The sequence below is a fragment of the Chelatococcus sp. GCM10030263 genome (assembly GCF_042666455.1).
GTDB lineage: Bacteria > Pseudomonadota > Alphaproteobacteria > Rhizobiales > Beijerinckiaceae > Chelatococcus.
Genome location: NZ_JBHTDB010000002.1, coordinates 625,858 through 739,295 on the forward strand (window position 1 = coordinate 625,858; position 113,438 = coordinate 739,295).

General features: G+C 66.2%; 100 protein-coding genes, 1 tRNA gene and 1 pseudogene (1 of these 102 running past the window's edge). 60 read left to right on the plus strand and 42 right to left on the minus strand.

The annotated features are described in order from the left end of the window. Nucleotides 1-178: 178 nt before the first annotated feature. The 7 genes from ACFQU1_RS02805 (at nt 179) to ACFQU1_RS02835 (ending at nt 6,393) form a co-directional block, all read left to right on the plus strand. Nucleotides 179-793 (plus strand): ribonuclease D, encoded by a 615-nt coding sequence (locus ACFQU1_RS02805; RefSeq protein ID WP_378128994.1) that lies wholly within the window; start codon nt 179-181, stop codon nt 791-793. Nucleotides 794-874: 81 nt separating this feature from the next. Further along, nucleotides 875-1,570: an LPS export ABC transporter periplasmic protein LptC gene (gene lptC, locus ACFQU1_RS02810; protein WP_378128996.1), complete on the plus strand. Its 696-nt coding sequence runs from the start codon at nt 875-877 to the stop codon at nt 1,568-1,570. Nucleotides 1,571-1,577: 7 nt separating this feature from the next. After that, nucleotides 1,578-2,189, plus strand: coding sequence for an LptA/OstA family protein (locus tag ACFQU1_RS02815; protein WP_378128998.1), 612 nt, complete (start codon nt 1,578-1,580; stop codon nt 2,187-2,189). 95 nt (nt 2,190-2,284) lie between these two features. Next, nucleotides 2,285-3,127 carry an LPS export ABC transporter ATP-binding protein gene (lptB, locus tag ACFQU1_RS02820; protein WP_378129000.1) on the plus strand — a complete coding sequence of 281 codons (843 nt, stop codon included), beginning with the start codon at nt 2,285-2,287 and terminating at the stop codon, nt 3,125-3,127. 159 nt (nt 3,128-3,286) lie between these two features. Beyond that, on the plus strand, nt 3,287-4,846 hold the full coding sequence (gene rpoN / locus ACFQU1_RS02825; protein WP_378129002.1) for an RNA polymerase factor sigma-54: 1,560 nt from the start codon (nt 3,287-3,289) through the stop codon (nt 4,844-4,846). Between the two features lie 428 nt (nt 4,847-5,274). Further along, nucleotides 5,275-5,739, plus strand: a complete 465-nt coding sequence (gene ptsN, locus ACFQU1_RS02830; protein ID WP_378129004.1) for a PTS IIA-like nitrogen regulatory protein PtsN — start codon at nt 5,275-5,277, stop codon at nt 5,737-5,739. Between the two features lie 33 nt (nt 5,740-5,772). Beyond that, nucleotides 5,773-6,393 carry a flavin reductase family protein gene (locus ACFQU1_RS02835; RefSeq protein WP_378129006.1) on the plus strand — a complete coding sequence of 207 codons (621 nt, stop codon included), beginning with the start codon at nt 5,773-5,775 and terminating at the stop codon, nt 6,391-6,393. Here ACFQU1_RS02835 and ACFQU1_RS02840 read toward each other — a convergent pair. Continuing rightward, the gene (locus ACFQU1_RS02840; protein ID WP_378129009.1) at nt 6,353-7,111 is read right to left on the minus strand and encodes an endonuclease/exonuclease/phosphatase family protein; all 759 of its coding nucleotides are present in this window, start codon (nt 7,109-7,111) and stop codon (nt 6,353-6,355) included. The two genes, ACFQU1_RS02835 and ACFQU1_RS02840, sit on opposite strands and share 41 nt — an antisense overlap. Then, on the minus strand, nt 7,108-9,276 hold the full coding sequence (locus ACFQU1_RS02845) for a VTT domain-containing protein (protein WP_378129011.1): 2,169 nt from the start codon (nt 9,274-9,276) through the stop codon (nt 7,108-7,110). The genes ACFQU1_RS02840 and ACFQU1_RS02845 overlap by 4 nt, the downstream gene beginning before the upstream one ends. A gap of 493 nt (nt 9,277-9,769) precedes the next feature. On the opposite strand from ACFQU1_RS02845, the gene ACFQU1_RS02850 reads away from it, so the two are divergent. From ACFQU1_RS02850 to ACFQU1_RS02885, 8 genes are all read left to right on the plus strand, one after another. Continuing rightward, the gene (locus ACFQU1_RS02850; RefSeq protein ID WP_378129013.1) at nt 9,770-10,864 is read left to right on the plus strand and encodes a glycosyltransferase; all 1,095 of its coding nucleotides are present in this window, start codon (nt 9,770-9,772) and stop codon (nt 10,862-10,864) included. Nucleotide 10,865: 1 nt separating this feature from the next. Next, nucleotides 10,866-11,699 (plus strand): nucleotidyltransferase family protein, encoded by an 834-nt coding sequence (locus ACFQU1_RS02855; RefSeq protein WP_378129015.1) that lies wholly within the window; start codon nt 10,866-10,868, stop codon nt 11,697-11,699. A gap of 3 nt (nt 11,700-11,702) precedes the next feature. Beyond that, entirely contained in the window at nt 11,703-12,545 is an 843-nt protein-coding gene (locus tag ACFQU1_RS02860; protein WP_378129017.1) for a PIG-L deacetylase family protein, read from the plus strand. Beyond that, the gene (locus tag ACFQU1_RS02865) at nt 12,536-13,594 is read left to right on the plus strand and encodes a glycosyltransferase (protein WP_378129019.1); all 1,059 of its coding nucleotides are present in this window, start codon (nt 12,536-12,538) and stop codon (nt 13,592-13,594) included. The genes ACFQU1_RS02860 and ACFQU1_RS02865 overlap by 10 nt, the downstream gene beginning before the upstream one ends. After that, on the plus strand, nt 13,591-14,589 hold the full coding sequence (locus ACFQU1_RS02870) for a GNAT family N-acetyltransferase (RefSeq protein ID WP_378129021.1): 999 nt from the start codon (nt 13,591-13,593) through the stop codon (nt 14,587-14,589). Before ACFQU1_RS02865 ends, ACFQU1_RS02870 begins: the two co-directional genes overlap by 4 nt. After that, the gene (locus tag ACFQU1_RS02875; protein WP_378129023.1) at nt 14,582-15,457 is read left to right on the plus strand and encodes a class I SAM-dependent methyltransferase; all 876 of its coding nucleotides are present in this window, start codon (nt 14,582-14,584) and stop codon (nt 15,455-15,457) included. The genes ACFQU1_RS02870 and ACFQU1_RS02875 overlap by 8 nt, the downstream gene beginning before the upstream one ends. A gap of 10 nt (nt 15,458-15,467) precedes the next feature. Next, entirely contained in the window at nt 15,468-16,673 is a 1,206-nt protein-coding gene (locus tag ACFQU1_RS02880; RefSeq protein ID WP_378129025.1) for a phosphopentomutase, read from the plus strand. 186 nt (nt 16,674-16,859) lie between these two features. Beyond that, the gene (locus ACFQU1_RS02885; RefSeq protein WP_378129027.1) at nt 16,860-17,957 is read left to right on the plus strand and encodes an inositol-3-phosphate synthase; all 1,098 of its coding nucleotides are present in this window, start codon (nt 16,860-16,862) and stop codon (nt 17,955-17,957) included. Between the two features lie 125 nt (nt 17,958-18,082). Here the strand turns inward: ACFQU1_RS02885 and ACFQU1_RS02890 are convergent, their stop codons facing one another. The 9 genes and pseudogenes from ACFQU1_RS02890 to ACFQU1_RS02930 form a co-directional block, all read right to left on the minus strand. After that, nucleotides 18,083-18,514 (minus strand): GFA family protein, encoded by a 432-nt coding sequence (locus tag ACFQU1_RS02890; protein WP_378129029.1) that lies wholly within the window; start codon nt 18,512-18,514, stop codon nt 18,083-18,085. Nucleotides 18,515-18,611: 97 nt separating this feature from the next. Beyond that, complete coding sequence (locus ACFQU1_RS02895; protein WP_378129031.1) at nt 18,612-19,664, minus strand: UDP-glucuronic acid decarboxylase family protein; 1,053 nt, start codon at nt 19,662-19,664, stop codon at nt 18,612-18,614. Between the two features lie 51 nt (nt 19,665-19,715). Beyond that, entirely contained in the window at nt 19,716-20,852 is a 1,137-nt protein-coding gene (locus ACFQU1_RS02900; RefSeq protein WP_378129033.1) for a glycosyltransferase, read from the minus strand. Further along, nucleotides 20,839-21,939 (minus strand): glycosyltransferase, encoded by a 1,101-nt coding sequence (locus tag ACFQU1_RS02905; RefSeq protein WP_378129035.1) that lies wholly within the window; start codon nt 21,937-21,939, stop codon nt 20,839-20,841. The genes ACFQU1_RS02900 and ACFQU1_RS02905 overlap by 14 nt, the downstream gene beginning before the upstream one ends. Nucleotides 21,940-22,160: 221 nt before the next feature. Then, nucleotides 22,161-23,243: pseudogene (locus ACFQU1_RS02910) on the minus strand (glycosyltransferase); the annotation flags it as partial. Beyond that, nucleotides 23,240-24,361, minus strand: coding sequence for a glycosyltransferase family 4 protein (locus tag ACFQU1_RS02915; protein ID WP_378129037.1), 1,122 nt, complete (start codon nt 24,359-24,361; stop codon nt 23,240-23,242). The pseudogene ACFQU1_RS02910 and the gene ACFQU1_RS02915, both read right to left, overlap by 4 nt. Before the next feature lie 2 nt (nt 24,362-24,363). Next, nucleotides 24,364-25,518: an NAD-dependent epimerase/dehydratase family protein gene (locus tag ACFQU1_RS02920; RefSeq protein WP_378129039.1), complete on the minus strand. Its 1,155-nt coding sequence runs from the start codon at nt 25,516-25,518 to the stop codon at nt 24,364-24,366. Then, entirely contained in the window at nt 25,515-26,618 is a 1,104-nt protein-coding gene (locus ACFQU1_RS02925) for an NAD-dependent epimerase/dehydratase family protein (protein ID WP_378129041.1), read from the minus strand. The genes ACFQU1_RS02920 and ACFQU1_RS02925 overlap by 4 nt, the downstream gene beginning before the upstream one ends. A 12-nt stretch (nt 26,619-26,630) precedes the next feature. Next, the gene (locus tag ACFQU1_RS02930; protein ID WP_378129043.1) at nt 26,631-26,897 is read right to left on the minus strand and encodes a hypothetical protein; all 267 of its coding nucleotides are present in this window, start codon (nt 26,895-26,897) and stop codon (nt 26,631-26,633) included. Nucleotides 26,898-27,354: 457 nt separating this feature from the next. Between ACFQU1_RS02930 and ACFQU1_RS02935 the strand changes: the two genes are divergently transcribed. Continuing rightward, nucleotides 27,355-28,308: a zinc-binding dehydrogenase gene (locus ACFQU1_RS02935; protein ID WP_378129749.1), complete on the plus strand. Its 954-nt coding sequence runs from the start codon at nt 27,355-27,357 to the stop codon at nt 28,306-28,308. Next, nucleotides 28,308-29,327 (plus strand): Gfo/Idh/MocA family protein, encoded by a 1,020-nt coding sequence (locus tag ACFQU1_RS02940; RefSeq protein ID WP_378129044.1) that lies wholly within the window; start codon nt 28,308-28,310, stop codon nt 29,325-29,327. The genes ACFQU1_RS02935 and ACFQU1_RS02940 overlap by 1 nt, the downstream gene beginning before the upstream one ends. Nucleotides 29,328-29,568: 241 nt before the next feature. Here ACFQU1_RS02940 and ACFQU1_RS02945 read toward each other — a convergent pair whose 3' ends face one another. From ACFQU1_RS02945 to ACFQU1_RS02975, 7 genes are all read right to left on the minus strand, one after another. Then, nucleotides 29,569-30,498: a beta-xylosidase gene (locus ACFQU1_RS02945; RefSeq protein WP_378129046.1), complete on the minus strand. Its 930-nt coding sequence runs from the start codon at nt 30,496-30,498 to the stop codon at nt 29,569-29,571. Next, entirely contained in the window at nt 30,495-31,250 is a 756-nt protein-coding gene (locus tag ACFQU1_RS02950; protein WP_378129048.1) for a TIGR04290 family methyltransferase, read from the minus strand. The genes ACFQU1_RS02945 and ACFQU1_RS02950 overlap by 4 nt, the downstream gene beginning before the upstream one ends. A gap of 39 nt (nt 31,251-31,289) precedes the next feature. Next, nucleotides 31,290-31,886, minus strand: a complete 597-nt coding sequence (locus tag ACFQU1_RS02955; protein WP_378129050.1) for a histidine phosphatase family protein — start codon at nt 31,884-31,886, stop codon at nt 31,290-31,292. Nucleotides 31,887-32,098: 212 nt separating this feature from the next. After that, entirely contained in the window at nt 32,099-32,500 is a 402-nt protein-coding gene (locus ACFQU1_RS02960; RefSeq protein ID WP_378129052.1) for a hypothetical protein, read from the minus strand. A 240-nt stretch (nt 32,501-32,740) separates the two neighbouring features. Further along, nucleotides 32,741-32,827 (minus strand) — tRNA-Leu (locus tag ACFQU1_RS02965). A gap of 145 nt (nt 32,828-32,972) precedes the next feature. Further along, entirely contained in the window at nt 32,973-33,527 is a 555-nt protein-coding gene (locus ACFQU1_RS02970) for a disulfide bond formation protein B (protein ID WP_378129054.1), read from the minus strand. Between the two features lie 31 nt (nt 33,528-33,558). Continuing rightward, complete coding sequence (locus tag ACFQU1_RS02975; RefSeq protein ID WP_378129056.1) at nt 33,559-34,140, minus strand: YqaA family protein; 582 nt, start codon at nt 34,138-34,140, stop codon at nt 33,559-33,561. A 140-nt stretch (nt 34,141-34,280) separates the two neighbouring features. Between ACFQU1_RS02975 and zapE the strand changes: the two genes are divergently transcribed. From zapE to lpdA, 10 genes are all read left to right on the plus strand, one after another. Further along, nucleotides 34,281-35,492 (plus strand): cell division protein ZapE, encoded by a 1,212-nt coding sequence (gene zapE / locus ACFQU1_RS02980; RefSeq protein WP_378129058.1) that lies wholly within the window; start codon nt 34,281-34,283, stop codon nt 35,490-35,492. Further along, nucleotides 35,489-36,112 carry a TetR/AcrR family transcriptional regulator gene (locus ACFQU1_RS02985; RefSeq protein WP_378129060.1) on the plus strand — a complete coding sequence of 208 codons (624 nt, stop codon included), beginning with the start codon at nt 35,489-35,491 and terminating at the stop codon, nt 36,110-36,112. Before zapE ends, ACFQU1_RS02985 begins: the two co-directional genes overlap by 4 nt. 289 nt (nt 36,113-36,401) lie before the next feature. After that, nucleotides 36,402-37,367: a malate dehydrogenase gene (gene mdh, locus ACFQU1_RS02990; protein WP_378129062.1), complete on the plus strand. Its 966-nt coding sequence runs from the start codon at nt 36,402-36,404 to the stop codon at nt 37,365-37,367. Between the two features lie 206 nt (nt 37,368-37,573). After that, the gene (gene sucC, locus ACFQU1_RS02995) at nt 37,574-38,773 is read left to right on the plus strand and encodes an ADP-forming succinate--CoA ligase subunit beta (RefSeq protein ID WP_378129064.1); all 1,200 of its coding nucleotides are present in this window, start codon (nt 37,574-37,576) and stop codon (nt 38,771-38,773) included. Then, nucleotides 38,773-39,657, plus strand: a complete 885-nt coding sequence (gene sucD, locus ACFQU1_RS03000) for a succinate--CoA ligase subunit alpha (protein WP_378129066.1) — start codon at nt 38,773-38,775, stop codon at nt 39,655-39,657. Before sucC ends, sucD begins: the two co-directional genes overlap by 1 nt. 273 nt (nt 39,658-39,930) lie before the next feature. Beyond that, a complete protein-coding gene (locus ACFQU1_RS03005; protein WP_378129068.1) occupies nt 39,931-42,891 on the plus strand; it encodes a 2-oxoglutarate dehydrogenase E1 component in 2,961 nt (986 codons plus the stop codon). 9 nt (nt 42,892-42,900) lie between these two features. After that, complete coding sequence (locus ACFQU1_RS03010) at nt 42,901-43,203, plus strand: YciI family protein (protein WP_378129071.1); 303 nt, start codon at nt 42,901-42,903, stop codon at nt 43,201-43,203. Nucleotides 43,204-43,256: 53 nt separating this feature from the next. Continuing rightward, nucleotides 43,257-44,531 (plus strand): 2-oxoglutarate dehydrogenase complex dihydrolipoyllysine-residue succinyltransferase, encoded by a 1,275-nt coding sequence (gene odhB, locus ACFQU1_RS03015; RefSeq protein ID WP_378129073.1) that lies wholly within the window; start codon nt 43,257-43,259, stop codon nt 44,529-44,531. A gap of 75 nt (nt 44,532-44,606) precedes the next feature. Further along, a complete protein-coding gene (locus ACFQU1_RS03020; RefSeq protein WP_378129075.1) occupies nt 44,607-45,350 on the plus strand; it encodes an SDR family oxidoreductase in 744 nt (247 codons plus the stop codon). A gap of 47 nt (nt 45,351-45,397) precedes the next feature. Continuing rightward, nucleotides 45,398-46,804: a dihydrolipoyl dehydrogenase gene (gene lpdA / locus ACFQU1_RS03025; protein WP_378129077.1), complete on the plus strand. Its 1,407-nt coding sequence runs from the start codon at nt 45,398-45,400 to the stop codon at nt 46,802-46,804. A 94-nt stretch (nt 46,805-46,898) separates the two neighbouring features. On the opposite strand, the gene ACFQU1_RS03030 is transcribed toward lpdA, so the two are convergent. Further along, nucleotides 46,899-47,030: a hypothetical protein gene (locus tag ACFQU1_RS03030; RefSeq protein WP_378129079.1), complete on the minus strand. Its 132-nt coding sequence runs from the start codon at nt 47,028-47,030 to the stop codon at nt 46,899-46,901. Nucleotides 47,031-47,180: 150 nt separating this feature from the next. On the opposite strand from ACFQU1_RS03030, the gene ACFQU1_RS03035 reads away from it, so the two are divergent. Beyond that, the gene (locus ACFQU1_RS03035; protein WP_378129081.1) at nt 47,181-47,642 is read left to right on the plus strand and encodes a VOC family protein; all 462 of its coding nucleotides are present in this window, start codon (nt 47,181-47,183) and stop codon (nt 47,640-47,642) included. 577 nt (nt 47,643-48,219) lie between these two features. Further along, nucleotides 48,220-48,777 carry a hypothetical protein gene (locus ACFQU1_RS03040; protein WP_378129083.1) on the plus strand — a complete coding sequence of 186 codons (558 nt, stop codon included), beginning with the start codon at nt 48,220-48,222 and terminating at the stop codon, nt 48,775-48,777. A 134-nt stretch (nt 48,778-48,911) separates the two neighbouring features. On the opposite strand, the gene ACFQU1_RS03045 is transcribed toward ACFQU1_RS03040, so the two are convergent. Continuing rightward, nucleotides 48,912-49,871 (minus strand): tyrosine recombinase XerC, encoded by a 960-nt coding sequence (locus tag ACFQU1_RS03045; RefSeq protein ID WP_378129085.1) that lies wholly within the window; start codon nt 49,869-49,871, stop codon nt 48,912-48,914. Nucleotides 49,872-49,975: 104 nt separating this feature from the next. On the opposite strand from ACFQU1_RS03045, the gene ACFQU1_RS03050 reads away from it, so the two are divergent. Further along, nucleotides 49,976-52,162: a primosomal protein N' gene (locus tag ACFQU1_RS03050; RefSeq protein WP_378129087.1), complete on the plus strand. Its 2,187-nt coding sequence runs from the start codon at nt 49,976-49,978 to the stop codon at nt 52,160-52,162. A gap of 15 nt (nt 52,163-52,177) precedes the next feature. On the opposite strand, the gene ACFQU1_RS03055 is transcribed toward ACFQU1_RS03050, so the two are convergent. Continuing rightward, nucleotides 52,178-53,638 carry a hypothetical protein gene (locus ACFQU1_RS03055; RefSeq protein ID WP_378129089.1) on the minus strand — a complete coding sequence of 487 codons (1,461 nt, stop codon included), beginning with the start codon at nt 53,636-53,638 and terminating at the stop codon, nt 52,178-52,180. Nucleotides 53,639-53,776: 138 nt separating this feature from the next. Continuing rightward, the gene (locus ACFQU1_RS03060) at nt 53,777-54,952 is read right to left on the minus strand and encodes a M20 aminoacylase family protein (protein WP_378129091.1); all 1,176 of its coding nucleotides are present in this window, start codon (nt 54,950-54,952) and stop codon (nt 53,777-53,779) included. A gap of 305 nt (nt 54,953-55,257) precedes the next feature. On the opposite strand from ACFQU1_RS03060, the gene ACFQU1_RS03065 reads away from it, so the two are divergent. From ACFQU1_RS03065 to ACFQU1_RS03085, 5 genes are all read left to right on the plus strand, one after another. Further along, the gene (locus ACFQU1_RS03065) at nt 55,258-55,800 is read left to right on the plus strand and encodes a F0F1 ATP synthase subunit delta (protein ID WP_378129751.1); all 543 of its coding nucleotides are present in this window, start codon (nt 55,258-55,260) and stop codon (nt 55,798-55,800) included. Then, nucleotides 55,800-57,329 carry a F0F1 ATP synthase subunit alpha gene (gene atpA / locus ACFQU1_RS03070; RefSeq protein ID WP_378129093.1) on the plus strand — a complete coding sequence of 510 codons (1,530 nt, stop codon included), beginning with the start codon at nt 55,800-55,802 and terminating at the stop codon, nt 57,327-57,329. Before ACFQU1_RS03065 ends, atpA begins: the two co-directional genes overlap by 1 nt. An 83-nt stretch (nt 57,330-57,412) precedes the next feature. Then, entirely contained in the window at nt 57,413-58,297 is an 885-nt protein-coding gene (locus ACFQU1_RS03075) for a F0F1 ATP synthase subunit gamma (protein ID WP_378129095.1), read from the plus strand. A 150-nt stretch (nt 58,298-58,447) separates the two neighbouring features. Further along, complete coding sequence (atpD, locus tag ACFQU1_RS03080) at nt 58,448-59,881, plus strand: F0F1 ATP synthase subunit beta (protein WP_378129097.1); 1,434 nt, start codon at nt 58,448-58,450, stop codon at nt 59,879-59,881. Between the two features lie 86 nt (nt 59,882-59,967). Beyond that, nucleotides 59,968-60,369 carry a F0F1 ATP synthase subunit epsilon gene (locus ACFQU1_RS03085; RefSeq protein ID WP_378129100.1) on the plus strand — a complete coding sequence of 134 codons (402 nt, stop codon included), beginning with the start codon at nt 59,968-59,970 and terminating at the stop codon, nt 60,367-60,369. A 74-nt stretch (nt 60,370-60,443) separates the two neighbouring features. On the opposite strand, the gene ACFQU1_RS03090 is transcribed toward ACFQU1_RS03085, so the two are convergent. The 4 genes from ACFQU1_RS03090 to ACFQU1_RS03105 form a co-directional block, all read right to left on the minus strand. Next, on the minus strand, nt 60,444-61,712 hold the full coding sequence (locus ACFQU1_RS03090; RefSeq protein ID WP_378129102.1) for a GNAT family N-acetyltransferase: 1,269 nt from the start codon (nt 61,710-61,712) through the stop codon (nt 60,444-60,446). 226 nt (nt 61,713-61,938) lie between these two features. Continuing rightward, a complete protein-coding gene (locus ACFQU1_RS03095; protein ID WP_378129104.1) occupies nt 61,939-63,156 on the minus strand; it encodes a CobW family GTP-binding protein in 1,218 nt (405 codons plus the stop codon). Nucleotides 63,157-63,316: 160 nt separating this feature from the next. Further along, nucleotides 63,317-64,804, minus strand: coding sequence for a serine hydrolase (locus ACFQU1_RS03100; protein ID WP_378129107.1), 1,488 nt, complete (start codon nt 64,802-64,804; stop codon nt 63,317-63,319). Nucleotides 64,805-65,095: 291 nt separating this feature from the next. Further along, complete coding sequence (locus ACFQU1_RS03105) at nt 65,096-65,371, minus strand: BolA family protein (RefSeq protein WP_378129109.1); 276 nt, start codon at nt 65,369-65,371, stop codon at nt 65,096-65,098. A gap of 184 nt (nt 65,372-65,555) precedes the next feature. Between ACFQU1_RS03105 and ACFQU1_RS03110 the strand changes: the two genes are divergently transcribed. The 4 genes from ACFQU1_RS03110 to ACFQU1_RS03125 all read left to right on the plus strand — a co-directional run bounded on the left by ACFQU1_RS03110 (nt 65,556) and on the right by ACFQU1_RS03125 (nt 70,427). Then, nucleotides 65,556-66,170 carry a J domain-containing protein gene (locus ACFQU1_RS03110; protein ID WP_378129111.1) on the plus strand — a complete coding sequence of 205 codons (615 nt, stop codon included), beginning with the start codon at nt 65,556-65,558 and terminating at the stop codon, nt 66,168-66,170. 256 nt (nt 66,171-66,426) lie between these two features. After that, nucleotides 66,427-67,413 carry a cobaltochelatase subunit CobS gene (gene cobS / locus ACFQU1_RS03115; protein WP_378129113.1) on the plus strand — a complete coding sequence of 329 codons (987 nt, stop codon included), beginning with the start codon at nt 66,427-66,429 and terminating at the stop codon, nt 67,411-67,413. Between the two features lie 18 nt (nt 67,414-67,431). Continuing rightward, nucleotides 67,432-69,330 (plus strand): cobaltochelatase subunit CobT, encoded by a 1,899-nt coding sequence (gene cobT / locus ACFQU1_RS03120; protein ID WP_378129115.1) that lies wholly within the window; start codon nt 67,432-67,434, stop codon nt 69,328-69,330. After that, entirely contained in the window at nt 69,327-70,427 is a 1,101-nt protein-coding gene (locus tag ACFQU1_RS03125) for an esterase-like activity of phytase family protein (protein WP_378129117.1), read from the plus strand. Before cobT ends, ACFQU1_RS03125 begins: the two co-directional genes overlap by 4 nt. On the opposite strand, the gene ACFQU1_RS03130 is transcribed toward ACFQU1_RS03125, so the two are convergent. After that, nucleotides 70,428-71,039 carry a queuosine precursor transporter gene (locus ACFQU1_RS03130; RefSeq protein WP_378129119.1) on the minus strand — a complete coding sequence of 204 codons (612 nt, stop codon included), beginning with the start codon at nt 71,037-71,039 and terminating at the stop codon, nt 70,428-70,430. A gap of 119 nt (nt 71,040-71,158) precedes the next feature. Next, nucleotides 71,159-71,455 carry a 50S ribosomal protein L28 gene (gene rpmB / locus ACFQU1_RS03135; protein ID WP_378129121.1) on the minus strand — a complete coding sequence of 99 codons (297 nt, stop codon included), beginning with the start codon at nt 71,453-71,455 and terminating at the stop codon, nt 71,159-71,161. A gap of 227 nt (nt 71,456-71,682) precedes the next feature. Here rpmB and ACFQU1_RS03140 point away from each other — a divergent pair, with 227 nt between their 5' ends. The 5 genes from ACFQU1_RS03140 to ACFQU1_RS03160 all read left to right on the plus strand — a co-directional run bounded on the left by ACFQU1_RS03140 (nt 71,683) and on the right by ACFQU1_RS03160 (nt 78,353). Next, complete coding sequence (locus tag ACFQU1_RS03140; protein ID WP_378129123.1) at nt 71,683-72,534, plus strand: DUF3108 domain-containing protein; 852 nt, start codon at nt 71,683-71,685, stop codon at nt 72,532-72,534. A gap of 388 nt (nt 72,535-72,922) precedes the next feature. Then, entirely contained in the window at nt 72,923-76,432 is a 3,510-nt protein-coding gene (locus tag ACFQU1_RS03145) for a helicase-related protein (RefSeq protein WP_378129753.1), read from the plus strand. Beyond that, the gene (locus tag ACFQU1_RS03150) at nt 76,432-76,728 is read left to right on the plus strand and encodes an RNA-binding S4 domain-containing protein (RefSeq protein WP_378129125.1); all 297 of its coding nucleotides are present in this window, start codon (nt 76,432-76,434) and stop codon (nt 76,726-76,728) included. Before ACFQU1_RS03145 ends, ACFQU1_RS03150 begins: the two co-directional genes overlap by 1 nt. A 331-nt stretch (nt 76,729-77,059) precedes the next feature. Next, entirely contained in the window at nt 77,060-77,398 is a 339-nt protein-coding gene (gene fdxA, locus ACFQU1_RS03155; protein WP_378129127.1) for a ferredoxin FdxA, read from the plus strand. A gap of 343 nt (nt 77,399-77,741) precedes the next feature. Then, the gene (locus ACFQU1_RS03160; RefSeq protein WP_378129129.1) at nt 77,742-78,353 is read left to right on the plus strand and encodes a CarD family transcriptional regulator; all 612 of its coding nucleotides are present in this window, start codon (nt 77,742-77,744) and stop codon (nt 78,351-78,353) included. An 82-nt stretch (nt 78,354-78,435) separates the two neighbouring features. On the opposite strand, the gene ACFQU1_RS03165 is transcribed toward ACFQU1_RS03160, so the two are convergent. Then, nucleotides 78,436-79,299 carry a dienelactone hydrolase family protein gene (locus ACFQU1_RS03165; protein WP_378129131.1) on the minus strand — a complete coding sequence of 288 codons (864 nt, stop codon included), beginning with the start codon at nt 79,297-79,299 and terminating at the stop codon, nt 78,436-78,438. A 109-nt stretch (nt 79,300-79,408) separates the two neighbouring features. Between ACFQU1_RS03165 and ACFQU1_RS03170 the strand changes: the two genes are divergently transcribed. Continuing rightward, nucleotides 79,409-80,287: an RNA polymerase factor sigma-32 gene (locus tag ACFQU1_RS03170; RefSeq protein ID WP_378129133.1), complete on the plus strand. Its 879-nt coding sequence runs from the start codon at nt 79,409-79,411 to the stop codon at nt 80,285-80,287. Between the two features lie 63 nt (nt 80,288-80,350). On the opposite strand, the gene ACFQU1_RS03175 is transcribed toward ACFQU1_RS03170, so the two are convergent. Continuing rightward, on the minus strand, nt 80,351-81,826 hold the full coding sequence (locus tag ACFQU1_RS03175; protein ID WP_378129135.1) for a M48 family metalloprotease: 1,476 nt from the start codon (nt 81,824-81,826) through the stop codon (nt 80,351-80,353). 29 nt (nt 81,827-81,855) lie between these two features. Beyond that, nucleotides 81,856-82,752 carry a hypothetical protein gene (locus tag ACFQU1_RS03180; protein WP_378129137.1) on the minus strand — a complete coding sequence of 299 codons (897 nt, stop codon included), beginning with the start codon at nt 82,750-82,752 and terminating at the stop codon, nt 81,856-81,858. Between the two features lie 198 nt (nt 82,753-82,950). On the opposite strand from ACFQU1_RS03180, the gene ACFQU1_RS03185 reads away from it, so the two are divergent. Further along, nucleotides 82,951-83,544 (plus strand): DUF2239 family protein, encoded by a 594-nt coding sequence (locus ACFQU1_RS03185; RefSeq protein ID WP_378129139.1) that lies wholly within the window; start codon nt 82,951-82,953, stop codon nt 83,542-83,544. 456 nt (nt 83,545-84,000) lie between these two features. Here the strand turns inward: ACFQU1_RS03185 and ACFQU1_RS03190 are convergent, their stop codons facing one another. The 3 genes from ACFQU1_RS03190 to ACFQU1_RS03200 all read right to left on the minus strand — a co-directional run bounded on the left by ACFQU1_RS03190 (nt 84,001) and on the right by ACFQU1_RS03200 (nt 87,741). Next, nucleotides 84,001-84,579 carry an HPF/RaiA family ribosome-associated protein gene (locus ACFQU1_RS03190; protein WP_378129141.1) on the minus strand — a complete coding sequence of 193 codons (579 nt, stop codon included), beginning with the start codon at nt 84,577-84,579 and terminating at the stop codon, nt 84,001-84,003. Between the two features lie 160 nt (nt 84,580-84,739). After that, the gene (locus ACFQU1_RS03195; protein WP_378129143.1) at nt 84,740-85,249 is read right to left on the minus strand and encodes a CAP domain-containing protein; all 510 of its coding nucleotides are present in this window, start codon (nt 85,247-85,249) and stop codon (nt 84,740-84,742) included. Between the two features lie 41 nt (nt 85,250-85,290). Then, nucleotides 85,291-87,741 (minus strand): DUF3772 domain-containing protein, encoded by a 2,451-nt coding sequence (locus tag ACFQU1_RS03200; RefSeq protein WP_378129145.1) that lies wholly within the window; start codon nt 87,739-87,741, stop codon nt 85,291-85,293. A gap of 203 nt (nt 87,742-87,944) precedes the next feature. Between ACFQU1_RS03200 and ACFQU1_RS03205 the strand changes: the two genes are divergently transcribed. Together ACFQU1_RS03205 and ACFQU1_RS03210 are read left to right on the plus strand one after the other, a co-directional pair. Beyond that, nucleotides 87,945-89,753, plus strand: coding sequence for a glucan ABC transporter ATP-binding protein/ permease (locus ACFQU1_RS03205; RefSeq protein ID WP_378129147.1), 1,809 nt, complete (start codon nt 87,945-87,947; stop codon nt 89,751-89,753). Nucleotides 89,754-89,843: 90 nt separating this feature from the next. Continuing rightward, nucleotides 89,844-91,085 carry an MFS transporter gene (locus tag ACFQU1_RS03210; RefSeq protein WP_378129149.1) on the plus strand — a complete coding sequence of 414 codons (1,242 nt, stop codon included), beginning with the start codon at nt 89,844-89,846 and terminating at the stop codon, nt 91,083-91,085. Here the strand turns inward: ACFQU1_RS03210 and ACFQU1_RS03215 are convergent. Next, complete coding sequence (locus tag ACFQU1_RS03215; RefSeq protein ID WP_378129151.1) at nt 91,079-92,158, minus strand: DUF2125 domain-containing protein; 1,080 nt, start codon at nt 92,156-92,158, stop codon at nt 91,079-91,081. The genes ACFQU1_RS03210 and ACFQU1_RS03215 overlap by 7 nt on opposite strands. A 204-nt stretch (nt 92,159-92,362) precedes the next feature. Here ACFQU1_RS03215 and ACFQU1_RS03220 point away from each other — a divergent pair, with 204 nt between their 5' ends. Then, the gene (locus tag ACFQU1_RS03220) at nt 92,363-92,971 is read left to right on the plus strand and encodes a gamma-glutamylcyclotransferase (RefSeq protein WP_378129153.1); all 609 of its coding nucleotides are present in this window, start codon (nt 92,363-92,365) and stop codon (nt 92,969-92,971) included. A gap of 17 nt (nt 92,972-92,988) precedes the next feature. Here ACFQU1_RS03220 and ACFQU1_RS03225 read toward each other — a convergent pair whose 3' ends face one another. From ACFQU1_RS03225 to ACFQU1_RS03240, 4 genes are all read right to left on the minus strand, one after another. Continuing rightward, nucleotides 92,989-93,765 carry a lysophospholipid acyltransferase family protein gene (locus ACFQU1_RS03225; RefSeq protein WP_378129155.1) on the minus strand — a complete coding sequence of 259 codons (777 nt, stop codon included), beginning with the start codon at nt 93,763-93,765 and terminating at the stop codon, nt 92,989-92,991. A gap of 110 nt (nt 93,766-93,875) precedes the next feature. Further along, on the minus strand, nt 93,876-94,544 hold the full coding sequence (locus tag ACFQU1_RS03230) for a YdcF family protein (RefSeq protein ID WP_378129157.1): 669 nt from the start codon (nt 94,542-94,544) through the stop codon (nt 93,876-93,878). 160 nt (nt 94,545-94,704) lie between these two features. Next, a complete protein-coding gene (locus ACFQU1_RS03235; protein ID WP_378129755.1) occupies nt 94,705-95,691 on the minus strand; it encodes a cell division protein FtsX in 987 nt (328 codons plus the stop codon). Between the two features lie 5 nt (nt 95,692-95,696). Next, on the minus strand, nt 95,697-96,320 hold the full coding sequence (locus ACFQU1_RS03240) for a cell division ATP-binding protein FtsE (protein ID WP_378129757.1): 624 nt from the start codon (nt 96,318-96,320) through the stop codon (nt 95,697-95,699). A gap of 318 nt (nt 96,321-96,638) precedes the next feature. On the opposite strand from ACFQU1_RS03240, the gene hpt reads away from it, so the two are divergent. Beyond that, nucleotides 96,639-97,223 carry a hypoxanthine phosphoribosyltransferase gene (gene hpt, locus ACFQU1_RS03245; protein WP_378129159.1) on the plus strand — a complete coding sequence of 195 codons (585 nt, stop codon included), beginning with the start codon at nt 96,639-96,641 and terminating at the stop codon, nt 97,221-97,223. A 2-nt stretch (nt 97,224-97,225) separates the two neighbouring features. Then, the gene (locus ACFQU1_RS03250; protein ID WP_378129161.1) at nt 97,226-97,594 is read left to right on the plus strand and encodes a response regulator; all 369 of its coding nucleotides are present in this window, start codon (nt 97,226-97,228) and stop codon (nt 97,592-97,594) included. Nucleotides 97,595-97,766: 172 nt separating this feature from the next. On the opposite strand, the gene ACFQU1_RS03255 is transcribed toward ACFQU1_RS03250, so the two are convergent. From ACFQU1_RS03255 to ubiG, 3 genes are all read right to left on the minus strand, one after another. Continuing rightward, nucleotides 97,767-98,102, minus strand: a complete 336-nt coding sequence (locus tag ACFQU1_RS03255; protein ID WP_378129163.1) for a hypothetical protein — start codon at nt 98,100-98,102, stop codon at nt 97,767-97,769. A 651-nt stretch (nt 98,103-98,753) separates the two neighbouring features. After that, nucleotides 98,754-99,623 carry a DMT family transporter gene (locus ACFQU1_RS03260; protein WP_378129165.1) on the minus strand — a complete coding sequence of 290 codons (870 nt, stop codon included), beginning with the start codon at nt 99,621-99,623 and terminating at the stop codon, nt 98,754-98,756. Nucleotides 99,624-99,792: 169 nt separating this feature from the next. Then, the gene (ubiG, locus tag ACFQU1_RS03265) at nt 99,793-100,584 is read right to left on the minus strand and encodes a bifunctional 2-polyprenyl-6-hydroxyphenol methylase/3-demethylubiquinol 3-O-methyltransferase UbiG (RefSeq protein ID WP_378129167.1); all 792 of its coding nucleotides are present in this window, start codon (nt 100,582-100,584) and stop codon (nt 99,793-99,795) included. A 191-nt stretch (nt 100,585-100,775) separates the two neighbouring features. On the opposite strand from ubiG, the gene ACFQU1_RS03270 reads away from it, so the two are divergent. The 9 genes from ACFQU1_RS03270 to ACFQU1_RS03310 all read left to right on the plus strand — a co-directional run. Beyond that, on the plus strand, nt 100,776-102,017 hold the full coding sequence (locus ACFQU1_RS03270) for an aspartate kinase (RefSeq protein WP_378129169.1): 1,242 nt from the start codon (nt 100,776-100,778) through the stop codon (nt 102,015-102,017). Nucleotides 102,018-102,349: 332 nt separating this feature from the next. Beyond that, on the plus strand, nt 102,350-104,614 hold the full coding sequence (gene ptsP / locus ACFQU1_RS03275; protein WP_378129171.1) for a phosphoenolpyruvate--protein phosphotransferase: 2,265 nt from the start codon (nt 102,350-102,352) through the stop codon (nt 104,612-104,614). An 84-nt stretch (nt 104,615-104,698) separates the two neighbouring features. After that, nucleotides 104,699-105,775 carry a peptide chain release factor 1 gene (prfA, locus tag ACFQU1_RS03280; protein WP_378129173.1) on the plus strand — a complete coding sequence of 359 codons (1,077 nt, stop codon included), beginning with the start codon at nt 104,699-104,701 and terminating at the stop codon, nt 105,773-105,775. After that, entirely contained in the window at nt 105,772-106,653 is an 882-nt protein-coding gene (gene prmC / locus ACFQU1_RS03285) for a peptide chain release factor N(5)-glutamine methyltransferase (RefSeq protein WP_378129175.1), read from the plus strand. Before prfA ends, prmC begins: the two co-directional genes overlap by 4 nt. Nucleotides 106,654-107,111: 458 nt before the next feature. Further along, nucleotides 107,112-108,242, plus strand: coding sequence for a DUF4167 domain-containing protein (locus tag ACFQU1_RS03290; protein WP_378129177.1), 1,131 nt, complete (start codon nt 107,112-107,114; stop codon nt 108,240-108,242). A gap of 369 nt (nt 108,243-108,611) precedes the next feature. Then, nucleotides 108,612-111,233 (plus strand): ATP-dependent chaperone ClpB, encoded by a 2,622-nt coding sequence (clpB, locus tag ACFQU1_RS03295; RefSeq protein ID WP_378129179.1) that lies wholly within the window; start codon nt 108,612-108,614, stop codon nt 111,231-111,233. A 325-nt stretch (nt 111,234-111,558) separates the two neighbouring features. Next, on the plus strand, nt 111,559-112,938 hold the full coding sequence (locus ACFQU1_RS03300) for an ABC1 kinase family protein (protein ID WP_378129181.1): 1,380 nt from the start codon (nt 111,559-111,561) through the stop codon (nt 112,936-112,938). 112 nt (nt 112,939-113,050) lie between these two features. Then, complete coding sequence (locus ACFQU1_RS03305) at nt 113,051-113,206, plus strand: aa3-type cytochrome c oxidase subunit IV (protein ID WP_378129183.1); 156 nt, start codon at nt 113,051-113,053, stop codon at nt 113,204-113,206. A 159-nt stretch (nt 113,207-113,365) separates the two neighbouring features. Next, nucleotides 113,366-113,438, plus strand: partial view of a Re/Si-specific NAD(P)(+) transhydrogenase subunit alpha gene (locus tag ACFQU1_RS03310; RefSeq protein ID WP_378129185.1) — the beginning only. Its footprint extends 1,079 nt past the window's final position; only the first 73 of its 1,152 coding nucleotides appear in the window; it begins with the start codon at nt 113,366-113,368; its stop codon lies beyond the right edge, outside the window.

A 113,438-nucleotide genomic window follows, 5' to 3' on the forward strand; every position in this document is an offset into this window, starting at 1 on the left:
ACGCTTGCTTGTCGCGTCGGCGCCCCGGATGCTAAAGGTCGCTCGACGGGGGTGACGTGAGGTCGCGGTCGCGTTTCGGGGGTGGGATTGCGGATCCGCGCGACACGTGGCGCACTGACCCGCTGCTGGCGCTGGTCCGTTTCACTTTCAGCATTGTTTTTGTTGTTTAGAGGCTTGAATGAGCATTCGTCTGCATCGTGGGGATCTTCCGGCCGGTCTCGATTTCGGGGCCGCGGTCGCCGTCGATACCGAGACCCTTGGGCTCAACCCTCTCCGCGACCGGCTCTGCGTCGTGCAGCTGTCGCGGGGAGACGGCACCGCCGAGGTCGTGCAGATCCCGCGTGACGGTCCGCCGCCGGCCAATCTCATCCGGCTTCTCGGCGATCCCGGCGTTCTCAAAATCTTTCACTTCGCCCGCTTTGATATCGCCGTACTTTATCACTATCTGGGTGTCATGCCGGGACCGGTCTATTGCACCAAGATCGCGTCCAAACTGACGCGTACCTATACCGATCGGCACGGCCTGAAGGATCTCTTGCGAGAAATGCTCGGCGTCGATATCTCCAAGCAGCAGCAATCCTCGGATTGGGGCGCCGAAAAGCTCACCGATGCGCAGGTGGCTTATGCGGCGTCGGACGTTCTTCACCTGCACGGCTTGAAGGAAAAGCTCGATCTTCTTCTGGCGCGGGAAGGGCGTACCGACATCGCCGCCGCCTGCTTCGGCTTCCTGCCGACGCGTGCACGTCTCGATCTGCTGGGCTGGAACGAGGTTGACATCTTCGCTCATAGCTGAGGCGGCACAGGACGCCCACGGCCGGGGTCACAACTTTGCCATGCGCTTCCGGTACTTAGGTGTGGCTGTACGAGTTCACGAATGATGGACCAGACGACCTTGAGAATGAACCCGGTCATGGACGGGATGCCGGCCAAGACGCCTGCCGATCGCGCCTACCGCGCGGCGGTGCGCCATTCCATGCGCGTCAGGTTCCTGAAGAAGGCCATTCCCATCGGATCGGCGATCGCCACAGCCCTGGTGGTGTTCGTCGGATTCTTCGACCCATTCGGCCGGTTGGGCGGCTTGACGGTCGGGCCGATGAGCCTCTCCGGCACCAAGATCACCATGGACGCGCCGAAGCTTCGGGGCTATCGCGCCGGCTCGCGACCCTACGAGATGACGGCGGCCTCCGCCTCCCAAGACGCGCTCAAGCCCAATCTGGTGGAGCTCAACGAGATCCGCGGGCAAGTCACGCTCGAAAACAACGCCCTCGCCCATATCGAGGCGACGACGGGCGTCTACAATTCGCAGACCGAGAAGTTGGAGCTCGCCGGCCGGGTGAATGTTCGCACCGACACGGGCTATAATGCGCATCTCACCACCGCCTCGGTGGACTTCAAAGGCGGCAAGGTGAGCTCGACCGAGCCGGTAACGGTGGACATTGGCAACGGATCCATTAAGGCGGATAGGCTTGACATCGATGACAACGGCAAGCGCATCGTCTTCGAAGGGCGAGTGCGGGCCATCATGGATGCCGAACAGGCCAAAGCCGGTCCCGTCAAACCGAGATCCTGAGACAAAAATGAAGCCCCGCCTTGTCCCGCATGTCTGCTTCGCCCTGGCTGTGACCATGGCGATGGTCGCGGCCGGCGCCGCCCTCGCCCAGACCCCGCCCCAGCGCAATTCGCCGCTCGGCGGTCTCGGCAACAACAAGGAGCCGATCAAGATCGACGCCGATCGGCTTGACATCTTCGACAAGGAGCAGCGCGCCACCTTCACCGGCAATGTGATTGCCGTGCAGGGCGACACCACCATGCGCTGCTCGCTCCTGAACGTCTATTACGAGCAGAGCGCCATGGGCGGAGCGCAGCAGCAGCCTTCAGCGCCGCCCGGCACCGACAACAGCAATGTTCGCCGGCTCGATTGCAAGGGGCCGGTGACCGTGGTCTCCAAGGAACAGACGGCAACCGGCGACGAAGCCGTGTTCGACCGCGGCGACAACAAGGTCGTGCTCACCGGACGCGTAACCTTGAGCCAGGGGCCGAACGTGCAGCAATGCCACCGCATCGTGTATAATCTCGACACGAGCATCGCTAACTGCGAGTCACGGCCCGGCGGCCGTGTCCAGGGCGTCTTCGTGCCCGGCAGCAACACTCCGGCACAAGCGCGGCCGGGCGCTGCCCCACGCCGCTGAGCTCGTTTGAGGATGATCGACCACAACTCGCCCGCGATGCAGCGCTGTACGCCTCTCGGACGTGCCGAGGCCGACGTGTTCCGATGGATCTCTTGATGGACCAGCCAGTCGCCAAATTCCGGAACCAGCCGGCGCAGGACCGCTATGGCGAAGGTTACGACGCATCGGGGGCGGAAGCTGCCGATCAGGGCGGCGGCTGGCGGTCGATCGCCGGTCCAGGCGTTCTATCCGTCCACGGCCTGCAGAAGAGCTACCGCGGTCGCGCCGTGGTGCAGGACGCGACGCTTCATTTGCGCAACGGCGAGGCTGTCGGCCTTCTCGGCCCGAACGGCGCCGGCAAGACCACAATCTTCTACATGATCACCGGCCTCGTCGGGGCCGACCGCGGCGTCATCACGCTCGACGGCCACGACATCACGCAGCTGCCGATGTACCGGCGCGCGCGGCTCGGCATCGGCTATCTGCCGCAGGAGGCTTCGATCTTCCGGGGCCTCACCGTCGAGGAGAACATCCGCGCCGTGCTCGAGGTGGTCGAGCCGAACCGCAAGGAGCGTGAGCGCAAACTCAACGAGCTCCTGGAAGAGTTCGACATCGCCCGCCTGCGCCGGTCACCCTCGATCGCCCTGTCCGGTGGTGAGCGTCGGCGCTGCGAAATCGCCCGGGCGCTGGCCGGCGATCCCTCCTTCATGCTCCTCGACGAGCCTTTCGCCGGCATCGACCCGATCGCTGTCGGCGACATTCAGAACCTCGTGCGCCACCTCACTCGCCGCGGCATCGGCGTGCTGATTACCGACCACAACGTGCGCGAGACGCTCGGCCTGATCGACAGGGCCTATATCATCCACTCGGGCCGCGTGCTGACCGAAGGCACGCCTCAAGCCATTATCGCCGACCGGGACGTCCGGCGCCTTTATCTCGGCGAGGATTTTCAGCTTTAGCGGAAACGACTCCGAGAAATCTTCTCTGCGCTCAAGAATGCAGCCGGCGCAGCGGCGAGGGCCTGCCGTGCATGTCACGCGCCTTTGACGTGACGAGCGCAACCGGATAGAGATTGACGCAAGAATTGTGCCGGCCGGTGGGGGGCGCAGGCGTCAGCGATGGCTCTTTCTCACAGATTGGAATTGCGCCAGGGACAATCCCTGGTGATGACGCCGCAGCTTCTGCAGGCGATCAAACTGCTGCAGCTGTCGCATTTCGAGTTGATGGCCCATGTGGAGGCCGAGCTCGAGACCAACCCGCTGCTCGAACGGGCCGATGATGGCCCGGACGAGACTTTCGATGCCGAAGACCGCCGGCCCGACGCCCGGGCGGACGAGGGGCCGCAAAACGCACCGGACGAGCCGGCCGACTGGGCGGCGTCCGAGACGACGATGGAACGTGAGGCGATCGAGGCGGATTTCGGCACCACTTTCGACAATGTCTTTCAGGACGACGCGCCCATACGGTCTGTGGAGGGACCTGGGACCGGGGACCAGTTGCCCATTACCTCGTCCTTATGGAGCGGCGTCAGCGGCGGCGGCGGCTTCGACGATATCGATGCCGGTTTCGAAGCGACGCTCACCGAGGAGGTGACGCTTCACAGCCATCTCAACGCCCAGCTCGACCTCGCCACCACCGATCCGGTGTCGCTGCTCATCGGGCGCTTCATAATCGATGCCATCGATGAGAACGGCTATCTCACCGAGTCGCTCGAAGCGATCACCGAGCGGCTCGGCCTCGACATCGCCCGCATCGAACTGGTGCTCAAACGCATCCACGGCTTCGATCCGTCCGGTGTCGGCGCGCGAAACCTCGCCGAATGTCTCAGCATCCAGCTAATGGAGCGCGATCGCTTCGATCCGGCAATGCAGTCGCTCGTCGCCAATCTGGCGCTCGTGGCACGGCGTGACATCGCCGCCTTGAGGCGCGTCTGCGGCGTCAACGACGAAGACATCGCCGATATGCTCGCTGAAATCCGGCGGCTCGACCCCAAGCCCGGCCGCGCCTTCGGCCATGCTCCCCTGCAGCCCCTCGTGCCGGACGTCTTCGTCCGCGCGGCGCCCGACGGCAGCTGGCTCATCGATCTCAACAGCGAGACGCTGCCGCGCGTGCTGGTCAACCAGAGCTATCACGCCAAGGTCTCGCGCCATACCCGCAGCGAGGCCGACAAGGCCTATCTCGCCGATTGCCTGCAGAACGCCACCTGGCTGCAGCGCAGCCTCGAGCAGCGCGCCAAGACCATCCTCAAGGTCGCCTCGGAGATCGTGCGCCAGCAGGATAGCTTCTTCGCCTATGGGGCCGAGCATCTGCGGCCACTGAACCTCAAAACCATCGCCGACGCGATCGGCCTGCACGAATCGACCGTGTCGCGTGTCACCTCCAACAAGGCGATCGGCACGAGTCGCGGTGTCTTCCCCATGAAATATTTCTTCTCGGCGGCGATCGCCGGCGTTCCCGGTGGGGAAAGCCACTCCGCCGAAGCGGTGCGGCACCGCATCAAGCAGATGATCGATCAGGAAACGTCGAATGATGTGCTGTCCGATGATGCGATAGTCCAGAAGCTGCGCGACAGCGGCATCGACATCGCCCGGCGGACGGTGGCCAAATATCGCGAGTCCTTGCGCATTCCGTCATCTGTGGAGCGCCGGCGCCGCAACCAGGACGCTTATAGTCAATAGGTAGCATCCTGCGATTGTCTGGCGCGCGTTGACACCGCGGGGCCGGCTTTCTACCACTGCCGCCCGGAATCGCGACTAGGCGATGGCCGCGATGCGCCAGGGGAGGGAATCAATGAAATCGCCGATTGTGCACAGGCTTGATGCACAGGATGCGAGCGCACGCCGCCGGTTCCGGAAGCCGATGCAGCGCCTTCGTCTCCATGGCCACCAAGCGGTTGGAAGCTTCACCGGGGCCGGACGTGCCGCTCATTTGTCCCGGACATGCTCTAGCGGTGGTCTTCGCAACGTCGTATATCCTCATGGACACGAGCCGCGGTGGCATCCGCGCGGACGGTGTTTCGAGGAACAGGCCTGAAGTCGTATCGGCCCAATTGGGCCGTTCCACAACGCTCTCGCGGGGGCGGCTTTTGCCGCACGTACTCAAGACGATGGCTCTGACCGAAATCATATCTCCCAATGCCGTGTTGCCGTCCCTCAAGGTCAACGGCAAGAAACAGGCTCTCCAGGAAGTGGCGACGCATGCCGGCCGGCTTTTGGGCCTGGACGAGCGCGAAGTCTTCGAGACGCTGTTGCAACGCGAGCGCCTCGGCTCGACCGGCATCGGCGACGGTATTGCGATTCCCCACGGCAAGCTCGCCCGCATGGACCGGCTCTTCGGACTGATGGCGCGGCTCGAGCGGCCGATCGATTTCGAGGCGCTCGACGGGCAGCCCGTCGACATCATCTTCCTGCTGCTCGCGCCGGAGACCGCCGGCGCCGACCATCTGAAGGCGCTGGCGCGCATCGCCCGGCTATTGCGCGAGCCGGGGCTCGTCGACAGCATCCGCGCCACGCGTGATGCCTCCGCGCTCTACGCGCTCCTGACCCAGAGCCCGGTGTCCAGCTCCGCCTGAGCCAGGTGGTGGCCAAACAGGTCTTCTCGAGACATGTATTTCTACGAGCCGTCGCGCGGCCATGGGCTGCCTCACGATCCCTTCAATGCGATCATCGGCCCGCGGCCGATCGGCTGGATCGCGTCGCGTGCCAAGGACGGCGTGCTCAATCTCGCGCCCTACAGCTTCTTCAACGCCTTCAACTATAAGCCGCCGATCATCGGCTTTTCCTCCACGGGCCGGAAGGACACCGTCCGCAACATCGGCGAGACCGGTCAATTCGTCTGGAACCTAGCGACCCGCCGCTTGGCGACGGCCATGAATGTGACCTCCACCACGCTGCCGGCCTCCGTCGACGAATTCGCGCTGGCCGGCCTCACGCCGGCGGCCTGCCGTCTCGTCGACGTGCCGCGTGTGGCGGAGAGCCCGGTCGCCATGGAATGCGTCAAGGTCGACATCATCCAGCTCAAGTCGGCGGCCGGCGAGCCTGTCGAGTCTTGGCTCACACTCGGCGAGGTCGTGGGCGTTCACATCGATGACGGGCTATTGAAGGATGGCGTCTATGACACGGCCGCCGCTCTGCCGATTCTGCGAGCGGGTGGGGTCGGCGGCTATGCGCAGATCTCTCCCGAGGTCATGTTCGAGATGATCCGCCCGGACGCGCTGCGGAAATAGCCTCGTCCGCCTTCAGGATGCGGATCTCGGCGATGACGGGCAGATGGTCCGAGCACTGCCGCGCGTCCGTGTCGGTCCAGCAGCGCACCAGCCGGCAGGGCAGGCGGCAATAGACCCGGTCCAGCCGGAGCCGCGGCCATCGGGCGGGAAAGGTCGCGAGCATCGTCCGTTCCGGCAGCACCGCGGCGAGCGTGCTGCGCACTTTGCCGAATGAGAACCAGTCGTTGAAGTCGCCCAGCATCACCGTCGCGAGGCCTTCCTGTTCCAAGGCCATGGACGTCAGCATCTTCGCCTGGCGGCGGCGCTCGGTGATCGCGAGCCCGAGGTGAACGGCGACCAGATGCAGGTCTCCCTGCTCGGTCTCGATCACCGTCTCGATGGCCGAGCGCGGCTCCCGTCGTCCCATGGAAAGGTCGTGCAGCGTGACATTGCGGATCTGCCAGCGGCTGAAGACCGAATGACCATAATGACCGTCGGGTGCGGTGATCGTGCGTGCCTCGGCGACATGCCCGTTCTCCGCATGAAGAGCTGTGAGCGGGGCGAGACAGGCCGGATCGCGCCCGCGCGTGTCGACTTCCTGCAGCGCAACGATATCGGGGGCATGCCGGCCGATGAGCGCAGCGATTCGCTCGAGCTCGAAGCGCCCGTCCGGGCCCACACCCCTGTGGATGTTCCAGGTCATCAGCCGGATGGTGCGCTCGTCGCGCGGCAGGGTCACCGGGCGGGCTCCCGATAGCGGCTGACGAAGAACTGCAGGCAGAGCGACAGAAGAAGCCACAACAGGAAGAAGCCGGCCAGCATGGCCGCGTCCGCCGCCGACGGATTGCTGATCAGCGCGACGAGCTGGCGCCCGAGCGCCGACATAACGACGAGGCCGGGCAGAAGCCCGAGCAAGGTACCGGCGATATAGTCGACGATGCGGACTTCGACGGCGCCGGCCACGAGATTGACGAAGGTGAAGGGCGCGATCGGCACCATGCGAATGGTAGCGATCGTCAGGATGCCGTGATTGACGAGGTGCCGGCGTATCCGGTTGATGCGCGGGCCCATGTAGCGGCGCAGCTTCGAGGCTCCGACCAGACGGCCAACGAGATAGGTGGCGACCGCGCTCGTCATCGCGCCGACGCCGGCGAGCAAGGCGCCTTGCCATCCGGTGAAGACGGCCATGGTGGCGAGCATCAGCACCGTGACGGGAAAGGCCACAAAGCCTGTCAGCACGAAGGTGACGATCACCGCGGCCGGTCCCCAAGGCCGCTCGGCGATGGACTGGAGCGCCTGCGCGAGCCGCGTTGGCTCCGCGAAGGGGGAATATTGCCAGGCGAGAAGAATGAGGAGCACCGCCGCGAGCACGGCACCGATCTTCAGCCCCATGGGCAGCATGCGTCGCCAGGACTTACCGCTCGGTGCCGTTTCGTTGTCGTAGAGCGGTTCGATGGGGTCGGCGATCGCGTCGAAGGCGACGTCGATATCGCTCGGCTTGTCGGTGACCGGGACGAGGCGGCGATGATCGACCGATTGCGCATCGAGCCCCGCAAAGACCGAGCCGGTCTCCGCGATAGACACGCCGAGTTCGGCGGCCTCGGCGCCCGCATGTTCCGCGAGCAGCCGGTCGCGGATCGTGCGGATCGCCGCACGCGTGGCATCTTCCTCCGGGCCTTGTGCAATCACCACGAGGTCGCATTCGGTGTCGAGGCCCATGGACCGGTTGCACAGGTTTGACGAGCCGACCCGCAACATGCGGTCGTCGACGATCATCAGCTTGGAATGGACCATGACGGGCGTTGTCTCCCCGTCGGCCTCGACCTCCGGATAGAGAAGCCGCACCTGGTCGGTGACCCCCGCCCGCCGCAGGATCTCCATGAAGCGCATACGGCCTCCCAGCATGCTCTGCTGTTCGATCCAGCTCGCATAGGCCTTGGGCACGATGATGACGACCTCGAGCTCCGGCCGCTCAGCGAGCTGTGCCGCCAGTCGCTCGGCCGTGCGCTCGCAGGTGAGGAACTGATTCTCGATATAGAGGCTGCGCTCGGCCGCGCTGACCATATCGGCGTAAAGGGCCTCCACTTCGCGGATTTCGGGCTCCTCGCCAAAGCGAGGTTGCGTGCGCGCGATGCCGATCTCGACGTCGCGCAGGATGGGCTCGACGGAGCCCGGCCAGGGACGATGGTTCGGATCTTCATTGCGCGGTGGAATGTTCTCACAGGCCGCGCGCGCCCAGCGCTCGCGCATGAGCTCTCCGAGCGCCGCCGCCGCATCGCCGTCCACGACCATCTGCACGTCGTGAAAAGGCGGGTAGCGGACACCGCGCGGGTCGGTGCGCAACGGATTGTCCGGACGATGCTCGGGCGTGTCCCACCGCCGCCGGGTCAGATCGAGGCCGCCGGCAAAGGCGAGCTTATCGTCGATGATCACGAGCTTCTGGTGATGGGACGCGCCGATCGGCAGCACGTCGTCGAGGCAGAGGTCGATTTGCGGCGGTGTCTTCCAGAAGAGCGAGTAAACGGGCGCAAGCTCGCGTTCGAAGGAGAAGACCACGGAATAATCCCACAGCAGCAGGCGCACCCTGAGCTTGGGATTGCGCTTCACGAGGGCTGTGAGAAAGGCCACCAGCGCCTCAGGCAGGCCGTCGTCCGCCGATCCCGTCGGACCGACGAGCCGCATCTGGCTGTCGAGGTCCCAGCCGACGATATGGATCGTTTCGCGCGCCTGGAGCATGGCCTCGCGCAGCGCGCCGAAATAGGCCGCGCCGTCCACCAGCACGGCGGCGCGCCGGGCCGCCTCCACCCGCCACACGTTGCGGCCTGGTTCCAACCGGGTGCGGTCGAGCGCGCGAGCGTGGGGCGCGCCGTCCCCTATGTCTTGGCGCGACGGGTCATTCAGCAAGATTGTCCGGCTCTGCTTCGTCTCAGCGATACAACGTTTCGAGCGCGAAGGGTCGATTGGCTCCGGTGCTGGCAAGCCCCGTCTCGTCCTCGGTCTTCACGCCTTCCCCTGCCGGGAAAGAACGGCCCAACCCAAGCTTTGTTTCCGCCTGTCTGCGGGAACCATTTCGGCTGCTGTCGAGTTGCTGCTTGGTCTGGGAGTAACCGCGTGCGCGCGCTCACAAAAGCCGGCGTGAAGCGTCTGCCTCACCGCCATAAAATGCCAAAATGTCGAAAGGCCGGAAGGGCGCTTCCAGCCTCTCCTTCACATGGGGATTTGCGCCGGTGATGCGCGGCGGGTGCGATCTCGGACCACGAGAGTGGCCGCCTGCAAGGCCCGGCTTTTCGCAAGTCCCGCCCCAAGGCTCGCCCCAAGCCCTGCCCCAAGTCCCGAGCAGCCGCGGCGCGCCGCCGGCCCGCTGGGCGATCCGCGCACCCCGTGCCAGGGAGGTCGTATGAAGATCGTCATCTTCGGCCTGACCATCAGCTCGTCCTGGGGCAATGGTCATGCAACGCTCTGGCGGGGGCTCGTTGGAGCCTTGGTGCGGCGGGGCTGGGATGTCGTATTCTTCGAACGGGACGTGCCCTATTATGCCGGCGCGCGCGATCTTCATGCGATCGACGGCGGCGAACTCATCCTTTTCGACGATTGGGCTGGTGTCCGGCAGCAGGCATCACGCAGCCTGCGCGATGCGGACATTGCCATCGTCACCTCCTACTGCCCGGAGGCGGTGTCGGCAGCAGAGCTCATCGCCGAGACGCCGCGGGCGCTCAAGATCTTCTATGATCTCGACACGCCGGTCACGCTCGCCGCCTTCGCGGAAGGCGAGCCGCCCAGCTATATCGGACCGCGCGGCCTCGCCGATTTCGACCTGGTGCTGAGCTATACCGGGGGCGAGGCCCTGACGGGACTGGTCGAGCGCCTCGGCGCCCGCCGCGCCGTGCCGCTCTACGGCCATGTCGATCCGCGGGTGCATCGTCCGGCGCCGCCGCGCGCCGAGTTCGCCGGCGATCTCTCCTATCTCGGCACCTACGCCGCCGACCGGCAGGACGGCGTGCAACGCTTCCTCATCGAGCCGGCGCGACTGCGCCCGGACGCCCGCTTCATCATCGGCGGCGCGCAATATCCGGCGGAGTTTCCGTGGACGGACAATGTCTTCTTTGTCCGTCACCTGCCGCCGCAGGATCACCCCGCCTTCTTTTCCTCGTCCCGGCTGACGCTGAATGTCACCCGCCGCGCCATGGCGGACATGGGCTGGTGCCCCTCGGGGCGGCTGTTCGAGGCCGCCGCCTGTGGCGCACCGCTGATCAGCGACGTCTGGCCGGGCATCTCCGATTTCTTCACACCCGGCGACGAGATCCTGCTCGCCCGCACCTCCGAGGACGTGCTCGCGGCACTCGACCGTTCGCCGGAGGATCTTGCGCGCATCGCCGGCCGCGCCCGCGAGCGCGTGCTGACCGAACATACATCCGATCATAGGGCGGCTGAGTTCGAGCGCCTCATCGCGAGCGCGCCGCGAATTGAGCAACCCCTCACCGAGGAGGCCTGACATGTGGGGAATCATTCCAGCCGCGGGACGCGGCAGCCGCATCCAGCCGCTCGCCTTCTCGAAGGAACTGCTGCCGGTCGGCAGCCGGGTAGACCAGGGCGTCGAGCGGCCCTGCGCGGTGAGCGAATATCTCGTGGAGCGCATGATGCTCGGTGGTGCCGAGAAGATCGCCTTCGTGATCTCACCCGGTAAGTCGGACATCATGGAATATTACGGCTCCGGCCAGCGCGGCGTCGCCACCGTTTATGTCGTGCAGCCCGCGGCCGAGGGTCTGTGCGATGCGATCTTTCGGGCTGCCCCGCTCATCGCAGCCGACGAGGAGGTGCTGGTCGGCCTGCCGGACACGGTCTGGTTCCCGAAGGAGGGCTTCGCGGCGCTGCCGGACGGCGGCCTTTCCTTCCTGCTCTTTCCGGTGGACCAGCCGCAGTTCTTCGACGCCGTGGTGCTCGATGACGACGGCCGGGTGCGTGAAATCCAGGTGAAGCGTCAGGATGCCTCGTCCAACTGGATCTGGGGCGCCTTCAAGCTCTCCGGCTGGGTGCTGCACGCGCTCCACGACCTCTGGCTGGCCCGCGACAAGGCGGATGAGTTCATCGGAACGCTGGTCAACGCCTATATCGCCGCCGGCGGCGAGGCTGTCGGCATCAAGGCCGGCGAAGCCTATGTCGATGTGGGTACGTTCAACGGCTATCGCTCCGCGATCGGGCTTCTATCGGAGGCCGCCGACATGCGGCTTGGGCCTGCGCCCGGTATCGCCGCGGCTGGCCGGCGCGGCGAACCGCGATCGGCCGGGCCTCTGCCGCGGCGGCCGCTGTCCGCCACGCCGCGGGAGTAGGCCATGCATGGTCGATCCGGCATGAGCGGCGAGCCCGGCTTCCTCGCAGCCATCGCGCATATGACCCGCCAGCCCCTTGATGGGCGTCATGTGGCGATCGTCGTTGCGCATCCCGACGACGAGACGCTCGGCTGCGGCGCGCTTCTTGCCCGCCTCAAGGGCGTCCGGGTCGTCGTCGTCACCGACGGCGCGCCGCGCAATCTCGCCGACGCCGGGCGCTATGGCTTCCCGGACGCTCGTGCCTATGCGCAAGCCCGCAAGGCGGAGCTTCTCGCCGCGCTCGCCATGGCCGGCGTGCCGCCCCAGGCCGTCACGTGGCTCGGCATTCCCGACCAGGAGGCATGCCGCAACATGCCGGCGGTCACTCGGGCGCTCACCGAATTCTTTGCTGCGCACGGGATCTCGACCGTTCTGACCCATGCCTTCGAGGGCGGCCATCCCGACCACGACGCAACCGCCTTCTCAGTGCATGCGGCAGCACGCCTCCGCGACCGGGACGCGCTCGAGATCATTGAAATGCCCTTCTACCATCTCGGCAAGGGCGGCATGTCCCGGCAGGAATTCTGCGACGGCGACGAGAATTGCGTGCTCTTTCTCGATGCGGCCGAGCGTGACTGCAAGGCCCGCATGGTGGCCTGCCATGCCACCCAGCACGAGACGCTGCGCCCGTTCTCGCTGGAGTTCGAGCGCTTCCGGCAGGCCGGCGCCTATCACTTCGCATCGCTGCCGAACGGCGGGCGGGTGCTCTACGCGCAATATGACTGGGGGCTGTCGCCGCCCGACTGGCCAGGCCTGGTGCGCGAGGCCCGCGATGCGCTCGCGATGGAAGCCGCAGCATGGGCCTGACCGTTCTCAGTGTCGCCTTTCCTTTCGCGCCGGTGGGTCCGGATACGGCCGGTGGCGCCGAACAGGTGCTCGCCATGCTCGACCGGGGGCTGGTGGCGGCCGGCCATCGCTCGCTCGTTATGGCCGCCGAGGGCTCCACCGTCGCCGGCACGCTGATCGGGATGCCGACTGCCGAGGGAGAGATCGACGAGGCCGCCCGCGCGCGCATCCACGCGGCCTATGCGGCGGCGCTCGCGCGTGAAACCGCGCGCCGGCGCGTCGACATCGTGCATATGCACGGCATCGATTTTCACGCCTATCTGCCGCCGGCGGGCCCGCCGGTTCTGGCAACCTTGCATCTGCCGATCGCCTGGTATCCGCCCGAGGCGCTTCGTCCGTGGCGGCCGCGCACCTATGTCCACGGCGTGTCGGCTGCCCAGCACAGGGATGGCGGCCGGGTCTGGCCGCTGCCGCCCATCGAGAACGGCATCGATATCGACGCCTATTCCGGGCGGCATGCGAAGCGCGGCTTCGCCCTCATGCTCGCCCGCATCTGCCCGGAGAAGGGCGTACATCTCGCCCTCGACGCAGCGCGGGAAGCGGGCGTGCCGCTCATCATTGCCGGCGAGGTCTTTCCCTATGCCGAGCACCGCCGCTACTTCGAGGAGGAGGTCGCGCCGCGGCTCGATGGCCTCCGGCGCTACATCGGCCCGGTGGGCGGCGCGCGCAAGCGTCGGCTTCTCGCCGCCGCACGCTGCGTGATCGTCGCCTCAACAGTGCCGGAGACGAGCTCGCTCGTCGCGCGTGAGGCCATGGCGGCGGGCACGCCGGTGGTGGCTCTCGCGCGCGGTGCTCTCCCAGAGACCATCGCCCATGGGCGGACGGGGTTCCTCGTGGAGGATACGGCGGCGATGGCGGCCGCCATCCTGCGCACCAGTGAGATCGACCCGGCGGTCTGTCGCGCCGAGGCCCAGCGGCGCTTCTCCCATCATCAGATGATCGCGCGCTATTTCGATCTTTATCGCACCCTGGCGCGCGCAGGCGCGCCGCGGCTCGGGGATGCCGCATGATCGAGACGGCTGTCGTCGACAGTGAAGCCGATCTGCGCGCCCTCGAACCGGAGTGGTGGGATCTCTGGGGCCGGTCGGCTTCGGCGACGCCCTTCCAGTCGCCTGCCTGGGCGATGCCCTGGTGGGAAGCCTTCGCCCCCGGCCGCCTGCATGTGGTGACGCTCAGACGCCGGGGCGAGCTTGTCGGCCTCGCGCCCTTCTATGTCGATCCCGAGCGGCGCGCACTCCCCATCGGCATTGCGGCGAGCGACTATCTCGACGTGCTGATCGATCCGAAATACGCCGCGCCGGTTACGGTCGCGCTCGATGCGGAGATCGCGCGCGGGCTCGGCGCGGGCATGGCCGAATGGGAGATGCCGGATCTGCCCCCCGAGGCGCAGGCCTTTGGACTTTCCCCGGATGCCGATACGACGATCGAACCGGGCCAAGTCTGCCCCGTGCTGCCGCTGCCGGCTGGCGCGGTCGACCTCTCTTCGGTCATTCCCGCGCGCAAATGGCGGAAGCTGCGCATGGCGCGCAACCGTGCCCGGCGTCTCGGTGGCGGCAGCATCAGCTGCTGTCACGGCGCCGGTCTCGCGGAGGCCTTTGCCGCGCTCGTCGAGCTTCACGGCCTGCGCTGGGAGGAGCGCGGCGGCGGCGTGCTCGCCGACCCGCGCGTGCGTCTCTTCCACCAGCGGGCGCTGCCGGAGCTCGACCGCGCCGGCCTCCTCGAGCTTCTCGTCTGCCGGATCGGCGGCGACATCGTCGGCGTCTATTACGGGCTCAAGGACCGCAGCCGCTCCTATGCCTATATCGGCGGTTTCGATCCCGCCCAGGCTTTCGTCAGCCCGGGCACGCTGCTCATCGGCCATGCGCTCGACCGTGCCCTGAGCGAGGGCCGGCGCGAGTTCCACTTCCTGCGCGGACGGGAAGGCTACAAATACGAATGGGGTGCGGTCGACCGTCTAAGCCGGCGCCGTGTCTTCCGTCCCGCACCGGCCTATGCCGATGCCTGAGGACCTTGCCGCGACCCTCGCAGGCTGTGCCGGCGGCGCGATCCCGGCCGGCATCGCCCTCATGCGGCTCTGCCTTGCGGGCGACGAGGACACGGCCCGTGCGGCGCTTGCGCAGGCGATCGCCGCTTCCGAGGGGCCCGCGCGCGAGCGGCTCCGAAGGGTGGAGCGCCTGTGGCGCACGACGCCAGAGGCCTTCACGCTGGTGAAGAGGGTGGCGCGCACAAGCGAGGAGGAGCCGGCCGAGACCGATGACGTGGCGCGCTGGGCGAAGGCCTTCGACACGGCGGCGGCGATCTCGCCGGAGGCGAGCGTCGCGCTCTACAGTCTCGGCCGCCCCGATCTCCTCGCCGCCGCGACCGACGAGGTGGTGGGGGCACTGCGTGCCCTGGGGCTGGTGCGGCCGGAGGGCCATGTGCTCGATATCGGCTGCGGCATCGGCCGCTTCGTCGCAGCGCTTGCGCCCCATGTGGCGCAGGTCACCGGCCTCGACGTCTCGCCGCGGATGCTCGCCGAGGCGCGCCGCCGGGCGGCCCGGTTGGGCAATGCGCGGCTCGTCCAAGGGAACGGTCGTGACTTTGCCGGCCTTGCGGCGGCTGCTTTCGATCTGGCGCTCGCAGTCGACAGCTTTCCCTATGTCGTGGCGGCGGGACCTGACGTCGTCGCGGCGAATATGCGCGAGATCAAGCGCGTGCTGCGGCCGGGCGGCCGGCTCGTCATCCTCAACTACTCCTATCGCGGCGACCAAGCGGCCGATCGCGCGGAGCTGGCGGATCTCGCCGGCCGGCTCGGCTTCCGCCTCCTGCGCGCGGGTGAGCGGCGCTTCCGCCATTGGGACGGCGCGCTGTTCGATCTCGAACGGCTGCCGTAAGGAGAGGGGAATGGCGCGGATCATCCTGATCGTCATGGATTCCGTCGGCATCGGTGCCGCGCCCGACGCGGACCGCTACGGCGATGCCGGCGCCGACACCATCGGCCACATCGCCGATTACTGCGCGACCGGGCGGGGCGAGCCGCTGCGCCTGCCCAATCTGACGGCGCTCGGCCTGGGCCATGCCTGCCGGCTGGCGATGGGGCGCGTGCCGCCGGGCCTCGACATCGCCGGCGCGCCGATCGGCCGTTTCGGCGCGGCGATCGAGATCTCCAAGGGCAAGGACACGCCGTCCGGCCATTGGGAAATCGCCGGCCTGCCCGTCCCCTTCGACTGGGGCTATTTTCCGAAAAGCGAGCCGGCCTTTCCCGAGACGCTCATTGCCGATCTCTGCCGGCGCGCCGGGCTTCCCGGCGTCCTCGGCAATTGCCATGCCTCGGGCACCGAGATCATCGCCGCGCTCGGCGCCGCGCACATGCGCACGGGCAAGCCGATCTGCTATACCTCGGCCGACAGCGTCTTCCAGATCGCCGCCCATGAGGAGAGCTTCGGCCTGGAGCGCCTCTACGCGGTCTGCGCCATCGCACGAGAACTGGTTGACCCGCTCATGATCGGCCGGGTCATCGCCCGGCCGTTCATCGGCGCGCCCGGTGACTTCACGCGCACCGCGCGCCGCCGCGACTATGCCGTTCCGCCGCCGGGGCCGACACTCCTTTCGGTGGCGAGCGAGGCCGGCCGCGATGTCGTCTCCGTCGGCAAGATCGGCGACATCTTCGCCCATGCGGGCACCGGCCGGGAGGTGAAGGGAAGCGGCAATGCCGCCCTGATGCAGGCGACCATCGAGCTGCTCGACGAGGTTGCGGACGGCGGCTTCGTTTTCGTCAATCTCATCGACTTCGACACGCTCTACGGCCACCGGCGCGACACCGCCGGCTATGCGGCAGCGCTCGAGGCGTTCGACGCCGATCTTGGCCGGCTGATGATGCGGCTGCGACCCGACGATCTCCTCGTGGTCACCGCCGATCATGGCTGCGATCCGACCTGGAGCGGAACGGACCATACGCGGGAACAGGTGCCGGTTCTTGCTTTCGGGCAGGAGCTGCGGCCCGGCGTGATGGGGACGAGACGGAGCTTCGCCGATATCGGCGCTGCCTGCGCCGCTCGCCTCGGCCTCTCGCCCCAGCTCGCCGGCGAGGCGACGGGCGTTTTCGCGTGAGGCGCAAGCGAATACCCGCCCGGAAACTTCATCTGGGCAGGAACAAAGATGATGGGTCTGCGTTGTCCCGCATGGACTGTCGCGAAAGCCTGCAGCCGCAGTCGTGGCAACAGCTTTCGCACCTATAATCCATCCGAATGACTTTGGTTCACGCCAAAAGTCACGGCAAATCTGAGGAGGTCGACCTTGCCCGGAAGAAAACTGCGTGTCGGGATCGTCGGGGTCGGCAACTGTGCGTCCTCCTTGGTTCAGGGTTTGACCCACTACCGCGAGGCCTTCGGCAACGAGCCGGTGCCGGGTCTGATGCACGCCACCATCGGCGGCTACCACATCTCCGATATCGAGGTTTCAGCCGCTTTCGACGTTTCCGCCGCCAAGGTCGGCAAAGATGTCGCCGAAGCTATTCGTCAACGGCCGAATAATACCTATGAATTCGCCAAGGTCGAACCGCTCGGCGTCACCGTGCAACGCGGGGCGACGCTCGACGGCATCGGCAAATATATGACCGACGAGATCATCGAGGCCGAGGGCGAGCCGGCCGATGTCGCCCGCATCCTGCGCGAGACCCGCACCGACGTTCTCGTGTCCTATCTGCCCGTGGGTTCGCAGCTGGCTAATGAATGGTACATGGAGCGCGCGCTGGAGGCCGGCTGCGGCGTCGTGAACTGCCTGCCGGTGTTCATCGCCTCCAAGCCCGAGTGGCAGGAGCGGTTCCGGGCGCGCGGGCTTCCCATCATCGGCGACGACATCAAGAGCCAGGTGGGGGCCACCATCGTTCACCGCGTTCTCGCCAATCTCTTCCGTGAGCGGGGGGTGCGCCTCGACCGCACTTACCAGCTCAACTTCGGCGGCAATGCCGATTTCCAGAATATGTTGGAGCGTGAGCGGCTGACGTCCAAGAAAATCTCGAAGACGCAGGCCGTGACCAGCCAGCTCGACGTGCCCCTGCCGGCCGGCGACGTCCATGTCGGGCCGAGCGACTATGTGCCCTGGCTGACCGACCGCAAGATGGCTTACATCCGCCTCGAGGGCACCGCCTTCGGCGGCGTGCCGCTGAGCGCCGAAGTGAAGCTCGAAGTGTGGGATTCGCCGAATTCCGCGGGCGTCGTCATCGACGCCATCCGCTGCGTGAAGCTCGCCATGGATCGGGGGGAGGGGGGACCGCTGATCGCCCCCTCGAGCTATTTCATGAAATCGCCGCCGCAGCAGTTTACCGACGCCGAGGCCTACGAGCGTACGCGTCAGTTCATCGAGGGTCTGGACAGCGTCCGCGCTGCCGAGTGAGCACCGGCGCGACAAGGGTGCGAAAAGCCGAGTTAGGCATCGACACGATGCCGGTCTCTTCTCAACGATTCACCTGGACCCGCTCAGCGATACTCGTCCGCTATACGGCGCAGAAAATCTATACTTTAGCTTGCGTCGGGAACGCGCACGACGCTCGGCGTTGATGAGTGTTCGACGCCGTCGCCGAGTACTGCCACCCAAGAGTGCTTGCGCTGTTCATAAACCGAGAACTTAGGGGCGGGAAAGCTGGGGTCGGCGAAAGCGCCGATGGGGACGGCGACCAGGCCGGGCCAGCCTTCGTTGAAATAGGCGACGGTTGAGCCGCAATCGCTGCAGAACCGATAGCTCGCCCGGCGGCCGCTGTCCGCAACGCGTTCCCAAACCTTCGCCCGACCCAGGATGGCAACTTGCGCCTCCGGCCATCGCGCCTGGGCGGCGAACGGCCCGCCGCTCCGCTTCTGACACTCCAAGCAGTGGCAGACGGAAATGCGGACGGGCTCTCCTTCACAGATGGCCCGAAGCTGACCGCAGCGACAGGTCGCGATACGCTTCTGCATGTGACACTCCGATACGATCGCTGGCCAGAGCCGAGCTGAGCCGGATCGTCATGGGGCTGCAGAAGCGTCCGCTCGAGCGCAGTTGCGCTGCGCGCGTTCAATGCGCTGCCGCACCCGCAGTGCCGCCGACCCGGCGCTTGCGTCCGGGTGCCGTCTTCTTTTCGAGCGGCAGGCGGGCTGCCACGCGCGCCTCCTCCTCGAAATGCGCGATCGTCTTTTCCAGTCCGACCGTCAGCGGCACGCGCGGCGCCCAGTCGAGCACCTTCTGCGCCAGCGTGATGTCGGGCCGGCGCCGGCGCGGATCGTCGACCGGCAGCGGCCGGAAGGTGATGGAGGAACGCGTCCCCGTCATCTCCACGATCTGTTCGGCGAGTTCGTGCACCTTCATCTCTGCAGGATTGCCGAGATTGATGGCGCCGCGGAACTCGCCGTCATAGGTCAGGAGCCGGACGAGCCCCTCGACGAGATCGTCGACATAGCAGAAGGAGCGGGTCTGCTCGCCGCTGCCGTACATCGTGATGTCGTCGCCCGACAAGGCCTGCGTGATCACGTTGGAGACGACCCGGCCGTCGTCGGCGCGCATGCGCGGCCCATAAGTGTTGAAGATGCGCGCCACCCGCACATCGGCGCGCTTGGCGCGCAGAAAGTCGAAGGTGAGCGTCTCAGCCGCCCGCTTGCCTTCGTCATAGCAGGCGCGTGGCCCGGTCGGATTAACGTGGCCCCAATAGCTTTCCCGCTGCGGATGGACTTCTGGATCGCCATAGACCTCGCTTGTCGAAGCGAGCAGGAAGCGTGCGCCCCTGGCCTCGGCAAGCCGCAAGAGATGTCGGGTGCCGACCACGCTCGTGATCAGCGTGTGTTCTGGGTCCGCCTGGTAGTGGGGCGGCGAGGCCGCGCAGGCCAGATTGAGCACGAAAGAGATCGACCGGTTACGCAGCAAATTTGCCGGCAAAGGATCTATGACGTCGCCGTCGATCAGATCGAAGCGTGGCTCATGTTCGAGATGCCGGAGGTTCTGAAGGCGGCCGGTCTGAAAGTTGTCGATGCAGATGACGCGGAGCCCACGCGCGAGCAACGCATCGGTAAGGTGCGAGCCTATGAAGCCCGCTCCGCCTGCAATGAGGGCGATGTCCTCTTTTCTGTTGTCCATACTTATACCCTCTTTCAGGTTGTGGGCCGCCGCTTCGGCGCGTCGTGTTGGTCAGGATGCCAAGGCCCTCGCGGGCGGGCGGCTGTCCGAGAAATCCGATGATCGCGAGGCTGTGGCGCGGGCCTTGATCGCCTCGCCCAGGAAGCCTTCGAACTCGGCGGCGCGCTGTCCGGCCGTATGCGCCTTCAACACGCGCTCGCGCGCTGCTTTCGCCTGGCTCGCGCGGGCCGTCTCGCTCGTGCCGGTCAGCAGTTCGAGCACATCCTCAGGCTCATCGGCGAGGGTGATCTCGCGCCCGGGTATGAACAGCGTGTCGAGCCCGGCCCAGCGGTCGGAGACGATGGGCGTGCCGCAGGCGGCAGCCTCGAACAGGCGCACGCTCGGGCTGTAGCCCGCTCGAATCATGTCGGCGCGTGTCACGTTCAGCGTGAACCGACAGGCGTTGTAGAAATCGGGATGGGCGTCCGGCGGCACATGGTCGACGCGCGTCACATTGGCTGGCCAATCGATGTCAGCCGGATATTGCGGGCCACCGACGATGAAGGAGAGATGCGGCGCGCGCCGCGCCGGCTCGATGAGCAGCCGCTCCAGGGTCGGTTGGCGGTCGGGCGAATAGGTGCCGAGATAGCCGAGGTCGTAGCGCGGCGCGATGCCGGTCGGTGCATAGGCGCTCTCGTCGACCGAGCAATATAGAGCGCGCGCGGCCGGCGAGCCGTAGCGCGTCATCAGCTGGTCGAGCACAGGTCCGCCGGTGAAGGAGAGATTGAGGTCGTAGCCGCGGATGAGATCGGCGGTGAGATAATCGCACTTGCCTTTCGCGAGATTGGCGAGCGTCACCGGCGTGTCGATGTCGTAGAAGGCGGTGACGCCCTCCGCATGCTCCTGCACATAGGCGCCGGCGGCGATGCCCTCCGGCACGTAGGAGCCGACCATCACCGCATCCGCCCCCGCGATCCGATCGCGGTGGGCGTCGAGCCCGGCGAGGTCGTCATAGAGAACGAGCTCGCAGAAGTCCGGGTCCGGCAGATCGCGATGCGCCGCATACCAGGGCTGGTCGCGCTCCAGGAAGAGCACGCGGTGGCCGCGCGCGGCGAAGGCCTTGAGCAGGGCGCGAAACGTCGTTGCATGGCCATTGCCCCAGGAGGACGACAAGCTGAGGCCGAGGACGACGAGATCAAGCCGCGTCATGCGCTCTCTCCCGCTTGGCACCCGCCGTTTCCTTGAGGATCGCGTCGACCTCGGCGCCGCGACGTTCATAGGTGTGCTCGGCGCGGATGCGCCGGCAGGCGGCTTCGCCGATGGCGCCCGCCCGCTCCGGCGTCAGCGCTTCCAGGTGATGGGCTACGTCGAGCCCGTCGCGCGCAACGAGCACCTCCGTCTCCGGCTGGAGGAACAGCTCGATCCCCTCCCAGGCATCGGTAATCAGGCAGGCTCCGGCGCCGGCCGCCTCGAACACGCGCGTCGCCGGCGAGAAGCCGTTGCTCGCCATGCTGTCACGGGCAATGTTGAGCACCGCGAGCGGTGTGCAGTTGAAGGCGTTGTGCTCGCGCGTATAGACATGGCCGAGCGCCCGCACATTGGGCGGCATGGCGCGGGTTTCCCAGCCGTTGCCGCCGATGAGGAAGGCGCGGTTCCGAAGCCGGGCCGCCGGCATCAGGAAGAATTGCGTCACCCGCTCCTCACGGTCCGGCAGGCGATTGCCGAGGAAGGCGAGGTCCGCCTTGAAGCGCGGCTCGGGCGTGACCGGATGATGCGTCGAAGGATCGAGCGCGTTGTAGATCGGCACGCAACGCGCCGCGCCGAACTTTTCATAGGCCTCGACGACCGGCGGACCGCCGCCATAGGTCAGGACGAGATCGAGCGAGGACATCGCCCGGTGCAGCGGATGATCGGGTGACCCGGCGAGTTCGGCGAGCGTCGCCGGCGCGTCGACATCCCAGAAGATGCGGATGGCCTCCGGCCGCGAGGCGGCGACCACGCCCTCGATCAGCACGTCGTCGAAGACGCCGACGCCGCTCGCCTTCACGACAACATCGGCCTTGGCCGCCTCGGCGATGACGCGGCGCACGCCGTCCTCGGTCGCCGGGTAGACGACGACCTTCGCCCAGTCCGGCGGCTCGATATCGCGATGCTGCTGGCGATCGAAGGCATCGGGCTCGTAGAAGGTGATGCCATAGCCGCGCCGGGCGAGATCGCTGAGGAGCCCGCGATAGTAGGTGGCCGCGCCGTTCCAGTAGGAGGACAGTAAGCTCGAACCGTAAAAGGCGATATTCATTGGGCGATCTCCGCGGGACTTCCAATGCCGTGTGCGGGTTCCAACCCTCCCCTTGAGGGGGAGGGTCGACGAGCCGGAGGCTCGTCGGGGTGGGGTGATGACCTGTCACCCCCTCCCGACGCGGCTTCACCGCGTCGACCTCCCCCCTCGAGGGGGAGGTGGGGGGAGGCGTTCCGCTCGCCTTCAAGCTCCCGCTGATCCAGAGAGACGATCTTCGGGTGTGTAAGCCGTTCGAAGATCGCCATGAGCTCCTCGGCGCGATGGGCGCAGGTGTGGCGGGAACGGATGGTGGCGAGCCCCTGCGCGGCAAGGCCGGCGCGCAGATCCGGGTCGTCGCGTAGCGCCGTGAGATGACCCGCCATGTCCTCGCCGTTGCGGGCGACGAGGAAGTCGCGGCCGGGTGAGAAGAGGTTTTCGTTGTCCTCCCAGGGCGCGGAGACGAGCGGAATGCCCGAAGCGAGGGCCTCGAAGACGCGGATCGTCGGAATGCCCGGCAGGATCGAGGCATAGTAGCGCCGCGGCACATGCACGGTCGCGAGATGCTGTGCGAAGATCTCCGGCGCACGCGCATTGGCGAGCCAGCCCTTGTAGGTCGCGCCGTAGCGGGCGAGCAGCGCGAGCGCCTCCTCCGGATAGCGAACGCCGTAGATCGTGAGCGGCAGCTCCGCCGCCGCGGCGGGTGCGAAGAGAAAGTCCTCGAGCTCCGCCGTGCGCTCGCCATCGCCCCAATTGCCGATCCAGACGAGCCCCGCGCGCGCACCTTCCTCCGCCGGCGGGTGAAACAGCCTGACATCTGCCGCCTCGTGCCAGACGAAGACGCGCTCGCCCCAGCCCCAGCGGCGATAAACCTCGGCGAGGGATTCGCCGAAGGCGAGCACGCCGTCGTAGCCGTCGAGGTCGAAGGCGCGGATCGCGTCGGGATCACTGACGGCGCGGTGGTGCGTATCGTGGAAGAGGAGCGTAAAGGCTGCGCCCTGTCGCCTGAGCCGGCCGAGGGCCGCGACGAGCGCCGGGTCGTTCCACTCGTGCACGACGACGAGATCGGCGCCGTCGACCAGGGCGGCGGGATCCGCCTCGGCGCCGTAAATCTCCGACGAGAGCTCGGGATAGGCGCGCTTGAACGGGCGAAGCCCGGCTTCGCCATGGTCGCGCAGGAGATTCGTCAGGCTCCATGCCTCGTCCGGCTCGAAGACGGCAACGTCGTGGCCGAGCGCCATGAGCTCGCGCAGCACGCCGCGCAGGAAATGCGCGTTGCCGTGGTTCCAGCAGGACGTCAGGGAATGGGTGAAATAGACGATCCTCATGCAGCGGCTTCCTTCGCCCCCGTGGTGGTGATCCCGTTGATCAACGCGCCGTAGATCTCCGCCATGGCGCTCGCCATCCGGGTGATGCCGTAGCGGGTGGCGCGCGCCACGGCGGTCGCCCCGAGGGCGGCGCGTTCCTGTTCGTCGGCAGCGAGCCGGGTCAACGCCGCGGCGAAGCCCTGCGCATCGCGCGGCGGCACGAAGACGGCGGCGCCGTTCCACAGCTCGCGGAAGGTCGGGATGTCGGACAGGACGAGCGGACAGCCGGCTTGCGCCGCTTCGAGCACGGTCAGGCCAAATGGTTCGTAGAGCGCCGCCGAGACGAAGATCGGACGATTGGCGAGTTCCGCGCGCATGCCGCGGTCGTCGAGCACGCCCGCCCAGCTGAGATGGCGGAACGTCACCTGAGCGCCGTTGGGACCAGCGAGCGGCCCGGCGGTACGGATCGGCACCGCCGTCAGCGCCGCGGCGGCATCGAGGGTCGCGACATTCTTGCCCTCGTCCCAGAGCCGCCCGGCGGTAAAGGCCTGCGCTGCCGTATCCGGCGGTACGACGGCGGAAGCCTCCGCCCGGCCGTTGGAAACGGGGAGCGCTTCGATGCCATAGGCGTCCGCGAGCATCTGGGCATAGGCTCGGCTCGGCGCGACGACCGTATGCGCCGCCTTCAGGCCGCGCGCCATGAGATCGGTCCGCCAGCGGAAGTCGTAGGGCAGCGGCCCTTCCTTCACCGCAGCCCACCAGGTTGCGAGACAGGAATGGGCGGCGGCAACCACCGGCACTGCGAAGGGACCGTCGGCGAGCGCCGGCGTATTGACCTGGACGAGATCGGCTCCGCGCTGGCGAGCGATGCGCGCCAGCGCATGAGCCGCTTCGCCGACGCTGTGCGCATCCTCCGCCAGCCAGTCCAGCGGCAGGCGGGTATCGAGAATGGTGAGGCCGGGCACTTCGAGCGCAGCCACCGCCTGCGCAGGCTGCATCGCCGGTCCCATCACGGCGAGCGTCGTCGTGATGCCATGCGCATGAAGCCCGGAGGCGAGATCAAGCGCATATTGGAAGACGCCGCCGACCGCGTCGGCCGTCATCAGGAGCTTCAGCGGCGCGTCATGGCGAGGCGGCATCGTCAGGCCCCCACCATGCGCCGTGGGGCGGCGGCGATCGGCTCCGGAGCGGGCTGACTGAAGCCCGTATCAACCGCTGCGGGCCGCGACACGCGTGCAGCGAGACTGCCCGGCAGCGCCTCGGCCTTCAGCCATTGCGCGAGCCGAGCAAGGCCCGCGCGCCAGGGAACCGGTGTGGCGAGGCCGAGCGCCTCGCGCACGCGACGGGTGTCCGAGACGTAATAGCGCTGGTCGCCCGCCCGCCAGGGATGAAAGCCCGCGTCGATTTTGGCGCCGGTCAGCGCCTCGATCTCGCCGATCACCTGCAGCAGGCTCACGGCATTCGCCGGACCGCCGCCGAGATTGAAGGCGCAGCCTGTGACGCGCTCGATCTGCCGCCAAGCCTGGATATAGGCCTCGATGGCGTCGTCGATGAAGAGGATGTCGCGCACCTGCCGGCCGTCGCCATAAATCGAGATCGGCTCGCCCGCGAGGGCGCGGATAAGGAAATGCGCGACCCAGCCCTGGTCTTCCGTGCCCATCTGCCGCGGGCCGTAGATGCAGCTCATGCGCATCACGGCGGTCGGCACGCCGAAGGAGCGGGAATAGTCGAGCACATATTGGTCGGCGGCGCCCTTGGAGCAGCCGTAGGGCGTGTGGAAATCGAGCGGCCGCTCCTCCGAGATGCCGCGCGCGCGCAGGGCGTCGTCGGCCGGCAGATAGGCCTCGTCCCTGACTGCCAGGTCGATATCGGCGAGATCGCCATAGACCTTGTTGGTGCTGGCGAAGATGAGCGGGGTCCCGTCGCCGCGCCGGCGCAGTGCTTCGAGGATATTGATCGTGCCCTGCAGGTTGACGTCGAAGTCCTCGCGCGGATCGACGAGGCTCGTCGTCACCGCCACCTGCGCGGCGAAATGGAAGACGGCGGCGGCATTGCGCGCCGCCTCGGCGACGGCGCCTGCGTCGCGGATGTCGGCGACGGTCACCGTGATCCGGTCGGGGTGGCGTGCCTTCAGCCAGTCGACGTTGCGCTCCACGCCCGGTCGGGCGAGGGCGTCGAAGATATGGACGCGATGCCCGTCGGTGGCGAGGCGATCGGCGAGATTTGCCCCGATGAAGCCCGCGCCGCCCGTGACCAGCACGGGCCTTGCGGTCGGTGCCGAGCCCTGCGCGCTCATGCCACCAACCCCCGCGCTTCGAGTTCGCGCCGCGCTTCCTCGGCGCGGTCGGTCGCTTCCTGCTGGGCGACCCAGGAAGCGAGTTCGGCAAGTCCCTCGCCGAAGTCCTGCCGCGCGCGGAAGCCGAGCTCGCGCTCCGCCTTGGAGATATCGGCGAAGCAATGGCGGATATCGCCGGTGCGCGCCTTGCCTGTTACCTCCGGCGTGATCTCCTCGCGGCCCATGCTGCGGGCGAGGAGCTCGGCGACCTCGACCACCGTGCGGTGCTCGCCGCTGCCGATGTTGTAGACCTGGCCCGCCGCAGCCGGGTGTTCGAGCGCCACCGCAAAGGCTTCCGCCACGTCCGAGACATGCACGAAGTCGCGGCGTTGCCTGCCGTCCTCGAAGACGAGCGGCGGTTTGCCGTTGAGGAGGCGCGAGGCGAAAATGGCGAGAACGCCCGTATAGGGGTTCGAGAGCGCCTGTCCCGGCCCATAGACATTGAAGAGGCGGAGCGCCACGCCCTCCATGCCGTAGGCGGCGCAGACATTGAGCGTCAGCCGCTCCTGCACATATTTCGTGAGCGCATAGACCGAGGCGAGCGCCGGGCGCTTCCACTCGGGCGTCGCCATGGGCTTGAGCGGCCGTCCCTCGGCATCGACCGGATCCCAGGAACCAGGGGTGATCGCCGTGCGTTCTGCGGTTTCGAAAGGGGCGCCGTCCGCGGTCTCGTAGAGCCCCTCGCCGTAGATGCTCATGGACGAGGCGACGACGACGCGTTCGACCGGATTGTCGATGAGCTGCTGGAAGACGACGGCCGTGCCGTAGTCGTTGACCGCGACATAGCGGTCGATGGCATACATGCTCTGGCCGACGCCCACCTCGGCGGCGAGGTGCACGACACGATCGACGCCCTTGAGCGCGCGGCCGACGGCTTGCGCATCGCGGACGTCGCCTTCGATGAACTCCACGTCAGCCGGCAAACGCAGCGGCATGGTGCCCTGGTGCACCTGCTCGATCAGGCTGTCGAGAACACGCACGCGATAGCCGCGCTTCAGCAAAGAGGAAGCAACGTGGCAGCCGATGAAGCCGGCGCCACCGGTCACGAGAACGGTCGTCATGGATGCCTCGGGTTAGGATTGCTTGCGGTGAACGAGCTTGTTGAAACGGCTTTCGCCTTCGTCCTGGAAAAGTAATGCGAGTTCGTTGTCCTCGAACTTTTCAAAGAATTCCTCCCAGGAGATCTCTTCCAAGCTTTCGTCCGGCTCACCGAAGTCGATTCGCAGAATCCCCGGGTCATCTCCCTTGCCCGTCCCCTTGACGCGCGCCGGACGCCCACCCCGCGCTTCGGCCCAACTGCGAATGGCCTTGTGATCCGTTGTCGTCTTTCCTTGGGACATGAGGAGACTCCTGCTGGCCCAACCGACACATCAAGCGTGGCTACAAAGCACCTAACTTGCAGCTACGAAGAAGGTTCCGAGTTGGTAGCCAGCTACGAGGATATTCTTCAGCTTGGCCGCTGAGAGCCTAGACTTGGCTATTCTGAAGAGCTGTCGATCCTTGCAGTGCTACGGTTCCGGCGAATAGTATAAGTCGTTGCCGCAGGCCAGATTTCGGCCCTGTGGGCGCTCTGCGGCGCGAGCGCTCCCGCCCATGCGCAACGGCCAGGCTCGAGCCCGGAACAAGGACCTAAGCTCTGCGTTATGCTTCATGGCGGCGCCGCCCGGCGCTGCCGCGTCACGGCAACACTCGGGGGGAGGCTGCGTGGACAGCACGGACATCCGTTGCGATCGATCGTCATTGCAAGAAGCCGCCGAAGAAGGGGCGAGGCGCCAAGCGGGTGATAGCCCGACCGGCATGCGCGCCGCGGTCGTCACCGGCCCGGGCGTGCTCGAAATTGCGGACGTTGCACGGCCGCAGCCCGGCCCCGGCCAAGTGCGTATCAGGCTCGAGGGCTGCGGTGTCTGCGCCTCCAATCTCGTGCCCTGGGCGGGGCCGGAATGGATGAATTTCCCCACTGGCCCCGGCGACCTCGGCCACGAAGGCTGGGGCATCATCGATGCGCTGGGCGAGGGCGTCACCGGCCTCGCGCCCGGCGACCGCGTCGCGGCCATCTCCTATAAGAGCTATGCGCAATACGACATCGCCGATGCGGATGCGGTGGTGCCGCTGCCCGCGGCGCTCGATGGCAAGCCTTTTCCGGGCGAGCCCTTCGGCTGCGCCATGAACATCTTCCGCCGGGCGGAGATCGAGGCGGGCCAAACGGTCGCCATCGTCGGCGCCGGTTTTCTGGGCGCCGTCCTGACGAAGCTCGCGAGCGATGCCGGGGCGCGCGTCATTGCCGTCTCCCGGCGGCCCTTCGCGCTGGAGACCGCGCGCCGGATGGGCGCGGCGGAACTGATCCCCATGGACGACCACCAGCGGATCATTGCGCAAGTCAGTGACCTGACCGGCGGGCGCTTCTGCGATCGCGTCATCGAGGCGACCGGCAAGCAATGGCCGCTCGACCTCTCCGCAGAGCTCACGCGCGAGCGCGGCCGGCTGGTCGTCGCCGGCTACCATCAGGACGGGCCGCGGCAGGTCAATATGTGGCTGTGGAACTGGCGCGGGCTCGACGTGATCAATGCCCATGAGCGCGACCGCGCCGTTTACGTCGCGGGCATTCGCGAGGCGGTCGATGCGGTTGCCGCCGGCCGGCTCGACCCGGATGATTTCATCACCCACCGCTTTCCGCTCGCGCGGCTCGCCGAAGCGCTCGATGCGACGCGCGACCGCCCCGATAGATTCCTCAAGGCCGTGGTGATCCCGTAATGGAAGCTCTTGCGCAAAAGCCCCAGTCCTCGCTCGCTCGCCCGCGCCTCGGTTTCCTCGGCGTCGGCTGGATCGGCCGGCACCGCATGCAGGCCATGCTGGAGACCGGCGCGGTCGAGGCGGCGGCCATCGCCGAACCGCATGCGGATATGGCGGCCGAGGCCACCCGGCTCGCCCCGGAGGCCGAAGTCGTCGGATCACTGGAGGATTTGCTGCGGGCCGATCTCGACGGCGTGGTGATCGCGACGCCGAGCGCGCTCCATGCCGCGCAGAGCATCGCCGCGCTGGAGAAGGGCATCGCGGTGTTCTGCCAGAAGCCCCTTGGCCGCACGGCCGCGGAGGTAGAGGCGGTGGTCGCGGCCGCGCGCCGCGCCGACCGGCTGCTCGGGGTCGATTTCTCCTATCGCCACACCGAAGCCTTTCGGCGCATCCGCGAAAGCGTGCGCGCCGGCGAACTCGGGCAGATCTTCGGCATCGATCTCGTCTTCCACAATGCCTATGGCCCGGACAAGCCGTGGTTTTACGACCCCGCGCTGTCGGGCGGTGGCTGCCTGATGGATCTCGGCGTCCATCTCGTCGATCTCGCGCTCTGGCTGCTCGACTTCCCCGAGGTGACGGAGGCCTCCGGCCATCTCTTCGCCGGTGGCGAGCCGCTCGCCGCGAATGCCGGTCAGGTCGAGGACTATGCGGTCGCGACCCTGACGCTCGGCACGGGCACGGTCGTGCGGCTCGCCACGTCCTGGCGGCTCCATGCCGGGCGCGATGCGGTGATCACCGCAGACGTCATGGGCACGAAGGCCGGCGCCTCATTCCGCAATGTCGACGGCTCCTTCTACGATTTCACGGCGGAGCTCAACCGCGGCACGGCGCGCGAACGCCTGGTGAGCCCGCCCGATGCCTGGGGCGGCCGCGCCGCGGCGGACTGGGCGCTGCGTCTCGTGCGCGACGGGCGTTTCGACCCGGAGGCCGAGCGGATCGTCACCGTCGCCCGCGTCCTCGACCGGCTCTATGGGCGGTGAGACGATGCTTCGCCTCGGGCAAGTCGGGGAGGTCGCCTGGCGCAATCCTCGGCCGTTTCCGCAAGCAGCAGAGCTACCGCATGTAAGATCGGCACGTGATCCCTCCCTCAAGAGGAGGGTGGATCCGAGCAAAGCTCGGAGCCGGGTGGGGTCAGTCGACGCTGGCCAGGAGACCCCCTCCGCCAGCCTACGGCTGGCACCTCCCCCTCAAGGGGGGGATCGCGCCAGCGCGCCGCTTACCTTACACCCTCGCTGCTGCCGCCGTCGGCATCGCCTGGCGCGCGCCGCTGCCATAACGGCGGATCATCGTCGCGCAGAACTCGGCGAATTCCTCGGGCACCGCCGGCGGGCTCGTGTGGTGCGGGGCGAGCCCCCGATGCTCCGGCGTGAAGCAGAAGGTCACCGTCACGTCGAAATCGGCGAGCGCGTCCATCATCCGGTCAAACCAGGCATCGGCATTGGGACGGAAGGAATCCGCCCAGGAAAGGCCGGTGCGCAGATAGGTGACGCCGAGGTGCTTCATCCAGGCAACGGCGTCGTCGAGCCTCGGGTCCTCGAAATGGAACCACTGCACCAGCCCCATGTTGGGCGTGTACTGCGCGAAGTCTTCGAGTGACGGCTTCGGCCTGCCGTCGGCGCGGATCAGGCCCATGTGAAAATGGCGGTAGTAGGAGGAGCCTTCCGCCTCCTTGTGGCGCGTCGTGGCCCCCCATTCCATCGGCAGGTCGTAAAGGCTGTACCAGTGGATGCGTGGTGCCCGGCCGATGAGGAGTTCGGCCGTGCGCTTCAGCCCCCAAATCTGCACCTCCTCGGCACCGAAGGTGGAGATGCCGACCTCGCTCACCCAGATCGGCAGGTCCGTCACCGTACGGATCTCGTCGAGCTTGGCGGGCCACTCGTGGATCTGCCAGAGGTTCCAGTCGAGCGGGAAGCCGTGCACGGCCACCGCCTCCATTTCGTCGAGGACGCCGCGGCCTCTCATATTGGCGATGAAGGCCGGGTCGATCGGCGAGATTCCGCCGAGCACGCGGGGAATGGCGGGGTTCTCCGCCCGGATCGCCTGTGCCGCCTTGATGGTCATGTCGGCGAACAGCGCCCAGTCGGGATCGAGCTCCGGATCCCAGTGGGACTTGTTGTTCGGCTCGTTCCAGATCATCGCCGCTTCGATCATGCTGCACCCCGTGCTGGATAGACTGCCCCCTCGCCGGCAGGCCTTCCGGCCGCGCGACAAACATAAACTTCATCCTCCGGATGGCTGAGGATGTCGAAGCCGGATGAGCGCAGCATCGCCTCCACGCAGGCGCGGTTCGGCACCCACCAGTTCGTCGGATCCTCCGCATAACGATGCTCGATGAAATGCATCTTGGGGAAACCCGGGCTGTCGAACAGCTCCGTGTCCCAGAACCTGTGATCTTCCGCCACCTCGTCGATTTGCTCGCTGCCGCGCTGCATGGATTGGAACACCATGAGATCGCCGACCACATGTTCGCGGATGAGATCCAGCGCGAGCAGCGGATGGCGCAGGTGATAGAGCACGCCCATGAAGAGAACGAGGTCGAAGCGTTCCTTGAGCGAAGCAACATCGTAGACCGAAAGCTTCGCGAATTCGATGTCGAGGCCCGCGACCTCCGCCGCAAAGCGCGCCTGGTCGAGATAGCCGTCGTCGAAATCGACGCCGAGCACGCGTTGAGCCCCCCGCCGTTTCATCTCGAGCGAGTAGAAGCCGCCGTTGCAGCCGATGTCGAGCACGCTTTTGCCGGTGAGGTCTGCCGGGATCGCATCCGCAAAGCGTTGCCATTTGACGCGCGGATAATCACCGAGGAAGTGATCCGGCGCGGTCATTACACCGCTCAGTTCGAGATTGTGAAACCAGGGGCCGAGCGCTTGCACGCGCTCGGCAATCTCCTTGGTCGACATCTTCATCGGCTTCTCCCGAATACTGCAGTCATGATCGACGGGCTCTCACGGGACCGTCTCGTTCAGCTGGACGAGCTTTGCGCCCCAGTCGGCCATCACGAGCCGGGTGACGGAGGCGGGGCTGATCTCGAAGCGCCACCACGCATCGACGGAGAGGCCGAGCACGTGGGCAACGATGGCCTTGATGACGTCGGCATGGCTGACGAGCACGATCGTGCGCTCGCCGGCTTCGGCTGAAGCGCGTTCCATATGGGCGAGGACGCGCCGCTGCACGTCGAGCATGCTCTCGCCACCCGGCGTGCGGGCAAGGCTGCGCGTCGCGTTCCAGCGCCGGAAATCCGGGTCGTCGTTGAGAGCATCGAAGCTCTGGCCGGACCAGGCGCCGAAGTCGATCTCGTCGAGTGCCTCGACGATGATGGGCTCGGGAAGACCTGCCGCAGAGGCGATCGCGTCCGCCGTTTCACGCGTGCGCTCGCGTGGGCTCGTGTGAATGGCGTGGATCGGCTCGCGCTTCAGCCGGTCGCCGAGCGCGGCCGCCTGGGCGCGGCCGGCAGGGCCGAGATGCACGCCGGGCATGCGTCCCGCGAGGACACGGCCCACGTCATCCTGGGCGGCATGCCGCACGAGCAGAAAGACGGTCACGGCGCCCTCATTCGCGATGCCGGCAAGTCATTTCTCCCCCGCGAATGACCCGCCACATTGCGCCTGCGGGTCGGGCAGGTAAGCCCAAGCTTGCAAACGTGGCGAAGGGCACTTTGTTCCGGGGAGTGCGGCGGATGATCCGCCGTTGATGCGCAAAATGGGCTACGGGGCAGCCGAACGGCCGCCCCGATCCCTCCAGATTTGAAGGCCGGTTATTCCGCGGGGAGCGGCCTGGCGATCACCCCGATCTGCTCCCGTCGAAGGATGATCCAGCCGAACAGGGCCATGGCAGCGACGACGACGAGCGACGAGACGGCCGCGATCGGATCGCCGAGGGCATTGCCGGTGTGCACGAGCGCGACGCCGATCGTCAGGACAACGGTCCCCACGATCCAGGCCCAGACCTGCAGCACGGCGAGCCGGCTCAGGTCGATGGCCGGATGCAGATGGTAGAAGAGCCCGAACAGGAAAAGCGATACCCATCCGAGGAGATTGAGATGGGCATGCGCCGGCATCGTGGAATGATCCTGTGAGGCGGCCATGACGATGCCCCATACCATTCCAACCAGCGCCAGCACGACGGCTCCAATGAAACTCACCGATGACGCCTTCATAGCAACCTCCCTTGCAAGGCAACCTTGTGCGAAGGCCGTCCGAGCATCTGTCCTCAGGAGCCGCGGAGGCTATCCCATAAGTTTCTAGTCTAGCTTCCGAAGGAAGGACAATCCGTCTTTGTGGATGACGGGATCGCAAGAGCCTACACCAGCTGTCGTACGGCGACGCGCAGAGCCCGGCGCGCACGGTCCGTCGCCCGGGATAAGAACAGCGCTGGGAGGACAAAAGGATAGGAAGGATGGTGCGGGCGGTCGGAATCGAACCGACACTCTGTCACCAGAACCGGATTTTGAGTCCGGCGCGTCTACCAGTTCCGCCACGCCCGCATGAGCCGCCGGGCCCATCTTGAGGACGGCCCAGGTCAGCTCGCGGCGTATCTGCCATGAGGGTGAGGTCGAAGTCCAGCCCGTTGCTGAATCCGGCCTGTTGAGAAGCCTGCCGGGGCGGCGACCGGGGCCTCGGTCGCCTCCGTCAGGCGGCCGCGGCGGTTTTGGCGCGGCCCGCGCCGGACCGGGCGAGCCCGAGGCCGGCGAGAAGGCTGAGTCCGAGCGAGGCGATGACGTTCCAGCCGGCGAGCGAGAGCCCGAGGAAGCGCCACGCCGCCTCGTCGCAGCGCACGACGCGCGTCGTTTGCAGGCTCTTCAGGAAATCATTGATCCCGGCATTCGCGCCGAGCGGCCCGGTGCAGTCCGCAGGCCCCGCCCAGAAATGCCACTCGACGCCGCTGTGATAGATGCCGAGCCCCGCGCCGATGAGGAAGATGACGACGAGCGCGCCGAAGCCGACACCCCGGAGGGCGGCAAAGCTCCCCGGGCGGTCTGGCAGCAAGGCCATCGCGAGGGCGAGCGGCATGGCGACGTAATAGGGGATGCGCTGCTTCAGGCAGAGTTCGCAGGGCATGAGCCCGAGGCCATATTCGAAAAAGAAGGCGCCGCCGATCAGCGCAAGCGAAATGACCAGAACGAGCGCGGCGAGCAGACGTGGGCTCAGATTTGGGCTCAGACTTGGGCTCTTGGCAGGGGGCATCAGCAGGCTCTATCGAGGCCGTTATGGCCTCTCAGAAGATGAAGCGGACGGCGGCGAAACCGCCGACGACGGTCGCCACGAGCAGAACGGCGGCAAGGCCGAGGTTCCGTTCCAAAATCTCCTTGGCCGGCGCACCGAAGCGCCTGAGAAGGACCGCGAGAATATAGAACCGCGCGCCGCGCGTGATGATTGAAAGGATCGTGAACCAAAGAAGATTATAGCCGGCGAAGCCGGAGGTGATGGTCACGAGCTTGTAGGGAATGGGCGTAAGGCCCTTGATCAGGATGATCCACTCGCCATAGCTGGCATAGGCCTCGCGAAAGGCCTCCACGTTCTGGCCATAGCCATAGGCCTGGATGATCCAGTGGCCGAGCGTGTCATAGAGCAGCGCGCCGATGGCATAGCCGAAGAGGCCGCCTATGACCGAGCTGATCGTGCATATGCCGGCATAGAGGAAGGAGCGCTCCGGCCGCGCAAGCGCCATCGGCACCAGGAGCACGTCCGGCGGCACCGGAAAGAACGAGCTCTCGGCAAAGGAGATCGCCGCCAGCGCCCATACGGCGCGCGGGCTCCCGGCGAGCGATAAGGTCCAATCGTAGAGGCGGCGCAGCATGCACGCTCCGCATAAGCTGGTCGGCTGTCAAAGTCCATGGTCAAGACGACGCAAGTGGCTGGCCATATGTCCGGCGAAGCATCTGCAAATGCGCGTTATCGCGATTGTGCGCGACAGCGCGAGCGGATATTGCCTTCGCCGTGACCGCGCACGCTCCCCATCCCGCTGAAGCCGATCGCCGTTCCGTTGCGGCGCGCTACGACGCCCTGGTGGCAACGGGCGCCATCGAGCGCGATCCCGCCCAGGGGGCGCTGATCGCCCGACTGGACGATCTCGTCGCGGCGCTCGCCGAGGCGGAGAAAAAGCTCGCGCCCAAGGGGCCGCTCGGTTGGCTCATCGGCCGGCGCGATCGGGAGGCCGAAGCGCCGCGGGGCCTCTACATCTGGGGCTCGGTCGGCCGCGGCAAGACCATGCTGATGGACCTCTTCTTCGAGGCCGCATCCGTGCCGCTGAAGCGGCGCGTGCATTTCCACGCCTTCATGGGCGACGTGCACGAGCGCATCTTCGCCTTCCGCCAGCGCGTCAAGCGCGGCGAGGAAAAGGATACCGACCCCATTCCGCATGTGGCGGCGGCGCTCGCCGCCGAAGCGACGCTGCTCTGCTTCGACGAATTCGCGGTGACCGACATCGCCGATGCCATGATCCTCGGGCGGCTGTTCACGGCGCTCTTCGCGCGCGGCGTCGTTGTGGTCGCGACGTCGAATGTCGAGCCTGACCGCCTCTATGAGGATGGTCTGAACCGCGCGCTCTTCCTGCCCTTCATTGCGCTTTTGCAGGAGCGCATGGAGGTCGTGCAGTTGCAGTCGCGCACGGATTTCCGGCTGGAGAAGCTCGCCGGCAGCCCTGTTTTCCTCGTTCCTGCCGATGCGGCGGCGCATAGGCAGCTGGATGAGCTCTTCCACCGCCTCGCCGGCTCGCACGGGACGCCGCTCCAGCTCACCGTCAAGGGCCATCCGCTCGATGTGCCATGCGCCGCCGGCGGCGTCGCCCGCTTCTCCTTCGCGGATCTCTGCGCCAAGCCGCTCGGCGCGGCCGACTATCTGGCGCTCGCCGAGCGCTTCCACACCATCCTGCTCGAAGACATCCCGGTGCTGGACTTTGCGCGCCGCAACGAGGCCAAGCGCCTGATCACCCTGGTGGACACGCTCTACGATCGGCATGTGAAGCTCGTCGCCTCGGCCGCCGCTGAACCGCAGCATCTCTACGAGGTGGACGAGGGCCGCGAAGCCTTCGAATTCGCGCGCACGGTGTCGCGGCTCATCGAGATGCGCTCGGAAGAGTATCTGTCCGCGCCGCATGGGCGGGGTCACACCGCCGGGTCCGGCGACAGCACCGGCCTCGTGGAGACATGAGCCCGCCGCGCCGGCCGCCCGTCCCTATGGCGGACCGGATCGACGCCCGGCTGATCACCATCGCCACGGACCACGTGCGACGCCTCGGCCCCGGCCGGGTCACGGTTGTCGGCGTGGCCCAGGCGGCCGGCATGACGCATGCCAATGTCTATCGCTATTTTCCCTCCAAGCAGGCGCTGATCGATGCGGTGGTTGGCGAGGCCCTGAAGCCGATCGAAGCCGTGCTCGCCGACATCGCCAGTGCGCCCGATCCCGCCGATGACAAGCTCGAACGGCTGGTGCTCGATCTCGCCCGCGTCTACCGCGATCTCCTGGAGCGCGACGGTCCGGTCTTCCGGCTCTATGTGAGCGCAGTGGAGGCTAATCGCGCCGTCGCCCGGCGTCACCGGGGCCGCATCCGCATGCTGGTGGAGCGTGTGGTCGACGAGGGCATCACGACGGGCGCCTTCGAACCGCGTGATCGCGACCGGGCGCTGTCCTTCCTCACGGACGTGCTCTACCGCTTCACCCATCCGGCGGCCGTTCTGGCCGACGCCGGACTGGCGCGCGACGTCCTCGACCGCCGGCTGGCGGCTGTGGTGCGGGTGGCGCTCAGAGCCCTTTCGGTGGGGCTGATCTGAGCGGGGGCGAAGCCTCGCCGAGGCCACGGAAATTACAGAATCGGAGATCTGTAACAGAACGACGAGGCTGTCATGCAGGAGCCGGTCCGTTTTCGGCGGCACTGATAAGCATTTGTCATTAAAGTCGTTTTATATGCCGTCCGGCACCGATGGGAGCGCGGCCGGGAAGGCCGTTCGATCGCCGGTGTTCACCGTAGCGCCAACCTTGACTTGAAGCAGTCTAGCCTTTGGGGCAAAGAAGCCAAGGTTTCCGGGGGGCACCCCCACCCACTGTCCAAGGACGTTTTCCATGGCCCGTAAGAAGATTGCTCTGATCGGCGCAGGCCAGATCGGCGGCACGCTCGCGCATCTCGTCGGTCTCAAGGAACTCGGTGACGTCGTCCTCTTCGATATCGCCGAAGGTACTCCCCAGGGCAAGGCGCTCGACATTGCCGAGTCATCGCCTGTCGGCGGCTTCGATGCGGCCTTCAGCGGCACGCAGTCCTATGCGGATATTGCGGGCGCCGACGTCATCATCGTCACGGCGGGCGTTCCGCGCAAGCCCGGCATGAGCCGCGACGATCTTCTCGGCATCAATCTCAAGGTCATGGACGCGGTTGGCCAGGGCATCAGGGAACACGCCCCCAACGCTTTCGTCATCTGCATCACCAACCCCCTCGACGCCATGGTCTGGGCGCTGCAGAAGGCCTCCGGGCTGCCGAAAAACAAGATCGTCGGCATGGCTGGCGTGCTGGACTCCGCCCGCTTCCGCTACTTCCTGGCGGAGGAGTTCAAGGTGTCGGTGGAGGATGTCACCGCCTTCGTGCTGGGCGGCCACGGCGACGACATGGTGCCGCTCGTGCGCTACTCGACGGTCGCCGGCATTCCGCTGCCCGATCTCGTGAAGCTCGGCTGGACGACCCAGGAGAAGCTTGATGCGATCGTCGAGCGCACCCGCAAGGGCGGCGGCGAGATCGTCAACCTGCTGAAGACGGGCTCCGCTTTCTATGCGCCGGCGGCCTCCGCCATCGCCATGGCCGAAAGCTATCTGAAGGACAAGCGCCGCGTGCTGCCGGCCGCCGCTCATCTCAGCGGCCAGTACGGTGTGAAGGACATGTTCGTCGGCGTGCCGATCGTCATTGGCGAGAACGGCGTCGAGCGGATCGTCGAGATTGAGCTCAACGGTGACGAGAAAGCGGCTTTCGGCAAGTCGGTCGCCGCGGTCGAGAGCCTCGTCGAAGCCTGCAAGGGCATCAATCCGGCGTTCAAGGACTGAGGTCCGGGCCCGTACGGATCCTGCCGCCAGTGCTGAAGCATCTTCCGCGAGGAGGGGGGATAGGTCGATTGCGGTGCGGGCGGCCTTCAGGGCTTCGATCGTGACGTGGTGGAACATGCTGACGCTCCAGTAGCGCCCGCGCCCTATTTCGCACCGATCAGCAGGCTATCGATCATATTTCCCGCGGGATAATTCGGAGAGAGCCCGTGAACATTCACGAATATCAAGCCAAAGCCGTCCTCAAGGAGTTTGGCGCTCCCGTGTCCGCCGGCCGCGCGGTCTTCTCGGCCGATGAGGCCGAAGCCGCTGCCAGGGAGCTCGGCGGCCCGCTGTGGGTGGTGAAGAGCCAGATCCATGCCGGCGGCCGCGGCAAGGGCAAGTTCAAGGAGCCCGAGGCCGGCGAGAAGGGCGGCGTGCGCCTTGCCAAGTCGGTCGAGGAAGTCAAGACCCTCGTCGGCCAGATGCTCGGCAAGACGCTGGTGACGGTGCAGACCGGCCCCGCCGGCAAGCAGGTCAACCGCATCTATATCGAGGACGGGTCGGATATCGAGAGCGAGTTCTATCTCTCGGCGCTCGTCGACCGCTCGACCGGGCGCGTCGCCTTCGTCGTCTCGACCGAAGGCGGCATGGATATCGAGGAGGTCGCCCACAAGACGCCGGAGAAGATCCTGACCTTCTCGATCGATCCCGCGACCGGCGTGATGCCGCATCACGGCCGCACCGTTGCGCAGACGCTCGGCCTCACCGGCGATCCCGCCAAGCAGGCCGGCCAGCTCATCGAGAAGCTCTATACGGCCTTCGTCGCCAGGGACATGGCGATGCTCGAGATCAACCCGCTGATCGTCACCAAGGACGGCCAGCTCCGCTGTCTCGACGCCAAGATTTCCTTCGATTCCAATGCCCTCTACCGGCACCCCGATGTCGTCGCGCTGCGCGACGTCACCGAAGAGGACGAGAAGGAGATCGAGGCTTCCAAATACGACCTCGCCTATATCGCGCTCGACGGCACCATCGGCTGCATGGTCAACGGCGCCGGCCTCGCCATGGCGACGCTCGACATCATCAAGCTCTACGGCGAGGAGCCGGCGAACTTCCTCGACGTCGGCGGCGGTGCCTCCGAGGAGAAGGTGACGGCGGCCTTCAAGATCATCACCTCTGATCCGAATGTGAAGGGCATCCTCGTCAACATCTTCGGCGGCATCATGAAATGCGACGTCATCGCCCGCGGCGTCATCGCGGCGGTGAAGGCGGTTGGCCTCCAGGTGCCGCTGGTGGTCAGGCTCGAAGGCACCAATGTCGAGGAGGGCAAGGCGATCCTGCGCGAATCCGGCCTCAACGTCATTCCCGCCGATGACCTCGATGATGCGGCGCAGAAGATCGTCGGCGCCGTGAAGGGAACCCACTGATGTCCATTCTCATCGACAAGAACACCAAGGTCATCACCCAGGGCTTCACCGGCAAGAACGGCACGTTCCATTCGGAACAGGCCATCGCTTACGGCACGCAGCTCGTCGGCGGCACCTCGCCCGGCAAGGGCGGCGCAAGGCACCTCGGCCTGCCGGTGTTCGACACCGTGCGTGAGGCGCGCGAGAAGACGGGCTGCGACGCGAGCGTCGTCTATGTCCCGCCGGCCGGCGCGGCGGATGCGATCTGCGAGGCCATCGACGCCGAGATCCCGCTGATCGTCTGCATCACCGAGGGCATTCCGGTGCTCGACATGGTGAAGGTGAAGCGCGCCCTCGACGGCTCGAAGTCGCGCCTCATCGGGCCGAACTGCCCGGGCGTCGTGACGGCGGGCGAATCGAAGATCGGCATCATGCCCGGCAATATCTTCCGCCGCGGCTCGGTCGGCATCGTTTCGCGCTCGGGCACGCTGACCTACGAGGCGGTGTTTCAGACCACCCAGGAAGGCCTCGGCCAGACGACGGCGGTCGGCATCGGCGGCGATCCCGTCAAGGGCACGGAATTCATCGAGGTGCTCGATATGTTCCTCTCCGATCCGGCGACGGAGTCGATCGTGATGATCGGCGAGATCGGCGGCTCCGCGGAAGAGGACGCGGCGGAATTCATCGCCCGCGAGGCTAAAAAGGGCCGGGCGAAGCCGATGGTCGGCTTCATCGCGGGCCGCACGGCACCGCCCGGTCGCCGCATGGGTCATGCTGGCGCCATCATTTCGGGTGGTAAAGGCGGCGCCGAGGACAAGATCGCGGCGATGGAGGCGGCGGGCATCCGCGTGTCGCCCTCACCGGCGCGGCTCGGCAAGACCTTGGTCGAGGTTCTCAAGGGCTGAGGCGCGCGCGCCCGAGTTCGGGCGCGTGATCCCCATCCGCGAAAGCCATGGTCGAGGACGTTACGGGAAAGGATCCGGAAACCTTCTGGGAATAAGGCGATCTGATCGCCATATGTCCGGCGGGTGCTGGGCCACCATTAATGAAACGGGAGCGCCGCGAGCGCTTCCCTCCCGTCGCGAAACCGGGTTGCGGCGAGAGAAGCGGCGGGAACGCCGCAGTGTGCTTCTGCCGGCTATGCAGCAGGCGGGAGTCCCGGTCGGGATTTGAAGACCATGGCACGCCAGGACGTGAACGATCTTTTTGCTCAGACCTCCTTCCTCTATGGCGGCAACGCCGCCTATCTGGAGGAACTCTATGCCCGCTACCAGCAGAATCCGGCGTCTGTCGACGAGCAGTGGCAGGCCTTCTTCTCAGGGCTGAAGGACGAAGGCTCGCTGATCGCCAAGAACGCGCGCGGCGCCTCCTGGAAGCGGCCAAACTGGCCGATCGCGGCAAACGGCGAAATGGTCTCGGCGCTCGACGGCAATTGGGCCGGCGTCGAGAAGGTGATCGGCGACAAGATCAAGGGCAAAGCCCAGACGAAGGGTGTCGAGCTCACCCAGGCGGAAGTCGCGCAGGCGACGCGCGACAGCGTGCGCGCCATCATGATGATCCGCGCCTATCGCATGCGCGGGCACCTGCATGCCGATCTCGATCCGCTGCATCTGGAGCCGCGCGGCGACCACGAGGAGCTGCATCCCTCCACATACGGCTTCGGCCCCGGCGACCTCGACCGCAAGATCTTCATCGACAACGTGCTCGGGCTCGAATTCGCCACCATCAACGAGATGCTGGTGATCCTGCGGCGCACCTATTGCCAGACGCTCGGCGTCGAGTTCATGCATATCTCCGATCCGACCGAGAAGGCCTGGATCCAGGAGCGCATCGAGGGCCCGGACAAGGAGATCACCTTCACCCGCGAGGGCAAGCGCGCGATCTTCAACAAGCTGATCGAGGCCGAAGGCTTCGAGAAGTTCCTCGACGTGAAATATACGGGCACAAAGCGCTTCGGCCTCGACGGCGGTGAATCGATGATTCCGGCGCTCGAGCAGATCATCAAGCGCGGTGGTGCGCTCGGCGTGCGCGACATCTCCCTCGGCATGGCCCACCGCGGCCGCCTCAATGTGCTCGCCCAAGTCATGGGCAAGCCGCATCGCGCCATCTTCCACGAGTTCAAGGGCGGCTCCTTCGCCCCCGATGATGTGGAAGGCTCGGGCGACGTGAAGTATCACCTCGGCGCCTCCTCGGACCGCGAGTTCGACGGCAACCGGGTGCATCTGTCGCTGACCGCCAATCCCTCGCATCTCGAGATCGTCGATCCCGTGGTGCTCGGCAAGGTGCGCGCCAAGCAGGACCAGCTCGCCGACACCATCGAGCGCTCGAAGGTGCTGCCGCTGCTGATCCATGGCGATGCGGCTTTCGCCGGCCAGGGCGTGGTGGCAGAATGCCTCGGCCTCTCCGGCCTCAAGGGCCACCGCACCGGCGGTTCGCTGCATTTCATCATCAACAACCAGATCGGCTTCACCACCAATCCGCGCTATGCGCGCACCTCGCCCTATCCGTCGGATGTGGCGAAGATGGTGGAGGCGCCGGTCTTTCATGTGAATGGCGACGACCCGGAGGCGGTGACCTTCGCCGCCAAGATCGCGATCGAGTTCCGGCAGAAATTCCACAAGCCGGTCGTCATCGACATGTTCTGCTACCGCCGCTTCGGTCACAACGAGGGCGACGAGCCGGCCTTCACGCAGCCGATCATGTACAAGAAGATCCGGCAGCATCCGTCGACGCTCGAGCTCTACGGCAAGAAGCTGGTGAGCGAAGGCGTGCTCGCCGAGAGCGAGGTCGACGAGGCCAAGGCCGCCTGGCGCTCCAGGCTCGAAGAGGAATTCGAGGCGGCCCAGACCTACCGGCCCAACAAGGCCGATTGGCTGGACGGGCGCTGGTCGGGCCTGAAGGCCGTGCGCGAGGACGCCGACGATCCCCGTCGCGGTGCGACCGGGCTGACGGCTGCCACCCTGAAGACCATGGGCGAGCGACTGACGACGGTGCCCGAGGGCTTCCGCCTGCATCGCACCATCCAGCGCTTTCTCGACAACCGTCGCAAGACCATCCAGAGCGGCGAGGGCATCGATTGGGCGACCGGAGAGGCGCTGGCCTTCGGCTCGCTTCTGCTTGAAGGCCATCCCGTGCGCCTATCGGGTCAGGACGTGGAGCGCGGCACCTTCAGCCAGCGCCATTCCGTCCTGCTCGACCAGGAGAGCGAGGAGCGCTTCACACCGCTCAACAATGTCGGCGAGGGCCAACCCCGCTTCGAGGTCATCAATTCGATGCTCTCGGAAGAGGCGGTGCTCGGCTTCGAATACGGTTACAGCCTGGCCGAGCCGAATGCGCTCACGCTCTGGGAGGCGCAGTTCGGCGACTTCGCCAATGGCGCGCAGGTGGTGATCGACCAGTTCATCTCCTCGGGCGAGCGCAAATGGCTCAGGATGTCCGGGCTCGTGCTGCTTCTGCCGCACGGCTATGAGGGCCAGGGGCCGGAGCATTCCTCGGCGCGTTTGGAACGCTTTCTGCAGATGTGCGCCGAAGACAATATGCAGGTCGCGAACTGCACAACGCCGGCCAATTATTTCCACATCCTGCGCCGGCAGTTGAAGCGCGAGTTCCGCAAGCCGCTCATTCTGATGACGCCGAAGTCGCTGCTGCGCCACAAGCGCTGCGTGTCCTCGCTCACGGAACTGGCCGACGAGACGAGCTTCCACCGCATCCTGCGCGATGACGCCGAGCGGCTGCCGAAGGAAAAGATCAAGCTCGTCAAGGACGAGAAGATCCGCCGGGTCGTGATCTCGACCGGCAAGGTCTATTACGATCTCTATGAGGAGCGCGAGAAGCGCGGCATCGACGACGTGTTCCTGCTGCGCGTCGAGCAGCTCTATCCGTTCCCGGCGAAGACGCTCGCCAACATCCTGTCGCGCTTCCGCAACGCCGATGTGGTCTGGTGCCAGGAAGAGCCGAAGAACATGGGCGCCTGGAACTTCGTCGAACCTTATCTCGAATGGGTGCTCGACCATTCGGGCGGCAAGGTGAAGCGGCCGCGTTATGTCGGGCGCGCGGCTTCGGCCTCGACGGCGGTCGGGCAGATGTCGAAGCATTTGGCGCAACTCCAGGCTTTCCTGGACGAGGCCTTCGCCGGCTGAGGAGGTGTCATGGCCTATTTCCTGCTGCGGCTGCGGAGCCCCCGTCCCACCTTTCCCTTCGACGCGAGCGAAGCGGAGATGGCGCGGATGAAGGAACACGCAGCTTTTTGGCAGGGGCAGGCAGACGCCGGTGCGGCGATCGTGGTCAGACCGGTCTTCGATCCCGCGGGCACGTGGGGCATGGAGGTCGAGGAGGTCGAGGACGAGCCGGCCGCTCAGGCTCTTCTGCGAGCCGATCCGGCCATCGCGGCGGACTTGGGCTTCAGCTATGATGTGTTGCCCGTTCCGTCACTTATCTTGCGCCGGGGCTGATACCCGGCGGCCGAGCCGATAGTTTGAAGGAGGTCCCTCAGGGGGCGAACAGAATGGCGACCGAAATCCGTGTGCCGACATTAGGCGAATCCGTGACCGAGGCCACCATCGGCCGGTGGTTCAAAAAGCAGGGCGAGGCTGTGCAGGCTGATGAGCCGCTGGTCGAGCTCGAGACCGACAAGGTCACGCTCGAGGTGAATGCGCCGGCCGCCGGCGTGCTCGCCGAAATCACCGCCAAGGAAGGCGATACGGTCGGCGTCGGCGCCCTGCTCGGCTCCGTCGGCGACGGGGCGGCAGGCGCCAAGCCCGCCGAGAGGCCTGTCGAGAAGTCGGCTGAAAAGCCGGCGGCTCAGGCCGCACCTGCACCAGCTCCCGCGCCGAAACCTGCACCTGCGCCTCAAGCCGCTGCCGAAGAGCCCAAGGCCCGCAAGGGCGCCAACGGCCCGGCCGTCGAGCGGATCGCGGCCGAAACCGGTCTCGATGCCGACAACGTGGCGGGCAGCGGCAAGGATGGCCGGGCGACCAAGGGCGACATGCTGGCGGCGCTTGCAACCGGCGCCAGCGGCGCGGTGGCCCCGCAGGCGGCGCCCGCGGTGCAGGCCAGGGCTCCCTCCGCGCAGGATGATGCCTCGCGCGAGGAGCGCGTGCGCATGACGAAGCTCCGGCAGACGATCGCCCGGCGGCTCAAGGAGGCGCAGGCCAATGCCGCCATGCTCACCACGTTCAACGACGTGGACATGTCCGCGGTCATGGCGATGCGCAGCCAGTACAAGGACGTCTTCGAGAAGAAGCACGGCGTGAAGCTCGGCTTCATGGGCTTCTTCGTGAAGGCCTGCGTGCAGGCGCTGAAGGAATTGCCGGCCGTCAATGCCGAGATCGACGGCACCGACATCATCTACAAGAATTACTACCACATCGGCGTTGCCGTCGGCACCGAGAAGGGCCTCGTGGTGCCGGTAGTGCGCGATGCCGACCAGCTCTCGATCGCCGATATCGAAAAGAAGATCGCCGAGTTCGGACGCCGCGCCCGCGACGGCCAGCTGACGATCGAGGAGATGCAGGGCGGCACCTTCACCATCTCGAACGGCGGCGTCTACGGCTCGCTCCTTTCGACGCCGATCCTCAATGCGCCGCAGTCGGCCATCCTCGGCATGCATCGCATCGAGGAGCGCCCGGTGGTCAAGAACGGCCAGATCGTCGCGCGGCCGATGATGTATCTCGCGGTCTCCTATGACCACCGCATCGTCGACGGCAAGGAGGCGGTGACTTTCCTCGTGCGCATCAAGGAAAATCTCGAGGATCCGGCGCGGCTCGTCCTCGATCTTTGATCGTCGATAGTCCCGGTCGGGCTCTTCCGGCCGGGCGCGGCGCTCTGCGCGAAAGGCTCTCCGAAAGGCTTCTCCATGGGTGACGTGTTGATTGTCACCGGCGGCAGCCGGGGTATCGGTCGCGCGGCAGCGCTTCAGGCCGGCGCCGCCGGCTACCATGTCGTCGTGAATTATCTCGCCAACGCGACCGCCGCCGAGGCGGTCGTCGAGGCCATCGGAGAAGCAGGCGGCAGGGCGCTCGCCGTCCAGGGCGACGTTGGCCGGGAGGCGGATGTGCTGGCGCTCTTCGGCGCAGCCGATGCTCTCGGGCCGCTCGCCGGCCTCGTCAACAATGCCGGCATTGTCGACCAGTCGGCGCGCCTCGTCGACATCTCGGCCGACCGTATCACCCGCCTCATGGCCGCCAATGTGGTCGGCAGCCTTCTCTGCGCGCGCGAGGCGGTGAGGCGGATGTCGACGCAGCGTGGCGGGCGGGGCGGCGTCATCGTCAATGTCTCCTCGCGGGCGGCCGTGCTCGGCGGGCCGAACTGGTACGTGGACTATGCGGCCTCCAAGGGCGCGATCGACAGCTTCACCCGCGGGCTCGCCCTCGAAGTCGCCGACGAGGGCATTCGGGTCGTCGGTGTCCGGCCCGGCATCATCGATACGGAGATCCACGCGAGCGGCGGTGACCCCGACCGGGTCGCGCGGCTGAGCGAGAGCCTGCCGATGAAGAGGGCGGGCACCGCGGACGAGGTAGCAGACGCCATTCTCTGGCTGCTCTCCGACAAGGCCAGCTACGTCACCGGCACAACGATCGACGTGTCCGGCGGACGCTAGCGGGTGGGCCGCTTCCCCCGGTTTCAAAACAAGGAAAGACGTTCGAAATGGCTGACGCTTACGATCTCGTCGTCATTGGTACCGGTCCGGGCGGCTATGTCTGCGCGATCCGTGCCGCACAGCTCGGGCTGAAGACGGCCGTCGTCGAGAAACGCAAGACCCACGGCGGCACCTGCCTCAACGTCGGCTGCATCCCCTCGAAGGCGCTGCTCTATGCCTCGGAGAAATTCGAGGAGGCGGTACACGCCTTTGCCGGCATGGGCATCGGCATCGATACGCCGAAGCTCGATGTCGCCCAGATGCTGGCCTTCAAGCAGGAAGGCGTCGACGGCAATGTCAAAGGCGTCGAATTCCTCCTGAAGAAGAACAAGGTCGATGTCTTCTTCGGTGTGGGTCGCATCGCAGCTGCCGGCAAGATCGAGGTCACGGCCGAGGACGGTTCGAAGCAGACGGTGGAGACGAAGAACATCGTCATCGCCACTGGCTCGGACGTCGCCAAGCTCCCGGGCGTCACGATCGACGAGAAGGTCGTGGTGTCCTCGACCGGCGCGCTCGAACTCGCCAGCGTGCCGAAGAAGCTTCTCGTCGTCGGCGCGGGCGTCATCGGGCTGGAGCTCGGCTCGGTCTGGCGGCGTCTCGGGTCCGAAGTGACGGTGGTCGAGTATCTCGATCGCATCCTGCCGGGCATGGATAGCGAGGTCGCCAAGCAGTTCCAGCGCATCCTCTCGAAGCAGGGCTTTGCCTTCAAGCTCTCGACGAAGGTGACGAAGGTGGAGACCGGGAAGGGCGGCACCAAAGTCACCGTGGAGCCCTCGGCCGGGGGCGCGGCGGAGACGCTCGACGCCGACGTCGTGCTCGTTGCGATCGGCCGCACGCCCTACACGGAAGGGCTCGGGCTCGCCGAGCTCGGCATCGAGACCGACAAGCGCGGCCGCATTCCCGTCGACGTCCATTATCGCACGACCGTGCCCGGCATCTATGCCATCGGCGACGTCATCGCCGGCCCCATGCTCGCCCACAAGGCCGAGGACGAGGGCGTGGCGGTTGCTGAAGTCCTCGCCGGCAAGGCGGGCCATGTGAACTACGACGTCATTCCGAACGTGATCTATACCTCTCCGGAGGTCGCCTCCGTCGGTCGCACCGAGGAGGAGCTGAAGGAGGCCGGCATCGCCTACAATGTCGGCAAGTTCCCCTTCACCGCCAACGGCCGCGCCAAGGTGAACCATACGACCGACGGCTTCGTGAAATTCCTGGCGGATGCCAAGACTGACCGCGTGCTCGGCTGCCATATCGTCGGCCCGGAGGCTGGTGAGATGATCCACGAGGCGGCGGTGCTCATGGAGTTCGGCGGCTCGTCCGAGGATCTCGCCCGCACCTGCCATGCCCATCCCACCCGCTCGGAGGCGGTGAAGGAAGCAGCCATGGCTGTGGAGAAGCGCGCCATTCACATGTGAGCGCGCGGCGAGCGACAGCCCCCCAAAAAAAAACGCAGTCACCTTCTCGAAGGCGACTGCGTTCTCATTTGGAGGTCAGTGGTCTCGACGTCGTTCAGGCCTCGGACGTCTTTGCCGACGTCTGGTCCTGGATCGACGAGGTATGCTTCGGGCCACAATCCGCAAAAGCGGCGGTGGCGAAGGCTGTGGACGCTACGAGGGTCAAGGCGAGGATCAAAGAACGCATCGTCTGTCTCCCTGTCGGTTGCTCTCAGGTCTCGAGCCTTTCCAGGCTACACGTGATCACGACGAGGACAAGCCTTGGCGGGACCCGTTCCTGCCCTAAGAACGCTTTGATCACGCGATAGTGTGCAAAAAAGTGTGAGGAGGAGACGACATGACCGCCAAGCCTGTTCCCGACAATGGCGCACCAACCCCTTACCTCTGCGTGAGCCGCGGCACGGATGCCATCCAGTTCTACAAGGAGGTCTTCGGGGCGACCGAAGTGCTCGCGCTGCGAGATCCGTCCGGCAAGATCGGCCATGCGGAGCTCGCGATCGGCAAGGGGCACGTCATGCTTTGCGACGAATATCCCGACTATGGCGCCTTGAGCCCGGAGACCATCGGCGGCTCGCCGGTGGTGCTGCACCTCTATGTGGAGGATGCGGATGCGACGGTGGCCAAGGCCGAGGCCGCAGGCGCCACCATCCTCAAGCCCGTCGAGGATCAGTTCTATGGCGATCGGGGTGCCAAGCTGAAGGACCCCTTCGGCCATATCTGGTGGATCGCAACCCATATCCAGGATCTGTCGAACGATGAGCTGCGCCTCCGCGCCAAGGAGCTCTACGGGACGGAATGAAGTGGGCGCGGTTGCGAGGTATCGTAAGCCGTGAGCAGCCGCGCGGGCTTTGACCTGGGCCAAGTCCGACGGGCGAACTCCTATGTGAGAGATCGCCTGACGGTGAATCCAACTCATTCGATGTCGTGGGCGCGTCCGGTCGGCGAAAGCTGTGCCAAAGGGAACGTTGTGGTGCGAGCTCGCAGCTAGCCGGACTCTTCGTGTTTTCCGGTAATGATCATGACCTTACATGTTTTGCAATGCATGCCTCGCAAGAGTTTCCGATAAAATGATGCTAATATGCACCAATTTAAATTATTATTATCCGGGATATTTACTATAATGATCTGTGCAAGTGGCGAACGGCGACGCAGTATCTGCGTTCATACGACAGTCGGACTATGATGCAGTATAACGATTTCCGGTATATTCAATTTTGTTTCCAGCGGGCGGGCGTTCAAGGCAGAATATTGATTCTATGAGTCATATAGCCGCCAGATATGCGGATGCTGCGATCGAATATTCAGCCTGTGCGTTATTGGTATTTGAGGATTGGTGCATCATGCGTGCGGGGTGCATCACAAGGTGAGTATCGATTATGACCGAGATCAATCCAACACCTGCTTCCGCATCAATCAATCAGGACAGAAATCAAGGGAATGACGAGCACCACAAGAACTCCGCGCCTTCGACGTCGGCTGGCGAAACGTTGCAAATAGGTGCGCCACTTAAAGTGCCCGCGAACCCAACAACTATTGTCTTGTCGTACCCCGAAGATTCGACTGTCGGTGGTGCCCTTCGTCAATGTGGGAAAGATTATGAATTAATTGAAGGTTTCAAGCCTGGTATCGATAAACTGAAATTCGGCTTCGACACGAAGGGCTTTGTCAGCGAGGATGTTCAGACCGCGATCGATTCTAAGCTCCTAGGCAGCGTGGAGTATTTTGAGGGTCCCGACGGCGGTAGGGGCAAAAAGGCACCGGAACTCAATGAAGCCTACCAGCTCGCCGTCGATGTCCCCGGTGTCGAAAATGGTCATTTGTTTTACATTAAAAATCTGTACGGAAGAGGAACATATCTGGCCGTCGAGAACGATGCGCAAACATTGATCGGTTTCGGCCCGTTGGGGCCCACGCAAGGCGATGTAATCACGTAGGGATCACTCTCCCGCCCATTCGAGCTTCCTTTGTTCGAGCTGGCGGCTGAGACGTTCTGACGACGACCGGCCGGCGCGTTCCCAGCGGGAGCTTGCCGGCCGATGTGCTTTCTGCGGCGAAGTCTCTCCCGGGGCTAGGCGCGCGGATGGGCGGCGTCGTAGGCAGCCATGAGTCGCGCGGCATCGACCTTGGTGTAGTTCTGCGTCGTCGAGAGCGAGGCGTGGCCCAAGAGTTCCTGGATGGCGCGCAGATCGCCGCCGCGGCCGAGGAGATGCGTGGCGAAGGAATGCCGCAGCGCATGTGGCGTCGCCGTCTCCGGTAGGCCGAGGGCACCGCGCAGGCCCTCCATGGCGAGCTGGATGATGCGCGGCGACAGCGGCCCCCCTTTGGCGCCGACGAAGAGCGGCCCCTCGGGCGCAAGGGCATAGGGACAGTGCGCGATATAATCGGCGATCGCGGCCGAGACCTGTGGCAGCACCGGCACCGTCCGGGTCTTGTTGCCCTTGCCGGTCACGGTCACCTCGTTGCGGCCCTCGATGGGTGCGTCCTTGCGGAGAATTCCGAGCGCCTCGCCGATCCGCAGGCCCGAGCCATAGAGTAGCGCGAAGACGGCTGCATCGCGGGCGAGGATCCAGGGCTCCTTGTCCTCGCTGGCGCGGCTGTCGGCGTCGGTCACGGCGCGCGCCGAGGCGATGGCGAGCGGCCGCGGCAGGTTCTTCTTGACCTTCGGCCCGCGGATGGCCGCGAAGGCCGCCGCATTGCCCAAGCCGCTGCGATCGAGGTGTCGCGCAAAGGAGCGCAGCGCCGCGAGCTGGCGCATGAGGGAGTGGCTGCCGATGCCCTCGCGCCGCCGCGCGGCGAGAAAGGCACGCAGATCCGCCGGGCCGAGCGCGACCATGCTTTGCAGGGTCGGCAGCTCCCCTTGATATTCCGTGAGAAAAGCCAGGAACTGCCGGAGGTCCCGGCCATAGGCCTCCACGGTATTGGGCGACAACCGCCGTTCCGTGACGAGATAGGCGAGCCAGCTCTGGCTGGCCTCGAGGAGGGGGAGGGCCGATTCGGCCGGGCTTTCGGAAAGAGCGGGCTTGGTCATCGCCGCTGATGATGCGCGCCCAGTCCTAATCCGGGGTGAACAGCGAGGCGGTGGACATCACCTGCGCGGATGCTATGCCTCGGGACATGAGCGAGGCGAGCATCATGGGTCGGCAGGCCCCGGCCGGCGACGGCGGCGGGATCGCCGACGTGCTGGTGCCGGTGGCGCTCGACACCGCCTATTCCTACAGGGTGCCGCCCGGCCAGCAGCTCGCGCCGGGCGATGTGGTCGTGGTGCCGCTCGGGCCGCGCGAGACGGTCGGCGTCGTCTGGACGACGCGCGGCGGCGACGGCGGCAATCTGAAGAGCGTCGTCGGCAAGGTCGACACCACCCCGCTCGGCCCGGCGCTGCGCAAGCTCGTCGAGTGGATCGCCTGGTATACGGTCGCGCCGCGTGGCTTGGCGCTCAGGCTCGCCCTGCGCATTCCTGACCCCGGCCGGCCGGAGCCGGTGCGCGTCGGCGTTCGCCTCACCGGAAGTCTTCCCAAACGCATGACGCCGGCGCGGGCGCGGGTGATCGCCGCGGCCGAGGGCGGGCTCGTCTTTTCCAAGCGCGAGCTGGCCGAGGCTGCAGCCGCCAGCCAGGCGGTGGTGAACGGCCTCATCGATGAGGGGGCACTGGAGGCGGTTGCCCTGCCGCCCGATCCCGTCGCCCTGCTGCCCGACCCGGAGCATCCCGGGGCCACCCTGTCGCCGGACCAGGCGGCGGCCGCGGCTGCGCTGCGGGCGAGCGTCGCCGCACAGCAATTCGCGGTGACCTTGGTCGAGGGCGTCACAGGCTCGGGCAAGACGGAAGTCTATTTCGAGGCGGTCGCCGAGGCCCTGCGCCAGGGCAGGCAGGCGCTGATCCTCATGCCGGAAATCGCGCTCACGGCCCAGTTCTTGGAGCGCTTCGCCAGCCGCTTCGGCGTCAAGCCGGCCGAATGGCACTCCGGCGTGTCGACGCGGCGGCGCGAGCGCCTCCACCTCGCGGTCGCCTCGGGCGAGGCGAGGGTGGTCGTCGGCGCACGTTCGGCGCTCTTCCTGCCTTTCCGGGACCTCGGCCTCGTGGTCGTCGATGAGGAGCACGAGACGGCCTACAAGCAGGAGGACGGCGTCCATTACCATGCCCGCGACATGGCGGTGGTGCGTGGCCGCATCGAGGGCTTTCCTGTGGTGCTCGCCTCGGCGACGCCGTCGATCGAGTCACGGGTCAATGCCGCCTCCGGGCGCTATCGTCATCTGGCGCTGCCGGAGCGCTTCGGTGGCCGCGTCCTGCCGGCGATCGCCGCCATCGACCTGCGCCGGCATCCGGCGCCGCGCGACCATTGGCTCTCGCCGCCGCTCGTCGCCGCCATGCGCGAGACGCTGGAGAGGGGCGAGCAGGCGCTCCTCTTCCTCAACCGTCGCGGCTATGCGCCGCTTACGGTATGTCGGGCCTGCGGCCACCGCTTCCAATGCCCGAATTGTTCGACCTGGCTCGTAGAGCATCGCTTTCGCCGCGCCCTCGTCTGCCACCATTGCGGCCATGTGGAACGGAAGCCGGACGCCTGCCCCGCCTGCGGAACTTTCGATGCGCTCGCCGCCTGCGGGCCCGGGGTCGAGCGGCTCGCCGATGAGGTCGCCGAGCTCTTTCCGGACCAGCGCCGCATCGTGCTGTCGAGCGACATGCCCGGCGGCACGGAGCGTATGCGCGCCGAATTGCAGGCCGTGGCGGAGGGCGAATTCGCCATCGTCATCGGCACGCAGCTCGTCGCCAAGGGCCACAACTTTCCGGGGCTGACGCTGGTCGGCGTGATCGACGCCGATATCGGCCTCGCCAATGGCGATCCGCGCGCTGCCGAGCGTACGTTCCAGCTGCTGCAGCAGGTAACCGGCCGGGCAGGGCGCGGCGACAGGCCGGGGCGGGCGCTTATCCAGACCTTCGCGCCCGAGCATCCCGTGCTGAAGGCGCTTCTGTCGGGCGACAGTGCCCGCTTCTATGCGGAAGAAATCGCCGCGCGCGAGGCGGCGGGCCTGCCACCCTTCGGGCGGCTTGCCGGCATCATCGTTGCCGCGCCAGACCGCGGGGAGGCGGAGGCGCATGCCCGTGTGCTCGCCCGCACGGCCGAGACGCCGCCCGGCATCCATGTGCTCGGCCCGGCGGAGGCGCCGCTCGCGCTGGTGCGCGGACGCTACCGCTTCCGCCTTCTGGTGCGTGCCAGCCGCGAGGCCGACCTGCAGGGCTATCTGCGGGCATGGCTGGCGCGCGCGCCGCGCCCGCCGCAGCGCATCCGCGTGACGATCGACGTCGATCCGCAGAGCTTCCTTTAAGGCGTGGTCGCGGCACTAAAGGTCGGGATTGAGATAGGCAGCGAGATCGAGGTTGATCCCCGTCAGGCCGACGGTCTCCTTTTCGGTTCGAACCGTGAGTTCGTCGCATTGCAGGATTTCGCGTAGGAAATCGCGGTAGACTTCCAGAACTCGGCCCTCATCTGGCCCGGTCTCGATGACCGGCTCGATCTTGCCATTGATCCAATTGAGCCAGAAATCCCGTCCTTCTAAATCCGTGATCCCGTCCTTTTCGACGACCTTGCGGTTCAACGCCTCCCAATAGACCGCCGCGATGAAGCGGGTGGTCAACTGCTCGCGAACGGCTGGATTGGCCATGAAGTCGGACGGGAGTTCGTCCAGGCCGTAGTTGCGCTGGACGACGCCGTCGTCCCAGAGAACCTGCAAGAGCCTCTTGTCCAGCCCGCCGTTACTCGCTTCGTCGCCGAGGGCGTCGACGACCTTGACCCAGCGAGCGAGTTCCGTCTCGTCGGGTTCGCGACCAAGGGCTGTCTTTAGCACGCTGTAGACCAGGCCCGCATTACCGTCGATGTCAAGTGCGACGACCTTGTCCTCGAAACGCAATCGCTCCGCGTTTGCGAAGGTGAGCTCATAGCCGGTTATCTTGTGAACAACCCTCCATGGAGAGACTTCCCCCTCCCAGCGAAGCACTTTTGCCTCTTCGTCCCATGCGAAATTGGCGGTGTCGCGGGATATGAGAAATTCCTTATACTGACCCTCGCGTGTTGCCGTATCGAAGCCTTCGCCCATGTCCACTTCTCCTCGGTGGCGGCGGCCAAATGTAATGCCGTCGGAAAGATCCGTAGGAAAGCCGCAGTCTGACAGAATTTCTCGTGAAAATTGGTGTAAACCAGACTGGTCGGCGGCCTCATTTCCGATTGGTAGCAGAAAGCTATGTGAAACGGGAAGTGAAACAGCTGCGCCGGCGGCATTTTCTGCATGAGTTCCCTTAAAGTAAAATTTTCCTTCAATTTTTTCGATATTAAGATCCCACGTCGTCTTGTCGGAATTCTTCGGGTCCGTCGAAGCGCGGCGCATGAAAAGGCCCTGCGCGAGCGCATGTCGGAAGATGAATTTCGGATCCATGAGGTCCGAACCGGTGAGCTGCTCGTCGTTCCAGGCCAATTTGTCGAAATGGCGCTCGTAAAGATCGATGACGATGTCCGGGTCGGACGGGTGGTCGTCGGTGCCGGTGATAGCCTTGTAGCCGGCTGATGGCATCAGGACATCGCCGCCATCCTTGTTCCTGGCGACGATCTTGGCCTGCGTGCTTCTGACGAGGGCGAACTGCGGCCTTGCATCCGCCACGACGTTCACCTGGATCTGGAGCGCGTGCGAGCCCGGAATGAGGGAAAGCCATTCTTCATAGGCTTGGCTCAGGCCGAGCTCGATTCTCTCTCTTTTTTCGGCCGAAACGGAATCAGTCTGGTCGTTGAAAATGATCTCTGGCTTCTGCATGTGAACTCTCTCGAAATTCAATGCGAAGCATTTTGATTCAATCTGTCAGACTATTCACAAAATATCACGAATGAAACTCATGAGAATAATAAGAGTAATTACTTCAAGCTGTTCGCAAAATGCAGCAACAGCTGCGACTTACGTCGCAGCTGCATCCCGGGACTGGCCCTGTTCCACGAGTCTCACCCAATAGCTGATGCCGGTGGTGAGGATGTCATCGTTGAAATTGTAACGCGGGTGATGCAGCCCGGCGGAATCGCCATTGCCGATGAAGATGAAGGCGCCCGGCCGCTGCTCGAGCATGAAGGAGAAGTCCTCCGCGCCCATGATCGGTTCGAAGGCGGTATCCACCTGGTCGGCGCCGGCCACGGAGGCCGCGACTTCGGTCGCGAAGCGTGCCCGCTCCGGGTCGTTGATGGTCACCGGATAGCCGCGCCAGTATTCCACCGTCCCCTCGGCGCCGAAGGCAGCCGGCACCGTGCGGGCGATCGCCGTCAGGCGCTCTTCGCAGAGGTCGCGGACAACGGGGTCGAGGCTGCGCACCGTTCCGGTGAGCACCACCCGCTGCGGCAGCACGTTGAAGGCGTCGCCGCCGTTGATGGTGGTCACCGAGACCACGGCGTTCTTCAGGGGATCGACGTTGCGCGCCACGATGCTCTGCAGCGCGAGCACGAGCTGGCTGGACGCGACGACGCTGTCGATCGCATCATGCGGTTGCCCGGCATGTCCGCCCTTGCCCTCGACGGTAATGCGGAACCGGTCGGCGGCGGCCAGCATGGCGCCGCGGTTGATGGCGAAGGTGCCAGCCGGCACGCCCGGCTTGTTGTGCATGCCGTAGACCTCCTCGATGCCGAAGCGCTCGAGCAGCCCGTCCTCGATCATGGCCTTGGCGCCGGCGCCACCTTCCTCCGCCGGCTGGAAGATGATGACGGCAGTGCCGGCGAAGTCCCGCGTCTCGGCAAGGTAGCGTGCGGCGCCGAGCAGCATGGCGGTGTGGCCGTCATGACCGCAGGCATGCATCAAGCCAGGCTTGGTCGAGCGATAGGGGAGGTTGGTTTCCTCCTCGATCGGCAGGGCGTCCATATCGGCCCTCAGGCCCATGACGCGCCCCGGTGCGCGCCCGCGGATGACGCCGACCACGCCCGTGCGCCCGATGCCGGTGACCACCTCGTCGCAGCCGAAGGCTTTCAGCTTCTCCGCAACGATGCCCGCCGTGCGCACGACGTCGTAGAGGAGCTCCGGATGAGAATGGAAGTCTCGCCGCCAGCTGACGACGTCGTCCTTCAGTCCGGCAATGCGCTCGACGTTCGGCATTAGGGCAATCCTCCTCGCGAAAGAGCTGAACGCTCTTGCTAGCACAATCCATGCCGGCGGGCACATGGGCGCAATGCGCGACACAGCCGCACCGGCTGCGCCACGAGCGGGAAAGGCGGCGAAAGTGTGCCCGCCTCTGTTGCACGGCCGGCGCCCATATGTTAGTGCACCCCCGCCTTGGGATGAGGGCCAGACCCTCGTTCCTGCCCTACCCGAAGATCGCAAACGGGGTCAGGCGCCGCCGACGAACTCGGTGACGAGCGCCCCCTTAACGAAAGAGAGGCCCGGTGGCTCACGGCGGTTCCATGGTGTCCGGTGTCGCGGAACGCTATGCGAAGGCGTTGCTCGACCTCGCTGAGGAAGAGAAGACGGTTGATTCCGTCGACGCCGACCTCGATCGTTTCGCGGGTCTGATCGCCGAGAGCCCGGATCTGGCGCGCCTCGTCCGGAGCCCCGTCTTCTCCGCCGAGGAGCAGGAAAAGGCGGTCACGGCAGTGCTCGCCAAGGCGGGCATCACGGGGGCGGCCGGCAACTTCATTCGCCTCGTTGCCGCCAAGCGCCGGCTTTTCGTTCTTCCTGCTATGATCAAGGCCTATAAGGCGATGGTCGCTGAGAAGAAGGGCATCGTCGGTGCCGAAGTGACGTTGGCTGAACAGCCGTCGCCCAAGCGGGTGGAGGACATCAAGTCCGCCCTGCGCGAAGTCGCGGGGAGCGAGATCGCCCTCGACGTCAAGATCAATCCCGCCATCATCGGCGGCCTCATCGTCAAGCTCGGCAGCCGCATGATCGATGCCAGCCTGCGCTCCAAATTGAATTCGATCCGTCTCGCGTTGAAAGAGGTCGGCTGATGGACATCCGCGCCGCGGAAATTTCCGCAATCCTCAAAGAGCAAATCAAGAATTTCGGCCAGGAGGCCGAGGTCACGGAAGTCGGCCAGGTTCTGTCGGTCGGTGACGGCATCGCCCGCTGCTTCGGCCTCGACAATGTCCAGGCCGGTGAGATGGTGGAGTTCGAGTCCGGCGTCCGCGGCATGGCGCTCAATCTCGAGCTCGACAATGTCGGCGTCGTCGTCTTCGGCTCCGACCGCGAGATCGCCGAAGGCCAGACGGTGAAGCGCACCGGCGCCATCGTGGACGTGCCGGTCGGTAAGGGTCTGCTCGGCCGCGTGGTCGATGCCCTCGGCAATCCGATCGACGGCAAAGGCCCGATCGTGTCCAGCGAGCGCCGCCGCGTCGACGTGAAGGCGCCGGGCATCATTCCGCGCAAGTCGGTGCACGAGCCGATGGCGACGGGCCTCAAGGCCATCGACGCGCTCATCCCGATCGGCCGCGGCCAGCGCGAGCTCATCATCGGCGACCGCCAGACCGGCAAGACGGCGGTTGCGCTCGATACGATCCTCAACCAGAAGCCGCTGAACTCCGGCAATGACGAGAGCCAGAAACTCTATTGCGTCTATGTCGCCGTCGGCCAGAAGCGCTCGACCGTCGCCCAGTTCGTGAAGGTGCTCGAAGAGCAGGGGGCGCTGGAATATTCGATCATCGTCGCCGCCACCGCGTCCGATCCGGCGCCGATGCAGTTCCTGGCGCCCTTCTCCGGCTGCGCCATGGGCGAGTTCTTCCGCGACAACGGCATGCATGCCGTGATCATCTATGACGACTTGTCCAAGCAGGCCGTCGCCTATCGCCAGATGTCGCTGCTGCTGCGCCGCCCGCCGGGCCGCGAAGCATATCCGGGCGACGTGTTCTACCTGCATTCACGCCTGCTCGAGCGCGCCGCCAAGATGAGCGACGCGAGCGGCAATGGCTCGCTGACGGCGCTGCCGGTCATCGAGACGCAGGCCAACGACGTGTCGGCCTATATTCCGACGAACGTCATCTCGATCACCGACGGCCAGATCTTCCTGGAGACGGACCTCTTCTACCAGGGCATCCGGCCTGCGGTTAACGTCGGCCTCTCGGTGTCGCGCGTCGGCTCCTCCGCCCAGACGAAGGCGATGAAGAAGGTCGCCGGGCGCATCAAGGGCGAACTCGCCCAGTATCGCGAGATGGCCTCCTTCGCCCAGTTCGGATCGGATCTCGACGCCGCGACCCAGCGCCTCCTGAACCGCGGCGCGCGCCTCACCGAGCTTCTGAAGCAGTCGCAGTTCTCGCCGCTCACCATGGAAGAGCAGGTGGTCGTGATCTATGCCGGCGTGAACGGCTATCTCGATCCGCTGGCGGTCAACCGGGTGCGCGCCTTCGAGGACGGGCTGCTCGGGACCGTCCGCAGCAAGCACCCGGAAATCCTCGAAGCGATCCGCACGTCGAAGGACTTGTCCGATGACACCGCGGCGAAGCTGAAGAGCGCCGTGGAAGATTTCGCCAAGACCTTCGCGTAAGGCAGTGCGCTGCACCACCCCCACCCCTTCCCCTCCCCACAAGGGGGAGGGGCGGCCGTCGGCGCCATGTCCCAGGTAGAGCGATGCCGAGCTTAAAAGACCTTCGCAACCGGATCGCCTCCGTCAAGGCGACGCAGAAGATCACCAAGGCCATGCAGATGGTGGCCGCGGCGAAGCTTCGTCGCGCCCAGACGGCTGCGGAGGCGGCGCGGCCGTTCTCGCAGCGCATGTCGCAGCTCCTGGCTAATCTCGCCAGTTCAATGCCGTCGCATCAAGGGGGGCCGCGGCTCCTCGTCGGCACGGGCTCGCAGGAGACGCATCTGCTCATCGTCTGCACGGCCGAGCGTGGCCTGTGCGGCGCCTTCAACTCGGCCATCGTGCGGCTCGCCCGCGAGCGTGCCAATGCCCTCATCGCCGAGGGCCGGCGGGTCAAGTTCTTCTGCGTGGGCAAGAAGGGCTACGAGCAGCTGCGTCGGCTATTCCCGAAGGACATCATGGACTTCGTGGAGCTGCGGTCCGTTCGGCAGCTCGGCTTCGAACATGCCGACGACATTGCCCAGAAGATCGTGAAGCTCTTCAACGAGGGCAAGTTCGACGTCGCAACCCTGTTCTATTCCCGCTTCCGCTCGGTGATCGCGCAGATCCCGACCGCTCAGCAGCTCATCCCGGCGGATGTGGGCGCGGCCGAGGCAGCCACCAGCGACGTCGGCACGCTCGTCTATGATTACGAGCCGGACGAGGAAGAGATCCTCCAGACCTTTCTGCCGCGCAATCTCGCCGTCCAGATCTTCGGGGCGCTGCTCGAGAACAACGCGTCCTTCTACGGCGCGCAGATGTCGGCGATGGACAACGCCACGCGCAACGCGGGCGAGATGATCAAGAAGCAGACCCAGCTCTACAACCGGTCGCGTCAGGCGATGATCACGAAGGAACTGATCGAGATCATCTCCGGGGCCGAGGCGGTGTGATGGCGGGGAATGCGAGGCATGTCGCGCCGGTCCCCATGAGCGGACGCGGGCAGCAGCCGCTGGGTTTTGACGAATACGCCGCCGGTCCTGAGGCTGGTGGCGCCGATTGTGAGTTGAAGAGGCCCGGACGGGCTCGGACGGGAGCTTCCCATGGCTATTAACGGACGTGTCACCCAGGTCATCGGCGCCGTCGTGGACGTGCAGTTCGAGGGTCATCTGCCGGAGATCCTGAACGCCCTGGAGACCGACAACCACGGCAACCGCCTCGTGCTCGAAGTGGCGCAGCAGCTCGGCGAATCCACCGTGCGCTGCATCGCGATGGACACGACGGAAGGCCTCGTGCGCGGCCAGGCCGTGACCGACACCGGCGCGCCGATCCAGGTGCCGGTCGGCGCCGGCACCCTCGGGCGCATCATGAACGTCATCGGCGAGCCGGTGGACGAAGCCGGTCCCGTGCCTGCCGAGGCGCGCCGCCCGATCCACGCGGAAGCGCCGAGCTACTCCGAGCAGTCGACAGAGGCGCAGATCCTGGTCACCGGCATCAAGGTGGTCGACCTGCTCGCGCCTTACGCCCGTGGCGGCAAGATCGGCCTGTTCGGTGGCGCCGGCGTCGGCAAGACGGTGCTCATCCAGGAGCTCATCAACAACATCGCCAAGGCCCACGGCGGCTATTCGGTCTTCGCCGGCGTCGGCGAGCGCACCCGTGAGGGCAACGACCTCTATCACGAGATGATCGAGTCGGGCGTCAACAAGGACCCGCACGAGAACAACGGCTCGACCGAGGGCTCCAAATGCGCTCTCGTCTTCGGCCAGATGAACGAGCCGCCGGGCGCCCGCGCCCGCGTTGCGCTGACCGGCCTCACCGTCGCCGAGCATTTCCGCGACCAGGGCCAGGACGTGCTGTTCTTCATCGACAACATCTTCCGCTTCACGCAGGCGGGCTCCGAGATGTCGGCCCTTCTCGGCCGCATTCCCTCGGCGGTGGGCTACCAGCCGACGCTCGCCACCGACATGGGCCAGCTGCAGGAGCGCATCACCACGACGACCAAGGGCTCGATCACCTCGGTGCAGGCGATTTACGTGCCGGCCGACGACTTGACCGACCCGGCGCCCGCGACCTCCTTCGCGCATCTCGACGCGACGACCGTGCTGTCGCGCTCGATCGCGGAGAAGGGCATCTATCCGGCGGTCGATCCGCTCGACTCCACCTCGCGCATGCTCTCGCCGCTCGTCGTCGGCGAGGAGCATTATGCCGTCGCCCGCCAGGTGCAGCAGATCCTGCAGCGCTACAAGGCGCTTCAGGACATCATCGCGATCCTGGGCATGGACGAGCTCTCGGAAGAGGACAAGCTCACGGTGGCGCGCGCCCGCAAGATCGAGCGCTTCCTGTCGCAGCCCTTCCATGTCGCCGAGGTGTTCACCGGCGCGCCGGGCCAGCTCGTCGCCCTCGAAGACACCATCAAGGGCTTCAAGGGCCTCGTCGAAGGTCAGTACGACCATCTGCCGGAGCCTGCCTTCTACATGGTCGGCACCATCGAGCAGGCGGTCGAGAAGGCGCAGCGTCTGGCGGCAGAGGCCGCCTGATCACGCTTCCTAACGAGAGCGGCAGCGCGACTGCCGCTCTCGCTGTTTGGCTCCGCGATCAGCGCGAGATCGAAAGAGACTGAGCGATGGCCACCTTTCCCCTCGAGCTCGTTGCGCCTGAGAAGATTCTCTTCTCCGGCGAGATCGTCAGCGTCATCATTCCCTCCGCGAGCGGCGAGATGCAGGTGATGGCCGGCCACGCGCCGGTGATCGCGCTGCTCCAGCCCGGGATCATCAGCATCGACCAGGGTGGCGGCACGAGCCGCCGGCTCTTCGTGCGTGGCGGGCTCGCCGAGGTGCGGCCCGACCAGATGGCCATCCTCGCGGATCATGCGGTGCCGGTCGAAGAGCTCAACGCGAGTGCCCTTGCCGCCGAGATCGCCAGTGCGGAAAAAACGCTCGCCGCGGCCAAGACCGACGAGCAGCGGCGCAACGCCTCGACCATGCTCGCGCAGCTCACGCGTTTGCGCGATTCCGGCCTTCACTGAGCACAGGACGGTTGAGGCCGGTTGGCGTCTCTGTTCCCGCCCAGCGCGGCGGGAAACGAGAGGCGCCCTAGTCTTTATCCCGCCTGTTTCTTGGGTTGAGCCTTGAAGCGGTAGTAGAGCTTCTTGCCGAAGTCCCGCAGTTGCCGCTGCAGCGTCTCCCGGGCTATCAGCAGGCGTGTGGCGATGGATTGCTCGCTTCCCGTCGCCACCAGGATATCGGCGACCGGCAGGCGATCCCGCCACAAATGATCGATCATCGGATGATTGGCGACAGCGCAGGAATCCGTGCAGCTCACGCTGCCGTCGGCCAGCTGCGCATCGGTGAGCGCAACCGTTAGCTGCACGCCCGGCGAGAAGCGGGCGAAGTCCTCGTCATAGGCTATCTTCCAGAAGAAGGCCTTGCTGCCGCTGCGCAGCACGATGCCGGCGGCAATGGGCCGCTCGTCCAGACGGAGCAGATGGACCTCGCAGCGGCCTTCGCGGGCGAGCCGGCGCGTCATGGTCCGCACGAAGGCGGCAGCCCCCGGCTGCTGCAGCAGCGCCGTGCCGGCTGCGGCTTTCCAACCGGAAGCCTCGAGCGCCAGAAAATATTCCACAGCCTCGCGCACGGCTTGCGGCTGGCGCGCATGCGTGAAGCTCACCTGGCCGATTTCGCCGAGCCGGCGCAATTGCCGGCGCAGCTCTTTCACCTTTCGCGCCGAGCGGAGCGAGATGAAGCCGGCATCGGCGGAAGCGCGCAGAACCGCCCGCTTGTGTCGAGCGAAATGCCGCATGGCAAACTGGCGTGCCCGCGCGACTTCGGTGAGCGTCGCAGCGAAGGCATCCTCCTCCGCGACAACAGGGAAGAGAACGCCGGCCGCGCGCGTGCCGCGGCGCGTGAGATGATCGAGAAAAGCGCCGACGACACCCGCAGCCTGCTCGCGATCGACGAGCGGCACGCCGAGCGGCACGAGCGAGGGCCGCCAGAGCCGTGCGGGAGCGGCGAGCCAGCTGTGGCGCGGCAGAAGGACCGGGAAAAAGCCGACGAGGCGGCGTGTCACGCCGTTGCCCGTCCAGACGAGCACGGCCGTGACGTGACGTCCTTCCGGCAGGTGCTGTCCGCCGCCGGCCGCAAAGGCATATTCGTAGAAGGGATTGGGCTCGAGCACCCGGCTTGCGAGATCCGTCCAGGCCGCTTCGAGCTCGGCCATCGCCCTGAGCGGCCGCTGCTCGACGGTGAACGCCCCGTCAGCCAGCGGCAGGGCGGCCGGTGAGGGCTCGACGAGTTGGATAGGCTCGCGGCGGAAGCGGGAGAGGGGCCGCGCAGGCCCCCGCTCGATGACCGATAGAAAAATATCCGACATCCCGATCCCAACCGCGCTGTGCAGGGGCTGCCATGCTTGCGTCTCGAAATGAGACGCATTGAGCGATGGCCGCGCCGATGGGCATCAGGGATCAAGAAATGTGCCAGGGCGGACGAAGCGCGAGGAGAGTCGAGCGAGCCGCCACTATCGGGCGGCGTCGATTCCGGCCCTCACCTCAAAGATGAGCCAAGCTCTTTTCCGGGCGGATGTTTTGGCTGTCAGCTTCCTAGCGCAGGCCCGGGATTGCCAGCGGGTTGGCGGTGAGCGCCGTCACATCCGGCGTGTCGATGGCGGGATTGCCGAGAAATGCCGTCCAAAGTCGGGACACGAAGCTCGCATCGAGATCGCGCAGGATGAAAACGAGACGGCTGCGATGATCGGCATCCGGCCAGGCCGGCAGCTGCAGCGGTGGATGGAAGACGTGCTGCACACCGTGGATCACCATCGGCCGCTCCGGATCCTCGCGCAACGCAACGAGCCCTTTGACGCGCAGGAGATCAGGCCCGTGCGACGACCGCAGCAGATCGAGGAACATCTCGAGATTGGCGGTGCTGATCGGCTTGTCGCTCGTCAGGCAGAAGGCGCGGATGCGCTCGTCGTGCCGATTGACGTCGTGGTGATCGCCGGCATGGGCATGGGCATGACCGTGCGCATGGTCGTGGTGGTGGTGATCATGCCCGTGATCATGGTCATGATGGTCGTCGAAGGCCTCCGCCTGCAGCCAGCCACGCACGTCGGCGATCTTGCCGTCGACGTCATAGAGGCCGATGCCGATCAGCGCGGCGGGCGTCGCCTCTCCCTTTGCTGCCACGAGAATTGGCGCCGCCGGATTGAGAGCGGCCAGACGCCCCTTCAGCGCGCCGAGGCGGGGATCATCGGCGGCGAGCAGGTCGGTCTTGGTGAGCACGAGCCGGTCGGCGACCGCCGCCTGCTTCACCGCTTCCGGGTGATTGTCGAGGGTCGCCTCGCCATTCACGGCGTCGACCACCGTCACCACGCCATCGACCGAGAATCGCTTCACCAGATAGGGGTGATAGAGCACCGTGTGCAGCACGGGGGCGGGGTCGGCGAGACCCGTCGTCTCGATCATCACCCGCCGGAACGGCGTGATGCGGCCGTTGTCGCGCCGGCGCAGGAGATCCTCGAGCGTGGTGATCAGATCGCCGCGGATCGTGCAGCACAGGCAGCCGGAAGCGAGCGTGATGAGCCCCTCGTCGCCGGTCTCGACGAAGAGGTGGTCGAGCCCGATCTCGCCGAATTCATTGATGATCACGACCGTATCGGCGAGATCCGCATGGCTGAGGAGGGCATTGAGCAGGCTCGTCTTGCCCGCGCCGAGAAAGCCGGTGAGGATCGTGAGCGGAATGGGTGTGGGTGCGCGATGGCGGCGTGAGGGATCAGCCGTTTCGCTTCCCTGGCGATCAGTCGTCGTCGATTCGTTCACCTGAGACCTCGGCCTTCGGCTCGGCATCCGATCGCCCGCAGCGCGGCGCGATCCAGCACGCGATCGTCTGAGCCACGCCAGCGGGAGCAGAGGCTCAGACGACTCTAATGTAACAATGTAGCGTTTTGGCCGGGCGCTTGCACCCGTTTTGAGATGGCCCTTATCGCCGCGGAGGCGTGGGCGGGGCGAGGCTGAGGGGCTGCGTCGATGCCTTCGTGGGCTTTTTCTGCGACTTTGCCGTGGGACGGCGGGGCGGCTTTGCGGCGGTTGCAAGCTCAGACTTGGTGGCCTTCTCGCTGCCGGACTTGGCGGACTTGGCCTTGCCAGACGCCTTCTTGGTGGACCCGCCCTTCGCCGGCTTGATCGCCCGCTGCAGGGCCATGGGTGCGTTGCCGATTTTCGCATCCTCCTCCACGGGGGCGAAGGCGCTTGCCTCGCGTGGTGGACGGCCGCCCTTAGCGGTCTTGCGCACGGCGATCGGTTTCGCCGTCGCAGCCTGCTTGGAAGTCTGCGCGTCCTTGCCCTTTCCGGCGGTCGCAACCGCGGTCGAGTCGGGTCCGTCACCGGGCGTGGCGCCAACGAAGACGGCGATCGGCGTCGTCTTCGCACGAGGCGCCAGGCGGTTGGGAGCGGAACCGCGAACCGCGGCGACGCCGTTGACGCGTGGCCCGGCGAAGAGGCTGATCCCTTCCGAGCCCGCGACCGAGGCACTGACCGGCGCAGCGTTATCGTCATCGGCGAGATATTTGCCGCGGTTCGCTCCGCAGATCTCGTCGCGCAGGTCCGGTGGCGCGGTTGCCGTCGAGACCGGCAGGCTGTCGAGTGTCTGGCTGCCCCAGCCCCTTTGTGAGAAGCCGGTATCGAGCAGTTCGGCCGCCTGGATGGTGCGTTGGACGGCGGTGGGCGCGCCGAGCACGACCACGAGCAGTTCGCGATGGCCGTGCACGGCCGTCGCGACCACATTGAAACCCGACGAGCAGATAAAGCCCGTTTTCATGCCTGTCGCGCCGGGATAGCGGCCTATCAGGCCGTTGGTATTCCGCATCAAGCGTTTGCCGAGCTGAACGGCGCCGATGCCGAAATAGCCGCGATAAGGCGCGAATTCGGTGAGGAGCGCCCGGGCCAGCACGGCGAGATCGCGCGCAGAGCTGTGCTGGCGCTCGTCCGGCATGCCGTTTGGATTGGCGAAATGGCTGTCGCGCATGCCGAGTTGCTGCGCCGTTTGATTCATGCGCTCGACGAAAGCATCGACCGAGCCGCTGACGCCCTCGGCGAAGACGACCGCAAGGTCGTTGGCGGACTTCACGAGCATCATCTTGAGCGCGTTGTCGACCGTCACCACCGTGCCGGGCTTGAAGCCCATCTTCGAGGGGGCTTCGGCTTCGGCGCGCGCCGATACGGTGAGCGGCGTCTCGAGGGTCAGCCGGCCCGCCCGGATTTCCTGGAGAACGATATAGGTGGTCAGGAGTTTGGTAAGCGAGGCCGGATACCACGGCTCGGTCGCCTGGCTCGAGTGGAGCACACGCCCGCTGGCGATGTCGACGACGAGGGTTGGGTTGGCCTTGGCCGGCGTGATGAACGCTTGCGACACGGCTGCCGTGACGAGAAATAGGAAGGCAACGGACAGGCGTGAAATCGCATTCGTCATCATTCGACCTTAGAATCTGGCGAGGCCGGCTCATGAAGCCAAGATCGCTCGCTGCACTCGAGACCGTCCGCTGGCCACGCGGCCACGGGTTCTGAAATAGAACGGCTTTTCCGGGGCGTCCGCCCCGATGGGGTCTGCTAGCTGCAGAATACGGCAGGTTGCAGGCGAGGCCCGCACTTTGACACGAGAGAGGTTACCACAAGGCGAATGCCCTCGCCACCCGCCGGCCAAGTGGTGAGGCTCTCTCACGGTCATCAGCGAGGCTTCATCGCTCCGCTCCGCTCCGATCGTTTACGAGCGCACCTCGTCGGGCGCCTTGGCCTCGATGGAAAGCGCATGCAGCCCTGTCGTGAATTCGTTCTGCAAAAGCGCATTCACCAACCGATGACGCTCCAGTCGCGTCTTGCCTGTAAAGGCTTCCGACACGATATTGAGGCGGTAATGGGTTTCACCGCCTTCGCGCCATCCCGCGTGGCCGGCATGAAGGTGTGATTCGTCGACAACGGTGAGAGCGAGCGGTCGAAGCTCGGCCGTCAGCTTGGCATTGATCCTGTCGGCGCGCGCCATATGATCGTCCTCATGTCTGGGAACTATGCGTTCGGGCCTTCGTAGCCTGCAAGGCGATCGATCGTCCACGGCGACACGAGTCTCCCGCGTTTCTTCGTTTCTAAGGACCGATGCGCTCGGCGAAGCCCGGCTGTGTCGTTAAACCACTTGTCCACCGAGCCTGCGCAAACGTAGTCTAATGGTCATGAACCTGAATTCGCGCCTTTTCGATCGGATCCGTGTCGGTGCTTCCAGCGAGAAGCCGGCATCGACGACGCAGGGCTGCGAGCATCCGGGATGCACCCGCACCGGCGATCATCGGGCCCCCAAAGGGCGGGGCCGCGAGAACGAATACTGGCGTTTTTGCTTGGAGCATGTCCGCGCCTACAATCAGTCCTATAACTATTTCAATGGCATGAGCGATGATGCCGTCGCCCGCTTCCAGAAGGAAGCCGTGCTCGGCCATCGCCCCACCTGGGCCATGGGAGTCAATTCCGCCGGACGCGGGCGGCGCGGAGCGGCAGAGGCTCCCGAGGCAACTGGCGATGTGGAAGATCCTTTCGGGCTGTTCGGTGCGCGCGCCTTCACCGCTCCGGCGCGGGAGGAGGAGGTGCGGCCGCGGCTCAGCCGGCCGGCCCTGCAGGCGCTCGATACGCTCGGCCTCGACGAGGGAGTGGATGCAGCAACCATAAAGGCGCGCTACAAGCTTCTGGTGAAACGCTTCCATCCTGACGCCAACGGCGGCAACCGGTCCTTCGAGGCCCGGCTTCAGGCTATCATCCGCGCATACAACACGCTGCGGTCGCTTGGCATGTGCTGACGAGGCATGTGCTGACGAGGCGCCCCGCCCGGCGCGTCGAAGGCAAGCCCGGCCCGTTGCGCTGCGGAGTGGCGCGCAGTTTGCTTCGCTGCCGGGAGGCTTGTATCGATCGAGACGGGCTGGCGCCGGAACCCGGTTCGGCGACAGCGACTTGACGAGAGACGATGAGTGTCGTGGCGCGTGTCGCATCGCGGGAAGGGCGGCGGTGCGACCTCGACCACGGGCGGCGGGAGGCCGCGACGAAGTGAGAGGATCCATGCAAGCGACGACCGAACTGAATACTGGCGTGCCGGACATGAAGCTGTCCGTGCGGCAGGTCTTCGGGATCGATACCGATCTCGAGGTGCCCGCCTTTTCCGAGCCCGACGAGCATGTCCCTGATCTCGACCCGGATTATCTGTTCGACCGGGAGACGACGCTCGCCATTCTGGCGGGTTTTGCCCGCAACCGCCGCGTGATGATCACCGGCTATCACGGCACGGGCAAATCGACCCATATCGAGCAGGTCGCCGCCCGCCTCAATTGGCCCTGCGTGCGCGTCAATCTGGACAGCCATGTCAGCCGTGTCGATCTCGTCGGCAAGGACGCCATCGTCGTCAGGGACGACAAGCAGGTCACCGAGTTCCGCGACGGCATGCTGCCTTGGGCCCTGCAGCACAATATCGCGCTCGTCTTCGACGAATATGACGCCGGTCGGCCGGACGTGATGTTCGTCATCCAGCGCGTGCTCGAGCTTTCGGGTCGCCTGACGCTGCTCGACCAGAACCGCGTCATCCGTCCGCACCCGTCCTTCCGGCTGTTCGCCACCGCCAATACGGTCGGTCTCGGCGACACCTCCGGGCTCTATCACGGCACGCAGCAGATCAATCAGGGCCAGATGGACCGCTGGTCGATCGTCGCGACCCTGAACTATCTGCCGCACGACCGCGAGGTCGACATCGTCGTGGCCAAGGCGCCGCACTACCGCACCGAACAGGGCCGCGACATCGTCAGCAAGATGGTGCGCATCGCGGATCTCACCCGCAACGCCTTCATCAACGGCGATCTTTCGACGGTGATGTCGCCCCGCACGGTGATCACCTGGGCGGAGAATGCGGATATCTTCGGCGATATCCCCTTTGCCTTCCGGCTCACCTTCCTCAACAAATGCGATGAGCTCGAGCGTCCGCTCGTGGCCGAATTCTATCAGCGCTGCTTCGGCAAGGAGCTGCCGGAATCGACCGTCAACGTCGCCTTGACCTAGTCTGCGACAAAGCACCCGATGTCCATCTCCAATCGCAAGCCGCCCGCGGCGAAGGAAACTCCGACCGAGCCCCTGAAGCAGGCCGTGGCCGTAACCCTCAAGGCCATCGCCCGCAAGCCGGAGCTTGAGGTATCCTTCTCCACGGACAAGCCGGCGCTGACCGGCGAACGCGCCCGCCTCGCGGAGCCGCCGCGGCGCATGACGCCCGCCGATGTGGCCCTGCTGCGCGGTCAGGCCGACGCCATGGCCTTGCGGCTCGCCTGCCACGATGACGCGCTGCACCTCAAGCTCGCGCCCGAAGGGCAGGCGGCGCGTGCCGTCTTCGACGCGGTGGAGCAGGCCCGGGTGGAAGCCATCGGCACCCGTCGCATGACGGGCGTGGGCGACAATCTCTCAGCCTTGCTGGAGGACCGCTTCCAGCGTGCCAATCTGGCCGAGGTCAGCGACCGCTCCGATGCGCCGCTGGAAGACGCCGTCGCTCTTCTCGTGCGCGAACGGCTGACGGGGCGCGCACCGCCGCCGGCCGCCCGCAAGGTCGTCGATCTCTGGCGCGAGGTGATCGAGTCGAAAGCCGGCCGCGATCTCGACCGGCTGTTGCGCAGCATCGAAAACCAGCGCGGATTCGCCCGCGGCGTGCGCGAATTGCTCGCGAGCCTCGACATGGCCGACGACGCCTCGAACGAGGGCGAGCGGGACGAGGACAGCGAGGAGGACAAGGAAGACGGCGACAATCAGCAGCGCGGCGAAAGCGAGGGCAGCGAGGACGAGAGCGCCGAGCAGGCCGAGGTCGATGTCACCGACGAGACCAGCGACGAGCTCGACGGCGAGAGCGAAACCTCCGAGGCTCCCCAGGGCGAGATGCCGGAGGAGAGCGAGGCCGTCGACAGTGACGAGGCGAGCGAGGCCTGGCGGCCGCCGCCATCACGTCACAACGAGCCGCGCGGGCCGGATTACCGCGTCTATACGGCGAAATTCGACGAGGTGATCGCCGCCGAAGACCTCTGTGACCCGGAAGAGCTGGCGCGCCTCAGGGCCTATCTCGACAAGCAGCTCGACAGCCTGCAGGGCGTCGTCGCCCGCCTGGCCAATCGCCTGCAGCGGCGCCTTCTCGCCCAGCAGAACCGAGCCTGGGAGTTCGACCTGGAAGAGGGCATGCTCGATCCGGCGCGGCTGGCGCGCGTCGTCACCGATCCCTTCCAGCCGCTGTCGTTCAAGCGGGAGAAGGACACCACCTTCCGCGACACGGTCGTGACGCTGCTCATCGACAATTCCGGCTCGATGCGCGGGCGCCCGATCACGGTTGCGGCGACCTGTGCCGACATCCTCGCCCGCACGCTCGAACGCTGCGGCGTCAAGGTCGAGATCCTCGGCTTCACGACGCGTGCCTGGAAGGGCGGGCAGTCGCGCGAGATGTGGTTGCAGTCCGGCAAGCCGCCGGCACCCGGGCGGTTGAACGATCTCCGGCACATCATCTACAAGGCGGCCGATGCGCCCTGGCGTCGTGCGCGGCGCAATCTCGGCCTGATGATGCGCGAGGGCCTGCTCAAGGAGAATATCGACGGCGAGGCGCTCGACTGGGCGCATAAGCGCATCCTCGGCCGCCCGGAGCAGCGGCGGATCCTGATGGTGATCTCCGACGGGGCGCCGGTCGACGACTCCACCCTCTCGGTCAATCCGGGCAATTACCTGGAACGTCACCTGCGCCATGTCATCACCGAGATCGAGGAACGCTCGCCCGTCGAGCTCATCGCCATCGGTATCGGCCACGACGTCACGCGCTATTACCGGCGGGCCGTCACCATCGTCGATGCCGAGGAACTCGGCGGCGTGATGACGGAGAAACTTGCCGAGCTCTTCGAGGAGAATGCCTCGCCACGTGGCGGGAGGACGCAGCCGCGCCGGCTTGCACGCGCATGAGGCTGAAGCCGCTTCTGTCGGGCCGCGTCCTGCGCCTCGGGGCCAAGCTCGGCCTCGTGGCCTTTGCCCTGGCGCTCGCCTCGCTCAAGGGCTCTGCGGCTTCCGATGACCTCGTCGGCGTCACCGCCGTCCCGATCACGGCGACGCCGATCACCTCCTTTGAGCTTGCCACGCCCTCACGACAGCGCTTCGGGCGGCTCGAATTTCGCGGGGGCCTGACGCTCAGGTCGCCGAACGCAGCTTTCGGCGGCCTCTCCGGCCTGTGGCGCTCGCCGGATGGCGAGCAGCTGATCGCGGTCTCCGACCGCGGGCGCTGGCTCACCGCCCAGCTGCGTCATGCCAACGGCCATCTCGTCGGCATGGACGATGGCGTGATGGGGCCGTTTCTCTCGGCCGCCGGTCACCCCCTGTCCAAGACGCGCTCCTACGACACGGAATCGCTCGCGATCAGCGGCAGCCGCGCCTATGTCGGCGTGGAGCGGGTGCAGGAGGTGCTGCGTTTCGATTGGCCACGCGGCGAGAGGCCGAGCCGCGCCCGCGTGATTGCCGTGCCGCCGGGGGTCAAGGCCCTGCCGCGCAATCGCGGGCTGGAAGCGCTCGGCATTGCGACGGCAGGCAGCTCAGTGGCCGGTGCGCTGGTCGGTATTGCCGAGGAGCCGCCCCGGACGGGTGGCCCCGACGGCTTCATCCTGACCGGATCGCACAAGGGCAGCTTCCGCGTCCTGCGTCGGGATGGCTTTGCCGTCACGGACCTCGCCTTCCTGCCCGGCGGCGATCTCCTCATTCTGGAGCGGCGCTATGTGCCGCCCTTCAGCCTCGCCATGCGCCTTCGCCTCATCGATGGTCGCACGCTCGAGCCGGGCGCCGTGCTGGACGGTGAGGTGCTGCTGACGGCCGACGGCGGCACACCGGTCGACAATATGGAAGGCTTGGCCGCCTATCGGAATGCCGACCGCGAGACCATCATCACGCTGATCTCGGACGACAATTTTTCCATGTTTCAGCGGACGGTGCTCTTGGAATTCGCGCTCGATCCGCCTGAGGAGGCGCGCCTCCCGCCGAGCACTGCGGCGCCGGGCCACGTCGCCGTGCCGTGATCAGCGCGCCCGCTGGAGCCGTTCCGCCGGCAGGACGATGCTGAGCAGCGCGCCGTAGGGCAGCAGCATGAGAAGCGCCATCGCCACCTTGACGATGAAATCGCTGACGCCCCAGGCCATCCAGACCGGTGCTGTCACGGCAAAGCCAGCGATGCCATAGGTGCTGACCTCGGTGACCACGCCGGCGAAGGCGAGCGAAAAGAACAGCACCGTATCGAGCGCCGAGCCGAAAAGGCTGCCGAGCAGTGGCGCTCGCCACCAGGCAAGCCGCCGCAGCCGGTTGAATACCGTGATGTCGAGAAGCTGGCCGACGAGGAAGGCGGCGCCGGAGGCCATCGCGATGCGCGGCGTGGCGGCGACGATCGAGGCGGCCACCGCGACGAGAAACCCGACCACCACGAGCCGCCGGGCGAGGCTCGCCCCATAGCGACGATTCGTGAGATCGGTGACGAGGAAGGACACCGGATAGGTGAAAGCGCCCCAGGTGAGATAATCGCCGAGGCCGAACGGCGTGAACGGATATTGCACCGCCACATTCGACAGCAGGACGACGAGAGCCATCGCCGCCACCGGCAGCCAGAGCTGCGAAACGAGCTTTGCCAGATAGCTCATGGAATGTTCTGGCTCATGCGATGGTCCGACGTCCAGCCCGACACGACAAATCGCGCCGACCGAAGGCCGACGCGATGGATCGAATCATGATCGATGATCGAAGAGACGCCGGCGAAAGCTCAGCTCGCGGCGGCTTCGGCGGTCTTCTTCGCGATCTCGCGCTTCAGCACGCGCACGTTCTGCGACAGTTCCGCCTCGGGGGCCTTGGCGAGGAAGCCGTCGAGCCCGCCGCGGTGTTCCACCGAGCGCAGGGCGGAGGCGGCGATGCGCAGCCTCACGCTGCGCTTCAGCACGTCCGACTGCAGCGTCACATTGACCAGATTCGGCAGAAACTTCCGCTTGGTCTTACGGTTCGAGTGGCTCACGAGATGACCGGAAAGAACGGCCTTGCCCGTCAATTCGCAGCGGCGCGCCATGACGCTTGGTCCTTAACTGAATGGTGCCTGTTGAGCGACGAGCTCAAGCCCGACGAAAGCCGGGCCGGGAGCACCGATGTCCGATGAAAGTTGCGCGTGTATAGTAGATGTGATGTGCGACCGTCAAGGATCTGCATCGGGATCGTTGCGGTAAGGCCTGAGATGCGTCACGATTCGGACTGATTTGCGGCCGAGAACGCCTGTGTCGGCCAGGGAGCGTGGGATTTATGAACCGGCGTCTTTACCCAACGGGTGCCAAGATCGCGGGTTGCAACCGGCTTGCGGCGCTGGCGCTCGCCCTGTTTCTCCCCCTGCCGGCCGGTGCCGCTTCCGTGCAGGCCAATTACGATATTTCGCTGCTCGGCCTGAAGATCGGCGTCGCCGAGATCAAGGCGGATGTGGAAGCCGGCCGTTACAAGCTCGACATCTGGTCGAAGCTGACGGGCCTTGCCGGCATGGTCACCGGCGGCAAGGGGGCTGCAAGCGCCAGCGGCAACATTTCGGGCAACCGCATTCTGCCGGCGAGCTTTGCCGTCACGACGGCCAATTCGGAAAAGTCGGTGACGGTGCGCATGGCGCTCGCCGGCGGCAGCGTGCGGGCGGTCGAGATCAAGCCGCCGATCGAGCCGCGGCCCGACCGCATCCCGCTCACCGAGCAGAACAAGCGCGGCGTGGTCGATCCGCTGAGCGCGCTCTTGATGCCGGCGGCCATCAACGAACCCTATGCGACGGCTGCCTGCGACCGGACGATCCCGATCTTCGACGGCGCCACCCGCTTCGACGTGAAGCTCTCCTACGCGCGTATCGAGACGCTGCGCAGCGCGGCCTATAACGGCCCGGCGGCTGTCTGCAACGCCCGCTATCTGCCGATAGCCGGGCACCGGCCGGACCGCTCGGCCACCAAATTCATGGAAGAGAACAGGGATATGCAGGCCTGGCTCGTGCCGATCGGCGATGCCCATATCTTCATACCCTACCGCATCTCCGTGCGGACACCGATCGGCACGACAGTGATCGAGGCAACAAGCTTTAATGTGGATGGGCAGCCGGTGTCTCCGAGGCAGCGGGCGCGGAACTGACCGTTCCATCGGTCGAGAAGCCTCGCGTTATCGGCCGCTTCTGGCGAAGCTGCGCGCCCCTTCCTACATTCGCCTTGTGGCCCGCGATCAGCAACACCACCAGATCTCGTGATGAACGAAACCTGATTCTGAGCGAGTCAGCGATTCGGGCGCTGTTCGTTCTGGACTCGTTCTGTTCTCGAAAGATGCCGCCATCGCGTGCCCCTCCGCGTATCGATGTGATACAGAGGGAGATGGGGGGTGGCTGTCGCCGGCAAGTCGCAAGGCTGTTCGAGGCAAGCGTCCTTGTTCTTTTCAGGTGAATGCCGCGCCGTCCAGGGGCGCGGCGGGGTTCCAAGGCCGTAAAGGCCGACAGTCAATGGCATCGGGTTTCATGACTTCATCCGTGATGGTTGCGCGGACGCTGCCGCCGAGGGTCAGGGCGCGTGGCGTAACGGCGGTTCTCGGTCCGACCAATACCGGCAAGACCCATCTCGCCATCGAGCGGATGCTCGGCCACGACAGCGGCATCATCGGGCTGCCGCTCAGGCTTCTCGCGCGCGAGGTTTATAACCGGGTGGTCGAGCGTGCCGGCGAGCATGCGGTGGCGCTCATCACCGGCGAAGAGAAGATCAAGCCCCCGGAGGCGCGCTACTGGATCGCCACGGTGGAGGCGATGCCGAGCGATCTCGATGTGTCCTTCTGCGCCATCGACGAGATCCAGCTCGCCGCCGATCTCGACCGCGGGCATATCTTCACCGACCGGCTGCTCAACCAGCGCGGCCGCGCCGAGACGCTGATCATCGGTGCGGCGACCATGCGCTCCCTGGTGGAAAGCCTCATCCCCGGCGCCAATATCGTCTCGCGGCCGCGACTGTCGACGCTCTCTTTCGCCGGCGAGAAGAAAATCACCCGGCTTCCCCGGCGCTCGGCCATCGTCGCCTTCTCGGCGGAGGAGGTTTATGCCATCGCCGAGCTCGTGCGCCGCCAGAAAGGCGGGGCAGCCGTCGTGCTCGGCGCCTTGAGCCCGCGAACCCGCAATGCCCAGGTCGAGCTCTACCAGTCCGGCGAGGTGGATTATCTCGTCGCGACGGATGCCATCGGCATGGGCCTCAATCTCGAGGTCGACCACGTCGCCTTTGCCGCCGACCGCAAATTCGACGGCTTCGGTTTCCGCAAGCTCAATCCCGCCGAGCTCGGGCAGATCGCCGGCCGCGCCGGCCGCCATATGCGCGACGGCACCTTCGGCACGACCGGGCGGTGCCCGCCCTTCGACGCGGCCATGGTCGAGGCGCTCGAAAGTCATTCCTTCGATCCGGTGCGGGTGGCGCAATGGCGCAATCCGGATCTCGATTTCCGCTCGCTCCAGGCGCTGCAGGCGAGCCTGTCGGTGCTGCCGCAGGAGCCGGGGCTGACCCGCGCACCGATCGCCGACGACCTGAGCGCGCTGGAGATCGCGGCACGGGATGCGGACGTGAAGCAGCGCGCCACGGGCAAGGAGGCCGTTTCCCGCCTGTGGGAGGTCTGCCGAATCCCTGATTACCGGCGCCTTTCGCCTGCCGCCCATGCCGATCTCATCGTGCAGATCTTCAATGCGCTGATGACCGAGGGCGTAATCGCCGACGACTGGTTTCGACGGCAGGTGGCGGTCGTCGACCGCACCGACGGCGACATCGATACGCTCTCGGCGCGCATCGCCCAGATCCGCACTTGGACCTTTGTCGCCAACCGCCCGGACTGGCTTCGCGATCCTGAGCATTGGCAGGAGGCCACCCGTCAGGTAGAGGACAAGCTGTCGGATGCTCTTCACGAGCGTTTGGCGAGCCGGTTCGTTGATCGGCGCACCAGTGTGCTCATGCGGCGCTTGAGAGAGAATGCGATGCTCGAAGCGGAAGTAACCGCCAGCGGCGACGTTCTGGTCGAGGGCCAGCATGTCGGCCGGCTGCACGGATTTCAGTTCGCCCCGGACCCCCAGGCCGACGGCCAGGAGGCCAAGGCGCTGAGGGCGGCTGCCCAGAAGGCGCTCGCGGGCGAGATCGAGGCGCGTGCCGAACGCTTTGCTGTCGCGCCCGACGATGCCTTCGTGCTCGCGAGCGACGGCGTCATCCGCTGGATGGGCGAGGCGGTCGCGCGGCTCGTGCCGGGCGACAAGCTCTTGAGCCCGCGCTTTCGCATCCTGTCCGACGAGCAGCTCTCCGGGCCGCCGCGCGACAAGGTGGATGCGCGGCTCACCGCCTGGATCAAGGCGCATGTGGCGAAACTGCTCGGGCCGCTGGTCGCGATTGAAGAGGCGACCGACATCACCGGGCTCGCCCGGGGCATCGCCTTCCAGATCGCCGAAGCGCTCGGGGTGCTGGAGCGCGCCCGTGTCGCACAGGACGTGAAGAGCCTCGACCAGGAGGGCCGAGCGGCCCTGCGCCGCTACGGCGTGCGCTTCGGCGCCTATCATCTCTATCTGCCGCTGCTGCTGAAGCCTGCTCCGCGCGCGCTCGCCGCGCAGCTCTGGGCGTTGAAGCACGGCGGCCTCGACATGAAGGGGCTCGACGAGATTCCGCATCGGGCTGCCTCCGGCCGCACGTCCTTCCCCGTCGATCCCGAAGTGCCGCGCGGGCTCTATCGCGCGGCCGGCTTCCGCGTCTGTGGCGGTCGCGCCGTGCGCATCGATATTCTCGAACGCCTCGCCGACCTCATCCGTCCGGCGATCGCCTATCGGCCGGGCACGACGCCTGGGGATCCGCCGCCCGGCGCCGCCGATGGCGACGGTTTCATCGTGACGGTGGGCATGACTTCGCTCGCGGGATGCTCCGGCGAGGACTTCTCGTCGATCCTGAAATCCCTCGGCTATGTCATGGACCGTCGGACGGGACCGGCGATCACCGTGCCGCTCGTGCCGGCCCCGCAGTTGATCCGCCCGGCCGCGCAAGCCGCTACACCGGAGAGCGTTTCGGCGGAAGCTTCGACCGAATCGCCGGCCGAGGCCGCGTCGTCGACCGCCGCTGCAGAAGGCGAGGCCGTGCCGGAACCGGCCGAGGCGCCGTCGTCACCGGAGTTCTCGGCCGTCGCGCAGGAGCCAGCGGTCGCAGAGCCCTCGGCGGAGGAGACAGGCACCGGCGAGGCCGAACCGGCGGAGCAGGCGGCCGTAGAGAGCCGCCCCGCATTGCCGCCGCAGGACGACGCGGCGCCTATTCCTCCGGAAGCACCGGCGGATGTCGCGGTGCTCGACGAGGCTGTTGCCCGTGAGGAGACGAGCGGTCAATCACCCGACGAGGCCGCTCAGACTGAAGACGAGGCTGCGCCGATAGCCGCCGGGGACGGCGCAATCGCGGCCATGCCCGAGGAGGGCCAGCCAGCGGCCTCACCCGAAGCGACTTCACCGGAAGCCACTTCGCCGGAAGCGAGTTCGCCAGAGGCTGCCTCATCCGAAGCCACGTCGCCCGAGGCGACTGTGGCGGCGGAACCCGAGGTGGTCGAGGTCTGGCGCCCGCATCGGCAGCACCAGCATGCGCAGCCGCGCCGGCGCAACGAACGGCGGGACGAGCGCCCGCGCGGTGAAGCCCGGCCGGATCAGCGGGCCGGCGGATTCGCCGGCCGGCCCCGCCCGGAGGGCGTGGAGGCAGGCGCGCCGGAAGGCGCCGCCACGCCACCGCGCGAAGCACGGCGCGATCAGGGCCGTACCGACAATAAGGGGCGCGACTGGAAAGGCCGGCCGGGCAAAGGCCGGGATTTCGGCAAGAATGCCGGAGAGGGTGCCGGTCAGCGTGGCTCCGGAAACGGCGGCAATCGGGGCAAGGGTGGCGGCGAACGCTGGCAGGACCGTCCGCAGCAGCGGGCCGAGAAGGCGCCTGATCCGAATTCCCCCTTCGCCAAGTTGTTGGCGCTCAAGGAAGAGCTCGAAGCCAGGGCGAGCCGCAAGAGCTGATGGCGGCTGCGGGCGCTCGTCTGCGGATCGATAAATGGCTATGGCACGCCCGCATGGCCAAAAGTCGCACGCTCGCTGCCAAGCTGGTGGAAGCCGGGCACGTGCGCCTCAACGGCCGGCGAATCGACGGATCGGACAAGCTCGTGCAGCCCGGCGATATTTTGACGCTCGCGTTGCCGCACGCCACTCTAGTGGTCGAGATCCGGGCGCTCGGCTCCCGCCGAGGGCCGGCGGCCGAGGCTCGCACCCTCTATGAGGATCGCTCCGGCGGGCCGGGACCGGACGAGACGCCCTGATTCGTGGACAGCCGGCACGCTGAGCGGTTGACCCCGCGGGAAGCGATGCTTATCTACAGCAGAGTAAAGACCAATCGGTCTTATTAACATTCAGAGACTGGTATTTAATTGTGCGGTTGACGGGTGCGACGGTTCCTCACTTGTGCCGAGCGGCGATTGGCCATAGAGCAAGGCCGGTTGTTCCTCGCTCGGCCTGCCGATCAGGACATCGTCCGGGTGCGACTTGTCGTCTCGGTGGGCCCGATGTCCGGCAGATGGTCGCGGGAACTTCCAGCCGGTTGATCTTTGGACGGGGCTGCGGGCTGAGCGCCGCTCGTCAGCGGAGACGTGGATGACTTACGTCGTCACCGATAACTGCATTCGCTGCAAGTACATGGACTGCGTGGAAGTCTGTCCGGTGGACTGCTTCTACGAAGGCGAGAACATGCTCGTCATTCATCCGGACGAGTGTATCGACTGCGGCGTCTGCGAACCGGAATGCCCGGCCGAGGCCATCAAACCGGATACCGAGCCTGGGCTCGAGTCCTGGGTGAAGTTCAATGCCGACTATGCGAAGGCATGGCCCAATATCTCGCAAAAGGGCGAACCACCGGCTGACGCCAAGGAGTTCGACGGCGTGCCCGATAAGCTCACCACCTATTTCTCACCCAATCCAGGTAAGGGCGACTGATTGTCGCTTTACCACTGTGATTGCCGCCAATAGGTCGATCAGCAGCGCAGTCCTTTGATTTCTCCCGATTTTTGTGATAGGGTAAGATCCAAGGTCGATTAACGCACGGGCCCGTTGCGGCCCCATTTGTTACGGGTTTACGAACAAGGACATGAACGCGACTGGGCGGCCACCGCCGTGGGCCGGGCTTCCGGAGTGTCGTGTGTTTTCCCTGTCGACTTGAGGTGTAGCGCGCGAGGTTTGCAGCTCGCTCGTGACCATTTGCGTGCGTGCCGCCGGCGTTTGCCGGTCGGCCAGAGTAGCGTTCGGCTTCGACGAGCGCAAAGAGGAGGCGATCACGATTATGACGAATGCCAAAAAGACCGCCCAGCGTCAGGGTTTCAAGACGGGGGAATCCATCGTCTATCCCGCTCATGGTGTCGGACAGATCGTCGCCATCGAGGAGCAAGAGGTGGCCGGCTACAAGCTGGAACTGTTCGTCATCAGCTTCGAAAAGGACAAGATGACGCTGCGCGTTCCGACCGCGAAAGCGGCGACCGTCGGCATGCGTAAACTGGCGGAGACGCCGCTCGTCGACAAGGCGCTCGAGACCTTGACCGGCCGCGCCCGCGTCAAGCGCACCATGTGGTCGCGCCGCGCGCAGGAATATGAGGCGAAGATCAACTCGGGCGATCTCATCGCCATCGCCGAAGTGGTGCGCGACCTCTATCGGTCCGACGCCCAGCCGGAGCAGTCCTACAGCGAGCGCCAGCTCTACGAAGCGGCGATCGACCGGATCGTGCGTGAGATTTCGGCCGTGAACCAGATCACCGAGACGGAGTCGATGAAGCTCATCGACGAGGCGCTCGCCAAGTCGCCGCGCCGCGGGCCGAAGAATGCCCAGGCCGACGCAGAGGTCGAGGCCGAGACCGAGACCGAGACCGACGAAGAAGAAATTCGCGAAGAAGCTGCCTGAGGGCGAACTCGCTCGCTCCATTGCAAAAACCCGGCCTCTGCGAGGCCGGGTTTTTTATTGTCTAGCTTGCGGAAACCACGTCTCAACCGAGGTTCTGCTTGAAGAAGGCGATCGTGCGCGACCAGGCAAGCTTGGCGGCTGCTTCGTTATAGCGCTCGGCGCTCGTATCGTTGTTGAAGGCGTGGTCGGCATCCTCATACATGTAAAGGGTATAGGGCAAATCCGCTGCCTTCAGGGCCGCCTCATAGGCCGGCAATCCAGCATTCACGCGCGTGTCGCGCCCGGCATGCTGCAGAAGCAGCGGGCAGCGGATCTTGGCGACGTCGGCCGTCGACGGCGCGACCCCGTAATAGACGACCCCCGCGTCGATCACGCCGGGATGGGTGGCGAGCTGGTTGACCATCCCGCCGCCCCAGCAGAAGCCCACAGCGCCAACTTTGCCGTTGCCGCCCGGATCCTTACGCAGGGCAACGGTAGCCACCCGCGCCTGCTCCACCACCATCGCCGGGGTGATCTTGGCGAATAGAGCGCGGGCTGCGTCGGGATCGGACGGCGTTCCGCCGAGCGGAGTGAGGAAATCGACGCCGACCGCGAGGAAGCCATCGACCGCCAGGCGGCGCGTGACATCCTCGATATGCGGATTGAGCCCGCGGTTCTCGTGTACCACGACGACAGCCGGGTAGCGTCCCTCCGCCTTCGGCCGCGCCTCGTAGCCGGTTACCTTGCCGTTTGGGCCTTCGTAGCTCACCCGCTGCGTGGCGATGCGCTGATCGTTTTCGGCGATCGTCGCGGCCTGCGCATAGTTTGGTTCGAGCACCGCGAGCACCGCTTGGGCAGCTGCCGTGGAACCTGCGAGCGCTACGAGGCGTTCGAGGAAAAGACGCCGGTCGAGCGGACGATGTGTGTAGTCGTCATAGAGGTCGATGAAGCGGCGGTCGAGAGTCATGACGTGCTCCTTGGTGCGTTACCGCTCGAATTGCCAAGCTGGAGGCGCAGAGGCCTCGGCTGAACAGGGCAAGGATAGTGGAGCGGAAGGCGCCAGGGGTGTTCACAGTGTGGAGAGCGCCACGATGCGCCAATTGGTTGAGGCCGCGCGCAAAGCCCCCCTTCTCGAGCGCGAGGAGGAATATGATTTGGCGAGGCGCTGGCGTGAGCAGAACGACTCGTCAGCGCTGCATCGCCTGACGACGGCGCATATGCGGCTGGTGATCGCCTTGGCGTCAAGATTCCGGGGCTATGGCCTGCCTCTGCCCGATCTCGTGCAGGAGGGCTATATCGGGCTCTTGGAGGCGGCCCGTCGGTTCGAGCCGCAACGCGACGTCCGCTTTGCGACCTACGCCACCTGGTGGGTGCGTGCGGCGCTGCAGGACTATGTGTTGCGCAACTGGTCGATCGTACGCGGCGGCACCAGTTCGCCGCAGAAGGCGCTGTTCTTCAATCTGCGGCGTATGCGGGCCGAGGCTGACCGTCGCCAGCAGGACGAGCCCCAACCCGCCGACGTTCACGAATCCATCGCCACGGCGCTCGGCGTCGCCAAGGCCGATGTAGTCATGATGGAGGCGCGCCTGTCCGGCCCGGACATGTCGCTCAACATGCCCATCAACGGCGGCATGCTGGAAGGCGCCGAACACGGCGATTTCCTCATCGACGAGAGCCCGCTGCCGGACGAATCCATCAGCAATGCCGTGGATTCCGAGCGGCGCCGATCGTGGCTCTCGGCCGCCTTGGAGGCTCTCGACGAGCGCGAGCGGTCGATTATCGAAGCGCGACGCCTGCACGACAAGGCCGACACGCTCGAGCGCCTAGGCAGCCGATTCGGAATTTCGAAGGAACGCGTGCGGCAGATCGAGCATCGCGCCATCGAGAAGCTGCGTACGACGATGATGGCCCGCCAGCCGCAGGCTTTCGAGGCGAGCACTTCGCAATCGGCATGACTTGGCGATTTGACCTTGGGGTTCGGCTTGGGGGCTCGATCTGCGATCGTGACGGCTCGACCCTCACTCCACCACGATCTTGTAGCGCTCACCGGGTCTCAGCGCATTGCCGGGGTCGAGCCCGTTCAACACGCGGAAGCGTTCCAGCTTGCCGGCCGAGAGCGCCATGCGCATGGCGAGCCGCTCGGGGGTATCACCTGACGACGCGGTGACGATGTCGATATGCAGCGGCCTGATGGCGCGGATCTCCCCGGGCGACAGGCGGCGCAAGCTCATCAAGGCCGACCGGAACGCCGTGGCGCTGGCCGCGTCGTTGTTGCGGGAGGCGAGCACGAGCCGATAGATCGAGCCGTCGATGCGCACGGCAGCGAGGTGGAACGTCCAGTCGGTGCCGGCTGCAGTCGCCGTGGCTGCAGGAAGGCCGTTCACAGAAAGGGGCTGGATGCTTTCGGCTGTCACGCCCTCGATCCAGCCGGATCGGATGAACTCCTCGAGCGATTCGACCTGCGGCGCCTCCACCGCATCGAGGCGCAGCGCTTCTTCCCCGCTGCGCGACACACCGAGCACCGCCTGGGCGGTGTTGTCGAGCGAAAAGCCCTCCGGCGCCGTGAAGGTGATGCCCAGGCGCGGATGCAGGAAACGCCGATCCCGCACGACCCCGTCCACGGGATCATCGCCATAGGCAATGCCGTCGATGGCCGTGAGATATTCAGCGCGCCGCCTCTCGCCGATGCCGGGCGCGGCGATGGAGCGGGCCGTCGACAGCGCCTGAGCGATGCGCTCGGGCGTGCTCGGATGCGTCGCGAGGAAGTCCGACGTGGTGGCCGTGCGGGCGCCGGAATTGCGGCCGAGCGACGCGAGAAACCGCACCGCGCCATAGGGGTCGAAACCTGCCTTGGCCATGGTTTGAATGCCGATGCGGTCGGCTTCGAGCTCCTGGGCGCGTGAAAAGCCGGCGATCGTTCGTTGCGACTGGTCGGCGACCTGGGCGCCCCCCTTCGGATTATCGAGCACCTCGGTGACGACGCGGCTGACGAGCGCCGACCGCTGGGCGAGCTCTGCACGCGCGGCGGCATGATTGGCGGTGACATGCGCGATCTCATGGGCGAGAACGCCGGCGATTTCCGAATCGTCATTGGCGAGGGCGAGCAGCCCGCGCGTCACATAGATATTGCCCGTCGGCAGCGCGAAGGCGTTGACGGTCGGGGAATTGAGAATGGTGACGCGATAGCCCTCGCTCGGCCGATCGGTGGCGGCGACAAGGCGCGCCACGACGGTTTCCAGGAGCTTTTGCGCCGGCGCCCAACGATAGGCACCACCGAAGGACGCTACCAGCCGACGATGTTCCCGTTCGGCAGCTTTTTCCGCTCCGGTGAGGCGTGGTGCCGAGGCGAGAACGGGAGCGGTCGAGGATAGATTCGCCTGTTCGGCGGCGCAGCCGGCGACCACCAGGGCAACAGCGACCGTGCCGACGAGCCGGCGGCTCAGCCTGTGCCAGGGCCGGCGCCAAGTCAGCCGCGCCATGGTCTCAGCCGCCATGGCCCTGCAATCCGCGACGCCCGTCACCTTCATTCAGCCCCGACGACTTCGATCTGTTCCGACGCGATGACCTCGATCAAGGGCCCGCGGTTATCCTCGACCAAACCTCGAACCCGGATGCGCTTGCCCTTGAGATCAGCCAGGACCAGCCCGGCCCGCGCCAGCCTCGTCCGGCTATTCTTCAAGATGGTGACCGTGAAGTCACGCGTCCATTCGGTTCCGAAGTTCAAATAGGTCACCCGCTTTCGTTCACCGACGCTCGCAACGATCCCTTCCACCAGCGCAAACCGGCCCACCTCGGCGAGGATGGCCTGCGGATCGTCAGCCGGCCTGATCGCCGTGGCCGCATCTTCCCAGGTTCCCCGGCCGGCCCTGCGAGCGAGGTCTTCCCGACCGAGCAGGAACCGGAGGCAGGCCGCGGGCGGCTCGGGCGAAAAAAGACCCGGCGCGACGCGCGCCTGCCCACGGTCCACGAGCCACTCATCCAGGGTGTAGGGTGACTCGCCGCGCAAGTCCATGGCCGCCCCTGCAGCCGCCAGAGCTGCTCCAGCGAGAGCTGTCGGCCGGATCGCGCCTTCCTCCGCATCGGCAGGCGACTCGGGCATGAGGATCTGCGCATTGATGCGTCCCCAGCGGTCCGGCTTGGTCGAGAGGGCGTGAAACTGCAGCCGCCCCTCGGTTGCGAATGAGAGCCGGTCCCGGATCAGAGATGGCGCCGCCTCTGTCAAGAGGACGCCTGCAAGCCGCAGCCGCCGTCCATCCGCCAGAACGATCTCGCCATGTTCGTCGATTGCAGCGACCCTGCCCCGATCGGTCACCGTCGGGCTGCAGGGCTTGTCGTCACCGGCGGCCGCCGTCAGCGGCAGCACGGTGAGGGCAAGGCAGGTGAGCAAGGTAGTCGGGGAGGGGAGGGCGGCGAATGGCATCGGGCGATTATAGCGGAAGCGCGACCGCTGTCGGTGCGCCTTTTGGCTGATCTTGCGGCGGAGCGGGCTGATCGGCAAGTCCGATCCGGTTCCGCGTATCCCGCGGGCCGCGGCCGAAATAATTTTATCCGGGCAATATTGACGAAGAGTTTTATCCGGGTATATATCGCCGGCATCAGGCCACCGGAGGAAAAGCCCATGACCGCGCCAAGCACCTACACCGCCTTCGACGGCAGTTGCCGCATCGCATCCGGCCCGCTGCCGGAGGTCACGCTTGCGGTCAAGCAGGCGATCGACGGCGGCGCGGCCGGACCGGTTCTCACCTATGACGACGCGACCGGCCGCGTCGTCGATCTGGACATCAACGGCGCGCCGGCCGATGCGGTCGCCCGCGTCACGCCCGAGCCGGACAGCGCAGAGGAACCGGCAACGGCAGGCGCGCGCGGCCGTGGCCGGCCCAAGCTCGGCGTCGTCGCCCGCGAGGTGACGCTGCTGCCGCGCCACTGGGAGTGGCTGAACAGCCAGCCCGGCGGCGCATCGGTTGCCTTACGCAAGCTGGTGGAGGAGGCCCGCCGCGTCAGCGCAGGGGCGGACCGGCTGCGGCAGGCGCGCGAGGCGGCCTATCATTTCATGGCGGCGGCGGGGGGGGATCTGCCAGGCTATGAGGAAGCGATCCGGGCGCTCTTTGCCGGCGACCGCGGCCGCGTCGTCGGATGTCTTGCCGCTTGGCCGCCGGATCTGCGCGACCATGCGCTCAAGTTGGGCTTTCCCGACGAGAGAGAGGCTGCGTGAGAGACGACATGAAAGCGGATCGCCGCCAAGGCGGCGGTCCGAGTCCATGGATGCGGATAATGGCGTCCCCGGCGTGACTCGAACACGCGACACCAGGTTTCATCCCACTTCGGCTTTCGCCGCCACCCCGGGGGCGTTCCCCTGGGGTGTTCGTGGTCTGGACTATCCCTTCGCCATAGCCCGCAGGCCTTAGGCGCCGCCCGTCTAGTCTCTACACCTTCCCGCCATTGCTGCCGGGCTTGGCTCGGGATCGGCATGGCCGTCAGGCCGAAGCTTTCCCCGACTTTGAGCGGATTCACGGAGGCGTTTCCGACCTCCGTGCCCAATTCTTAGGAAACCTGTGCTCTATCCGGCTGAGCTACGGGGACCCGTCTTCCTCATAGCGAAGCAGTGACGATTTGGCCAGGGGGCAATCGAAACCGAGGGGCGGCGAGCGAGCCGCCCTGTGGCGATGTCTCAGCTCGGCGCGTTCTCGCCCCTGAAACGCTGCACCGAGCTCGCCTGCGGTCCCATCGGCCCTTCGCCGTTCGCGCGGGTGACATGCACCATCATTCCCACCTCGAGCTCGTCGAAACTGCCACTGGTCACCGCGTTGCGGGTAAAATAGAGCTGCGGGCTGCCGACCACCTCCACGAAGCCGTAGTTCTGGTCGGGGAAGAGCCGGGCGATCGTGCCGGTTTCCGGCGCGCCCTCGTGTACTTTGACCTGCCGGCGCTTGATCTGATCGTCGTCGTCGAGCTGGCGGCGGATCGCCTCGAAAGCGCGATTGACGATCGCGGCGCGGTCGTCCTTCATTTCCTTCATCTCGTCGCCACGCTTGGCCACCAGCGTGCGGCCGGGCACCTCGACTTCGACGCTGATGGAGAGCGGGGTCTTGCCGCTGCCGGGGCTGCGATGCGGAACCTCGACCACGACGCGGCAGGAGACGATATTCGAATGGAAGCGCTCCAGCCGGTCGACGCGCTCGCGGATGAGGCTTTCAAGCGATTCCGAGGTCTCGGTATCCTTGAAAGTGATCTGCAGCGGCGTTTGCATGATCTGCATCTCCTTTTTTCTGTTTCTGTCGTCACGTCCAATTCGGCACCCGGCTTGCGCCTGAGCTCCCGAGCAAAACGCGCGAACCCCCCGGCTGTTGCCTCCTAACATGGGGGATGGAGAAGAATCTGCAAAGCGAAGCGGTATAATCGTATGGCAGTCAGCGACGCGGGCCGGCGACGATGAGGGCCCAGTAAACCTTGTATTTCGAGCGCGGCGCATAGGCGGTCGCAATTCCGAGCCGGGTCGCGCTGGAGGCGAGCATCACCCGTTTATGCGCCGGTGAATCGCGCCATCCCGAAAAGGCCTCCGCCAACGTACGGTAGCCGGCCGACAGATTGACGGCAGGCGATGGAATACCCTCCGCCGCGAGTTTTTTGCGGAGCACGTCGCCTGAGGCCGGCCGGTCGGCGGCCGCCATGGCTTCGGCGGCGGCGCGCGCGTCGGCCTCGAGGGCAGGATCGACGGCGAGCGGCCCGAGCCCCTGATTGGCGCGGTAGGCGGAGATCATCTCGGCCGCGGTCGCGGCATCGATCGTCGCCGCGGGTGCATCGAGCGACTGGTAGAACAGCGGCGTCGATGGCGCAGGCGCCGGCGCCTCCCGCGTGCAGGCCACGAGAAGGGTGAAGACGCCGGCGACGGCCAGCGCGCGAAGGGATGCTCGAACCATGTCCGACACCCTCGCCGGCCTCCGTTAACGGAGCGTTGCCGTCATCGCGGCGGCAGCGCGTCGCGGCTCTTGAGCTCGCGCAGGATGGTGAAACTGAGCTCGCTCTTGACGCGCCCGGCCGTCCCGACATCGGCCACATAGCAATGCAGGTCGAAGTCGACCGACTTCTCGCCGAAGCCGGTGAGGAACACCCGCGGCGGCGGCTCCGCGGCGACATCGGGATGCGCTTCCGCCAGAGAAACCAGGAGATCACGCATCTCGTCCGCATCGACCGTGTAGGACACGCCGACCTTGATGGTGAAGCGACCGCTGCGGCCGTTGTGCAGCCAGTTCTTCACCACCCCCGAGACGAGATTGGAATTGGGCACGATCACCGCCGCCCGATCGAAGGTCTCGATCTCGGTGGCGCGCACGCTGATGCGCCGCACATAGCCCTGTTCCGTTCCGACCACGACCCAGTCGCCGACCCGGATGCTGCGCTCCCACAGGAGAATGAGGCCGGACACGAAGTTATTGACGATCGACTGCAGTCCGAAACCGATGCCGACGCTGAGTGCGCCGGCGACGATCGCCACATTCTGCAAGCCCAGTCCGAGCTGGGCGAGCCCGAAAGCCGCCGCTGCAAAGAAGCCGAGATAGCCGAAGGCCGTGGCGATCGAATTGCGCAGCCCCGGATCGAGCTCGGTGGTCGGCAGAAAGGTTGCCGTGAGCCAGCGCTGGACGCCGCGCGTCGCGCCGAGGATGAGAACGAAGGTTGCCAGCGCGATCAGCACGGCGGAAATGGAGATCGTCACCTCGCCGACCGTGAAGCCGACGAGCGCCTGGCGGGCAGCCGGGATGATGTCGTTGGATTCGACGCCGAACGGCGCGAGCACCATTAGGAAACCGACGAGAATAAGCGTCAGCTTCAGCATTCCGGCGGCGAGCACGCTGAGCTGTTCGAGCGAGCGACGGCTCAGCCCCACATTGGATTGGATGGCGAGCGCCATGCGCGTGTTGCGGCGCGGCAGCTCGCCGATCGTCCGTTCCACGAGCGTCAGCGCGACGAATATCACCCCGGCGACCATCGCCGCCCAGACGGCCTGGCGCACGACGAAGCCCGCGAGCGCCACATAACCGGTCGCAACCGCTCCGATGACGATGACGATCAACAGCCAGCCGAGCATTCTGAGCGGGCCGTTCCAATGGCTCTCCGGCACATAGGGGCCGAGCGCCGTTTCCGCCTCGCGGTCGGGCGCGCGCAGGTGGCTGAGCACGATGGCGGTGGACAGCACGATCGCCATCGCGAGGGCGCTGCGGGTGAGCACCGTAATGGGCAAGCTGGCGCTCGTCGCCTCGAGCAGGGCGTCGACGATGATATGGATGAGCAGCAGTGTCGCCACGATGCCGACGAGCGCCATGAGCCGGCGCGCCGTCGCATCCTCCATGGGGATGAGGCGCCACGCCGGCAGGTCCGGCGCAAAGCAGGCGTCCGCCAGGGCGCGTGCGAAGGTGACGAAGGTCACGGCGATGAGGATCGCGCGGGCGAGCGGGGCCAGCCGTCCGGGCAGCAGGTCGATGCCGCTGAGCGCAAAATAGAGGAGCAGCGCCGTGATCGCGACGGGCACGGTGCCGCCGAGCGCAATGCCCGTCCCGACCAGCACCCGCCGGAGCCGTGATGGATTTGCCGCTTCCGGATCGCGCCGCGTGATATGCGGCAGAAGCCAGCGCCCCAGCAGGAGCAGGCCGAGGCCGACAGCGAGCGGCACGGCGAGCGCGACGACGCGCCCGTCGCGGATGCGCTCGCCCGTGATCGCCGCCCAATCCTTCGCCAGCACCGTCAAGGCTCTGAGGTCGCGCGGCAGCGACGTCCAGGCATCCGCCCAAAGCGCCGGATTGAACGGGCTCGGACTGCGCGCCAGAAGGCGGTTGGTCAGCAGGGCCCGGCGCGCATCGGCGATGGTGCTGCGCAACTGCCCGGCCTGAACGAGCAGCGCATTGCCGAACCGGACCTGTTCCTCGACCTGCGTAAGTTCGGCCTGGCGCGCCTCACGATCGGTCGCGGCATCTGCCGGCTGTGGCGGGGTCGGTGCGGCGCCAGGTGGGGCCGCGGGCGCTGGTGGGGCCGCAGCACCGGGTGGAGCAGGGGGAGCCGCCGCGCTTGGCGCAGCGGCGCTTGGTGCCGGGGCGAGCTGCGCAAGCCGTGCCCGCAGGCTCTCGACCCTCGGCTGCAGCTGCGCCAGGGCGGTCGAGACCGATTCGGCCGCCGGTTCGAGATCCTCCCTGAGCCGTGCGAGATCGGAGTCCTGCAGATCGCTCCGGCGCAGGCTCGTCTCGATGCGGTCGAGTTCCTGCTTGGCGCGGTCGAGCATCTCCTGCGCGCTCGGAGCAGGCGCCGGCTCCGGCTGGCTCTGCGCATGTGCCGCCGAGAACACGAGGCCGAGGGCGAGGAGCCCCGCGCACAAGCCGGAGAGCCACCGTCCGACCGGGAGGCCGTGCCGAAACAGACCCATGAAGCCGAACTCCGAACCTTGAGAGCCCGCATGCGCAAGCGCTGCGGCGATGAGCGTTGCCCTCCCGCCACCACGAAGGCAAGGCATGAGTGTGGCAATGGCCGCAGGTGTTGCGGCTTGGACGCTTTATGGGGCGTCGGCGGCCCGCTTGACAGGCCGGTGGCGCGCGGTCTCACTGCCACGCCGCAACAGGGTCGGTGCTCATGCGCCTCGTCCGCCTCTACCTGCGTGTCCTGGCCGCCCTTGGGGGAGAGATGCGGCTCGGCATGCTGCTCGTCGCCGCCAATGTGGCGCTGGCGCTTGCCCAGTTTGCGGAACCGCTTCTGTTCGGCCGTATCGTCGATCTCCTGGCGCGTGCGCAAGGCGCGCATGTAGCGCCCGACACCGGATTGCTGATCCGCCTGGCGGCAGCCTGGGTCGCCTTCGGCCTCTTCACCATCGGCGCCGGCGTGTTCGTCGCGCTCCATGCCGACCGGCTCTCGCATCGGCGCCGGCTCGCGGTCATGGCCAAGTTCTTCGAACATGTGCTGATGCTGCCGCTCTCCTTTCACACCACGAGCCACTCCGGGCGCATGCTCAAGGTGATGCTGGAGGGCTCCAATGGCATGGCGGCCGTGTGGCTCTCGTTCTTCCGCGAGCAATGCGCCGGCATCGTCGTGCTGGTGGCGCTGCTGCCCGTCTCGCTCATACTCAACTGGCGCCTCGGCCTTCTGCTGGCGGCGCTCGTCGCCGTCTTTGCCTTCGCCACGACTTTCGTCCTGCGCCGCACGGAAACGCTGCAGGGCACGGTCGAGCGCCATCACTCGGCGCTCGCCGAACATGCCTCCGACGCGCTCGGCAATGTGCCGGTCATCCAGAGCTTTACCCGCGTGGAGGCGGAAGCGCGGGCGCTACGTGCCACTATCGATGCCCTGCTCGCCGCACAGACGCCGGTTCTGTCCTGGTGGGCGCTCGCCACCGTTGCATCGCGTGCCTCGGCGACGCTCACCGTGCTCGCCATCTTCCTCGTCGGCACCTGGCTCAATCTCAACGGCCTTGCCACGCTCGGCGAGGTCGTCGCCTTCATGAGTCTCGCGACCATGCTCATTTCCCGCCTCGAGCAGATCGTGAGCTACATCAATTTTCTCTTCCTGCAGGCGCCGAAGATCGCCGAGTTCTTCGCCGTGGCCGACACGGCGCCGTCGGTCGCCGACCGGCCGAAGGCGCGCGATGCCGGCACGCTCAAGGGCAACGTCGTCTTCGACAACGTGTCCTTTTCCTATGACGGCAAGCGCACCGCGCTGGCGGATGTGTCCTTTCACGTGGCGCCCGGCGAGACGGTGGCGCTCGTCGGCCCGACCGGCTCCGGCAAGTCGACGACGCTCGGCCTCCTGCATCGCGCCTTCGATCCCCAGTCCGGCCGCATTCTCGTCGACGGGACGGATATCCGCGATTTCACGCTGCTGTCGCTACGCCGGAATATCGGCGTCGTCTTTCAGGAGCCGATGCTCTTCGCGCGCTCCATCGCCGACAATCTGCGCGTCGGCCGGCCGGACGCCACGGACGCGGATTTGCGGCTGGCGCTCGAACGTGCGCAGGCGAGCGATCTCGTGGCGCGTATGCCGGACGGGCTTTATGCGTCGATCGGCGAACGCGGCCGCACGCTCTCCGGCGGCGAGCGCCAGCGCCTGTCGATCGCCCGCGCGCTCCTGAAGAACCCGCCGATCCTGATCCTCGACGAGGCGACGAGCGCGCTCGATGCGGCGACCGAAGCCAAGCTGCAGACGGCGCTGGAGGAGGTCATGCGCGGGCGCACCACCTTCGTCATCGCCCACCGGCTGGCGACCGTGCGCAATGCCGACCGCATTCTCGTCCTCGAGAATGGCCGGGTCGTCGAAGGCGGCACCTTCGAGGAACTCGTCGCCAAGGGCGGCGCCTTCGCGGAACTCGCCCGGGCGCAGTTCCTGACGGCGCCGGTTGATGCGCAGCCGGGCTCTCGGCTGCCAGACGGCGCCGGAATTGCCGAAACATGAGGCAATGCGCTTGCCTGCCATGCATCCTCTGCAGTTGGAGGAGCCTGCGCCTGCCGCTATGTAGAGCGCCTGTCTCGTGGATCTTCGATCATGTCATCGCATGCTGAACAGGGCCAAGGTGAAATCGCACCTGGGGTGAAGCAAGAGGGCGCGGTCCTCGGCATTCTCACGGCCATCAGCCTGTCGCATCTTCTCAATGACATGATGCAGTCGCTGGTGCCGGCGATCTATCCGGTACTGAAGGCGAGCTTTGCGCTCGATTTCGGACAGATCGGCCTCATCACGCTCGTCTATAATCTCACGGCCTCGCTTCTGCAGCCGGTGGTCGGCATCTACACGGACAAGCATCCCCAGCCCTTTTCGCTCGCCGCCGGCATGGCATTGACGCTGAGCGGGCTGCTCATTCTGTCCGTCGCCGTCAATTTCGAGATGATCCTCCTCGCCGTCGCCCTGGTCGGCACGGGCTCGGCCATCTTTCACCCGGAATCCTCGCGCGTCGCCCGCATGGCGTCAGGCGGCCGCCATGGCTTTGCGCAGTCGTTCTTTCAGGTCGGCGGCAATTTCGGCTCGTCGCTCGGGCCGCTGCTCGCGGCCTTCATCGTGCTGCCCTACGGCCAGGGGAGCGTCGCCTGGTTCTCGCTTGCGGCGCTGACCGGCATGGTCGTGCTGACCGGGGTCGGAATGTGGTATCGCGGCGAGCGCAGGCGGCCCAAAACGACGGCGAAGGCCACGCAGTCGAGTGAGTCGGCGCTTCCGCGCCGCACGGTGACGCGGGCCATCGTCATCCTGCTCGTCCTGATCTTCTCGAAATATTTCTACATGGCCGCGATGACGAGCTACTTCACGTTCTTCCTCATCGGGAAATTCGGGCTCCCGGTGCGGGATGCGCAGCTCTATCTTTTCGCCTTCCTCGCCGCCGTCGCGCTCGGCACATTTGCCGGCGGCCCTATCGGCGACCGGGTCGGCCGCAAATATGTCATCTGGTTTTCAATTCTCGGAGTGCTGCCCTTCACGCTCCTCCTGCCGCACGCCAATCTGCTCTGGACCGGTGTCCTGAGCTTCTTCATCGGCATGATCCTGGCGTCGGCCTTCTCGAGCATCGTCGTCTATGCGCAGGAGCTGATGCCGGGCAGGGTCGGCATGATCGCCGGCATCTTCTTCGGCTTCGCCTTCGGTATGGGCGGGCTCGGCGCGGCTATACTCGGCGAGCTCGCGGATTTCACGAGCCTCACCTTCGTGTTCAACCTCTGCGCCTTCCTGCCGCTGCTCGGCGTGCTCGCCGCCTTCCTGCCGGACACGCACCGACGCAAGGTGGTTGCCGTCGCTCAATAAAGCGGCGGCACCCGCCCGAAAGCGAAGGGGCCGACGGCGATGCGTCCATCAACGATCGTCACGGTCGGGAGCGGGGTGAGACCTGTGGCGGCAGGGTCGGCGCCAGCATTCCCCTGACGGGGCGCGAGCTGGGCGAGCCCTCCGGCGATCAGCGCACCGAGATTGCTGCTGCCGCCGATGCCGAGCCGGGCGAGCACTTGATCGAGACCCGCGACGGAGGCATCGATCTGCCCCTGCGGACGATGTGCGTCGTCGAGGCTCAACTGGCCGTGGGCGCGCAGCCGCTGATCGCCCTTCTGGACGTCGAGCCGCAGCAGGTCGATCTTGCCGCCCGCCTGCCGCCAGATCTCGAGCTCCTGCGCCTGGCTCGCGGCCATGAAGGGCCGGACATGGCTGACCTTGGCATCGAGCCCGAGATTGACGATGTCGCTCGTGCCGAGAAAGGCATCGAGCGGCGGCACCGATGCGCCGTCTACCGTCATGTTGAAATCATAGGTCCGCTCGTCTGCGGGCCGGTCGGGATCGCGCCGGAAATGGGCTTCGAGACCGGCGGCCGTGAGCGTCAGCGGCGGAACGGCGGTGCCGCCTATCGTGAGCGACGGTCCGACGGTCATGATCGAGAAGCGGTCGAGATCGGCGCCGGGGGCGATCACGCTGGCATCGAGCCCCTTCCAATCGGCGGCGAGTTCGACCGAGCCGTCGGTCCGCGCGAGTTTCAGCGGGCCTGTCGCCTCGAAGATGACATGCTGCGGCTGATAGGCCTGCGCCACCACGGCAAGGCGCGGCAATGTGCCCGCCACCTGCCCCTCCGGCGTCACGCCGGAAAAGGCGAGATTGGTGCAGGTCATCTCGAAGCGGAAGGGATAGCCGCTCACGTCGCGGTCGGGGCATGTCCACTGGCGCCCCTCGGCTGCTTCGCGCGCGAGCCAAGTGCCGACCGCCGTATTCACCGTGCCGCGCGCCATGAACCAGAAGACGGACCATGCGATGACCACGACGATGAGGCCGGCGACCGGCAGGTACAATCCGAGGCGGCTGCGTCGCCGGGCGGTCGTCGGGATGTCGGCGTTCATCGCTTTCGCATCTCCTTGAATCTGTCCCGCCGAGCTATGGCCATGCAATCCGGCAGTACTGTGTTTGACTATGATGTCATGAGATCGGCTGGCCTGCGTTGTCCGCACCTCATGCCGTCATGCTCTGAGGGAAAGGCTCCGGACATTGCAGGACCATGCAGCGGCTGATACGGGCTGCAGGCCGCCTATACGGATATGAGCGCAATGGCTGACCCTTCAGTGGCGCCGCAATCGCTGCGACAGGAGGAACCGGGGGCGCCGGCCGGGCCGCCGGCGCTCGATGGACGCTCGGCGGGGCTTTGGGTCTTCGGCTACGGATCCCTGATGTGGCGGCCGGGCTTTCCCTTCCTGGAGCAGCGCCGGGCGGTGGTGCGCGGCTTTCATCGGGCGCTTTGCATCTATTCGCATGTGCATCGCGGAACGGCGGATCGGCCGGGGCTCGTCCTCGGCCTCGACCGCGGCGGCTCCTGCCTTGGGCTCGCCTTCCGGGTGGCGGCCGGCGATGCGACTGAGACCATCGCTTATCTGCGGGCGCGCGAGCAGGCGACCGCCGTCTATGTCGAGCGCCATGTCCGGGTGACCTTCCCGGACGGCGAGAGCGCCACCGCGCTCACCTATGTGGCCGATCGCCGGCATCCCCAATATGCCGGGCGCCTGAGCGATGCGGAGGTGGTGCGCCTCGTCCGGCAGGGCATCGGCCAGTCCGGCCGCAATCCGGAATATGTGCGCAACACCCACCGGCACCTCATCGATCTCGGCGTGCACGATCCCTTGCTGACGCGGCTCGTGGCGGCCCTCGATGAGGAGCCGTAGCCGCACGACACCACGGCTCACGCCGTATGGACCGCTTCTCTGCCCCGGGGCATGCCACTTGCGGCCCGGCCCTCGGCGAGCAGTCTGTCCGAGGCGTCTTCGATCCGCGTGATCAGCAGGGTCCTGAACTTGGAACGCGTCAGCCCGGCGGGAATGACGGGCAGGAACTCGACAACGATGGTCCCGGGCCGCCGAATGAAGCTGCGCCGCGGCCAGAAAAGCCCGGAATTCAGCGCCACTGGCAGGCAGGGCACGCCGAGCCGGTGATAGAGCTGGACGACGCCGAATTTATAGTCAGGTGGTGCCCCGGCCGGCCTACGCGTTCCTTCGGGGAAGATAATGACCTGGCGGCCGTTTGCGATCTCCTCGCCGACACGGTCCGTCATTGTCGCGAGGGCTGCGGCGCCAGCGGTGCGATCCACCGGAATCATCCGGGACTTGAGCGTGTACCAGCCGAAAAACGGGATGAGGGCGAGTTCGCGCTTCAACACATAGGCCGAATCGGGAAAGACCGCGAAAAGGGCAAAGGTCTCCCAGGCCGACTGGTGCTTTGACGCGATGAGAAATCCACTCTGCGGAATATTCTCCTGTCCCCTGAATTCCACTGAAATGCCGGCGATGACCCGCATCAGCCAGAGCGAGGAGCGGGCCCAGTCGCGCACGGCCGCCCGCAGCCAAGGGCGAGGCATGGCGAGCAGCGGCACGTAAAGGACGAGCCGTGCGATAAGATTGGCGTAAAAGGCGATGTTGAAAAGGAGCGAGCGCAACACGAGCATCGGTGGCCTGATCGGCATGGTCCGGAGATCGGGGGCGGGCGAGCCGGCCCGTGGCGACAGCCTTACCCCAGCCCCCTATCGGCTGGATAGAGCCGGCGATGCCTCGATTCCGATATTTGGTCCCGCTGCTAGTCGGTTTCGACGGGCATCGGGCCTTTCAGCGCCGGCTTGCGGCCGCCGACGACGACCGCCATGCGCGAATGCTCCGGGTCCGTCTCGACGACCGTGCGCAAGGAGGCAGCCAGATATTTCACATATTCGGTGAAGAGGAGCCGGGCGGTGCCCGGATCGTGCCACCAGCGATCGGTCGGGGCATGTTCGACCGCATAGGGCACGAGCTTCACCCCGGGCACTGCATTGGCGAGTTCGACCAGCGTCCGCGGCATATGATAGTTCGACGTCACGACGATCACCGAACCGAAGCCGTTCTGCAGGATCCAGCGTCGGGCGCCGATGGCGTTGCCGATGGTGTTGCGCGCCCGGTAGTCGAGGTCGACGCAGCAGTCGACGAGCGGCGTGAGCTCGGTATTGAGGGCGACGATCTGCTCGCGGCTGGTGCGCAGGTTCACCCCGGTGATGAGCATGCGCTTGGCACGGCCGTGCGACAGAAGCTCGGCAGCCTCGGCAATGCGTTGCGCGCCGCCGGTCAGCACCACGATACCGTCGGCCTCGACGCGGCTGCCGGCGGGATAGCTGTTCATGCGGTGGACGAAGGTGAGAAATCCGCCCCCCAGCAGGATGAAAATGAGACCGAGCGCGGCAAAGCCGATCAGCCGTAGAAGTCGCCCGATGTGCAAAGGCCGCCTCGTGCTCCCAATCGCCAATCCGTCCGTCATGAGAACGCTTCTCCGGACGTTCCACCATCGCCACCGAGACTCAACGCCCAATTGTTAAAAATATCGCTGAATGAGGCAATGCGGGGGCGGCCAAGCTGGACCAAGCGGTGCATCGAGGATCTCACGTGAGGCTGCGCAGGTGGCGCTGCACGGTGAGGCGCGACACGACAGCCGTGACGCAGGCAACGACAACCGCGATCGCCACGACCGCGGCATAACCCCAAAATCCGATCTCGAAGGTGCCGAAGAGCGCCTCGATCTGGTCTCCGCCCGGGCTCGCACGCCAGTAATTGGCTGCCATCCCGGTGATGGCGAGGCACAGGACCGCCGCGCCGCTGCCGAGGAGCCCGCCCTTGAGGCCGAGCCCCAGGAACCGGCGCTGATATTCGCGGGCGATGAAGCGGTCGTCGGCGCCGACGAAATGCAGCACCTCGAGAATTTCCTTGTTGCTGGCCACCGCGCCGCGCGTGGCCGAGGCAATGGCGAGCGCTGCCGCCGTGAGCACGAGGCCGACGATGACGAGCGCGCCGAGAACCACTGTATTGGCCATGGCCGAAAGCCGCGCGATCCAGGCCCGGTGATCATCCACGGTCGTGCCGGGCACGGCGGCTTCGAGCTTGGCACGCAAGGCGACGAAGTCGGGATGGGCGCCTGCCTTGACGGTCAGCACGATGAGCCGCGGCACCGGCAGCTCGACGAGATCGAGCGAATTTCCCAGCCACGGCGAGAGCAGACTTTCGGCTTCGGCCTTGGAATAGATGCGGACAATCTCGACGGCGACGTCGGTGCGGGCGATATCCGCGGCGGTTGCGACATCCGCCTCGATATCGCGTTGCGGATTGGGACGGACCTGGATGGTCGCCTCGCGGGCGACCGAAGAATTCCAGTCGGCGGAGGCGCTGGCGACGAGCTGGGCGGCGCCGGCGGCGAGCGCGGCGAGAAAGGTGAGAATGGCGATGACGGTGACGAGCGCGCGGCCCGCCGACGAATCGCTCGGCACAAGCGACTGATTGCGTTTCAGGGCCTCGGGCAACGGTCCGAGTTCGGCGTCGCCCCCTTTCGGTCGACGGTTTCGCTCCGCTTGGCCCGTATCGGCGGAAAAGGTCATCATCCTCAATCGTAGATGTGCAGCCTGCCCTCGGCCAATACGAGCCGGCGGGCGTCGACCTGGTCCATCAATCCGAGATCGTGCGTGGCGATGATGACGGATGTGCCCAGGCGGTTCAATTCGATGAAGAGGCGCAGGAGACGCCGCCCGAGGCTCGGGTCCACATTGCCGGTCGGCTCGTCGGCGAGCAGAAGCTCCGGCCGGACGATCAGCGCGCGCGCGATCGCGGCGCGCTGCTTTTCGCCGCCCGAAAGCACCGGGGGAAGCACATGCATGCGCTCGCCCAGCCCGACCCAGCGCAGCAGTTCGACGACTTCCGCCCGGTAGCTCGCCTCTTCCTTGCCCTGCACGCGCAACGGCAGGGCAACGTTCTCATAGGTCGTCAGATGATCGAGGAGGCGGAAGTCCTGAAAGACGACGCCCATGCGTCGTCTCAAGAGCGTCAGGGCTTCCCCCGCGATCAGCGACACGTCCGACCCGAATACGCTGATCAGCCCGCGTGTCGGCTTGAGCGACAGGAGAATGAGGCGCAGCAAGGTGGTCTTTCCCGCGCCCGACGGGCCGGTGAGAAACTGGAACGAACGCGGCTCGATCGCGAAGGTCAGATCCTTCAGAACCTCGGGCCCCATGCCGTAGCGTAGTCCGACATTGTCAAAGCGGACCACCCGTCCTGCCCTCCTTGTACCTGATCGGCCTGATGCTTAAGCCGGCCGCGATGCCACCTTCCTGATTCGCCATGCTGACGACCTCAGCCGCCGATGCAAGGCCTGATTGCCGCGACTACGGCGCGCGGCATCGCTTGCCAGCCGCACGCGACGTCGTCTGAAGAGCCGATCGGCGGCTATCCCCCAGGCCTGTCGCTGATTATGCTAGCGACCGAGGCGCCCCTCCGCATCGCCGGCGGCGCAGCAGTCCTTAGAAAGAAAGTCATGGGAATGAAAGGCGTGATGAGCGGCGAGGCTCACGAGGGATCCGGCCCGAACAGGGGCGAGCGCCGACCGGTCCGGGTGCTTTTTGCGGCCGACGCGATCGCCCGGCGCAATGAGGAGATGGCTGCCGCCGTCGCCGCCGCCGCGCCGCGTGACCTTTTGGTCGTGGCTATTCTGAAGGGCAGCTTCATGTTCGCGGCCGACCTCATTCGCTGCCTGCACCATGTCGGCCTCGCGCCGCAGGTCGAGTTCGTGCATCTGTCGAGCTATCGCAAATCCACCCACTCGTCAGGTCAGGTGGAGATCCTGAAGGATGTGGACAGCGACGTCCGCAACAGGGACGTGCTTCTCGTCGACGACATTCTCGAATCCGGGCGCACGCTCGCCTTCGCCAAGGATCTGCTGGCGGCGCGCGGCGCGCGCCGGGTGATGTGCGCCGTGCTCCTGGAGAAGCCCCACAAGCGCGCCGTGACCATCGATGCCGATTTCGTCGGCTTCGCCTGCCCCGATCTCTTCGTGGTGGGCTACGGCATGGACGTGGCCCACGCCTACAGGGAGCTCCCCTTTGTCGGCGTTATCGCGGATGGCGGGGAGCCCCACTGACCATGGCGCGCATCCTGCTCGTTGACGACGAGGCCGGCGTTCGCGGGTTCCTGAAGCGCGGGCTCGAGCTCGACAGCCACAGCGTCGAGACCGCGGTCGATGGGCTGGACGGCTTGGAGCAGCTCAAGGCCGCAGGCGGGAGCTTTACCTTGCTCGTCAGCGACATTCGCATGCCGTTGATGGATGGCATCGCCTTGGCGGTTGCCGCCAAGCAGGAGTTTCCCGAGCTCATCGTGCTCCTGATGACGGGCTTTGCCGACGAACAGGAGCGCATCAAGGGGCTTGAGAATCAGGTCGCCGACCTTCTCATCAAGCCCTTTTCGCTCGGCGATCTGCGCGCCGCCGTCCGGCGCGCACTCGCCCGCGGTTGAGGCGATCGGACCGATAGACTCCGAGGCGATCGGCCGGAGAAGATAAGCTCCGCTGTCAGCCTTTCGCCGCCGAGAGTATTTTTCGAGCGAAGTGGATACCGGTTGGCCGAAAGAAACGCGGTCAATCGCGTATCGGGAGCTCTTTTCGCGATCGAGGAAGGCGAAAAGAGCTTCAGGCTTTGCGCTGTTGCGCGTCCGCCTCGTCCTCGTCGCGGGCCGGCTGCCCGCCGATGACGTCCCGCATCACGGTGAATGCCGCCTCGATCATCGTCTGGAAAGCGGCAGGCACATTTTCGGCCGGGGCCTTGCCCGACGCGGTCAGAAGTTGAACCAGTCCGCGCGGCGATATGAGCATGTAGCGAGTGTAGGGGCGGAACGTATTCGGGCTCGTTTCCAACCGTGCCAGAAGCTTATCATCGGCCTTCACCGGCGCGAGCGCCAACGTGACGTTCAGCTCACCACGGCGATTGACGAAGAGGTTGAGCGCCCGGCAGATGTCTGCGGCCACGAACCACGGCTCCCCGGCGTGCCGCACGATACGAATCTCGCGCCCGCCATCAGGCCAGGACACTCGGTGGATGGCAGCCTCTGGAAAGCTGTCCATTTATTGGCCTCCGCTCGAATGTGAACGCCGGGACGCTAAAGGACAGGATGCATGCCCGCGTGGCGTGACGCGCACGCCTCGAAGACCGGCGTGCAACGCGAACGGAAAAGCTCAATATTTTGCCCCGATCGGCGGCATTTTCTTATGGATATATACCGCAAGTTGCTGCCCATTTGGCTGACGTATGCTGTTTGGATTGCATAATATCGAAAACGTCTCCGTTTTTACTCGATTTCTGATGATTTATTGAGTGTTCCTGATGCTGCGGTGAGGGGCGGCAAGTTGCGCACAGGCGACGGAAGGCCCAGCTCCCTATGCCGGCTTAGCAACTCTACCGGGATACCATAGGCTGGGGATGTCTGCAGCCCTGAAGCCGGAGTTTTTTCATTTTGCCCCCTCGGCTGCGGCAGCGCAGCGGCACGAAAAGCCTTGGAACTGCGGGCTTTGCCATATTCCATCTCTTCATTAACCATTTCCTAACAATTCTTCAGGCGACCTGACGGACGGCCGGATTTACCTGAGGACCGTTTCCTATCGGACCGGCCGACCCGGCTTTCACGCGCGACTCGCGAGCGCCACGCCGGCCGCCGCAATCGCCATCCCTGCGATCTGGATAACGGTCAGCGTCTCACCGAAGAAGACGAAGGCCATCACGGCGGCGACCGGTGGGACGAGATAGAGCAGGGCGGCGACCTGCGCGACGGCGCCGCGCCGCAGGAGCGCGAGCAGGATGAGGATCGCCCCGACGGAAAGGCCGAACACGGACCAGAGAAGGCCGATCCACAGGGGCCAGGTGTTGTCGAACTGGCCGGCTTCCGTAAGGCCCGCCAGCGGCCCGATCACGGCGAGCGCACCGAGGAATTGAATGACCGCGCCGCTGACGAGATGACCGGGGGTTCCTGTCCGCTTTTGCCAGATGGTGCCGAGCGTCATGGATGCCATGGAGGCACAACAGACCGCCAACGGCAGCGGCTCGAGGCCGGCGCCGAGCTTCGGGGCCAGCACGCCGGCTGCCCCGATGAAGCCGAGGCCGATGCCCAGCCAGCGCCGCGCCGTCACGGTCTCGCCGAGAAGGGGCGTCGCGAGAATGCCGGTCAGGAGCGGCTGCAGGCTCGTCACGAGCGCCGCGATGCCCGCCGGCAGGCCGTGCCGCACGGACCAGAAGACGCCGCCGAGATAAAGCCCCTGCATCAGAACGCCGGCCACGAGCGCGTTGCGCCAGCCGGCCCAGGTCGTCGGCCAGGACTGGCGAAGGCTGATGGCGATCGCGGCGAGCACCAGGATGGTCAGTCCGAAGCGAGCAACGAGAAAGGTCAAGGGCTCGGCATGGGGCGAGACGAGACGGGCGACGATGAAGCCCGTCGCCCAAATGACGACGAAGACCGCAGGCGCGGCGCGCTGGAGGAATGAGGCGTTTGGAGACATGGCCTTCGCGGGTAGGGGCGGGCGCGACAGAACCACGGTCGGGCGAAGGGCGCAATGTAGCTCTCCGGCGGGGCGCTCTGCGGCAGGCGCAAGTCTGCCCCACCCGGACCCTTTGCGATCAGGCCCGGTGCGAAAGAGCGGCGCCCTATAGAGGATGCGTCTGCTGGTCTCAGGCCCGCTTGGCGGTCAGCATATAATTGACGCTCATGTCGCCGGAGAGCCGCCAATTCGCCGAGAGCGGGTTGTAGATGACGCCCGTGCGGTCGGCGACGGTGAGCCCGCCGGCGGCCACGGCGTCCGCGAGCTCCTCCGGCGTCACGAATTTCTCCCAGTCATGCGTGCCGCGCGGCAGCCACCGCAGGACATATTCGGCGCCGACAATGGCCAGCGCGAAAGACCGCAGAGTCCGGTTGAGCGTCGAGAGAACGAGGAGGCCGTCGTCGCCCGTCACCGCACAGGCCGCCCTGACGAAGGCGCGGACGTCGGTGACATGTTCCACCACCTCCATGGCGGTCACCACGTCGAAGCGCTCACCACGCGCCACGACCTCTTCCACCGTTTCGCTGCGGTAGTCGATGGAGAGCCCACCCTGTTCGGCGTGGCGGCGTGCCGCCGCGGCCATGGCGGCGGCGGGTTCGAGCCCGGTGACCTCGGCGCCCAGGCGCGCGAGCGGCTCGGCAAGCAGGCCACCGCCAGCGCCGATGTCGAGCAGGGTCAGGCCGGCGAAGGGTTTGGGGCTGCGGACATTGCGTCCGAAATGCGCGCCGATCGCATCGCGTATATAGCCGAGCCGCAACGGGTTGAGCTGATGGAGCGGCCGCATCGGGCCCTCGGGATCCCACCAGCTCTCGGCGAGCCGGTCGAAGCGCGCCACCTCCGCCGGATCGAGCGTGTCCTGGCGGGGGCCATGACCTTCGGACGGGGGGCGACCAGCCGCCGATCTGTCATCCGCCCCAGTCATCGTCATCTCCATGCGACCCATGAAATAGCTTCTTAAGCGCGTTTGCGGGCCGCGCTTCCACCAATCATCGCGTGCGTTGACAGAGGCGGACCACCCCGTCATGTATACCCGCCTTTCGCCGGGCGGCCATAGCGGCCGATGCTGGCGGGCGTCTCGCAATCCCCGGTCGAAGCTGAATCGTCAGATCTCGCATGGCCCGTCTGGTTATGAAATTCGGCGGAACCTCCGTCGCCAACGTCGATCGCATTCGCAATGTCGCCCGGCATGTGAAGCGCGAGACCGATGCTGGCCATGAGGTTGCGGTCGTGGTCTCGGCCATGTCGGGCAGGACGAATGAGCTCGTCGGCTGGTGCCGCGAGGCCGCGCCCATGCACGATGCGCGCGAGTATGATGCGGTGGTCGCTTCCGGCGAGCAGGTCACGGCCGGCCTTCTCGCCATCGCTCTCCAGGAGATGGGCATCATGGCCCGCTCCTGGCAGGGCTGGCAGGTGCCGATCCTGACCGACGGCGCCCATGGCGCGGCGCGCATCACCGGCATCGACGGTACGAGGCTCATCGCACGCGTGAGCGGAGGCAAGGAGGTTGCGGTCGTCTGCGGCTTCCAGGGCCTTCACGAGCCGAGCGGGCGCATCACCACACTCGGTCGTGGTGGATCGGACACGAGCGCGGTGGCGCTCGCCGCCGCCATCGCCGCCGACCGCTGCGACATCTATACGGATGTCGACGGCGTCTACACGACCGACCCGCGCATCGTGCCGCAGGCGAGGCGCCTCGACCGGGTCTCCTTCGAGGAGATGCTGGAAATGGCCTCCCTCGGCGCGAAGGTGCTGCAGGTCCGCTCGGTCGAGCTTGCGCTCACCAAGAGGGTCACGACATTCGTACGCTCCAGCTTCGATGATCCGTCCGATCCGAAACCGGGCACGCTCATCTGCGACGAGGAGGACATCGTGGAAAACCATGTCGTCACGGGCATCGCCTATTCCAAGGACGAGGCGCAGATCACGCTGAGGCGCGTCGCCGATAAGCCGGGCGTGGCGGCTGCCATCTTCGTGCCGCTCGCCGAGGCCAACATCAATGTCGACATGATCATCCAGGTGGTCTCCGACGACACGACGACGACCGACATCACCTTCACGGTGGGCTCGGCCGATTTCGAACGCGCCAAGGCCATTCTGGAAGGCGCGCGCGACCGCATCGGCTTCGCCACGCTGCAGGGCGCCACCGACGTGGTGAAGGTGTCGGCCATCGGCATCGGCATGCGCAGCCATGCCGGCGTCGCCGCGAGGGCCTTTCAAGCCTTGGCGGAAAAGGGCATCAACATTCGCGCCATCACGACCTCCGAAATCAAATTTTCAGTGCTGATCGATTCCGCCTATACGGAGCTTGCGGTACGCACGCTCCATTCGCTTTATGGATTAGACAAGCCGCAGTGAGCGGCGAGCCGAGCCGGGGCGACTTGCGCGGCGCCGAAATTATGGGCTGAACACCCCGTTGGGTGAGCCGGCCAGTTCTGCGTTAAGCTCTGACAAACCGAATCGGTGACTGGGCATGATCGGCCCGATGCTGCCACGAGGCCGGTCGCTCGATGCCGTGCCCCAGGGAAGGCGAGATGAGCTATTGTGCAGGCGGCGGGTTGCGAGGTCGCGAATTCGGTGGCTATACCAACGGTCTCTCAGGCGTGCCAGGCACCGGCGAAATGGGTTCGCCGGCGCGGTTGGCCGCTGACTAGCCCGCGCACTGCGGGACGTTCAACGGGAACAGGCTGATGCGAGGCGCTCTCGGTGGCCCGCGCGTCCTGTTGCGTCGTCTCCGCGAGGTTATGGCGGAGCCGGTCAGCGCGCAGGATAGGCTCGATCGCATCGTTGTTCTGATCGCGGCCAACATGGTCGCCGAGGTCTGTTCCGTCTATGTCATGCGCACGGATGGAACGCTCGAGCTCTATGCGACCGAGGGCCTCAATCGGGAAGCGGTGCATCTCACCACGATGAGCTCTGGCGAGGGCCTCGTCGGCCTTATCGCGCGCGAGGCCGAGCCGCTCGCCCTCTCCGACGCCCAATCGCATCCGGCCTTCTCCTACAAGCCGGAGACCGGCGAAGAGATCTATCACGCCTTTCTCGGCGTCCCGATCTTGCGGGCCGGTAACACGCTCGGCGTCCTCGTCGTGCAGAACAAGACGCATCGCGTCTACCACGAGGAGGAGATCGAGGCGCTCCAGATCACCGCCATGGTGATCGCCGAGATGATCGCCTCGGGTGAGCTGCAGGCGCTGGCGCGCCCCGGCGCGGACATCGCGATCCGCCGGTCCTTCCATCAGCGCGGCGTGGTGCTGTCGGACGGGGTCGGGCTCGGTTATGTCGTCCTGCACGAGCCGCGCGTGGTCGTGAAGGATCTGATCGCCGAGAATGTCGAGAGCGAGGTCAAGCGCCTCGAGGATGCGATCACCGTCGTGCGCACCGAAATCGATCGTCTCCTGGAGCGTGGCGATGTCGCCCATCACGGCGAGCACCGTGACGTGTTGGAGACGGTGCGGATGTTCGCCAACGACAAGGGCTGGATCCGCCGCATTCGCGAGGCGGTGATGACAGGCTTGACAGCCGAGGCGGCGGTGGAGCGCATTCAGTCCGACACGCGCGCCAAGATCCTGCGGCAGACCGATCCTTATCTGCGCGAGCGGCTGCACGATCTCGAAGACATCGCCGACCGCCTGCTGCATGTGCTGGTCGGTGCCCGCCGCGGCGCGGCCCGCGAGGAACTGCCGGAGAACGCCATTCTCGTCGCCCGGTCCATGGGGCCGGCGGCCCTGCTCGATTACGACCGGGGGCGGTTGCGGGGGCTCGTCCTGGAGGAGGGCGGCCCTTCGAGCCATATCGCCATTGTCGCGCGAGCGCTCGGCATTCCCGCGGTGGGCCGGGTGGAGGGCGTCGCGAGCCTCGTCGAGACGGGTGACGCCATGATCGTCGACGGCGGGGTCGGCGACGTGCAGATCCGTCCGCCGCCGGATGTCGAGGCGGCCTATGCGGAAAAGGCGCGGCTGAGGGCCCGCCGCCAGGAGCAGTACCGCACGCTGCGCGAGGTGCCGTCGGTCACGCGCGACGGTGTCCCCATCCAGCTGCTGCTCAATGCCGGGCTTCTCGTCGACTTGCCCAATCTGGCGGAGACGGGCGCCGAGGGTATCGGCCTGTTCCGCACCGAACTGCAGTTCATGGTGTCCGAGCGCCTGCCTACCGGCAGCGAACAGCAGGTGCTCTATCGTCAGGTGTTGGCCGAGGCGCAGGGCGCGCCGGTCACCTTCCGGACGCTCGACATCGGTGGCGATAAGATCCTGCCTTATATGCAGGCCGTGGAGGAGGAAAATCCGGCGCTGGGCTGGCGGGCGATCCGCATCGGCCTCGACCGCCCGGGCCTCTTGCGCGCCCAGCTGCGGGCGCTTCTCAAGGCGGCGGCCGGTCATCAGCTGAAGGTCATGTTCCCGATGGTCGCGACCGTCGAGGAATTCCTGCGCGCCAAGGCGATGGTCGGGCGCGAACAGGCCTATCTGCGCAAATATGGCCATGCCGAACCCACCTCCGTGTCGCTCGGCGTCATGGTCGAGGTGCCGTCGCTCGTCTTCCAGATCGACCAGATCGCCCGGCACGCGGATTTCCTGTCGGTCGGCTCCAACGATCTCCTGCAGTTCCTCTTCGCGGCAGACCGTGACAACCGGCAGGTGTCGGATCGATTCGATCCCTTGAGCGTGCCGGCGCTGCGGGCCTTGAAATCGATCGTCGACGGTGCCGCTTCCCACGGTTGTCCGGTGACGCTCTGCGGCGAGGTCGGCGGTCGGCCGCTGGAGGCTATGGCGTTGATCGGCATCGGCTACCGGGCTTTTTCGATGACGCCCGCCTCTGTCGGTCCCGTGAAGGCCATGCTGCTGGCGCTCGATACGGGCGCGCTGCGCGGTGAAATCGAGGCCCTGCTCGCCTCCGGCGAGACGGGGAGCCTGCGTCCGGCGCTGGCGGCTTTCGCCGCGGCTCACGGTCTGCCGGTTTAGCGGGGCCGCCTTCATGACGGTACCGGCAAGCTTCTGGCGAACACGCGCGTCTGCGCTTATCTCCTCTTTCTCATGACCGATTCAATGACGATGGTTCCGCCGGACAAGCTCGCGGCCATCCTGCAACGCCACGACATCCTCACAGCGACGCTCGCCGAGGGCGCGGCTCCCGACACTTTCGTGGCCCTGTCGCGGGAGCTCGCGGAGCTCGAGCCCGTGGTGGCGGCGATCCAGGCCTTCGAGGCGGCAAGGCGCAATGCCGAAGAGATCGAGGCGCTGCTCGCCGATCCCAAAACCGATCCGGAGATGCGGGCGCTCGCCGAAGAGGAGGTGCCGGCATCCGCCGCCGCCGTGGCGGAAACGGCCAAAGCGTTGCGGCTCCTGCTCATCCCGAAGGACGAGGCCGACGAGAAGAGTGCCATCCTCGAAGTGCGCGCCGGCACGGGCGGTGACGAGGCCTCGCTCTTTGCCGGCGATCTTTTCCGGATGTATTCCCGCTATGCCGATCTCAAGGGCTGGAAGGTCGAGATCCTGTCGGAAAGCGAGGGCACGATGGGCGGCTACAAGGAGGTGGTGGCCGAGATCCGCGGTCGCGGTGTCTTCGCCCGCCTCAAATTCGAATCGGGCGTCCATCGCGTCCAGCGCGTGCCCGATACGGAAGCCTCCGGCCGTATCCACACTTCGGCGGCGACGGTCGCCGTGCTGCCCGAGGCCGAGGAGGTCGACATCGCCATCGACGAGAGCGACCTCAAGATCGATACCATGCGCGCCCAGGGCGCGGGCGGCCAGCACGTCAACAAGACGGAATCGGCTGTGCGCATCACGCATCTGCCGACCGGCCTCGCCGTGGTCGTGCAGGACGAGCGGTCGCAGCACCGCAATCGCGCCAAGGCCATGGCCGTCCTGCGCTCGCGGCTTTTCGACATGGAGCGCCAGCAGCTTGCGCAGACGCGCGCCGCCGACCGGCGGTCCCAGGTCGGCTCGGGCGACCGCTCCGAACGCATTCGCACCTACAATTTCCCGCAAGGCAGGGTGACCGACCATCGCATCGGCTTCACGCTCTATAAGCTCGACGAGATGATGGCGGGCACGGCGCTCGACGAGGTGATCGATGCGCTGACGACGGCCCACCAGGCGGCGCTCCTCGCCGAGGGGGAATGAGCGCGGCCGGCGCGCAACCTCCGGCGCTGACGCCTGCCATGACGCGGGCGCAAGCGCGCCGTCTTCTGGCGCGCGCCTTCGATGCCGCAGGGCTCGCGACGCCGGCGCTCGACGCTCGCGTGCTGCTCTGCGAGGCGCTCGCCATCACGACGACTGAACTCGCCACCCGTCCGGAGAAGGCGCTAGGGGAAAGCGCCGCACAGCTCGCCGCCTTTGCAGCCCGGCGGCTTGGCGGCGAGCCGGTGGCGCGCATCCGCGGCATGCAGGAGTTCTGGGGCATGCCCTTTCTTCTGTCCCCGGCAACGCTCGTGCCGCGACCGGAGACCGAAACACTGGTGGAAACCGCGTTGGCCGCTGTCGCGGGCAGGCCGGCCCCGCGCATTCTCGACCTTGGCACCGGCACGGGCTGCATTCTCGTGGCGCTCTTGAGCGAATTGCCGCAGGCGAGGGGCGTTGGGGTCGACCGCTCGCCGCAGGCGGCGGCGACGGCACGCCGCAATGCGCAGGCCAACGGCGTCGGCGACCGCGCCCTTTTCGTAGTCGGTGATTGGGCTCGGCCGCTGGCCGGGCGCTTCGACCTCGTGGTCTCCAACCCGCCCTATATCGAAACCGCCACCGTGGGCGAATTGGCGCCGGAGGTCAGGCTGCATGATCCGCAGCTTGCTCTGGACGGCGGGCCTGACGGGCTTGCGGCTTATCGGCGCATCACGGCCGAGGTCACGCCGCTGCTCACGCCCTCTGCGAGCCTGGTTCTGGAAGTAGGCGCCGGGCAGGCGCCGCAGGTTTGTGCGCTGATGGGGCAGATGGGCCTTGTAAACAGTTGCGTTGCGCACGATCTCAGTGGTATCGAGCGTGTTGTTTGTGCAACATCGCTGTGAGATACCGCACTGAACACCGGGCTGATCCCGAAGGCGGGCTTGCAAAAATGGCTTGGCGGAATACGGTAAAGTCGTTAGGGTGACTTTCAGGAATCGCGCTCAGCGGCACAAGATCAAGGGTCGGAAAGATCCTATCGGATCCGCGGGAGGTAGACCTCCGTAGCTAGCGCGAAGAAAAATCTCCGGTGCGCTGAATGGCGAGCGGCTTGAAGTTGCAGGCTGGCTGTTGGTTCTACCATGCATCGCTCGTGAGACCGTGTCGTATCGCCTTGGGATCGGCATCCGCACTATGAACACGAGGATGGCTGACTAAGCCTTCGATGGTTTCAGCTGTGGCGCTGACCGAATGCGCGCGCCCTCTGTACGAGGGTCCAGCGTTTCGAAACGCGGGCTGTTGCGGCGCGCGTATGTTGTTTATCCATAAGAGATAGTCGATGAGACCAGGTCAAAACAGGCGCATGCGGGGCAGGAATCGTAAAGGCCCCAATCCTTTGACGCGGACATACGAGTCCAATGGGCCGGATGTGAAGATCAGGGGGACTGCTCAACATATCGCTGAAAAATACGCGCAGTTATCACGAGACTCGCAGGCCTCCGGCGATCCCGTGGCGGCTGAAAACTACCTTCAGCACGCCGAGCATTATTATCGAATCATCGCGGCTGCGCAGGCGCAATACCAACAGACCTACGGCACGTTGCAGCGGCCCTTCGACGACGATCGCGAGGACGGCGAGGCTGTAGACGACGGCGGCTTCGGCTATGGCGCACCCTCCGTGCAGGAGTATGGCGCGCCGCAGCCCGATCTCCGCGCCGCGCCCTATGACGAGCAGCCCTATGCGCCGCCGCAGCCTTATCAGCCGCGCGGCGAGCGTCAGGACCGGGGCGAGCGCCAGGATCGTGGTGACCGTCAAGATCGTGGTGACCGTCAAGATCGCGGGGATCGCCAAAATCACCACCGTCAGGATCCGCAGCGCCAGGACCCGCAGCGGCAAGACGCCCAGCGACAGGACCCGCAGCGGCAAGATTACCAGCGGCAAGATTACCCGCGTCAGGATTATCAGCGTCCGGACCGGGCCGAATACCAGGCGCGAGACGACCAGCGCGGTGATCGCCAGGATCGCGGCGACCGGCCCGAACGCCAGGACCGCCAAGACCAGCGGCAAGAGCCGCGTCAAGACCGGCGCGAGCGCTTCCGCGGGCGGCGCAACGACGCTCCCGCCGAGCATCATGCCGGCGAGAACGGCGCGGCTAACGGCCAGGGCGTCCTGCCCGCGTTCTTGACATCGCCGGTACGGCAGCCGATCTCCACCGACCACGATGACGGCGATGTCGCGGATGAGAGGCCGGCGGCCAATCAGACGAAGGTCGCCGCGCGTGGGGCACCCAAAAACGGTGGTGTCAACGAAGCGGCAGCTGCTCCGGAAGAAGCCGAAGCGCCTGCGCCTCGGACGCGCCGCCGCAAGGCAGCGACGGCTGCCGACGCGCCGGCAGCGCCGCCCGCGCCCCGTGCCACACGGGGCCGGCCGAAGCGTCGACCCGCGGGCGAAGACACCGAGAGCGACGAGAGCGTCCTGCCTCTGACGGATTGATCGCACCCCGGGGGTGATCTTCGGATCGCTTCCCCGGAGTGCCTCCAGCGGCTGACCGAGATAAGGGAGAGCATCGTGCTCTCCCTTTTTTATTGCTCCCGGCAGTTCCAATGCTCACCTTTGAATGGAGCGGCTGATGGTTCGCTCCGGCTGATGGTCCGGCACGATCCGGGCGCCGAGGGATGCGGCGCGATCACAGCGATCACGATCTCCTCTCGATGCCCTCTTGTGTCACTGATTTGCAACACTACATGAAGCTCGCCGGCTCCGATGGGGGAGGCGGCGTCTGGCGCGGGCATCCGCGGGGACATTTCCTTTACGGGTCGGCGTGCCTTTTGGGAGGGCGTCGCGTCCGGTCGGGAGCAGAGCATGAACATCGATAAATACACGGACAGAGCCAAAGGCTTTCTGCAGTCCGCGCAGTCGCTGGCGCTGCGCGAAGGTCATCAGCAGTTCCTGCCGGAGCATCTTTTGAAGGTGCTTCTGGATGATCCCGAGGGGCTCGCGGCGGGGCTCATCGAGCGCGCCGGCGGCCAATCGCGCCTGGCGCTTGCGGCCGTCGAGCAGGCGCTCGCGAAACTGCCCAAGGTCGAGGGCGGCAACGGCCAGATCTATCTGTCGCCCCAACTCGCCCGTGTCTTCGATCAGGCCGAGAAGGCCGCCGACAAGGCCGGTGACAGCTTCGTCACGGTGGAGCGGCTGCTGCTCGCGCTCGCCGTCGAGAAGGACAATGCGGCCGGCAAGGCGCTCGCCGCGACCGGCGTCACCCCGCAGGCCCTCAATGCCGCCATCAATGCCCTGCGCAAGGGCCGCACCGCCGACAACGCCTCGGCGGAGAACGCCTATGACGCCCTGAAGAAATATGCGCGCGACCTCACCCAGGCGGCGCGCGACGGCAAGATCGATCCGGTCATCGGCCGCGACGAGGAGATCCGTCGCGCCATTCAGGTGCTGTCGCGGCGCACCAAGAACAACCCCGTGCTGATCGGCGAGCCGGGCGTCGGCAAAACGGCCATCGTCGAAGGCCTCGCCAAGCGCATCGTCGAAGGCGACGTGCCGGAAAGCCTGCGCGACAAGCAGCTGCTCGCCCTCGACATGGGCGCGCTGATCGCCGGCGCGAAATATCGCGGCGAGTTCGAGGAGCGGCTGAAGGGCGTCTTGCAGGAGGTGCAGGCGGCCGAAGGCGGCATCGTTCTCTTCATCGACGAGATGCACACCATCGTCGGCGCCGGCAAGGCGGACGGCGCGATGGACGCTTCGAACCTCTTGAAGCCGGCGCTCGCCCGTGGCGAGCTGCACTGCGTCGGCGCGACCACGCTCGACGAATATAAGAAGCATGTGGAGAAGGACGCGGCGCTCGCCCGGCGTTTTCAGCCCGTCTATGTCTCCGAGCCGACGGTTGAGGATACAGTCTCGATCCTGCGCGGCCTCAAGGAGAAATACGAGCAGCACCATGGGGTGCGCATCCAGGATGCGGCGCTCGTCGCGGCGGCGACCTTGTCGAACCGCTATATCACCGACCGCTTCCTTCCCGACAAGGCGATCGACCTTGTCGACGAGGCGGCGGCGCGCTTGCGCATGCAGGTCGATTCGAAGCCCGAGGAGCTCGATTCGATCGACCGCGAGATCGTGCGCCTGAAGATCGAGGCGGAAGCCTTGAAGAAGGAGAGCGACACGGCCTCCAAGGACAGGCTCGTGCGGCTTGAGAAGGAACTCGCCAATCTGGAGGAAGAGTCCCGTTCGCTGACCACGAAATGGCAGGCGGAAAAGGACAAGCTCGGCCGTGCGGCGGATCTCAAGAAGAAGCTCGACGAGGCCCGCAACGAACTCGCCATCGCCCAGCGCCAGGGCCAGTACCAGCGCGCCGGTGAGCTCGCCTATGGTGTGATTCCCGGGCTCGAGAAGGAGCTGCAGGAGGTGGAGGCGCAGGACGGCGCCGCCGCCGGCGTGGTGCAGGAGGCCGTGACGCCCGACAATATCGCTCAGGTCGTCTCGCGCTGGACAGGCGTTCCCGTCGACCGGATGCTCGAGGGCGAGAAGGAGAAGCTCCTCAAGATGGAAGATGCGCTGGCGAAGCGCGTCGTCGGCCAGGAAGAGGCGGTCGAAGCGGTCGCGACGGCCGTGCGCCGGGCGCGCGCCGGCCTACAGGATCCGAACCGGCCGATCGGCTCCTTCATGTTCTTAGGCCCTACCGGCGTCGGCAAGACCGAGCTCACCAAAGCGCTCGCATCCTTCCTGTTCGACGACGAGACGGCGATGGTGCGCTTGGACATGTCCGAATACATGGAGAAGCACTCGGTCGCGCGGCTCATCGGCGCGCCTCCCGGCTATGTCGGCTATGAGGAGGGCGGCGCGCTCACCGAGGCGGTGCGCCGCCGGCCCTACCAGGTCGTGCTCTTCGACGAGATCGAGAAGGCGCATCCGGACGTCTTCAACGTCCTCCTGCAGGTGCTCGACGACGGGCGGCTGACGGATGGGCAGGGGCGGACGGTCGACTTCCGCAACACGCTCATCATCATGACCTCCAACCTCGGGGCCGAATATCTCGTCGCTCAGAAGGCGGGGGAGGACTCGGAGGCCGTCCGCGAGGAGGTGATGGACGTGGTGCGCGCGCATTTCCGGCCGGAGTTCCTGAACCGGATCGACGAGATCATCCTGTTCCACCGCCTCCGGAAGGATCAGATGAGCGCGATCGTCGATATCCAGCTCGGCCGCCTCGCGAAGCTCCTGGAAGATCGCAAGATCACGCTGGAGCTCGACGATGCCGCCCGCGCCTGGCTCGCCGAGAAGGGCTACGATCCGGCTTACGGTGCACGGCCCCTCAAGCGCGCCATCCAGAAGAACGTCCAGGATCCGCTCGCCGAGCTCATCCTGGCCGGCTCGGTCAAGGACGGCGAGACCGTGCCGATTACGGCCGGACCGCTCGGGCTCGTGATCGGCGACTTCCCCGCGGCCGAGACCCGTCGGCCGGTCGGCGTCGTGCTGAACTGAGGGGCCGCAACGCTAAAAAGCGGACGCGCCGGCACCGGAGATGACCCTCCCCTTGATGGGGAGGGTCGGCGAGCGTCAGCGAGCCGGGGTGGGGTGACCGTAGCAGCGTTCTCCCAAGCGCTGCCGCTTACCAACTTTCACCCCCACCCCTTACCCCTCCCCACAAGGGGGAGGGGCATCGGTGGGCGGCGTCACCCGAGCAATCTCTGCGACCCAGCGCGCTTGCCCTCCTCCCGCAGGGGGATAACGTGTCACCCTGCCTCATCCCCTGACAAAATGCTCTCCCGGCGCTTATCTCTAGGATATCCGCCGGGAGAGTTTTTCCATGCACGACAGCGATCGCCCCGAAGCCGATCGGGAGGCCAATCGGCTCTCGGCACGCGCTGCGCGCTATGCGCGCGTCGGCCGCGACGTCGGCGGCATTGCCGCCAGGATGGCGGGCTCGCGGGCGCTCGGCCTCAGCCTCGACCGCGAGCGCAATGCGGGAGAGTTGATGCGCGCGCTCGGTGGGCTCAAGGGCCCGCTGATGAAGGTGGCCCAGCTCCTCTCGACCATTCCCGACGCGCTTCCGCCGGAATATGCCGAGGAACTGCAGAAGCTGCAGGCCGAGGCGCCGCCCATGGGCGCCGCCTTCGTCAAGCGGCGCATGACGAGCGAACTCGGACCGGGATGGGCTGATCGCTTCGGCTCCTTCGATCTGAAGCCGGCCGCGGCCGCATCCCTTGGGCAGGTGCACCGCGCTGTGGCGAAAGACGGCACGCTGCTCGCCTGTAAGTTGCAATACCCCGACATGCAATCGGCCGTCGAAGCCGATCTCGTGCAGCTCGGATTCCTCCTCTCCCTGCAGCGGCGGTTCAATCCGGCAATCGACACGCGCGAGATCGCCGACGAAATCGGCGCGCGGCTGCGGGAAGAGCTCGACTACAGGCGCGAGGCGCGCCATGCCGCGCTTTACCGGGCCATGCTCGCCGAACTCCCCGACATATGTGTGCCGCGCGTTCATCCCGAGCTCTCCACCGGCCGTTTGCTCACCCTCGACTGGCTCGAGGGCGAGCGCCTGCTCGCCTTCAGGGATGCGCCGCTCGAGACGCGCAACCGGCTCGCGACCGTGATGTTCGGTGCCTGGTGGCATCCCTTCAGCCACTTCGGCGTGATCCACGGCGATCCGCATCTCGGCAATTACACCGTGCGGCGTGACGAGGCCGGCGAACCGGCAGGCATCAACCTGCTCGACTACGGCTGCATCCGCATCTTTCCGCCCTCCTTCGTCGGCGGCGTGGTGGACCTCTACCGAGGGCTCCTGGAGAATGACGAGGAGCGGGTGGTCTCGGCTTACGAGACCTGGGGCTTCAAGGGGCTCACACGCGAGCTCGTCGACGTGCTCAATCTCTGGGCCCGCTTCATCTACGGCCCCTTGCTCGACGATCGCACCCGCACCATCGCCGACGGCGTCGCGCCCGGCCAATATGGCCGCCGCGAGGCCTGGCGCGTGAAACAGGCGCTGCGTGAGAAAGGCCCGATCCGCATTCCGCGGGAGTTCGTCTTCATGGACCGGGCGGCGATCGGCCTCGGCTCGGTCTTCCTGCATTTGCGGGCGGAGCTCAACTTCCACCAGCTTTTCGAGGCGGAGATCGAGAATTTCTCCCTGGCGGAGGTTGCCGCCCGGCAAGCCGGAGCCTTGGCGGAGGCCGGGCTTACCCCCTGATCAGCCCTTCAGCGCAGCTTTCGCTGCAGTCGCCGTCCCTCTCGGCGTTGCAAGGGCAACCGCCATGCGCTAAAGCCCACTCGAAAGCGTGACATTCGTCTCAGGGGATCTCATGGCCAATAATGCTCCAGCCACGACCGAGCACGGGTCGCCAGCGATGGATTACGCGGAACACGAGCGTACGTATCGAGGCTTCCTGACCTTTGCGAAATGGGGATCGATCCACATCGTGGTCATCCTCATTCTCATGGCCTTCTTCCTCCTCTGATCATTCGCGCCCGCCGGCTCGTCATGGGCTGGCCGTGCAATCCTTACGCTGTGACTTGAAAAGTCGTCGGGCTCGGCCGTGCCGAGGCCGGCGACACGGGTGGAAATGCTTCAAGTCAGTCGCAGCCGATAGGGCACCGTCGCCTGGAGTGGTTCAACGATGCTGATCGCCGTCCCCGCCGAGACCGAGACGAATGAGGGGCGCGTCGCCGCGACGCCCGAAACGGTGAAGA

Excerpts from the sequence above, each read along its gene's own strand:
- ACFQU1_RS02805 (WP_378128994.1), top strand. The coding sequence starts at position 179 with ATGAGCATTCGTCTGCATCGTGGGGATCTTCCGGCCGGTCTCGATTTC.
- lptC (WP_378128996.1), top strand. The coding sequence starts at position 875 with ATGATGGACCAGACGACCTTGAGAATGAACCCGGTCATGGACGGGATG.
- ACFQU1_RS02815 (WP_378128998.1), top strand. The coding sequence starts at position 1,578 with ATGAAGCCCCGCCTTGTCCCGCATGTCTGCTTCGCCCTGGCTGTGACC.
- lptB (WP_378129000.1), top strand. The coding sequence starts at position 2,285 with ATGGACCAGCCAGTCGCCAAATTCCGGAACCAGCCGGCGCAGGACCGC.
- rpoN (WP_378129002.1), top strand. The coding sequence starts at position 3,287 with ATGGCTCTTTCTCACAGATTGGAATTGCGCCAGGGACAATCCCTGGTG.
- ptsN (WP_378129004.1), top strand. The coding sequence starts at position 5,275 with ATGGCTCTGACCGAAATCATATCTCCCAATGCCGTGTTGCCGTCCCTC.
- ACFQU1_RS02835 (WP_378129006.1), top strand. The coding sequence starts at position 5,773 with ATGTATTTCTACGAGCCGTCGCGCGGCCATGGGCTGCCTCACGATCCC.
- ACFQU1_RS02850 (WP_378129013.1), top strand. The coding sequence starts at position 9,770 with ATGAAGATCGTCATCTTCGGCCTGACCATCAGCTCGTCCTGGGGCAAT.
- ACFQU1_RS02855 (WP_378129015.1), top strand. The coding sequence starts at position 10,866 with ATGTGGGGAATCATTCCAGCCGCGGGACGCGGCAGCCGCATCCAGCCG.
- ACFQU1_RS02860 (WP_378129017.1), top strand. The coding sequence starts at position 11,703 with ATGCATGGTCGATCCGGCATGAGCGGCGAGCCCGGCTTCCTCGCAGCC.
- ACFQU1_RS02865 (WP_378129019.1), top strand. The coding sequence starts at position 12,536 with ATGGGCCTGACCGTTCTCAGTGTCGCCTTTCCTTTCGCGCCGGTGGGT.
- ACFQU1_RS02870 (WP_378129021.1), top strand. The coding sequence starts at position 13,591 with ATGATCGAGACGGCTGTCGTCGACAGTGAAGCCGATCTGCGCGCCCTC.
- ACFQU1_RS02875 (WP_378129023.1), top strand. The coding sequence starts at position 14,582 with ATGCCTGAGGACCTTGCCGCGACCCTCGCAGGCTGTGCCGGCGGCGCG.
- ACFQU1_RS02880 (WP_378129025.1), top strand. The coding sequence starts at position 15,468 with ATGGCGCGGATCATCCTGATCGTCATGGATTCCGTCGGCATCGGTGCC.
- ACFQU1_RS02890 (WP_378129029.1), bottom strand. The coding sequence starts at position 18,514 with ATGCAGAAGCGTATCGCGACCTGTCGCTGCGGTCAGCTTCGGGCCATC.
- ACFQU1_RS02895 (WP_378129031.1), bottom strand. The coding sequence starts at position 19,664 with ATGGACAACAGAAAAGAGGACATCGCCCTCATTGCAGGCGGAGCGGGC.
- ACFQU1_RS02900 (WP_378129033.1), bottom strand. The coding sequence starts at position 20,852 with ATGACGCGGCTTGATCTCGTCGTCCTCGGCCTCAGCTTGTCGTCCTCC.
- ACFQU1_RS02905 (WP_378129035.1), bottom strand. The coding sequence starts at position 21,939 with ATGAATATCGCCTTTTACGGTTCGAGCTTACTGTCCTCCTACTGGAAC.
- ACFQU1_RS02915 (WP_378129037.1), bottom strand. The coding sequence starts at position 24,361 with ATGCCGCCTCGCCATGACGCGCCGCTGAAGCTCCTGATGACGGCCGAC.
- ACFQU1_RS02920 (WP_378129039.1), bottom strand. The coding sequence starts at position 25,518 with ATGAGCGCGCAGGGCTCGGCACCGACCGCAAGGCCCGTGCTGGTCACG.
- ACFQU1_RS02925 (WP_378129041.1), bottom strand. The coding sequence starts at position 26,618 with ATGACGACCGTTCTCGTGACCGGTGGCGCCGGCTTCATCGGCTGCCAC.
- ACFQU1_RS02930 (WP_378129043.1), bottom strand. The coding sequence starts at position 26,897 with ATGTCCCAAGGAAAGACGACAACGGATCACAAGGCCATTCGCAGTTGG.
- ACFQU1_RS02935 (WP_378129749.1), top strand. The coding sequence starts at position 27,355 with ATGCGCGCCGCGGTCGTCACCGGCCCGGGCGTGCTCGAAATTGCGGAC.
- ACFQU1_RS02940 (WP_378129044.1), top strand. The coding sequence starts at position 28,308 with ATGGAAGCTCTTGCGCAAAAGCCCCAGTCCTCGCTCGCTCGCCCGCGC.
- ACFQU1_RS02945 (WP_378129046.1), bottom strand. The coding sequence starts at position 30,498 with ATGATCGAAGCGGCGATGATCTGGAACGAGCCGAACAACAAGTCCCAC.
- ACFQU1_RS02950 (WP_378129048.1), bottom strand. The coding sequence starts at position 31,250 with ATGAAGATGTCGACCAAGGAGATTGCCGAGCGCGTGCAAGCGCTCGGC.
- ACFQU1_RS02960 (WP_378129052.1), bottom strand. The coding sequence starts at position 32,500 with ATGAAGGCGTCATCGGTGAGTTTCATTGGAGCCGTCGTGCTGGCGCTG.
- ACFQU1_RS02970 (WP_378129054.1), bottom strand. The coding sequence starts at position 33,527 with ATGCCCCCTGCCAAGAGCCCAAGTCTGAGCCCAAATCTGAGCCCACGT.
- ACFQU1_RS02975 (WP_378129056.1), bottom strand. The coding sequence starts at position 34,140 with ATGCTGCGCCGCCTCTACGATTGGACCTTATCGCTCGCCGGGAGCCCG.
- ACFQU1_RS02985 (WP_378129060.1), top strand. The coding sequence starts at position 35,489 with ATGAGCCCGCCGCGCCGGCCGCCCGTCCCTATGGCGGACCGGATCGAC.
- mdh (WP_378129062.1), top strand. The coding sequence starts at position 36,402 with ATGGCCCGTAAGAAGATTGCTCTGATCGGCGCAGGCCAGATCGGCGGC.
- sucD (WP_378129066.1), top strand. The coding sequence starts at position 38,773 with ATGTCCATTCTCATCGACAAGAACACCAAGGTCATCACCCAGGGCTTC.
- ACFQU1_RS03005 (WP_378129068.1), top strand. The coding sequence starts at position 39,931 with ATGGCACGCCAGGACGTGAACGATCTTTTTGCTCAGACCTCCTTCCTC.
- ACFQU1_RS03010 (WP_378129071.1), top strand. The coding sequence starts at position 42,901 with ATGGCCTATTTCCTGCTGCGGCTGCGGAGCCCCCGTCCCACCTTTCCC.
- odhB (WP_378129073.1), top strand. The coding sequence starts at position 43,257 with ATGGCGACCGAAATCCGTGTGCCGACATTAGGCGAATCCGTGACCGAG.
- ACFQU1_RS03020 (WP_378129075.1), top strand. The coding sequence starts at position 44,607 with ATGGGTGACGTGTTGATTGTCACCGGCGGCAGCCGGGGTATCGGTCGC.
- lpdA (WP_378129077.1), top strand. The coding sequence starts at position 45,398 with ATGGCTGACGCTTACGATCTCGTCGTCATTGGTACCGGTCCGGGCGGC.
- ACFQU1_RS03030 (WP_378129079.1), bottom strand. The coding sequence starts at position 47,030 with ATGCGTTCTTTGATCCTCGCCTTGACCCTCGTAGCGTCCACAGCCTTC.
- ACFQU1_RS03035 (WP_378129081.1), top strand. The coding sequence starts at position 47,181 with ATGACCGCCAAGCCTGTTCCCGACAATGGCGCACCAACCCCTTACCTC.
- ACFQU1_RS03040 (WP_378129083.1), top strand. The coding sequence starts at position 48,220 with ATGACCGAGATCAATCCAACACCTGCTTCCGCATCAATCAATCAGGAC.
- ACFQU1_RS03045 (WP_378129085.1), bottom strand. The coding sequence starts at position 49,871 with ATGACCAAGCCCGCTCTTTCCGAAAGCCCGGCCGAATCGGCCCTCCCC.
- ACFQU1_RS03050 (WP_378129087.1), top strand. The coding sequence starts at position 49,976 with ATGGGTCGGCAGGCCCCGGCCGGCGACGGCGGCGGGATCGCCGACGTG.
- ACFQU1_RS03055 (WP_378129089.1), bottom strand. The coding sequence starts at position 53,638 with ATGCAGAAGCCAGAGATCATTTTCAACGACCAGACTGATTCCGTTTCG.
- ACFQU1_RS03060 (WP_378129091.1), bottom strand. The coding sequence starts at position 54,952 with ATGCCGAACGTCGAGCGCATTGCCGGACTGAAGGACGACGTCGTCAGC.
- ACFQU1_RS03065 (WP_378129751.1), top strand. The coding sequence starts at position 55,258 with ATGGTGTCCGGTGTCGCGGAACGCTATGCGAAGGCGTTGCTCGACCTC.
- atpA (WP_378129093.1), top strand. The coding sequence starts at position 55,800 with ATGGACATCCGCGCCGCGGAAATTTCCGCAATCCTCAAAGAGCAAATC.
- ACFQU1_RS03075 (WP_378129095.1), top strand. The coding sequence starts at position 57,413 with ATGCCGAGCTTAAAAGACCTTCGCAACCGGATCGCCTCCGTCAAGGCG.
- atpD (WP_378129097.1), top strand. The coding sequence starts at position 58,448 with ATGGCTATTAACGGACGTGTCACCCAGGTCATCGGCGCCGTCGTGGAC.
- ACFQU1_RS03085 (WP_378129100.1), top strand. The coding sequence starts at position 59,968 with ATGGCCACCTTTCCCCTCGAGCTCGTTGCGCCTGAGAAGATTCTCTTC.
- ACFQU1_RS03090 (WP_378129102.1), bottom strand. The coding sequence starts at position 61,712 with ATGTCGGATATTTTTCTATCGGTCATCGAGCGGGGGCCTGCGCGGCCC.
- ACFQU1_RS03100 (WP_378129107.1), bottom strand. The coding sequence starts at position 64,804 with ATGACGAATGCGATTTCACGCCTGTCCGTTGCCTTCCTATTTCTCGTC.
- ACFQU1_RS03105 (WP_378129109.1), bottom strand. The coding sequence starts at position 65,371 with ATGGCGCGCGCCGACAGGATCAATGCCAAGCTGACGGCCGAGCTTCGA.
- ACFQU1_RS03110 (WP_378129111.1), top strand. The coding sequence starts at position 65,556 with ATGAACCTGAATTCGCGCCTTTTCGATCGGATCCGTGTCGGTGCTTCC.
- cobS (WP_378129113.1), top strand. The coding sequence starts at position 66,427 with ATGCAAGCGACGACCGAACTGAATACTGGCGTGCCGGACATGAAGCTG.
- cobT (WP_378129115.1), top strand. The coding sequence starts at position 67,432 with ATGTCCATCTCCAATCGCAAGCCGCCCGCGGCGAAGGAAACTCCGACC.
- ACFQU1_RS03125 (WP_378129117.1), top strand. The coding sequence starts at position 69,327 with ATGAGGCTGAAGCCGCTTCTGTCGGGCCGCGTCCTGCGCCTCGGGGCC.
- ACFQU1_RS03130 (WP_378129119.1), bottom strand. The coding sequence starts at position 71,039 with ATGAGCTATCTGGCAAAGCTCGTTTCGCAGCTCTGGCTGCCGGTGGCG.
- rpmB (WP_378129121.1), bottom strand. The coding sequence starts at position 71,455 with ATGGCGCGCCGCTGCGAATTGACGGGCAAGGCCGTTCTTTCCGGTCAT.
- ACFQU1_RS03140 (WP_378129123.1), top strand. The coding sequence starts at position 71,683 with ATGAACCGGCGTCTTTACCCAACGGGTGCCAAGATCGCGGGTTGCAAC.
- ACFQU1_RS03145 (WP_378129753.1), top strand. The coding sequence starts at position 72,923 with ATGGTTGCGCGGACGCTGCCGCCGAGGGTCAGGGCGCGTGGCGTAACG.
- ACFQU1_RS03150 (WP_378129125.1), top strand. The coding sequence starts at position 76,432 with ATGGCGGCTGCGGGCGCTCGTCTGCGGATCGATAAATGGCTATGGCAC.
- fdxA (WP_378129127.1), top strand. The coding sequence starts at position 77,060 with ATGACTTACGTCGTCACCGATAACTGCATTCGCTGCAAGTACATGGAC.
- ACFQU1_RS03160 (WP_378129129.1), top strand. The coding sequence starts at position 77,742 with ATGACGAATGCCAAAAAGACCGCCCAGCGTCAGGGTTTCAAGACGGGG.
- ACFQU1_RS03165 (WP_378129131.1), bottom strand. The coding sequence starts at position 79,299 with ATGACTCTCGACCGCCGCTTCATCGACCTCTATGACGACTACACACAT.
- ACFQU1_RS03175 (WP_378129135.1), bottom strand. The coding sequence starts at position 81,826 with ATGGCGGCTGAGACCATGGCGCGGCTGACTTGGCGCCGGCCCTGGCAC.
- ACFQU1_RS03180 (WP_378129137.1), bottom strand. The coding sequence starts at position 82,752 with ATGCCATTCGCCGCCCTCCCCTCCCCGACTACCTTGCTCACCTGCCTT.
- ACFQU1_RS03185 (WP_378129139.1), top strand. The coding sequence starts at position 82,951 with ATGACCGCGCCAAGCACCTACACCGCCTTCGACGGCAGTTGCCGCATC.
- ACFQU1_RS03190 (WP_378129141.1), bottom strand. The coding sequence starts at position 84,579 with ATGCAAACGCCGCTGCAGATCACTTTCAAGGATACCGAGACCTCGGAA.
- ACFQU1_RS03195 (WP_378129143.1), bottom strand. The coding sequence starts at position 85,249 with ATGGTTCGAGCATCCCTTCGCGCGCTGGCCGTCGCCGGCGTCTTCACC.
- ACFQU1_RS03200 (WP_378129145.1), bottom strand. The coding sequence starts at position 87,741 with ATGGGTCTGTTTCGGCACGGCCTCCCGGTCGGACGGTGGCTCTCCGGC.
- ACFQU1_RS03205 (WP_378129147.1), top strand. The coding sequence starts at position 87,945 with ATGCGCCTCGTCCGCCTCTACCTGCGTGTCCTGGCCGCCCTTGGGGGA.
- ACFQU1_RS03210 (WP_378129149.1), top strand. The coding sequence starts at position 89,844 with ATGTCATCGCATGCTGAACAGGGCCAAGGTGAAATCGCACCTGGGGTG.
- ACFQU1_RS03215 (WP_378129151.1), bottom strand. The coding sequence starts at position 92,158 with ATGAACGCCGACATCCCGACGACCGCCCGGCGACGCAGCCGCCTCGGA.
- ACFQU1_RS03220 (WP_378129153.1), top strand. The coding sequence starts at position 92,363 with ATGGCTGACCCTTCAGTGGCGCCGCAATCGCTGCGACAGGAGGAACCG.
- ACFQU1_RS03225 (WP_378129155.1), bottom strand. The coding sequence starts at position 93,765 with ATGCCGATCAGGCCACCGATGCTCGTGTTGCGCTCGCTCCTTTTCAAC.
- ACFQU1_RS03235 (WP_378129755.1), bottom strand. The coding sequence starts at position 95,691 with ATGACCTTTTCCGCCGATACGGGCCAAGCGGAGCGAAACCGTCGACCG.
- ACFQU1_RS03240 (WP_378129757.1), bottom strand. The coding sequence starts at position 96,320 with ATGGGGCCCGAGGTTCTGAAGGATCTGACCTTCGCGATCGAGCCGCGT.
- hpt (WP_378129159.1), top strand. The coding sequence starts at position 96,639 with ATGAGCGGCGAGGCTCACGAGGGATCCGGCCCGAACAGGGGCGAGCGC.
- ACFQU1_RS03250 (WP_378129161.1), top strand. The coding sequence starts at position 97,226 with ATGGCGCGCATCCTGCTCGTTGACGACGAGGCCGGCGTTCGCGGGTTC.
- ACFQU1_RS03260 (WP_378129165.1), bottom strand. The coding sequence starts at position 99,623 with ATGTCTCCAAACGCCTCATTCCTCCAGCGCGCCGCGCCTGCGGTCTTC.
- ubiG (WP_378129167.1), bottom strand. The coding sequence starts at position 100,584 with ATGACTGGGGCGGATGACAGATCGGCGGCTGGTCGCCCCCCGTCCGAA.
- ACFQU1_RS03270 (WP_378129169.1), top strand. The coding sequence starts at position 100,776 with ATGGCCCGTCTGGTTATGAAATTCGGCGGAACCTCCGTCGCCAACGTC.
- ptsP (WP_378129171.1), top strand. The coding sequence starts at position 102,350 with ATGCGAGGCGCTCTCGGTGGCCCGCGCGTCCTGTTGCGTCGTCTCCGC.
- prfA (WP_378129173.1), top strand. The coding sequence starts at position 104,699 with ATGACGATGGTTCCGCCGGACAAGCTCGCGGCCATCCTGCAACGCCAC.
- prmC (WP_378129175.1), top strand. The coding sequence starts at position 105,772 with ATGAGCGCGGCCGGCGCGCAACCTCCGGCGCTGACGCCTGCCATGACG.
- ACFQU1_RS03290 (WP_378129177.1), top strand. The coding sequence starts at position 107,112 with ATGCGGGGCAGGAATCGTAAAGGCCCCAATCCTTTGACGCGGACATAC.
- clpB (WP_378129179.1), top strand. The coding sequence starts at position 108,612 with ATGAACATCGATAAATACACGGACAGAGCCAAAGGCTTTCTGCAGTCC.
- ACFQU1_RS03300 (WP_378129181.1), top strand. The coding sequence starts at position 111,559 with ATGCACGACAGCGATCGCCCCGAAGCCGATCGGGAGGCCAATCGGCTC.
- ACFQU1_RS03305 (WP_378129183.1), top strand. The coding sequence starts at position 113,051 with ATGGCCAATAATGCTCCAGCCACGACCGAGCACGGGTCGCCAGCGATG.